At 42.4% G+C, this 115343-nt stretch carries 97 protein-coding genes and 7 tRNA genes (2 of these 104 running past the window's edge); 51 read left to right on the forward strand and 53 right to left on the reverse strand.

What is annotated here, in order from left to right; genetic code table 11:
• Positions 1 to 470, forward strand: the 3' portion of a protein-coding gene (locus FTV43_RS03950) for a hypothetical protein (protein ID WP_104852942.1). 280 nt of this gene lie to the left of the window's left edge; the window shows 470 of its 750 coding nt (coding positions 281-750); its start codon lies beyond the left edge, outside the window; it ends in the stop codon at positions 468 to 470.
• 108 nt (positions 471 to 578) lie between these two features.
• Entirely contained in the window at positions 579 to 851 is a 273-nt protein-coding gene (locus tag FTV43_RS03955; protein ID WP_004975814.1) for a hypothetical protein, read from the forward strand.
• A gap of 145 nt (positions 852 to 996) precedes the next feature.
• On the opposite strand, the gene fadA is transcribed toward FTV43_RS03955, so the two are convergent.
• Positions 997 to 2169 (reverse strand): acetyl-CoA C-acyltransferase FadA, encoded by a 1173-nt coding sequence (gene fadA, locus FTV43_RS03960; RefSeq protein ID WP_136144532.1) that lies wholly within the window; start codon positions 2167 to 2169, stop codon positions 997 to 999.
• 12 nt (positions 2170 to 2181) lie between these two features.
• Complete coding sequence (gene fadB, locus FTV43_RS03965) at positions 2182 to 4335, reverse strand: fatty acid oxidation complex subunit alpha FadB (RefSeq protein ID WP_179994915.1); 2154 nt, start codon at positions 4333 to 4335, stop codon at positions 2182 to 2184.
• 584 nt (positions 4336 to 4919) lie between these two features.
• Here fadB and FTV43_RS03970 point away from each other — a divergent pair.
• Both FTV43_RS03970 and FTV43_RS03975 read left to right on the forward strand, forming a co-directional pair.
• On the forward strand, positions 4920 to 5747 hold the full coding sequence (locus FTV43_RS03970; protein WP_228262063.1) for a hypothetical protein: 828 nt from the start codon (positions 4920 to 4922) through the stop codon (positions 5745 to 5747).
• A 321-nt stretch (positions 5748 to 6068) separates the two neighbouring features.
• Positions 6069 to 6485 (forward strand): PH domain-containing protein, encoded by a 417-nt coding sequence (locus FTV43_RS03975; RefSeq protein WP_131260939.1) that lies wholly within the window; start codon positions 6069 to 6071, stop codon positions 6483 to 6485.
• 402 nt (positions 6486 to 6887) lie between these two features.
• Here FTV43_RS03975 and FTV43_RS03980 read toward each other — a convergent pair whose 3' ends face one another.
• On the reverse strand, positions 6888 to 7952 hold the full coding sequence (locus FTV43_RS03980; protein ID WP_179988504.1) for an AAA family ATPase: 1065 nt from the start codon (positions 7950 to 7952) through the stop codon (positions 6888 to 6890).
• A gap of 185 nt (positions 7953 to 8137) precedes the next feature.
• Here FTV43_RS03980 and uvrC point away from each other — a divergent pair, with 185 nt between their 5' ends.
• From uvrC to pgsA, 3 genes are all read left to right on the forward strand, one after another.
• Positions 8138 to 9937 carry an excinuclease ABC subunit UvrC gene (uvrC, locus tag FTV43_RS03985; protein ID WP_004975832.1) on the forward strand — a complete coding sequence of 600 codons (1800 nt, stop codon included), beginning with the start codon at positions 8138 to 8140 and terminating at the stop codon, positions 9935 to 9937.
• Between the two features lie 224 nt (positions 9938 to 10161).
• Positions 10162 to 10956 carry a thioesterase family protein gene (locus FTV43_RS03990; protein ID WP_178318336.1) on the forward strand — a complete coding sequence of 265 codons (795 nt, stop codon included), beginning with the start codon at positions 10162 to 10164 and terminating at the stop codon, positions 10954 to 10956.
• A gap of 105 nt (positions 10957 to 11061) precedes the next feature.
• Positions 11062 to 11649, forward strand: a complete 588-nt coding sequence (gene pgsA / locus FTV43_RS03995; protein ID WP_004975835.1) for a CDP-diacylglycerol--glycerol-3-phosphate 3-phosphatidyltransferase — start codon at positions 11062 to 11064, stop codon at positions 11647 to 11649.
• A 49-nt stretch (positions 11650 to 11698) separates the two neighbouring features.
• Here the strand turns inward: pgsA and FTV43_RS04000 are convergent, their stop codons facing one another.
• Positions 11699 to 13501, reverse strand: a complete 1803-nt coding sequence (locus FTV43_RS04000; protein WP_179994916.1) for an ABC transporter ATP-binding protein — start codon at positions 13499 to 13501, stop codon at positions 11699 to 11701.
• Positions 13502 to 13643: 142 nt separating this feature from the next.
• Between FTV43_RS04000 and FTV43_RS04005 the strand changes: the two genes are divergently transcribed.
• Positions 13644 to 14261 (forward strand): alpha-ketoglutarate-dependent dioxygenase AlkB, encoded by a 618-nt coding sequence (locus FTV43_RS04005; protein ID WP_179994917.1) that lies wholly within the window; start codon positions 13644 to 13646, stop codon positions 14259 to 14261.
• A gap of 89 nt (positions 14262 to 14350) precedes the next feature.
• Here the strand turns inward: FTV43_RS04005 and FTV43_RS04010 are convergent, their stop codons facing one another.
• From FTV43_RS04010 to FTV43_RS04020, 3 genes are all read right to left on the reverse strand, one after another.
• A complete protein-coding gene (locus FTV43_RS04010) occupies positions 14351 to 15133 on the reverse strand; it encodes an IclR family transcriptional regulator (protein WP_004975841.1) in 783 nt (260 codons plus the stop codon).
• A gap of 152 nt (positions 15134 to 15285) precedes the next feature.
• Positions 15286 to 15729 (reverse strand): Holliday junction resolvase RuvX, encoded by a 444-nt coding sequence (ruvX, locus tag FTV43_RS04015; protein WP_096901348.1) that lies wholly within the window; start codon positions 15727 to 15729, stop codon positions 15286 to 15288.
• Complete coding sequence (locus tag FTV43_RS04020) at positions 15722 to 16276, reverse strand: YqgE/AlgH family protein (RefSeq protein WP_004975844.1); 555 nt, start codon at positions 16274 to 16276, stop codon at positions 15722 to 15724. The genes ruvX and FTV43_RS04020 overlap by 8 nt, the downstream gene beginning before the upstream one ends.
• Positions 16277 to 16896: 620 nt before the next feature.
• Here FTV43_RS04020 and FTV43_RS04025 point away from each other — a divergent pair.
• The 4 genes from FTV43_RS04025 to FTV43_RS04040 are packed head-to-tail and all read left to right on the forward strand — an operon-like array spanning position 16897 to position 20338.
• Positions 16897 to 18261 (forward strand): COG3014 family protein, encoded by a 1365-nt coding sequence (locus tag FTV43_RS04025; protein ID WP_178865993.1) that lies wholly within the window; start codon positions 16897 to 16899, stop codon positions 18259 to 18261.
• A gap of 16 nt (positions 18262 to 18277) precedes the next feature.
• Positions 18278 to 18679 carry a DUF1425 domain-containing protein gene (locus FTV43_RS04030; RefSeq protein ID WP_004975847.1) on the forward strand — a complete coding sequence of 134 codons (402 nt, stop codon included), beginning with the start codon at positions 18278 to 18280 and terminating at the stop codon, positions 18677 to 18679.
• A 13-nt stretch (positions 18680 to 18692) separates the two neighbouring features.
• On the forward strand, positions 18693 to 19295 hold the full coding sequence (gene lpoB / locus FTV43_RS04035; RefSeq protein WP_004975849.1) for a penicillin-binding protein activator LpoB: 603 nt from the start codon (positions 18693 to 18695) through the stop codon (positions 19293 to 19295).
• Between the two features lie 56 nt (positions 19296 to 19351).
• Entirely contained in the window at positions 19352 to 20338 is a 987-nt protein-coding gene (locus FTV43_RS04040) for a CsgG/HfaB family protein (protein ID WP_004975851.1), read from the forward strand.
• 61 nt (positions 20339 to 20399) lie between these two features.
• On the opposite strand, the gene recN is transcribed toward FTV43_RS04040, so the two are convergent.
• Entirely contained in the window at positions 20400 to 22061 is a 1662-nt protein-coding gene (gene recN, locus FTV43_RS04045) for a DNA repair protein RecN (protein ID WP_004975853.1), read from the reverse strand.
• A 492-nt stretch (positions 22062 to 22553) separates the two neighbouring features.
• Between recN and FTV43_RS04050 the strand changes: the two genes are divergently transcribed.
• The 3 genes from FTV43_RS04050 (at position 22554) to FTV43_RS04060 (ending at position 24789) form a co-directional block, all read left to right on the forward strand.
• Complete coding sequence (locus FTV43_RS04050) at positions 22554 to 22877, forward strand: pyrimidine/purine nucleoside phosphorylase (protein ID WP_004975854.1); 324 nt, start codon at positions 22554 to 22556, stop codon at positions 22875 to 22877.
• 189 nt (positions 22878 to 23066) lie between these two features.
• Entirely contained in the window at positions 23067 to 23816 is a 750-nt protein-coding gene (rlmB, locus tag FTV43_RS04055; protein WP_004975856.1) for a 23S rRNA (guanosine(2251)-2'-O)-methyltransferase RlmB, read from the forward strand.
• A gap of 43 nt (positions 23817 to 23859) precedes the next feature.
• Positions 23860 to 24789 (forward strand): DMT family transporter, encoded by a 930-nt coding sequence (locus tag FTV43_RS04060; RefSeq protein ID WP_004975858.1) that lies wholly within the window; start codon positions 23860 to 23862, stop codon positions 24787 to 24789.
• A gap of 5 nt (positions 24790 to 24794) precedes the next feature.
• On the opposite strand, the gene coaE is transcribed toward FTV43_RS04060, so the two are convergent.
• From coaE to pilB, 4 genes are read right to left on the reverse strand one after another with little or no spacing between them, the layout of a single operon-like run.
• Positions 24795 to 25394, reverse strand: a complete 600-nt coding sequence (gene coaE / locus FTV43_RS04065) for a dephospho-CoA kinase (RefSeq protein WP_179994918.1) — start codon at positions 25392 to 25394, stop codon at positions 24795 to 24797.
• Positions 25395 to 25403: 9 nt separating this feature from the next.
• Entirely contained in the window at positions 25404 to 26264 is an 861-nt protein-coding gene (locus FTV43_RS04070) for an A24 family peptidase (protein ID WP_179994919.1), read from the reverse strand.
• The gene (locus FTV43_RS04075) at positions 26264 to 27490 is read right to left on the reverse strand and encodes a type II secretion system F family protein (protein ID WP_004975864.1); all 1227 of its coding nucleotides are present in this window, start codon (positions 27488 to 27490) and stop codon (positions 26264 to 26266) included. Before FTV43_RS04075 ends, FTV43_RS04070 begins: the two co-directional genes overlap by 1 nt.
• A gap of 30 nt (positions 27491 to 27520) precedes the next feature.
• Positions 27521 to 29233, reverse strand: coding sequence for a type IV-A pilus assembly ATPase PilB (gene pilB, locus FTV43_RS04080; RefSeq protein ID WP_178318340.1), 1713 nt, complete (start codon positions 29231 to 29233; stop codon positions 27521 to 27523).
• Positions 29234 to 29510: 277 nt separating this feature from the next.
• Between pilB and tpiA the strand changes: the two genes are divergently transcribed.
• The 10 genes from tpiA (at position 29511) to FTV43_RS04130 (ending at position 36782) form a co-directional block, all read left to right on the forward strand.
• Entirely contained in the window at positions 29511 to 30302 is a 792-nt protein-coding gene (gene tpiA / locus FTV43_RS04085; RefSeq protein ID WP_019836081.1) for a triose-phosphate isomerase, read from the forward strand.
• Between the two features lie 13 nt (positions 30303 to 30315).
• Positions 30316 to 30645 carry a preprotein translocase subunit SecG gene (gene secG / locus FTV43_RS04090; protein WP_004975868.1) on the forward strand — a complete coding sequence of 110 codons (330 nt, stop codon included), beginning with the start codon at positions 30316 to 30318 and terminating at the stop codon, positions 30643 to 30645.
• A gap of 53 nt (positions 30646 to 30698) precedes the next feature.
• Positions 30699 to 30783: transfer RNA gene (locus FTV43_RS04095), tRNA-Leu, on the forward strand.
• A 49-nt stretch (positions 30784 to 30832) separates the two neighbouring features.
• A tRNA-Met gene (locus tag FTV43_RS04100) sits at positions 30833 to 30909 on the forward strand.
• Between the two features lie 77 nt (positions 30910 to 30986).
• Positions 30987 to 31063 (forward strand) — tRNA-Met (locus FTV43_RS04105).
• 134 nt (positions 31064 to 31197) lie between these two features.
• Positions 31198 to 31274, forward strand: a tRNA-Met gene (locus FTV43_RS04110).
• A gap of 322 nt (positions 31275 to 31596) precedes the next feature.
• Positions 31597 to 32121, forward strand: a complete 525-nt coding sequence (gene rimP, locus FTV43_RS04115) for a ribosome maturation factor RimP (protein ID WP_004975871.1) — start codon at positions 31597 to 31599, stop codon at positions 32119 to 32121.
• A gap of 35 nt (positions 32122 to 32156) precedes the next feature.
• Entirely contained in the window at positions 32157 to 33641 is a 1485-nt protein-coding gene (gene nusA / locus FTV43_RS04120; protein WP_179994920.1) for a transcription termination factor NusA, read from the forward strand.
• Positions 33642 to 33651: 10 nt separating this feature from the next.
• The gene (gene infB / locus FTV43_RS04125) at positions 33652 to 36378 is read left to right on the forward strand and encodes a translation initiation factor IF-2 (protein WP_004975874.1); all 2727 of its coding nucleotides are present in this window, start codon (positions 33652 to 33654) and stop codon (positions 36376 to 36378) included.
• Positions 36378 to 36782 carry a ribosome-binding factor A gene (locus FTV43_RS04130; protein ID WP_004975876.1) on the forward strand — a complete coding sequence of 135 codons (405 nt, stop codon included), beginning with the start codon at positions 36378 to 36380 and terminating at the stop codon, positions 36780 to 36782. The genes infB and FTV43_RS04130 overlap by 1 nt, the downstream gene beginning before the upstream one ends.
• Before the next feature lie 132 nt (positions 36783 to 36914).
• Here the strand turns inward: FTV43_RS04130 and FTV43_RS04135 are convergent, their stop codons facing one another.
• The 14 genes from FTV43_RS04135 to FTV43_RS04200 all read right to left on the reverse strand — a co-directional run bounded on the left by FTV43_RS04135 (position 36915) and on the right by FTV43_RS04200 (position 53024).
• Complete coding sequence (locus FTV43_RS04135) at positions 36915 to 37313, reverse strand: Na+/H+ antiporter subunit G (protein WP_019836076.1); 399 nt, start codon at positions 37311 to 37313, stop codon at positions 36915 to 36917.
• An 11-nt stretch (positions 37314 to 37324) separates the two neighbouring features.
• Positions 37325 to 37600, reverse strand: coding sequence for a monovalent cation/H+ antiporter subunit F (locus FTV43_RS04140; protein ID WP_004975880.1), 276 nt, complete (start codon positions 37598 to 37600; stop codon positions 37325 to 37327).
• A complete protein-coding gene (locus FTV43_RS04145; RefSeq protein WP_004975882.1) occupies positions 37597 to 38130 on the reverse strand; it encodes a Na+/H+ antiporter subunit E in 534 nt (177 codons plus the stop codon). Before FTV43_RS04145 ends, FTV43_RS04140 begins: the two co-directional genes overlap by 4 nt.
• A 2-nt stretch (positions 38131 to 38132) precedes the next feature.
• A complete protein-coding gene (locus tag FTV43_RS04150) occupies positions 38133 to 39941 on the reverse strand; it encodes a monovalent cation/H+ antiporter subunit D (protein ID WP_179994921.1) in 1809 nt (602 codons plus the stop codon).
• Entirely contained in the window at positions 39941 to 40306 is a 366-nt protein-coding gene (locus FTV43_RS04155; RefSeq protein WP_004975886.1) for a Na+/H+ antiporter subunit C, read from the reverse strand. The genes FTV43_RS04150 and FTV43_RS04155 overlap by 1 nt, the downstream gene beginning before the upstream one ends.
• A 4-nt stretch (positions 40307 to 40310) precedes the next feature.
• The gene (locus tag FTV43_RS04160; protein ID WP_179994922.1) at positions 40311 to 43148 is read right to left on the reverse strand and encodes a monovalent cation/H+ antiporter subunit A; all 2838 of its coding nucleotides are present in this window, start codon (positions 43146 to 43148) and stop codon (positions 40311 to 40313) included.
• A gap of 606 nt (positions 43149 to 43754) precedes the next feature.
• A complete protein-coding gene (locus FTV43_RS04165) occupies positions 43755 to 45128 on the reverse strand; it encodes an AAA family ATPase (RefSeq protein WP_179994923.1) in 1374 nt (457 codons plus the stop codon).
• Between the two features lie 16 nt (positions 45129 to 45144).
• A complete protein-coding gene (locus FTV43_RS04170) occupies positions 45145 to 46647 on the reverse strand; it encodes a UvrD-helicase domain-containing protein (protein WP_179994924.1) in 1503 nt (500 codons plus the stop codon).
• A gap of 22 nt (positions 46648 to 46669) precedes the next feature.
• Positions 46670 to 47452, reverse strand: a complete 783-nt coding sequence (hisIE, locus tag FTV43_RS04175; RefSeq protein ID WP_179994925.1) for a bifunctional phosphoribosyl-AMP cyclohydrolase/phosphoribosyl-ATP diphosphatase HisIE — start codon at positions 47450 to 47452, stop codon at positions 46670 to 46672.
• Between the two features lie 126 nt (positions 47453 to 47578).
• Positions 47579 to 48658: a patatin-like phospholipase family protein gene (locus FTV43_RS04180; RefSeq protein WP_179994926.1), complete on the reverse strand. Its 1080-nt coding sequence runs from the start codon at positions 48656 to 48658 to the stop codon at positions 47579 to 47581.
• A gap of 208 nt (positions 48659 to 48866) precedes the next feature.
• Positions 48867 to 50486, reverse strand: a complete 1620-nt coding sequence (locus FTV43_RS04185) for an AarF/ABC1/UbiB kinase family protein (protein ID WP_096901336.1) — start codon at positions 50484 to 50486, stop codon at positions 48867 to 48869.
• Between the two features lie 13 nt (positions 50487 to 50499).
• Positions 50500 to 51195 (reverse strand): SCP2 domain-containing protein, encoded by a 696-nt coding sequence (locus FTV43_RS04190; protein WP_004975904.1) that lies wholly within the window; start codon positions 51193 to 51195, stop codon positions 50500 to 50502.
• Positions 51196 to 51206: 11 nt separating this feature from the next.
• Complete coding sequence (gene ubiE / locus FTV43_RS04195; RefSeq protein WP_004975907.1) at positions 51207 to 52151, reverse strand: bifunctional demethylmenaquinone methyltransferase/2-methoxy-6-polyprenyl-1,4-benzoquinol methylase UbiE; 945 nt, start codon at positions 52149 to 52151, stop codon at positions 51207 to 51209.
• Positions 52152 to 52319: 168 nt separating this feature from the next.
• On the reverse strand, positions 52320 to 53024 hold the full coding sequence (locus FTV43_RS04200) for a hypothetical protein (RefSeq protein ID WP_179994927.1): 705 nt from the start codon (positions 53022 to 53024) through the stop codon (positions 52320 to 52322).
• 246 nt (positions 53025 to 53270) lie between these two features.
• Between FTV43_RS04200 and FTV43_RS04205 the strand changes: the two genes are divergently transcribed.
• Positions 53271 to 54689, forward strand: a complete 1419-nt coding sequence (locus FTV43_RS04205; RefSeq protein WP_104852966.1) for a phosphate--AMP phosphotransferase — start codon at positions 53271 to 53273, stop codon at positions 54687 to 54689.
• A gap of 155 nt (positions 54690 to 54844) precedes the next feature.
• Here FTV43_RS04205 and FTV43_RS04210 read toward each other — a convergent pair whose 3' ends face one another.
• Positions 54845 to 55351 carry a hypothetical protein gene (locus tag FTV43_RS04210; RefSeq protein ID WP_179994984.1) on the reverse strand — a complete coding sequence of 169 codons (507 nt, stop codon included), beginning with the start codon at positions 55349 to 55351 and terminating at the stop codon, positions 54845 to 54847.
• A gap of 239 nt (positions 55352 to 55590) precedes the next feature.
• On the opposite strand from FTV43_RS04210, the gene FTV43_RS04215 reads away from it, so the two are divergent.
• The 6 genes from FTV43_RS04215 (at position 55591) to FTV43_RS04240 (ending at position 69858) form a co-directional block, all read left to right on the forward strand.
• Positions 55591 to 59331 carry an exodeoxyribonuclease V subunit gamma gene (locus FTV43_RS04215; RefSeq protein ID WP_179994928.1) on the forward strand — a complete coding sequence of 1247 codons (3741 nt, stop codon included), beginning with the start codon at positions 55591 to 55593 and terminating at the stop codon, positions 59329 to 59331.
• 44 nt (positions 59332 to 59375) lie between these two features.
• On the forward strand, positions 59376 to 63095 hold the full coding sequence (locus tag FTV43_RS04220; protein ID WP_179994985.1) for a UvrD-helicase domain-containing protein: 3720 nt from the start codon (positions 59376 to 59378) through the stop codon (positions 63093 to 63095).
• A 67-nt stretch (positions 63096 to 63162) separates the two neighbouring features.
• Positions 63163 to 64947 (forward strand): exodeoxyribonuclease V subunit alpha, encoded by a 1785-nt coding sequence (gene recD, locus FTV43_RS04225; RefSeq protein WP_179994929.1) that lies wholly within the window; start codon positions 63163 to 63165, stop codon positions 64945 to 64947.
• A gap of 821 nt (positions 64948 to 65768) precedes the next feature.
• Entirely contained in the window at positions 65769 to 66038 is a 270-nt protein-coding gene (gene rpsO / locus FTV43_RS04230; protein ID WP_004975922.1) for a 30S ribosomal protein S15, read from the forward strand.
• A gap of 261 nt (positions 66039 to 66299) precedes the next feature.
• Positions 66300 to 68387 (forward strand): polyribonucleotide nucleotidyltransferase, encoded by a 2088-nt coding sequence (gene pnp / locus FTV43_RS04235; protein WP_171525211.1) that lies wholly within the window; start codon positions 66300 to 66302, stop codon positions 68385 to 68387.
• 232 nt (positions 68388 to 68619) lie between these two features.
• Positions 68620 to 69858 carry a magnesium transporter CorA family protein gene (locus FTV43_RS04240; RefSeq protein ID WP_179994930.1) on the forward strand — a complete coding sequence of 413 codons (1239 nt, stop codon included), beginning with the start codon at positions 68620 to 68622 and terminating at the stop codon, positions 69856 to 69858.
• A 157-nt stretch (positions 69859 to 70015) separates the two neighbouring features.
• On the opposite strand, the gene FTV43_RS04245 is transcribed toward FTV43_RS04240, so the two are convergent.
• The 7 genes from FTV43_RS04245 to FTV43_RS04275 all read right to left on the reverse strand — a co-directional run bounded on the left by FTV43_RS04245 (position 70016) and on the right by FTV43_RS04275 (position 77571).
• Positions 70016 to 70279: a YdcH family protein gene (locus FTV43_RS04245; RefSeq protein ID WP_104853289.1), complete on the reverse strand. Its 264-nt coding sequence runs from the start codon at positions 70277 to 70279 to the stop codon at positions 70016 to 70018.
• A gap of 88 nt (positions 70280 to 70367) precedes the next feature.
• On the reverse strand, positions 70368 to 70703 hold the full coding sequence (locus tag FTV43_RS04250; RefSeq protein WP_168417556.1) for a chaperone modulator CbpM: 336 nt from the start codon (positions 70701 to 70703) through the stop codon (positions 70368 to 70370).
• A gap of 364 nt (positions 70704 to 71067) precedes the next feature.
• Positions 71068 to 71529 carry a DUF2147 domain-containing protein gene (locus FTV43_RS04255; RefSeq protein WP_104852969.1) on the reverse strand — a complete coding sequence of 154 codons (462 nt, stop codon included), beginning with the start codon at positions 71527 to 71529 and terminating at the stop codon, positions 71068 to 71070.
• Positions 71530 to 71785: 256 nt separating this feature from the next.
• Entirely contained in the window at positions 71786 to 72250 is a 465-nt protein-coding gene (locus tag FTV43_RS04260) for a DUF2147 domain-containing protein (protein WP_179994931.1), read from the reverse strand.
• Between the two features lie 258 nt (positions 72251 to 72508).
• Positions 72509 to 73384, reverse strand: a complete 876-nt coding sequence (hslO, locus tag FTV43_RS04265; RefSeq protein WP_004975941.1) for an Hsp33 family molecular chaperone HslO — start codon at positions 73382 to 73384, stop codon at positions 72509 to 72511.
• A gap of 50 nt (positions 73385 to 73434) precedes the next feature.
• Positions 73435 to 75276, reverse strand: a complete 1842-nt coding sequence (locus FTV43_RS04270; protein ID WP_154321101.1) for a monovalent cation:proton antiporter-2 (CPA2) family protein — start codon at positions 75274 to 75276, stop codon at positions 73435 to 73437.
• A 72-nt stretch (positions 75277 to 75348) separates the two neighbouring features.
• Complete coding sequence (locus FTV43_RS04275) at positions 75349 to 77571, reverse strand: primosomal protein N' (protein WP_179994932.1); 2223 nt, start codon at positions 77569 to 77571, stop codon at positions 75349 to 75351.
• 152 nt (positions 77572 to 77723) lie between these two features.
• Here FTV43_RS04275 and gspF point away from each other — a divergent pair, with 152 nt between their 5' ends.
• The gene (gene gspF / locus FTV43_RS04280; RefSeq protein WP_179994933.1) at positions 77724 to 78929 is read left to right on the forward strand and encodes a type II secretion system inner membrane protein GspF; all 1206 of its coding nucleotides are present in this window, start codon (positions 77724 to 77726) and stop codon (positions 78927 to 78929) included.
• A 76-nt stretch (positions 78930 to 79005) separates the two neighbouring features.
• The gene (gspG, locus tag FTV43_RS04285) at positions 79006 to 79440 is read left to right on the forward strand and encodes a type II secretion system major pseudopilin GspG (RefSeq protein ID WP_004975950.1); all 435 of its coding nucleotides are present in this window, start codon (positions 79006 to 79008) and stop codon (positions 79438 to 79440) included.
• A 113-nt stretch (positions 79441 to 79553) separates the two neighbouring features.
• Here gspG and lnt read toward each other — a convergent pair whose 3' ends face one another.
• On the reverse strand, positions 79554 to 81110 hold the full coding sequence (gene lnt / locus FTV43_RS04290) for an apolipoprotein N-acyltransferase (protein ID WP_179994934.1): 1557 nt from the start codon (positions 81108 to 81110) through the stop codon (positions 79554 to 79556).
• A complete protein-coding gene (locus FTV43_RS04295; RefSeq protein ID WP_004975954.1) occupies positions 81107 to 81946 on the reverse strand; it encodes a CBS domain-containing protein in 840 nt (279 codons plus the stop codon). The genes lnt and FTV43_RS04295 overlap by 4 nt, the downstream gene beginning before the upstream one ends.
• A gap of 197 nt (positions 81947 to 82143) precedes the next feature.
• On the opposite strand from FTV43_RS04295, the gene tusA reads away from it, so the two are divergent.
• The 3 genes from tusA (at position 82144) to FTV43_RS04310 (ending at position 85265) form a co-directional block, all read left to right on the forward strand.
• On the forward strand, positions 82144 to 82401 hold the full coding sequence (tusA, locus tag FTV43_RS04300; protein ID WP_004975955.1) for a sulfurtransferase TusA: 258 nt from the start codon (positions 82144 to 82146) through the stop codon (positions 82399 to 82401).
• Positions 82402 to 83127: 726 nt separating this feature from the next.
• Positions 83128 to 83784, forward strand: coding sequence for a hypothetical protein (locus FTV43_RS04305; RefSeq protein WP_179994935.1), 657 nt, complete (start codon positions 83128 to 83130; stop codon positions 83782 to 83784).
• A 20-nt stretch (positions 83785 to 83804) separates the two neighbouring features.
• Positions 83805 to 85265 (forward strand): autotransporter outer membrane beta-barrel domain-containing protein, encoded by a 1461-nt coding sequence (locus FTV43_RS04310; RefSeq protein ID WP_131261087.1) that lies wholly within the window; start codon positions 83805 to 83807, stop codon positions 85263 to 85265.
• Between the two features lie 137 nt (positions 85266 to 85402).
• Here FTV43_RS04310 and FTV43_RS04315 read toward each other — a convergent pair whose 3' ends face one another.
• Positions 85403 to 86536 carry a hypothetical protein gene (locus FTV43_RS04315; RefSeq protein ID WP_179994936.1) on the reverse strand — a complete coding sequence of 378 codons (1134 nt, stop codon included), beginning with the start codon at positions 86534 to 86536 and terminating at the stop codon, positions 85403 to 85405.
• 411 nt (positions 86537 to 86947) lie between these two features.
• The gene (locus FTV43_RS04320; RefSeq protein ID WP_179994937.1) at positions 86948 to 88660 is read right to left on the reverse strand and encodes an electron transfer flavoprotein-ubiquinone oxidoreductase; all 1713 of its coding nucleotides are present in this window, start codon (positions 88658 to 88660) and stop codon (positions 86948 to 86950) included.
• A 195-nt stretch (positions 88661 to 88855) separates the two neighbouring features.
• On the opposite strand from FTV43_RS04320, the gene FTV43_RS04325 reads away from it, so the two are divergent.
• The 5 genes from FTV43_RS04325 to FTV43_RS04345 all read left to right on the forward strand — a co-directional run bounded on the left by FTV43_RS04325 (position 88856) and on the right by FTV43_RS04345 (position 93246).
• Positions 88856 to 89467, forward strand: a complete 612-nt coding sequence (locus FTV43_RS04325; RefSeq protein WP_179994938.1) for a DUF1285 domain-containing protein — start codon at positions 88856 to 88858, stop codon at positions 89465 to 89467.
• A 46-nt stretch (positions 89468 to 89513) separates the two neighbouring features.
• Positions 89514 to 90389 (forward strand): glutamate racemase, encoded by an 876-nt coding sequence (gene murI, locus FTV43_RS04330; protein ID WP_004975969.1) that lies wholly within the window; start codon positions 89514 to 89516, stop codon positions 90387 to 90389.
• Between the two features lie 86 nt (positions 90390 to 90475).
• Positions 90476 to 91504, forward strand: coding sequence for a DUF4062 domain-containing protein (locus FTV43_RS04335; RefSeq protein WP_179994939.1), 1029 nt, complete (start codon positions 90476 to 90478; stop codon positions 91502 to 91504).
• Between the two features lie 65 nt (positions 91505 to 91569).
• Complete coding sequence (gene hemH / locus FTV43_RS04340; protein WP_179994940.1) at positions 91570 to 92583, forward strand: ferrochelatase; 1014 nt, start codon at positions 91570 to 91572, stop codon at positions 92581 to 92583.
• 18 nt (positions 92584 to 92601) lie between these two features.
• Entirely contained in the window at positions 92602 to 93246 is a 645-nt protein-coding gene (locus FTV43_RS04345) for an MBL fold metallo-hydrolase (protein ID WP_179994941.1), read from the forward strand.
• Between the two features lie 50 nt (positions 93247 to 93296).
• On the opposite strand, the gene FTV43_RS04350 is transcribed toward FTV43_RS04345, so the two are convergent.
• Both FTV43_RS04350 and FTV43_RS04355 read right to left on the reverse strand, forming a co-directional pair.
• Entirely contained in the window at positions 93297 to 93476 is a 180-nt protein-coding gene (locus FTV43_RS04350; RefSeq protein ID WP_179994942.1) for a hypothetical protein, read from the reverse strand.
• A gap of 240 nt (positions 93477 to 93716) precedes the next feature.
• Positions 93717 to 93890: a DNA gyrase inhibitor YacG gene (locus tag FTV43_RS04355; RefSeq protein WP_154321096.1), complete on the reverse strand. Its 174-nt coding sequence runs from the start codon at positions 93888 to 93890 to the stop codon at positions 93717 to 93719.
• Positions 93891 to 93976: 86 nt separating this feature from the next.
• Here FTV43_RS04355 and FTV43_RS04360 point away from each other — a divergent pair, with 86 nt between their 5' ends.
• Positions 93977 to 94669: a tRNA (guanine-N(7)-)-methyltransferase gene (locus tag FTV43_RS04360; RefSeq protein ID WP_257224091.1), complete on the forward strand. Its 693-nt coding sequence runs from the start codon at positions 93977 to 93979 to the stop codon at positions 94667 to 94669.
• A gap of 6 nt (positions 94670 to 94675) precedes the next feature.
• Positions 94676 to 95878 carry a TIGR03862 family flavoprotein gene (locus FTV43_RS04365; protein ID WP_179994943.1) on the forward strand — a complete coding sequence of 401 codons (1203 nt, stop codon included), beginning with the start codon at positions 94676 to 94678 and terminating at the stop codon, positions 95876 to 95878.
• Between the two features lie 7 nt (positions 95879 to 95885).
• Here the strand turns inward: FTV43_RS04365 and FTV43_RS04370 are convergent, their stop codons facing one another.
• Positions 95886 to 96440 (reverse strand): hypothetical protein, encoded by a 555-nt coding sequence (locus FTV43_RS04370; RefSeq protein ID WP_179994944.1) that lies wholly within the window; start codon positions 96438 to 96440, stop codon positions 95886 to 95888.
• A 19-nt stretch (positions 96441 to 96459) separates the two neighbouring features.
• Complete coding sequence (locus tag FTV43_RS04375) at positions 96460 to 97233, reverse strand: class I SAM-dependent methyltransferase (protein WP_179994945.1); 774 nt, start codon at positions 97231 to 97233, stop codon at positions 96460 to 96462.
• A 120-nt stretch (positions 97234 to 97353) separates the two neighbouring features.
• Here FTV43_RS04375 and FTV43_RS04380 point away from each other — a divergent pair, with 120 nt between their 5' ends.
• Both FTV43_RS04380 and FTV43_RS04385 read left to right on the forward strand, forming a co-directional pair.
• Positions 97354 to 98622 carry a hypothetical protein gene (locus tag FTV43_RS04380; protein ID WP_131261080.1) on the forward strand — a complete coding sequence of 423 codons (1269 nt, stop codon included), beginning with the start codon at positions 97354 to 97356 and terminating at the stop codon, positions 98620 to 98622.
• 118 nt (positions 98623 to 98740) lie between these two features.
• Positions 98741 to 98941, forward strand: a complete 201-nt coding sequence (locus FTV43_RS04385; RefSeq protein WP_104852993.1) for a hypothetical protein — start codon at positions 98741 to 98743, stop codon at positions 98939 to 98941.
• 66 nt (positions 98942 to 99007) lie between these two features.
• On the opposite strand, the gene FTV43_RS04390 is transcribed toward FTV43_RS04385, so the two are convergent.
• From FTV43_RS04390 to glyQ, 5 genes are all read right to left on the reverse strand, one after another.
• On the reverse strand, positions 99008 to 99523 hold the full coding sequence (locus FTV43_RS04390) for a hypothetical protein (protein ID WP_179994946.1): 516 nt from the start codon (positions 99521 to 99523) through the stop codon (positions 99008 to 99010).
• 359 nt (positions 99524 to 99882) lie between these two features.
• The gene (locus tag FTV43_RS04395) at positions 99883 to 100272 is read right to left on the reverse strand and encodes a hypothetical protein (RefSeq protein WP_004976007.1); all 390 of its coding nucleotides are present in this window, start codon (positions 100270 to 100272) and stop codon (positions 99883 to 99885) included.
• Between the two features lie 163 nt (positions 100273 to 100435).
• Entirely contained in the window at positions 100436 to 101527 is a 1092-nt protein-coding gene (locus FTV43_RS15885) for an HNH endonuclease (protein ID WP_218950772.1), read from the reverse strand.
• 73 nt (positions 101528 to 101600) lie between these two features.
• On the reverse strand, positions 101601 to 103670 hold the full coding sequence (glyS, locus tag FTV43_RS04405; RefSeq protein WP_179994947.1) for a glycine--tRNA ligase subunit beta: 2070 nt from the start codon (positions 103668 to 103670) through the stop codon (positions 101601 to 101603).
• Positions 103670 to 104656: a glycine--tRNA ligase subunit alpha gene (gene glyQ / locus FTV43_RS04410; protein ID WP_104853290.1), complete on the reverse strand. Its 987-nt coding sequence runs from the start codon at positions 104654 to 104656 to the stop codon at positions 103670 to 103672. Before glyQ ends, glyS begins: the two co-directional genes overlap by 1 nt.
• 302 nt (positions 104657 to 104958) lie before the next feature.
• Here glyQ and FTV43_RS04415 point away from each other — a divergent pair, with 302 nt between their 5' ends.
• From FTV43_RS04415 to FTV43_RS04430, 4 genes are all read left to right on the forward strand, one after another.
• On the forward strand, positions 104959 to 106221 hold the full coding sequence (locus FTV43_RS04415; RefSeq protein ID WP_004757055.1) for a putative DNA modification/repair radical SAM protein: 1263 nt from the start codon (positions 104959 to 104961) through the stop codon (positions 106219 to 106221).
• A gap of 2 nt (positions 106222 to 106223) precedes the next feature.
• Entirely contained in the window at positions 106224 to 107018 is a 795-nt protein-coding gene (locus tag FTV43_RS04420) for a TIGR03915 family putative DNA repair protein (protein ID WP_179994948.1), read from the forward strand.
• 90 nt (positions 107019 to 107108) lie between these two features.
• Positions 107109 to 107489, forward strand: a complete 381-nt coding sequence (locus FTV43_RS04425; protein ID WP_070154443.1) for a hypothetical protein — start codon at positions 107109 to 107111, stop codon at positions 107487 to 107489.
• A gap of 111 nt (positions 107490 to 107600) precedes the next feature.
• Positions 107601 to 108704 (forward strand): HPP family protein, encoded by a 1104-nt coding sequence (locus FTV43_RS04430; protein WP_179994949.1) that lies wholly within the window; start codon positions 107601 to 107603, stop codon positions 108702 to 108704.
• Between the two features lie 226 nt (positions 108705 to 108930).
• On the opposite strand, the gene FTV43_RS04435 is transcribed toward FTV43_RS04430, so the two are convergent.
• A complete protein-coding gene (locus FTV43_RS04435) occupies positions 108931 to 109197 on the reverse strand; it encodes a PspC domain-containing protein (RefSeq protein WP_131261073.1) in 267 nt (88 codons plus the stop codon).
• A gap of 318 nt (positions 109198 to 109515) precedes the next feature.
• On the opposite strand from FTV43_RS04435, the gene FTV43_RS04440 reads away from it, so the two are divergent.
• Positions 109516 to 110088: a hypothetical protein gene (locus tag FTV43_RS04440; protein WP_178866047.1), complete on the forward strand. Its 573-nt coding sequence runs from the start codon at positions 109516 to 109518 to the stop codon at positions 110086 to 110088.
• Between the two features lie 261 nt (positions 110089 to 110349).
• Here the strand turns inward: FTV43_RS04440 and FTV43_RS04445 are convergent.
• From FTV43_RS04445 to FTV43_RS04465, 5 genes are all read right to left on the reverse strand, one after another.
• A tRNA-Lys gene (locus tag FTV43_RS04445) sits at positions 110350 to 110425 on the reverse strand.
• Positions 110426 to 110477: 52 nt separating this feature from the next.
• A tRNA-Lys gene (locus FTV43_RS04450) sits at positions 110478 to 110553 on the reverse strand.
• A gap of 21 nt (positions 110554 to 110574) precedes the next feature.
• Positions 110575 to 110650 (reverse strand) — tRNA-Lys (locus tag FTV43_RS04455).
• 194 nt (positions 110651 to 110844) lie between these two features.
• The gene (locus FTV43_RS04460) at positions 110845 to 112686 is read right to left on the reverse strand and encodes a long-chain-acyl-CoA synthetase (protein WP_179994950.1); all 1842 of its coding nucleotides are present in this window, start codon (positions 112684 to 112686) and stop codon (positions 110845 to 110847) included.
• A 259-nt stretch (positions 112687 to 112945) separates the two neighbouring features.
• A protein-coding gene (locus tag FTV43_RS04465; RefSeq protein WP_179994951.1) for an Rne/Rng family ribonuclease crosses the window boundary here: on the reverse strand, positions 112946 to 115343 show its 3' portion. The gene runs 1037 nt beyond the window's last position; the window shows 2398 of its 3435 coding nt (coding positions 1038-3435); the start codon falls outside the window, past its right edge; its stop codon occupies positions 112946 to 112948.

The raw sequence follows: 115343 nt of genomic DNA on the forward strand, positions 1-115343 counted from the left end.
GTGAATTAAAAGCCTTGAATTGGGATCAGTTTTTAGATCCTCAACGACTTGCTGCAGATAAAAAACAAGACTATGCCGATACCGAAGCCATGTTGGTGCAAGTACGTGCCATGGTAGAGCTGTATCAGGAACATTTAGAACAGCATGAAGCGATGGCTTTGGAGCAGATTGAGAATCTTGAAATCAATCATAATTTGCGCCGTCATTTAGCAGAATCTTTGCTAGAAAGCCGCCATAATGACCAAGGACACGCATTATTTGAATTGGAAAAGAAAAATTTGGGTAAGGCGTATGTGTTGTTTGCAATTTTAAAAAACAATAAATGGGAGCTCAAAAACAATACCTTCATGTTCTATGAAGATGCAGCCTTGAAAGAATTTAATGCGGTATATCAAGAGATGGTGCAGCTCAATACGCAAATGCAAGAGATCACTCAGCAGCATCAGCGGGCACTGGAAAGCAAGTTGTAAGGTCTGGCAAATCCTTACATCAAATTGTCAAAAGAATGTCATCTGCCGTTCAAATCTCTTGCCTAAACTGTGCCTGTTGATTTAATTGCTCAGCTAGGCAGGTCCAATATGAACAGCATTCAAGTCTTTGATGATATTCAACAACTGTATTTGCAATTCTTAGAAAATAAAAACTACCCGAAACTCGAAAATTTAAATAATTGGGGCAAGAACCGTTACTTCTTTAATCAGCACTTTCGTTTGGTTGAAGATTGGCATCAGACTGAACAAATTGTGATTGAATTTAATCAACAATATTATTGCTTGGATACAGGCAGCGCCCCAGACTTTATGGATAAAGAACGCTATATGACATGGTTGATGGGGGAGTTGTTGGTTTAAGCCGTGCAGGTAAATCACAACTGATCAGCCATCTAGTCTTCAAGATAACAATGCAAAAGAATAAAATTTAAAAATTAGAACAGCTCAAAACAACAAAATAAAAAATCCCCGCATGATGCGAGGATTTTTTTATTACGAAGACTTTTTACACACGCTCAATAATTGTCGCGATACCTTGACCAAGACCGATACACATGGTCGCAAGACCAATTTGCGTGTCTTGTTGTTCCATCACGTTCAATAACGTGGTGGTGATACGCGCACCTGAACAACCCAATGGGTGACCGAGTGCAATTGCACCACCGTTCAAGTTCACACGATCTTGCTGATCATAAATGCCTAAGCCTTTCAGTACAGACAAACCTTGTGCAGCAAATGCTTCGTTTAATTCAAAAGTTTGAATGTCTGCAATTGACAAGCCAGCGCGTTTAAGCGCTTTTTGTGTTGCAGGTACTGGACCATAACCCATGATTGCTGCATCACAGCCTGCAACTGCCATAGAGCGAATCACCGCACGTGGTTTCAAACCCAATGCTTGTGCACGTTCAGCAGACATGAGCAACATCGCAGAAGCACCATCAGACAATGCTGAAGATGTTGCCGCAGTGACTGTACCGCCTTTCGGGTCAAATACAGGACGTAAAGCTTGGAACGATTCAAGATTAGCATCTGGACGAATCACTTCGTCGATGTCGCACAGCTGTTTAAAGCCATTTGCATCATGACCTTCAATGCCAATGATTTCGTTCTTAAAACGACCTTCTTGCGTTGCAGCCCATGCACGACGGTGTGATTCCACACCAAAAGCATCTTGCTCTTCACGAGAAATACCGTTCATGCGACCCAACATTTCAGCAGTTAAGCCCATCATGTTTGATGCTTTGGCATAGTGCTTAGATGCAGCAGGGTTGATGTCGATGCCGTGCATCATGCCCACATGGCCCATGTGCTCTACACCACCAATGATGAAAATATCACCCTGATTGGTTGCAATTTGTGCCGCAGCCGTGTGGATAGCTTGCATTGAAGAACCACACAGACGGTTTACAGTTTGACCTGCAACTGTTTTTGGAAGATCAGCCAATAATGCAATATTACGACCAATGTTCATGCCTTGTTCTAGGGTTTGATTCACACAGCCCCAGATCACATCTTCAACTTCGTTGACATCGAACTGGTTACGAGCAACTAAAGCACGAACCAATTCAGCCGATAGACTGTCAGCACGTACATTGCGGAACATACCGTTTTTGGTTTTACCCATTGCAGAACGTACGCCATCAACGATGACAACGTCACGTGGATTTAAAGTAGCCATTCACGTTGCTCCTTAACCGTAGAATTTTTTGTTGTTAGCAGCCATGTCACGCAACATTTGTGGCGCTTCATAAGCTTTTCCTAAATGTGCATATTTGTCGCAAAGCGCAACGTATTCAGCAACACCTGTTTGGTCGATGTAACGGCATGGACCACCACGGAATGGAGGGAAGCCTACACCCATAATCATCGCCATATCTGCTTCAGATGGTGTTGCCACAATGTTGTCTTCTAAGCAACGAACAGTTTCGTTACAGAAAGCAAGCATCATACGGTCAATGATTTCTTGCGCATCAAACTCGCGTTTTTCAGCAGTTGCAACAGATGCCACAAGCTCGTATGCAGTTGGATCAACCACTTTGGCTTTTTTGCCTTTACGATCCAATTCATATTTGTAGAAACCGACGTCATTCTTTTGACCAAGACGTTTGTTTTCGTACATGACTTGGATTGAGCCTTTATAGTCTGGCTTCATGCGGTCTGGGAAACCTTCTGCCATGACTTCTGCACCGTGAACGCCCGTGTCGATACCAACAACGTCGATTAGGTAAGCAGGACCCATAGGCCAGCCGAATTTTTCCATGACTTTGTCGACTTGTTGGAAGTCAGCACCGTCTTTCAATAGAAGGTCAAATGCACCAAAGTAAGGGAACAATACGCGGTTCACCAAGAAGCCTGGGCAGTCGTTCACTACGATTGGTGTTTTACCCATTTTCTGAGCAAGCACCACAGTGGTCGCAATTGCTTCAGGTGAAGTTTTTTCACCACGAATCACTTCCACCAATGGCATCATGTGCACTGGGTTAAAGAAGTGCATGCCGACAAAGTTTTCTGGACGTTGTAGGTTTTCTGCCAAACGCGTGATTGAAATGGTCGATGTATTCGATGCAATAATCGTGTTTTCACGTACTTTAGATTCAGTTTCTTTCAGTACGATACCTTTGATTTTTGGATTTTCCGTCACGGCTTCAATCACGATATCCACTTCTTTAAACTCGTCGTAGCTTAAAGTTGGGCGGATGCGTGCCAAAGTTTCACCCATTTTCGCAGGGGTTAACTTTTTGCGTTCAACTTGTTTGGTCAATAAGCCATTGGCTTCTTTCATACCCAAAGCAAGTTGCGGATTACCAATGTCTTTCATGATGATTGGTGTGCCTTTGCTTGCCGCTTGGTAAGCAATACCACCACCCATGATACCTGCGCCTAGAACAGCCGCTTGGTTGACAGGGTGTGCACCTTTTTCATATTTCTTAGAAGTTTTCTTCACCACTTGGTCGTTGATGAATAAACCAATCAACGCACCTGCTTGTGGCGTTACTGCAGCTTTTGCAAAACCAGCCGCTTCAGCTTGAAGTGCTTCATTACGTGACAAGCTTGCACCTGCTTGTAAAGAATCAAGCATGAGTTTTGGCGCAGGGTATTGTGCAGGGTTTGCTTTTGCTAGTACCGCACCTTTTGCTGTGTTGAACGCCATCATTTGTTCAAGTGGGTTCAATTTAACAGGGTCTAACTTTTCCTGACGTTTTGCTTTCCAGTCCAAACGGCCTGCAATGGCTTGTTTAACCAAGTCCAGCGCAGCATCTTGCAATTTGTCTGCAGCAACTACGGCATCTACAGCGCCATCTTTGAGTGCAGCATCAGGACGTTTAGGGTTGGCCATTGCCATCCATTCAACCGCATTGTCGATACCAATAACGCGGCTTAAACGAACCGTACCACCAAAGCCTGGGAAAATACCCAGTTTGATTTCTGGTAAGCCCACCTGTGCCTGATCTGACATCACACGGTAGTCACATACCAAACACATTTCAAAGCCACCGCCCAATGCCATACCATTGATTGCAGCAACTTTAGGAATGTCTAAATCTTCAAAAGCATTGAAGATGTCGTGAACAGGCAATGCCCAATCCACAATGGCTTGTTCACCTTGAGCGAAGTTTGCGCCAAATTCGGTGATGTCTGCACCCACGATAAAGGTTGATTTCGCAGAAGTGACGATTAAACCTTTCACTTCATTGTTTGCTTTAACAGCCTCAATCGCAGCTTTAAAGTCTTCAATCGTTGCACGGTTAAATTTGTTGACCGACTCACCTTGTAAGTCAAAGCGGAATTCTGCAATTCCGTCCGAAATCATTTGGACGGTAATGGCATTGCCAGCGTGGATCATGCCTGATCTCCTTTATTTTGGAGGACTTTTAAGTTGATGTTATGAAGCGTGTGCGATACTTCTGCACATATATATGCCTCGCTAATCTTACGATAACTATATCGAAAAAAAATATAGCAAGTTGTATCAAGCCGTGACGCAATGGTCATGATTTTTCTCACAACGCGGAATTGCTTTTTGACCCGATCTTAAAATCCTATGTTTAAAGCAAGATGAAAGTGATTGTTTTCTCTTTTATTTTTAATCAGGTTGTATTGTGTTTTTGATTTAGAAAAGCTTGATAAATAGATGTTATCAGTGGGTTGTTGTGGGCAGAAAAGTCAATCCCTTGTTTTGATTATAAGTTTTAAAGCATGAAGTCGGTAGATATGGGTAGTTTAGGCAGTGACTTGCAATGTGGTCTTTTATTTTTTGCTTAGCTCTACAGGCATTGGAAATGTAAGTCAGCAAGTTAAAGAAATAAACGAGCCTAAAAAGAATTATGGAATGAGATTTGGTAGGTAACAATCAAATTTCATTTATTAAAGGAAATGTTAAATAAAAACTTTAATATTTAATGAGCAAAATTAAATAAGTGATAAAAAATGAAAAAACTATTCGCATTGAGTTTACTAGTATCATCGACATCCGTCTTAGCAGCTTTGCCTCCGTTTACATCCCAAAATCTAGAAGGATACAAGGGCATTCAAAGAGATAGTATGTCTCGCTTGAGGGTTAATCTAACAGTTTCTAGTAATAATGATGCTGGGGAGATTAATATTTCTAATTTCACTTTGTGTTCAGCAACTGCTTGTTGGAAAGCCGATGTTAATAAGTATGTACCTGTTGTAAATAGTAGTACCACGAGAGGGCAACTAGTCGCAGACGTATTAATTCCAAATAATGAACAAATTAGAGAAGTTTTCTTTGAACCGACTACAGGTAAACAATCAATTGAAGGGAATTTAAAGTTTAAAGAAACTGTAAAAATTGATCCTGAATATCAAGGACAGAACTTATATATTGTTTTAGATAAAACCAGTAAAGGAAATGGTGTATTGCGCTACTTTCCAGTAGCCAGTACTGCGTTACCTTTTAACCCTGAACTAAAATATTATCTAATTGATCCAAAGTTTAATCAGTCGATTAATCTGAATAGTAAAAGTACGATTACTTTTCCATCTAAATTCTTGGCTCAACCTCAACTATTTACTATTGCTGAGCATAACGTAGGTAAGAAATTTCCAATGCTTGATATATATCCTTATATCAAGGGAAGGAATAACCTTAAGATTAAGTTAGCCGAAGTAGATAAAGGTGCTAATACTAAAACAGGAAATCGGATAATAAAATTATTAAATTTTTCGGAGATAACTTCTACTGAAACTCGTTTAATTGAGGGATCTGATACTCCCAGTAGTGCCGCGCAATAAGTCTCTATGGCTGCGGCTGCTGCAACTTGTGCATCTACAATAGGCTCTAATTTAGCGAGTTATCGAAGCCTTGCGACAAGTACAGGGGTAGTAAAGATTTCAGCATGTGAACATATAGCCCCTAATATTTATACCGCTTTTATTAATTCAAAAGATAGTCGTATTAAGTATGACTTACCTGTATCTGTGGCTACTGAGTGCGTTTAAAAGCATCACAACGCCTTTCGGGGCGTTTTTTATGACATTTTTGAGAAATTTCAGCAACGTGCTTTAATTCCCGCCTACTTTTATGTATAGAATGAAGCAAATAGGGGAATTTTTATGCAAACGTTTCGTTCTAAAAAAGATTGGTGGGTTTTGGCTTTTGTGATTTGTATGTCTGGTCTATTGATTCAGTTATTGCTGACCATGTACGCCAAAGGCACGATGCCAGCATTTCCTGTGCACACAGGGGTGTATTTCATTACCATTTTTGTGTTGTGGTGGCCTGTGTTCAATACGCGCTATCAGGTCGATGCAGAACGCTTGCAGATCCGTTGCATGTTTTTAAAATGGGACATTCCACGCGACAGTATTCAAAAAATATCTAAAACCAATAATTCGGTAGCGTCACCTGCTTTGTCGCTGAAGCGTTTAAAAATTGATTATCTTCTAGCGGGGCAGCCAAAATTTGTATTGGTTTCACCTAAAGATCAGACCAAATTTAGTCAAGCCTTGGGAATGGAAATTACCGACTAATCCCTAGGGTCTGTTGACATTTCATAAATGGCTTGCGCTGTAGGCTAAAACTGAGCAGATCAGGCATGAAACGCAGGGAATAGCGAGACTATTGCCAAGTTTCATAACGCAATCTGAGAAAGTTTTAGCCACATGAGCAAGAACAAAGCACTGCTTTGTTTGCTGCGCAAGGGGACGAGCATATTTTTTGCTGCTATTGCGTTATGAGTCAGTCATTTAGAATGACTAAATTTCCTGCCTCATGCTTTATATCAGCTAAAAAACCTTGCGAGATATACTCTCACGTTGCAAACATAGACGAATTGTCAACAGACCCTAGGCTTTTTAAGCAAAAATAAGCATCAAAACTTTGAGGATGAGCAGAGCGGCATTCTCAAGATTCACGCAGCATAAGTCGCGGGCTTATTCTATTTTGAGGTGCAATTGATTTGCACTGCAATCTACACATATTTCCGATTTTTCAGGATACTTTAAAAAATATAAAGCTAAAATGGGTTCAAGTTCAGTACGAATTTTACGCCCCAAATGCCGCGCGCCGTAACGAATATCATGCCCCTGATAAAAATAGGCTTTAGCTGCTGCAGTGAGTTCGACTTGGCGCTGTTGATGCTGCAGGCGATGGTTTAACTTTTCCAATTCAATTTCAACCAATTGCGGCAGGGCATCAGCAGATACCGCTTGATAATGCAAACTACGGTCAATCCGATTTAAAAATTCAGGGTCAAATTTACGCTGCATGACTTTTTCAATGATCCGTTGTGTGGGCATGCGTTTTAAGCACAGTTGTTGTACTTTTTGCGGCAACAGATTCAATTTATCTAAGTATTGTTGTGCGGCTTGAGCACCCACATTGCTGGTCATAAAAATCATGCAATTGCGAAAGTCGATGGTTTTGGTGCCTGCAGTCAGGGTCAGTTTGCCTGTATCTAGCACATTCATTAAGCCACGTATCACTTCGCTTGAGGCTTTTTCCAGTTCATCAAACAGCATAATGCCTGGGCGGGTGTGCGAACCTGCAATCGCAGTTTCATCAAATAAACTATGGCCTTCTTTAGAGCCGACATAGCCAGGAGGCGCGCCTGTGAGTGCAGCCGCATAGTGTTCCTGCGCCAAGGTATTCATATCAATGCGGCAGAAGGCATCGGGGCGACCATAAATGGCTTCGGCAATCAGGCGCACCGTTTCGGTCTTGCCAACACCTGTCGGGCCAAGCATTAAAGTCACTGAAAGTGGTCGCTCTGTGCTGGAGAAATCGGCCTTGACCACATACAGCATTTTTTCGATTTCATTCAGCGCTGCATCTTGTCCAATAATCCGTTGACGTAACAATTGCATGACTTGTGTAGGTTCAAAATGAAAGCGCGGCTTGCCAATCAAACGGTCTTTGGCGGATACATACTGATGTGTACTGATCGGCTGGGACGTTGCGGATTGAATGGTCGGTATGCCGTGTGGTGCGGTCGTCATCCTGCACTTTCCTTCTGCTGACAAGATGCCTGAGCATAGCAAATCTTGTGTTGCCGACTGATCGTTTTTAGCACTGAGCTGATCGTTTTAGTGGATAGATCATGCGCTATGCCACAGGATAAAGCTTGAAAAAATCAGATAAAGCAGCACATCATGTAAAGAATGTAGCAAGAATAGGATGACTCGTGAACCCAAACGCAGGTGAGCATATCGAGAAAATTTTGGCAAATATGACCCAATTGCCAGGGGTTTACCGTATGTTGGGTAAAGACGGGGAGTTGTTATATGTCGGCAAAGCCAAAAATTTAAAAAACCGAGTGTCGAGTTATTTTGTCAAAACCATCGAGCATCCTAAAACGCAGGCTTTAGTGGCGCGTATTTATGATATTGAAACTTTGGTGGTGCGTTCCGAAACTGAAGCGTTATTGCTTGAACAAAATCTGATTAAGCTGCATCGTCCACCGTACAATATTATGCTGCGCGATGATAAGTCCTATGTTTATATTTTTGTGTCGGCAGATCAGCCTTATCCGCGTATTGCCAGTGGACGCGGCAAAGGCAAGCATCAGATAGGCAAGTTTTTTGGGCCTTATCCGAGTGCGTACAATGCCCGCGATACTTTGGTGGTGTTACAAAAACTGTTTAATGTGCGGCAGTGTGAAAACAGTTATTTTGCTCAACGGCAGCGTCCGTGTTTGCAATATCAGATCAAACGCTGTTCGGCACCGTGTGTAGGATTGATTTCGCCCGAAGAATATAAAGAAGATGTTAATAATTCGATTCGATTTTTACAGGGCGATAGTAAAGAACTGAATCAGCAATTGATTGCTAAAATGGAAGCTGCAGCCGAAGCGTTGGAATTTGAAAAAGCAGTCTTTTACCGTGACCGTATGGCTTTGTTGCGTGATGTGCAGGCACAGCAAGCCATTTATAAACTCAAAGGCGAAGCCGATATTATCGCAATTGCTTATCAGGCAGGTGTGACCTGTGTGCAAATTATGCATGTGCGCAATGGCAAAATGCTGGGCGGTAAAAGCTATTTTCCTGATATGTTGGGCGATGATTTGGGGCAAATGTTGGCCGATTTTATTGCCAACTTTTACTTTCAGGTGGCCGATGAAATTCCAGCGGAATTGATTGTTAATGTGGAAGTGGCAGATTGCAAAGAGTTGGAACAAGCCTTACAGCAACACTTCGATAAAAAAATTCAAATTAAACATAAAGTGCGTGAAACCCGTGCCGAGTGGCAAGAATTGGCACAAATGAATGTGCAGCATGCCATTAAAGGTAAACTCGCCAATCACTTTGAATTAAATGAGCGTTTTCATCAGTTAGAGCAAGTGGTTGGACGCCCGATTGATCGGATTGAATGTTTTGATATTTCGCACACTATGGGCGAAGACACTGTGGCATCTTGCGTGGTATTTGACAGTGGTGGTATTCGCAAACGTGATTATCGACAATTTTCAATTCAGGATATTCAGGCTGGAGATGACTATGCTGCCATGCGCCAAGCTTTAACGCGCCGTTATAAAAAAGCCATGCTGCCCGATTTATTGCTGATTGATGGCGGTAAAGGGCAGTTGAATATGGCGATGGAGGTCATGCAGGAGTTAGGATTGGATGCCTTTATGATTGGGGTGTCCAAAGGCGAAGGACGCAAACCTGGTCTAGAAACGCTACATTTTACCGATGGCAGCAAAATTCAGCTGCCTGAAGATCATAAGGCGCTGCATTTGATTCAGCAGGTACGTGATGAAGCACACCGATTTGCAATTACCAAGCACCGTGCCAAGCGCGATAAAAAACGTGGCTCATCAATACTTGAAGTGATTCCGGGCTTAGGGCCAAAACGTCGTCGTGATTTACTCACCCATTTTGGTGGTATACAAGGCGTACTCAAAGCTTCAGAAAAAGAGTTGACTTTAGTACCCGGACTGGGTGAAGTAATGGCGCGTACGATTTATAAAGTGCTGCATGAATGACTAAATTTCCTGCCTCATGCCTTATATTAGCTAAAAATCTTGCGAGATATATCTCTCACGTCGCAAACATAGACGAATTGTCAACAGACCCTATTTACTGCATAAAAAGCAGTATTTTCTACAAAGGTAAATAGCAAAAAAGTGCATTGACTCTGTCGTCATTGAACATTCACATCAGATCGAAACCCTGTAATATCAACCACAACATTGTTTAAGGAAAAGCTATGTCGTTGCTACAGACCTATCAAGCCATTGCCGAACAAGAATGGATCGATATTCCGCAGGGTTGGTTACAAGGACGCACCATTTATGGTGGGTTGGTGGCAGGCTTGATGATGCAAAAAGCTCAGTATTGTATTGCTGATCCTGAAAAGCGCTTACTCAGTAGCAGCGTGACTTTTGTTGGACCTGTACAACAAGGTCGGGCACGTCTTACAGCTGAAATTCTGCGGCAGGGTAAGTCAGTCACTAGCATTGAGGTGCGTTTGTGGCAGGATGATGCAGTACAAAGCATTTTAATTGCCAGTTTTGGTGCGGCACGTGAATCCAGCATTGTGGTGCAACAAGAACGTACTGCGCCCAATTTTCCACCTGCAACGGAATTGCCTGTTACACAGCATCATCCTTTAGCACCTGAATGTTTTCAGCAGATGGATTTGGTTTGGTCTGAAGGACAATATCCGTTTACTGCTAGTCATAAACCTGATTTTGCAGGCTGGATGCGTTTTAACCCAAAACAGCATACGAATCGTGCCATGACCATTGCCGATTTGATGGTGGCTTTTGATATGTGGCCGCCTGGAGTACTGCCGATGTTTGAGCAGCTCGCTCCTGCCAGTTCACTGACTTGGCATGTGACCTATGTCAATCCTTTGCAAAATCAGCTGCAAGATTGGATGAAATATAAAGTTTTTACCGATCATGCTAGCGGTGGTTATGCCACAGAATATGCGCACTTATGGGATGATCAGGATCGGCTAATAGCGATTGCCCGACAGACCATCACCGTGTTTGCCTAGTGACACCTACTAGCATTTCGTATAAAGTGAAGCCTATTCACGATGACAAATCCTCAAAAAACTTGTGAATATGCAGCGTAAAGAGGGGAAACATTGGCGGTGTCTATGACAACAGGTCGTATCCTGAACATTCCAAATATATTAACTTTGGCTCGAATCGCCTTGATTCCTGTTTTTTTGTTGGTGGCGTATTGGCCGCCTGCAATGGGCGTAAATGGTTATGATGGTGGCATGACGCGTCATATTATTTTGACGTCTATTTTTGTGATTGCTGCTGTGACCGACTGGTTTGATGGCTATTTGGCACGTACTTTGAATCAGACCTCTGCATTTGGGCGCTTTTTAGACCCTGTGGCCGATAAACTTATGGTCGCTGCGGCATTGATTGTTTTAGTGCAATGGCAACCGACTATTTCTATGGCTTTTGCCGCGATTGTAATTATTTCCCGTGAAATTACCGTATCTGCCTTACGAGAGTGGATGGCTGAACTCGGCGCACGTACCAGTGTGGCGGTGTCTACAGTGGGGAAATATAAAACAGCATTCCAAATGATTGCGATTTCAGTGTTCTTATTGAACTGGCAACCATTGGAAATGGTGGCTTATTTGTTGCTCTATACTGCTGTAATTCTAACGCTTTGGTCGATGTTTATTTATTTAAAAGCGGCATGGCCATATTTGAAACAACCTTAAATATCGTGATTCTTCATTAAAAAGTGCTTCTGATTGAAGCACTTTTTGATTAACTATGGGTTTCTTCCTCGGCATCATCCTCATAAGTTTTGGCAATTTTTTCAATATTTAAACTTTTTGCCATCGCATCAAAAATTTCTTTATAAACCCCATTTTGATGATAAAGCGCATCATGTTCACCGTGTTCCGCAATCCTGCCATCTTTCATGACATAGGTGTAATCGGCATCAATAATTTGCGATAAGCTATGTGAAATGATGATCACGGTACGGCCTTGTTTAATTTCATCCAGACTTTGCTTAATTTGTTCGGTTGCAATAGCGTCTAGACTAGCGGTAGGTTCATCTAAAAAAATAATAGGTGGATTTTTCAGGAACATACGTGCAAGGGCAATGCGTTGTTGTTGGCCGCCTGAAAGCATGAGAGCATCTGCGTCATAAGCCTCAGGCAAATGCAAAATTTGTTCATGAATGGAGGCTTTTTTTGCGGCCAGAATCACATCTTCTAAGCTTGCATCAGTTTTGCCATAACGAATATTTTCAAAAATAGAGCCTTGGAAAATATGATTTTTTTGCAAAACCAAGCCGATATGGTCACGCAAATATTGAGTGTCGATGTGGTTAATATCAATCCCATCGAGCTGAATTGTTCCCTGTTGTGGTTCATAGAATTTATCTAATAAACTGATCAGGGTAGATTTTCCTGCTCCCGACAATCCCACCAATGCGGTAATTTTATTGGGCTGAATCTGCATTTGAATGTCTTTGAGTGCATGATGTCCATTCGGATAAAAAAAGTTTACCTGTTGCAGATCAAACTGCCCTCGAATAACTGGTTTAAGCGTACCACTTGGCTCAATTTCATGCTCGGCTTCCAAAATTTGAAAGAAGCTTTCTGAATAGATCATTGCATCATTGACTTCATCATAAATACGATGCAATGAGCGAATTGGGGCAGAAACATTGCCAAACAGCAACACGTGATACATGATCATGCCGATGCTCATTTGTCTATCTAACACAAAATAAGCAGTTAAAATAATAATCAGCACCACGCCAATTTGTTCAATAAAGCTTTTTAAACCATCAAATAAAAAACTGGTTTGGCGGGTCTGCATTTGATTGTGGGTCAGTTTTTTCTGCAGGGTGAGTTGTTTTTCTGCTTCGATGCTTTCTCTGTTAAATGATTTAATCACGGTAATTGAGTTGATGATGCTGAGAATCCCTTGGCTTTTTTTCTCACGTCCATCACGTAAATTACGTCGCCAGCTTCCTAGTTTTTGTGCCTGCTGATAGGTCAGCCAAAAATAAATAGGCACAATGAGTGTCGCGACCAAGCCCACATAAAAATTGGCATAATACATTAAGCCCAAAGCCACAATTGCACTGGTAAAGAGTGGCAAAATATCAATAAAGAAAATTTGCACTAAGCGGGTGAGCGAACCAATGCCACGATCTATACGTGTTTGTAATTTACCTGCTTGGTTGTTGTCCTGATTAAAAAAGGCCAGTCGATAACGCAAAAATTTCTCAATAATGCCCTGTGCCAAATCTTGTGACACAAAAATGCGTAGTTTTTCACCATAAAACTTCTGTCCAAACTGCACAAAGGCATTGATGATTTCTTTACCCAGCAAAATGGCTGAAATGGTGATTAAAATGTGCCAGCCTGCAGACAGACCTTGTCCTGCCTCAATTAAGGCGTTAATACGGTCAACAGCGTATTGTAAAGTTAGTGCATTGACTTGAGCTGTTAATGAGCCGATGAGCGTTAAAACTAAGGTAGCAATCACCAAGAGCTGATAAGGTCGAACGAAGGGACGCAATTTTTGAAATAAATGCCATAAATTCATAAGCTATTATTGTTATAAGAACGATGATTTTAAGTCTAAGGATGAACTTCACGACTCACAAGCCAAAAAGCTGTGTCATTTTGTGAGCAGTCCTGATCCTTGTTTTAGATTAAACAATAAGCTATTCAGCATAGGAATGACCATGAATCTAGAATTGTTTGCACCTGAGCGTTGTGACAACGTACTGCCTTATGACGGCATTGTGCAGGACTATGGTTTGGTGCTGAGTGCGGAGCATAGTGAGCGTTATTTGCAGTATTTTCTGCAACATTTGGCATGGCAGCCTGATGAAGGTCTGCTCTTTGGTCAGTATTATCGGACACAGCGCCAAGTGGCATGGTATGGCGATGAGCAGTATCAATATCGTTATTCGGGAGCAGTTAAGCAGGCACTGCTATGGCAGCCTGCTTTGTGGCGATTGAAACAGCAAATTGAACAATGGGTCGGGCATCCCTTTAATTCATGTTTGGCCAATTTATATCAAGATGGTACGCAGGGCTTGGGTTGGCACAGTGATGATGAGCCGAATTTAGGCAGACAGGCTGTCATTGCATCTTTGAGTTTGGGGGCAACCCGTAAATTTTGTTTTCAGCATAAACACCGCGCCAACAAGGTTGAGCTACTGTTGCACAGCGGTCAGTTGTTGGTCATGCGTGGCACGACACAACACTATTGGAAACATGCCTTAATGAAGTCCAATAGAATTATACAACCCAGAATTAATCTGACCTTTCGCTATTTTCACACGGCTATTGAATAAAACTTGATTTAGCACTCTAAATCCTTATTCAGGAATAAATTTTAATTGTATTTAAATTCAGTGCTTTAAGGTATCAATAACCTAAATCTTTAAGTGAGTTCTATACTAAAACTGGTATTCAGTACTTCCACCTGTTTTTCAATTTGTTCTGCATTATCCTGCAAAATTTCAATCAGTTTTTGCAAATTGACAAATTCAAAACGGTTTTTAGATGCCAGCAGCGTCAATGCATAAGGTGCATCTTTAGATGAAAAACGAATCGGTACAGATAAGCCTGCAATTTCTGCATCGAGTTCACCGTTAGAAAAATAATAGCCTTGTTTTTTGATTTTGCGCATTTGCTGCAAAAAGTCATCTTCATCTTGTGCAAAATTGACTTGTGCCAATTCGTTAGAAAAACGTTGGTAATAGTCTAAAATTTTAGCTTTAGGCAGATGTGCCATAATAATTTTTGGCGATGAGCCGACATAAACAGGACGTGGGCAGCCGCGACCATAAGACAGCAAAGGCGTATCTTTAAAGATTTCGTGATGCACATCAATGCAGGAATCTTGATTGAGTTGGGTCAGCAAACAGCAAAATTCAGTACGTTCCGCAATTTTTTTCATAAACGGAATACTGATGGTGACCAATGGATCGGTCGTGCGAGAGATAAAATCCAATACCGCAATTTTTGGCCCTAGGGTGTAATCTCCCGATGTGCCACTCATGCGCTGCAACAACTCTGCTGAAACCAACTCTTTTAAATAGCGGTAACTGGTGGGCTTAGATAAACCGAGTTCCTCACTAATGGTATCTACATTAATGACAGGACGTGCGGTTGAAAATAAGTCTAAGACTGTGAGAATCTTGCCAAAGCTAGACAGTGCCATGCGGATTTACCCATTCACACCAAAAGGATGGTGTCACTTTATATCAAAAAATCGCCAGACCAATAGACTTTTTACAGATGGTCTTAGGCATTCTAACGATCAATGTCCCAATTCTTTTGCATTTGTCGATGTTATCTATTCAGAAATAGGATTTAAGGCTGAACGCCGTGAGGGTCACGATACCAGCTTTCAATCAATAGTGCTGCGGCAAGACTGTCGGCTGCGAGTTTTTTACCACGCCCTTGGGCTTGATAATGATCAAGCTCATCACGTGCTTCACGTGTGGTTAGGCGTTCATCGACCATTAGGGTGTTGATATTGCTTTGATGGCGTAAGCGTCTGGCAAACTTACGTGCACGGGTAGACAGTTCCGACTCGCTATCATCCATATTTAAAGGTAAGCCCACTAGAAATAATTGTGGCTGATGTTGCTTGATGATTTTCAGCAAGTTTTCCCATTGTGGAATGCCATCTTTCATGGGGAAGAGGGCGAGTGGGGTCGCACTTTCAATTAGTGCCTGCCCCACAGCCATGCCCATTTTTTGCGTACCGAAGTCAAATGCCATGATAGTTTGGGCTTGTGTTGTTTCAGGCATGACCAATCTCTGAAGATAACCATGTTGGATCTACGCCCATTTTACGATAAGCGGCATCCCAACGGTCGTCATAAGGTAAATTGAAAATCAAGTCCATGTCCGATTCACAAATGAGCCAATCGCCACGGGCAATTTCTTGTTCCAGTTGCTGTTTGCCCCAACTGGCATAGCCCAAGGCAATTTGGTAACGTCCAACGCCTTCGTTGTGGGCAATCGCATCTAAAATATCTTTAGAGGTGGTGATACAGACATTTTCACCAACAGCGATAGATGAATGCCAAGTTGGCTGCCCTGTGTGTAAAACAAAACCTGCCTCAGGTCGTAATGGACCACCTTGTAGAACTTCGTGAGGATGCACATTATCTGCGTCTATATCTAAATCATTGAGTAATTCTTTGATTTGGATACCCGATGGACGGTTGATAATAATGCCTTGCGCACCGTCTTCATCATGACGTGCCAAATAGATGACGGTGTTTGCAAAAAACTCATCATTCATATCGGGCGGGGCTATGAGACAGCGATGCGTCAGATATTGTTTAGTCACCTAAGCAATTCTCCTTAATCTGAGGTGGTGGCAAACAGAACTGTAAACCGACTTGGAAACGTAAACGAGTTACAGCCAAATCATGCAAATATACATTTCTTAGCTGTACTTATCCCATAAAACCACTGTGATGACAACTTTGCTTTGGTAAAAGTGAGACAAAGGATAAATAAAAGAATAAATTTAAAATTTAGAAAAAATGATGTCATTAAATTTATCTATTTAGTTACAAAGTTGAAGATATAGGAACATAATAATTGATTGCTTTATTATCTTTGTGATGTGGGTTTGTTTAAATGTTTTAGTGTATATTTTTTAATCTACTTTTAATTTTAACGAATGTGATTTCTGTTTTTTAATTGCAAAATAGGCGGTTTTACTACATTTAGATTCTCTTTTATTAAATATTAAGTTTGTCTAATGAGTAGTGGTTTTTTAATATAAAAAATCTATAAGTTTGTTTATCTCTTTTGTAAGTTTTGTACTTTAGTGTAAAATTTGTGTTTTTTATAGCTTGATATGTTTCAATAAATATACATAAAATACATATTGAAACAAAAAATGATTGTTTGTAAGATGGTGAAATTTTCATCTTTTATAGCTTTTTTTGATGGTTTAATATGAATTATTTAATAAAGGGAAGTTTGTTTGCTGCTGTTTTTTCAGCTTCAGTTTTTTCTCAAGCAGCAATTTTTGGAACTTATAATGATGAAGGTAATTTATTTCGCAGTCATTTGAATAATCATTTATCTGAAGATTTAGTTGCTAAATTTAAAGATAAAGTAGATTCAAAAGACGGCGTACTATATTTACTGGAGCAGGCACGTCTATTACAAGTCAATCATCAGTATGAAGAAAGTTTGAATCATTATAAGCAGGCTTTTGAATTGCTAGATAAACAAAAAAGTCGTGCAAAAATTAGTCTGAGTCGGGTCGGATTTAAAGCACTTTCTATGGTGAGTAATGATTCGGTGGTGCCTTATTTGGTACCACCTCATGAACAGGTATTGGCACATATTTCTCAAGCCAAAAATTATATTTTTTTAAAAAATCTTGAGGCTGCTGCAGTAGAAATGCGTGTTGCACAGGGCATTCAGCGTGAAATTGAACTGGCACATCAGGCTGAGTTTGAAAAGAAAAAAGAGAAAAATACAAAAGCAAATACATCTTCAAATGCCGCATTGCATGTTTTAGATGAGGCATTTGTTGGCTTAGATCCAATTGCGGGCAAGATTAAGAATACTTATCAAAATGCTTATGCTTTTTATATGGCAGCTAACTTGTGGGAAACCTTAGGCGAATACAACGATGCTTTGGTGGATTACAAAAAAGCTTATGAGTTACAGCCTGATGAGCAGATTGCTAAAGATGTAAAGCGTTTAGATCAATTGGTTGCAAAACAAAGTAATAGTAGTGTGCCTGTTATTGTATTTATTGAACAAGGTATCGTTCCACAGAAAATTGAAAATAAGTTAGATATTCCGACTCCAGGCGGCATTATCAACATTGCTTTTGCGACTTATGAACCTAGCACTTATGTTGCACCCAAAAGCCTGAAAGTGAAGCTGAATAACCGAGTTTTGCAAGACAGTTATGTGATTAGTGATATTGGTGCATTGGCTGTTAAAGACTTAAAAGAAAAAGTCGTTGGAACTTTAACAACCCAAGTGATTCGTGCCACAGCCAAATATGCTGCTCAAAAAGAGCTTGGTAACCAATTTGGTGTTTTAGGGCAATTGGCAGGTAACGTGCTCAATATGGCAACCGAGCGAGCAGATTTACGAGCTTGGACAACTTTGCCAAGTAATACGCAAATTGCACGTCTGAACTTAACGCCAGGGATACACAACTTACAGTTATCGTCAGGTAATTTGTCAAGCTCCTCTGTGAAGTTAGATGTAAAAGCCAATGAGACAGTATTTGTTTATGCACATCATGTAAATGACAAAATTACAGCAAGTGTAAGTAGTATTCCACGCCAATAATTTTGAAGAGAACTTTATGAAAAATCAGTTAAAACTCGCATTACTCGGTCTTAGTGCTGCGGCGATGGTTGGATGTACAGCCCCTAATGCTTTGTCTACACAGACAGATGCGAATAACGAAGTAAGTATTCGCACCATTACCAATAACCCAGTCTTAACCACTGAGGTATTTGTTGAGCGTGTGGGAATGTCTATGGCAGGCGACTTAAAAAAGGCATCAATTGCCATTAAAAACCGCCGTTTCAATAACAAAGATTTTAGCTACAAAATCGTATGGGTCGATGCACATGGGGCAGAAGTGAACCCTGAAGGTGCGATTTGGAAACCAATTCAGTTAACGGGTCGAGAGGTGAAGGGCGTGCAATCTTTAGCACCAAATCCATCGGCTGTAGATGTTGTTGTGTATTTAAAGAAATAAGCGAGATAGAGCAATGAATGCAAAGTTAATCATGGCTGTGGTAGCAACTTCTGTTTTGGCAACAGGTTGTGCAACAACGGGTAGTGCAGTGAGTTATGGTGATGCTCAAGCTGTAGAAACTTTAACGAAAGATTTTGGATCGACAGATCTACAAATGATTGCTGCAAAGATGGTGGATGATATGCTGACCTTCCCACCTGTGGTGCAAATGACGCAAACTCGTCGTCCAGTCATTGTGCTTGATCGTATTCATAACAAGACACAAGAACATATCGATACAGAATCTATTACAGATACGATTCAGAACAAATTAATTAATTCAGGGAAGTTTCGTTTTGTAGATATGAAATCTGTCAATGCGATGGCGCAGCAACTTGCCTATCAAAAGCAAAGCGGCATGGTCAATCAAGCGACTGCAGTGCGTACTGGTGGACATATCGGTGCTGAATATATGCTCAATGGCAATCTATCTAGTATTGTAAAAAATGCAGGTGGTAAGAGCGATGTGTATTACAAGTTCACATTTAAATTGCAGAACTTACAAACTGGCATTGTAGAGTGGACAGGCGAAAAAGAAATCCGTAAGGCAGCAAAGCGCTCAACTTTTGGTCTTTAATTTAATCTGAAAGCAACTGCGCTGTGATAAGCGCAGTTGCTGTTGAAGAATAGAACATGAAAAAAATATTATTTGCAGGCTTATTATCTGGATTACTGTGCAGTCCTGCTTTTGCTGCGATTAAAGAAGTGATTAAAGAGGCAACGGGTAGTGGTCCAACACAACACCAAGCTATTTCTGAAGCATTATTGATTGCAGTTCAATCGGTGAATGGTGCTTCGGTATCGTCACAAATGAATTATGAAGAAACAGTTTCTTTATCTGTAAATAATCAGGGCTGGACATATACGGGTAAAGTTTCACCTGTATTTAGTGTAGCCAATCAAGGTTCGGGTTCTGTCACCAAGTTTCAGGTCTTGAGTGTTTCTGGTGCTAAAAATAATTATCGCGCTAAAGTTCGCGCACATGTGGTGAAGTTTGAATCTACTGTACAAGATCAACACATGCGCCGTATTGCAGTCTTGCCATTTCAAATGGCAGAAAAAAATAACCGCTTAGCCAGCGGTGCTTCTGCTTCTGAGTTTAGTCAAGAATTATCAGATACTTTAGGTACTTATTTGGCACAGTCAGGGCAGTTAAGTGTTGTTGATCGTCATTACATAGATGAAATGCAATTTGAAAATGACTTCCTGTATTGGGATGGTGCACCGCATGAGTTAGCGCGTATTGGTCAAAAAGTAGGTGCTGATTATTTACTCGTGGGGCGTATTAACGATTTGTCAGTTGCTAGCGGTCAACAAATGTATGGGTTAAATGCTGGTGCAGAGCAGGTGCGTTTAACGTGGCGAGTGATTGAAGCGAATACCAGTAAGGTAGTTGCGGCAGGGACTTTTAATCGTACCTTATCGAACTTGATGACACAGAATCTTTTAAATAATAGTTTAAATGATAGTACTGCAGATAAGATTGCCCAAAGTTTAAATCCTGAAATTTTACAGGGTCTTAAACTACAACCTGTGCAATCTTCTAGCAGTCAATTTTATGATACCTCTCCAGGTTATGAAATGACACCTGGTTCAAGTGACCAACCTGTGAAATGGTAAATAATGATTAAGCTTGTTTTAGACCTAAATAAATCCCCCTGAAAATCAGGGGATTTATTTTTTAAGCCTGTTGAAACTTCAATTGGCGTAATTGTTTGGCGTGTTGCAAGGTAGTGTCATTAATTTCAACACCGCCTGTCATGCGTGCCAATTCTAAAATACGCGCATCTTCTTCTAATTCAACAATGGTACTGCTGGCAGGATCGGTCTGACGCTTTTTCACCAAAAGGTGCTGATCAGACTGTGCAGCTACTTGTGCTTGGTGGGTAATACATAAAATTTGAACGTGTTGCGCCAAACCTGCGAGCAAACGCCCCACAATTTCAGCAGTACCACCACTAATCCCGACATCAATTTCATCAAAAACCAAAACTTCAGCTTCGGTTTTTTCGGCATTCATGACTTGCATGACCAAGGCAATCCGCGATAATTCGCCACCAGAAGCCACACGTGCTAATGGCTGAGCAGGAATACCTTTGTTGGCAGTAAACAGTAGTTGAATAAAACTTAACCCCTCCGCAGAAACCTGCTCTAAAGGTTCAAACTTAAATTCAAAATGTGCCTCAGGCAGTGCCAACTGTTTGACTTGCTCGGTCAGTTGTTTGGCAAGTGGTGCGGCTGCTTCACGACGGATGTCATCTAAATGTTGTGCTTTGGCTAAAAAGTCCTGATGTGCCACTTCGACTTGTTCTGCCAAAGTTTCAGGGTCTTCAAGTTCATGTAAAGCAGTGAGCTCAGTTTGCCAAGTATCAAATTCTTGTTTTAATAATTCAGGTTGTGTGCGGTATTTACGCGCTAAACGATGAAAGACTTCTAATTTTTGATTCAGTTCTTCCATGCGTTCAGGGTCAAAGCTTTGACGATCAATAAACTGACGTAAATTGGCTGTCGCATCATCTAATTCACTTTGCGCATTTAACAATGAGTTATAAATTTCTGATAATTGTTCACTTCGTCCCGCATGCGATTCCAAGCGGCGAATAATCGAAGCAATTTCCTGAGTGATGTTTTGCTCGGCTTCGTCTAAGGCATTTAAGCTATAACTGCAGTCCTGCATGATATGTTCATGATGGCTTAGGCGATCAAACTCTTGTTCAATCTCCTTATAATCTATTTGTACCAGTTCTTCGAGTTCTTCGAGCTGTAAGTTTAGGGTTTCGATGCGTTGCTTGCGAGTTGCCTGTGCATCCAGCGCTGCCTGATGCTGTCGGATATTTTTTTGCCATGTACTGTAAGCATCACGTACTGCTTGGGCAGGGGCATAAAAATTATAATAACGATCAAGCCAGTGTTTTGGATAAGGCGGTTCGAGCAATTGTTGCTGACTGTGCTGACTGTATAACTGTACCAGTAAGCGTCCAATTTCTTTCAGCTCTGCCAAACTGCTTGGACGACCATTAATCCATGCTTTGCTGCGCCCTGTGGCAAAAATTACCCGACGTAAATGGATTTCACCAGACTCATCATCTAATTCATGTTCTTTTAGCCATTGTGCTTCAGGGCTATTGTCCTGATAACTGAAACTCGCGGTCACATCGGCTTTATCTGAGCCAAAACGTACATAATTGGTATCGGTACGTTCACCTAAACAGGCAGAGAGTGCATCTAATAGTAAGGATTTACCGGCACCTGTTTCCCCTGTTAGAACGTTAAAACCTGTTTCAATATCCAGTGCTAAGTGGTCGGCAAGGGCAAAGTTAATCAGTGTTAAATGAGTCAGCATAAACGCATCCAAGCTGCGAAAAGTGTCAGTGAAAGAGAGTTAAGTTTTGGAAATGCCATAACAAGGCTGTTATTTTCGTCTGTTTAATTCTAGCTTAAATTGCAGCACAAACAACAAAAAATGTACCCGATAAGCATCCTATATAAAACGCAAGACTCGTTGACCATTTCATTTGATAGTCATCAAATTGCAGTATATTCACTTGGGGAGTTTTCGGTGCTGCTTGATATGGTGGAACTTAAATGATACACATACTATTTGTGATCTGTTTCACATTCAGATTTAGCACTTTAGTGGGGAAGAATCTAGAGCAGAGTACTTTGCATGCCTCTGGCATTGGCTTAGACTGTGCTGTCAGCGTGTTGCATGCTGCGTATTGAAACATTGTTCAATTTACGCAAAGCCCACTGTAAACACAGATTGATTAGTTCTGAGGACAGAATTAAACTACATCAGTCAAAAATATAAAAACGCGTTACCTGGAGAATACGCATGTCAGCTCAGTTTGATCATGTATCAGTTGTGAAAAAGTCGAATGTCTATTTTGGTGGGCAATGCATCAGTCACACGGTGCAATTTGAAGACGGTACCAAAAAAACCTTAGGGGTAATTTTACCGACTGAACAAGCCTTGACTTTCGAAACGCATGTACCTGAACGTATGGAAATTATTTCAGGTGAATGTCGTGTCAAAATTGCCGATAGCGAAGAAAGTGAATTATTCCGCGCGGGTCAATCGTTCTATGTGCCTGGCAATAGCCGTTTCAGCATCGAAACCGATGAAGTGCTCGATTACGTGTGCCACTTAGAAGGCTAATCAAGCGATCAATAGGGTATTGAATTAAGATTTCATTTTTCTCCTGCTTGAGCACCCAATCAAGCGGAATTGAATCAAGAAATTTTCACCCGAATCGGTTAAACTAGATCTTATTGAAATCCTGTAAAGTCAGCTTTGCAGGATTTTTCGTTTTCGCTGGTTTATTGGTGCATTAATTAGAGGTCGTTCATGGCAAAACCTGAATATTATTATGGCGTTCACTCGGTGGAGTCATTATTGGAGCTTGAGCCAGAGCGCGTCTTAACTCTTTTTACCTTAAAAGGGCGTGATGATCAGCGTTTACAAAAGATTTTAGAACTTGCCGAACCATTTGGCATTAGTGTGCAAAAAGCCAGCCGTGACAGCTTGGAAAAGCTGGCAGGTTTGCCTTTTCACCAAGGAGTGGTGGCTGCAGTACGCCCACATCCAACTCTGAATGAAAAAGACTTGGATGCCTTGTTGCAGGCTGATAGCAAGCCTTTACTTTTGGCGCTCGACCAAGTCACCGACCCGCATAACTTGGGTGCGTGTATCCGTACTGCCGCTGCGATGGGGGTTACTGCCGTGATTGTGCCGCGTGATCGTTCAGCAAGTTTGACCCCAACTGCACGCAAAGTAGCTGCAGGTGGTGCAGAAAAAGTCAAATTTATCCAAGTGACCAATTTGGCACGTACTTTGGCGCATTTGAAACAAGAGTTTAATGTGCGCGTGGTGGGTACGATGCTGGATGAAAAAGCTTTGCCAATTCAGCAATTTGACTTTACAGGCACAGCAGTATGCGTGGTGATGGGCGCAGAAGATACAGGTTTACGCCCAATTACCCAGTCACAATGTGATCAAACCGTATTTATTCCAATGGCAGGAAATCTGCAAAGTCTGAATGTCAGTGTTGCAACAGGTATGGCCTTGTATGAAGCTTGTCGTCAGCGTCAGGCTTAATTGCTGATTTTGTATTTGCTATTTTATTGATGCTTTCAACACCGTGATTCGTCTATCTCCCCAAAAGCAAGGTTATGCTTTGGTGCTTGTTACCATGTGCATTTGGGGTGGTTTTACCCTAACTGCTCGGCTGAATGCACAATGGCAGATCAGTGCTTGGGATATTACCGCCTTACGCTTTGCTTTGGCTTTTTGTATTTTAATGCCGATTCTTATCTGGAAAAAAGATACGGCATTTTTATGGAAAAAAGAGCCTTTTATTTTGGCAATGATTGGTGGAGTGGGCTATTGCCTGACTGCGTATAGTGCTTTTCATTATGTACCTGCTGCGCATGCTGCCATTTTTTTGAATGGCTGTATTCCTGTTTGTACCGCCATTGCTGCTTGGATGTTATTTCGAGTGCCTTTTGACCGCCATACATGGATCAGTATTGTAATTATGCTGACCGCCATTGCGGGTATGAGTGCGCTGATGTATCAAGAAACAGGTGTTGCCTTTGGACTTGGGGATGGACTGTTTTTTATCAGCGCTATTTGGTGGGGTGTGTTTACGGTTTTATTAAGACAATGGAAGCTTTCCGCTTGGCATGCTATGGCGGGTGTCGCAATTTGGTCGGCAATCGTCTATGTCCCGATTTACGTACTGTTTTTCCCGAAACAACTCAGCACACCTGAACCGATTCATTTATTGCTGCAAACTATTTTTCATGGAGTGTTTGTGGTGATCATCGCAACACTTAGCTATGTCGAGGCAATTAAGCGTTTGGGAGCATTCAAAACTGGCAGTATTGTGACCTTGGCGCCGTTTATCGCTGCGATTCTTGCTGTCCCTTTATTGGGTGAACCTTTGAGTTTAGCAATTTTATGTGGCTTGGTGGGTATGGGGATTGGTGCTTTGCAACCTTGGCGTTGGTGGGCCCGACCTGATAGCTTAAAAGCTCAACTTGAACAGCAAAAACAACAGTCAGATTAATTTGCTTACTGCATCGCTCGCTTTAAATACTGCTGATGCAATACTTCAAGTTTGCTATACAAATGATCTAAATGCCCATCATTTAGCACAATGTCATCGGCTAGGCGTTGTTTTTCAGCACGTGGCATTTGTGCTTGAATAATTTTATGAATTTGCTCAACCGTTTGACCATCACGTTGTGAAGCACGGTGAATTTGTAGGGCTTCAGTAGCATCAATCAATAATGTATGTCGGGTCAATTGATGTTGATTGGTTTCAAACAAGAGTGGTGAAACCAAAACCACGTAGGGGCTATTGGCAGTATCTAATTGTTGAATAATCGATTCACGAATTGCAGGGTGGGTGATTTTTTCAAGTGCTTGTCGTGCACTTGGTTCTTTGAAAATGTGTTCACGTAATGCGCGACGATCTAGCTCACCATTTTCAAGTAAAACCCAATCGCCAAAGTGTTGTTGAATTTGCTTTAAGGTAGGCTGTCCTTTTTCAACCACTTCACGTGCAACAACATCCGCATCGACCACAACAATGCCTTGGGTCTCGAACCACGCACTGGCTGCAGACTTGCCACTGCCAATTCCTCCTGTTAGACCCAAAACAAAACGCATGTGCTGTCCTTATTGTCCCAAATATACTTTCATGATTTGCTCGCCCCATAAAAAGGCAATCCAGCCCGCAATGGCGATATACGGACCAAATGCAAAGGGTTGGTTTTCTTTACGCACTTTTAACAGAATAATGCCAATAATAGCCCCAACTAAGGACGATAGCAGCACAATCAGGGGTAACATCATCGGCCCCATCCATGCACCTAAAGCGGCAAGGAGCTTGAAGTCACCATAGCCCATGCCTTCTTTGCCTGTGACGATTTTAAACAGGTAATACACCACCCATAGACATAGGAAGCCAATCACATAGCCCCAAATTGCCGAGGTTGGTGAGGTATAGATGGCATAGCTGTTGACGGCCAAACCCAGTGCAGCCAAAGGCAGGGTATAACGGTCTGGCAAGAGTTGTGTATCGAAATCAATGAAGGTGAGCGCAATCAAGGTATAAGTGAGCAGCAAACCAAACAGCATTTGTACGGTTGGGCCAAATACCGCAAGCACAATCAGGGCGCAAACAGCGGTTAATACCTCAATCAGTGGATAACGTATACTGATCGGGTTTTGGCAGTTGCCACATTTACCGCGTAATACCAACCAACTCAGCACAGGAATATTTTGATACCAACGAATTGGGTTGTGACATTTGGGGCAGGTTGATGCAGGTTTGCTCAGGGTGATTTTACTTTCATCAATAATGGCTTGTTCAGGATGTAACAACATTTGGCAGTCGTTACGCCACTCCTGTTCCATCATTTTTGGGGTGCGATAAATCACCACATTCAAAAAACTGCCAATACATAAACTAAAAAGTCCAACTGCGATATAGAGCGCAGTTGGATTTTGGATAAAGTACGCGATTAATTCTTGCATTAAACCACAGAACCCATTTGGAAGATTGGAAGGTACATGGCGACAACTAAACCACCCACTAAAATACCCAAGACAGACATAATCAACGGCTCCATCATTGAGGTTAAGCCATCTACTGCGTTGTCGACTTCGTTTTCATAGTGGGTTGCGACTTTATCCAGCATGGCATCTAGCGCACCTGATTCTTCACCAATGGCTACCATTTGCACTGCCATAGACGGGAATTTATTGGTGACACGCATGGCGAATTGTAGCTGTTGACCTGTCGCAACATCATCACGAATTTTCATCACGGCTTCTTCATAGACCACATTATTGGTTGCCCCAGCGGTAGATTCCAAGGCATCAATTAAGGGTACACCAGCAGCAAAAGTAGTGGCTAAAGTACGGCTATAACGTGCAATAATCGCTTTATAGACCAAGTCACCAAAAATAGGCGCTTTCAGTGCCGCTTTGTCTAAGAAGTCACGGAATTTTTTACTGCGTTTTTTAGTTTCCAAGAAACCTGCAATGATGACCCCAATCACAATAATCAGAATAAACCAGTATTTCTGCATCCATTGTGACATGTTCACCACCATTTTAGTGAAGGCAGGCAAGTCCGCACCAAAAGAGCTAAACAACTCTTCAAACACAGGTACGACTTTCACCATCAAAATAATGGTCACAATCACGGCCACCACAATGACCGTTGCAGGGTATTTCATGGCTTTTTTAATTTTTTGTTTGAGTAACTCACTCTTTTCTTTATAGATCGCGACACGATCTAGCATGGTTTCTAGGGCACCCGATTGTTCACCAGATTCGACCAAAGAACAAAATAGGTTGTCAAAATATTGAGGATATTTACGCAATGCGCCAGCAAAGGTATTCCCGCCTTCCACTTCACCTTTAATGCCTAAAACCACTTCACGCATGGCGGGGTTTTCAAGACCTTCGGCAACAATCTCAAAGCTTTGTACCAAAGGCACACCTGCTTTCATCATAGTGGCAAGCTGACGCGTGAAAATAGTGATGTCTAAGGTCGACACCCGTTTTTTCATTAAGCCTTCAAGAATATTCTTTTTCTTTTGGCGAATCGTCTTGATGGTAATCCCTTGTTTACGCAATGTGACCTTTGCCAAGGCCATATTACGCGCTGGAATTTCCCCTTTTAACTTAGCCCCTTTGCGGTCAATCCCTTCATAAACGAAGGTGGGCATCATCTGTGCTTTTTTGACAGCCATGCGTATTTATCCTTATTTTAAATTTTACAACTATTCACTGGTCACACGATTGACTTCTTGCAATGAAGTCACCCCCTGCATGACCTTAAGTAACCCCGAACGACGCAGATTGTTAAACCCCGATTTTGCTGACGCATCAGCAATTTGGATGGCATTACCATCCTCCATAATAATTCTAGAAATTTCTGGTGTGACTTTCATCACTTCATAAACACCAACACGTCCTTTATAACCTTCACGGCATTCAGAACAGCCTACAGGTTGATAGACCTGAAATTCTGGATTGCTCAAATCGGCTTCAGTAAAGCCCATTTCCAATAAGCTTTGTTTTGGAATATCGGAAGGAGCTTTGCAATGCGGGCATAGGCGTCGTGCCAAACGCTGTGCAATGACGAGGTTTACCGAAGTTGCGATGTTAAAGGAAGGAACGCCCATATTGCGTAAACGCGTTAAAGTTTCTGGCGCACTGTTGGTGTGGAGGGTAGATAAAACCATGTGACCTGTTTGGGCTGCTTTAATTGCAATTTCTGCAGTTTCAAGGTCACGAATCTCACCCACCATGACAATATCAGGGTCTTGACGTAAGAAAGATTTCAGAGCGGCAGCGAAGGTTAAGCCCACTTTATTGTTGACGTTAACCTGGTTGATGCCTTCTAAGTTAATTTCCACAGGGTCTTCGGCAGTGGAAATGTTGGTATCTTCTCTGTTTAAGATATTTAAGCCTGTATATAGCGATACCGTTTTACCCGAACCCGTTGGACCTGTAATCAGTAACATGCCTTGCGGTTTTTCTAAGGCTTCCATGAACAATTCTTTTTGTTCTGGTTCATAGCCCAAAGCGTCAATCCCAAGCATCGCGCTAGATGGGTCAAGAATACGCAGTACGATTTTTTCACCGAACAATGTTGGCAACGAGTTCACACGGAAGTCGATGGATTTATTCTTAGACAGTTTAAGTTTAATACGACCATCTTGCGGGACACGCTTTTCAGAAATGTCCATTTGGGACATCACTTTTAAACGTGATGCCAAGCGGTTAGCTAACTGTAAGGGTGGGGTGGCAATTTGACGTAACACCCCATCGACACGGTAACGCACTCGATAGGTTTTTTCATACGGTTCAAAGTGTAAGTCCGAAGCACCCATGCGAATTGCATCAATCAGTAATTTGTTGATGTATTTAACAATTGGGGATTCATCACCCTGCGGTTCATCTTCTGCAGCTTGTTCTGGTTCGCTGTTACCCTCTTCAAAGTTGAGATCGAAGTCATCATCTTCAAATTCAAAAGCAGACTCACTCGCAAAGTTTTGTTCAATCAGTTTTACCAATTTATCGTGTTCGACCACAATGGCTTCAATATTCATTTTACTGTTGAAACGAATGGCATCCATTGCTTCGATATTGGTCGGGTTACTGGTTGCAACATAAAGCAGATGATTGCGTTTAAAAATAGGCAATATGCAATATTTGCTGAACAGTTTTTCATCAATGCCTTCACGCACGATGAGCGCAGAGTCATACACGCTTAAATCAAAAATAGGTTCGCCAAACTCATTAGAAATTTTTTCAGCAATGATTAAAGGCGCGATATTTAGGTTTTGAATGAGATAGGGAACAATATCAACATTATCTTTTTGTGCGGCTTTAATGGCAGTTTGCATATTTTCAGCAGAAACGAGCCCATCTTCGACCAAACGTCGAATAAAACCTGTAAATCTAGGTGTAGCTTGTTGTACTGACATTCCCCAACGTCCTCAAAATCAAGATTGTTTATAATTGGTATCTTAAAATTATACTTTTGTTGCACAAAAATACCATATCTGAAAGTGCTGTCACCACCTAAGTATCGCCTAAAAGCATGAACCAGTTACATTAATCTGCTAAAAAAATTGTAAGTCCTGCCATGAAAAGATACTTCATGCAGCAGTTTGATGCAAAGCTTGTACAAAAAACTCAGCAGAAATGTGATTTGCGTGTAGAATGTGCGCGATTAAATGAATTGTTTTTGCAGGTTATTCTATGTCGGCTACGACGATTAAGCCTTGGGTGGTTGGCAATTGGAAGATGAATCCGATACATGCCGATGCTCAGCAACTTATTTCTGAATTTAAAACATTATTACAAGACAGCCCTGTAGAGGCTGAAAAGTGTCATTTGGGGATTGCACCTGTCACTTTGGCTTTAACTCAAATTCAAGCTGCATTGAGCGAAGCAGTACGTCCTGTCTATACCGTTGCACAAGACCTTTCCCGTATTGCGGGTTTGGGTGCATATACAGGCGAAGTCAGTGCAGAATTGCTAAAAGACAGTCAAATTGATTATGTATTGGTTGGGCATTCAGAACGTCGTGAACTTTTTGCAGACACACCAAGCATTTTGAATGAAAAAGTTAAAAATGCCTTGCAGGCAGGTTTGACAGTTATTTATTGTGTGGGTGAAAGTCTGCAACAACGTGAAAGCGGTCAGGCAGAGCAAGTTGTTTTGCAACAAATTTGTGATATTGCTGCTGTGGTTGACGCTGAGCAATGGCAACAGATAGTGATTGCGTATGAACCTATTTGGGCAATTGGTACAGGCAAGACCGCATCACCTGAAGATGCGCAAACCATGCATGCAAAAATCCGTGAAGGTTTAAGCCAAATCACCGCTTATGCGGTGACTCTACCGATTTTATATGGTGGTAGTGTAAAACCAGAAAATGCCGTAGAGTTAGCAGCCTGCCCAGACATTAATGGTGCTTTGGTCGGTGGTGCATCCTTAAATGCGGCATCGTTCCATCAAATTGCGCAAGCCTTTGCAAATACACAATAATGAGGAGTTCAGCATGCAAACATTTGTGCTGGTAGTACATATTATCTTAGCCATTTTAATGATTGGACTAATTTTGGTTCAGCATGGTAAAGGTGCAGATGCAGGCGCTTCTTTTGGTGGCGGTGGTGCGGCAACCGTATTTGGTGCGTCAGGCTCAGGTAACTTTTTAACCCGTTTAACGGCAATTTTAACAGCATTGTTTTTTGCAACCAGTTTAACTTTAGCGGTGTTTGCCAAGAAACAAACCACAGGTGCATATAGTTTGCAGACTGTACAAACGACTGCACCTGCACAGCCAGTATCGCCTGAAACTTCACCAACTGCGCCTAAAAGCGCTGAATAATTTTATTTAGCACTTTCTTTTTTCGCATGATGCGACTAGAATGCGTCACAGCTGCGGTGGTGGTGGAATTGGTAGACACGCTACCTTGAGGTGGTAGTGCTTTCGGGCGTGGGGGTTCAAGTCCCCCCTTCCGCACCAACTTATAATCCAGAAAACATAAGTTGGTGTTAAGCAGCAAATCTGTTGATGCGGGATGGAGCAGTCTGGTAGCTCGTCGGGCTCATAACCCGAAGGTCGTTGGTTCAAATCCAGCTCCCGCTACCAATCAATCCTAAGCTTATCGTGAATTAAGCGTAGGCAACTTAAATTATTTTAGGTTGAGATAAGTATTTACATGTTGTTGCGGGATGGAGCAGTCTGGTAGCTCGTCGGGCTCATAACCCGAAGGTCGTTGGTTCAAATCCAGCTCCCGCTACCAATATTTTAAAAGTGTGATTATGCTCTAATATGAGTTTTACGCTTTATACTGACTAAGGTGCAACTTAAGTCAGGCAAAAATGCTAAGTTTGATTGAAAACTTATTCATATTTGTATATAATTTTTGCACGTTGATGCGGGATGGAGCAGTCTGGTAGCTCGTCGGGCTCATAACCCGAAGGTCGTTGGTTCAAATCCAGCTCCCGCTACCAAGTTTCTAATGGTGTGGTACGTTAGTTTTAGTTGATTGAATTCAGCATAATAAACTAGCAAAGATGGTTAGATTTAGTCTAATCCCCGCAACCAAGTTTCTAAAGAGGCTCACAACTAGGTGGGCCTTTTTGCACAGTGGATATTGGTTTTACTGTGCAAGAATAGGGGCGATTACGCCCTTTTTTATTGGCTATCGTGTAGTGTCGATACAAGCCGTGCGCGGCCTAAAGTCAAAGTGTCATGTTTCACTACTACTATAGTTTGTATGAATGTGTAGTGGTCAAATAAGACCATTGAACCGCAGCAGAATGACGAGAGTAAATGAAGCTATCAAATAAAACTCAAGCACTTCAGGACTTAATTGCGCCAGCAGTGCAAGCATGTGATGTGGATCTTTGGGGAATCGAGTTTATTCCACAAGGTAAGCGTTCTTTGTTACGTATTTATATCGACAAAGCTGTCGATGAAAATGCAGAACCTGTCTTAAATGAAGATGGCGAATTAGAGCAAGGTCGTGGTATTGGTGTACAAGATTGTGTACGTGTAACCCAGCAAGTTGGTGCAATGCTTGATGTGCATGATCCAATTTCAGGTGAATATGCGCTTGAAGTGTCATCACCGGGTTGGGATCGTCCATTTTTCCAATTAGAGCAATTGCCTGCGTATATTGGGCAAACCATTGCGTTACGTTTAATCAGTGCTGTAGAAAACCGTCGTAAATTTCAAGCGAAATTGGTTGCTGTAGATCTGGAAAATGAAACCATTCAGGTCGAGGTGGAAAAACAGCAGGTATTGGAGATTGACAGTCACAATATTGATAAAGCTAACCTGATTTACCAAGATTAATCAAATTAATAAGAATCTGAACGAATAGGTGACTTATGGCACGTGAAATTCTTACCGTCGTTGAAACGGTTAGTAACGAAAAAGGTGTAAGTCGTGAGGCAATTTTTGAGGCGCTTGAACAGGCTCTTGTTGCTGCGACGAAAAAGAAGTTCTACGAAGGCACAAACTCAGAAGAAGCACGTTTACGTGTGGAAATTGATCGTAAAACAGGTGACTACAGCACTTACCGTCAGTGGGAAGTGGTGGCAGATGAAGATCATGAAATGCCTGCATGCCAAGATGCAATTTCTGATGTAGACCCTGCAAAGTGGTCAATTGGCGATATTCGCGAACTTGAAGTTGAGTCAATTGACTTCGGTCGTATTGCTGCGCAAATTGCCAAGCAAGTGATTGTGCAAAAAATTCGTGAAGCAGAACGCGCATTGGTTGCAGATGCTTATGAAGCTAAAGTAGGCGAGCTGATTTACGGTGAAGTGAAAAAGCAAACCAAAGATGGCTTTATTATTGATTTAGGCGACAATGCAGAAGCATATTTGGCGCGTGAAGAAATGATTGCCAAAGAAATTTTGCGTCCTAAGCAGCGTGTGAATGCAATTTTGTACAGTGTGAACCGTGAAGGTCGTGGTGCTCAATTGTTGTTGTCACGTGCTAAGCCTGAAATGCTGATTGCGTTGATGAAAAAAGAAATTCCAGAAATTTCTGAAGAAATCATCGAAATTAAAGCCGCAGCGCGTCAGCCAGGTGTACGTGCAAAAATTGCAGTAAAAACCAACGACCATCGTATTGACCCTGTAGGTGCATGTATTGGTATGCGTGGTACACGTATCCAAGCGGTACAGCAAGAGTTAAATGGTGAGCGTATTGATGTTGTGGTGTGGTCTGATGATCCAGCACAATATATCGCCAGTGCTTTAGAGCCAGCCGATGTATCGGGTATTGTGATTGATGAAGAAGAACGTACTGCCGACATTATTTTCGCAACCAGCGATCAGTTGGCACGTGCAATTGGTTCACAAGGTCAAAACGTACGTTTAGCCTCTGAACTCACAGGTTATAAGCTGAACATGATGCTTGAAGAAGAGTATCACGCACGTCAGCAAAATGAAGCGCAACAATACTTAGACTTGTTTGTTTCACGTCTAGACATTGCTGAAGATTTGGCGATGGCATTGGTAGAAATGGGCTTCACTTCATTAGAAGAAATTGCGTATGTTCCTGCGGAAACATTTGACGAAATTGATTTAGATGAAGAAATTGTTGAAATGTTACAAGGTCGTGCCAAAGAAGTGGCATTGGCAGACGCATTGCAACAGCAAGAAAATATCCAAGATCCGAGTGCAGAACTTCTAGCAATGGAAGGCATGACACAAGAGATCGCTTATGCGCTTGCCGCTCGTGGTGTCATCACAGTTGATGATTTAGCTGACCAAGCAACTGACGATATCGAAGATATTGAAGGTCTAGGTACAGATAAAGCGGGTCAATTGATTATGAAAGCGCGCGAATCATGGTTTAACTAGGAGGTAATATATGACGGACAAGTCGATTAAAGAGTTAGCGCTCAGTGTAGGTCGTCCAGTTGAGAAACTCCTGGAACAGGTTCGTGACGCAGGTTTACCACAGCGTAAGGCTGACGATATTATTTCCACTGAACAACAAAGTACCCTAGTGAACCATTTAAAAAAAGTTCACGGTCAAGAGGGTAATGCAGGACAAATCACGTTGAAACGTAAAACCACCAGTACCGCTAAAGTGGCAAGTACTTCGGGCAAAGCGAAAACGATTAATGTAGAAGTTCGTAAGAAGCATACATTTGTAAAGCCTGATCCTGAACAGATTAAAGCGGAAGCACTGGCAAAAGCACAGGCGGAAGCAGCTGAAAAAGCGCAAGCAGAACAGCAAGCACGTGACGTGGCAGAAAAGAGCAAAGCGAAAGCAGACGCGCCTCAAGCAGGTGCTGCAAAAGCGAAACAAGCTTTAGATGCAATGCGTGCAGCAGCGAAGCAAGAAACAGCCAAGCAAGAAGTTGCGAAAGCTGCGGTTGTGGTGAAACGTAAGTCAACCAACAAGCCAATTGTGAAGCAAGCAGTGAAGGTCACTGAAACGCCTGAGCAAAAGAAAGCACGTGAAGCGCAAGCAGCTCAGTTGAAAGCGACTGAAGAAGCAGCACGTCGTAAAGCGGCTGAAGAAGCGCAGCAACGTACGCTTGAGCAAATGCGTCAGATGGCATCTAAATACTCAAATGAAGATGCAACCGCTACCATTCGTGTGGTAGATGATTCTCCATTGGCGGCTGGTCTTGTGGGTCAGGCTTATGAAGATTCATTTGCCAAAGAAGACCGTGAAATCAAGCGTGGTACCAGCACCACCAATACACGTTCACCGAAAAAAGGTGGTCGTCGTGGTCAGGAAGAACAGTCTTTCAGCCAAAACTCACATAAACGCGGTTTGAAAACGAGCCAAGCCAACAAGCACGGCTTTGAAAAACCAGTTAAAAAACAAGTTTATGATGTTGAAATTGGTGCAACGATTGTGGTTGCGGACTTGGCTGCAAAAATGGCAGTTAAAGTACGCGAAGTTATTAAATCACTCATGAAAATGGGTGAGTTAGTTACGCAAAACCAAGCGATTGAGCAAGAAGTTGCAGCACTTGTAGTTGAGGAAATGGGCCACAACCCAGTTCTAGTATCTGATACGCAAGCTGAAGATAACTTACTTGAAGCTGCTGAAGAGGCACGTGGTGTTCAAACGACACGTCCACCAGTGGTGACCATCATGGGTCACGTTGACCATGGTAAGACATCATTACTTGACCGTATTCGTCGTGCCAAAGTGGCTGCAGGCGAAGCGGGTGGTATTACCCAGCACATTGGTGCATACCACGTACAAACCGATAAAGGCATTATCACCTTCTTAGATACACCGGGACACGCAGCGTTTACTGCAATGCGTTCACGTGGTGCGAAAGCGACAGATATCGTGGTATTGGTCGTTGCGGCAGATGATGGTGTGATGCCACAAACTGCAGAAGCCATTGACCATGCGCGTGCAGCGGGTACACCAATTATTGTTGCCATTAACAAAATGGACAAAGAATCGGCTGATCCAGACCGCGTATTGAATGAATTGACCACCAAAGAAATCGTACCTGAACAATGGGGCGGTGACGTACCTGTTGCAATGGTTTCGGCGCATTCAGGTCAAGGTATTGATGAACTTCTTGACTTAATTTCAATTCAAGCAGAAATGATGGAATTGAAAGCATCTGAAGAAGGTGCAGCGCAAGGTGTGGTGATTGAAGCGCGTGTAGATAAAGGTCGCGGTGCAGTGACGTCAATTCTGGTACAAAACGGTACTTTGAATGTAGGTGACTTGGTACTTGCAGGTTCATCTTATGGTCGCGTACGTGCCATGACCGATGAAAACGGTAAGCGTATTAAATCTGCAGGTCCTTCAATTCCAGTTGAAATTTTAGGTTTACCTGAAGCGCCAATGGCAGGTGACGAAGTTCTTGTTGTAAATGACGAGAAGAAAGCACGTGAAGTTGCCGATGCGCGTATGGATCGTGAGCGTCAAAAACGTCTTGAGCGTCAAAGCGCAATGCGTCTTGAAAACATCATGGCATCAATGGGCAAAAAAGACGTTCCATTTGTCAATGTGGTATTGAAGACCGATGTACGAGGTACTTTGGAAGCCTTGATTGTTGCATTGGGCGAGTTGTCTACCGATGAAGTACGTGTACGTGTGATTGGTTCAGGCGTAGGTGCGATCACTGAGTCTGACGTTACGCTTGCAGAATCTTCAGAAGCTGTATTACTGGGCTTTAACGTACGTGCTGACAATACTGCGCGTCAAAAAGCCGATGCCGATGGTATTGACATTCGTTACTACAGCATCATCTATCAATTAATTGATGATGTGAAAGATGCGATGAGCGGTAAGCTTGCACCTGAACACCGTGAAACTATTTTGGGTGTTGCAGAAGTGCGTGAAGTGTTCCACTCAAGTAAGTTCGGTGCAGCTGCAGGTTGTATGGTACTTGAAGGCGTACTTCACCGTAACAAACCAATTCGCGTATTACGTGATGATGTGGTGGTATTCCAAGGTGAGCTTGAGTCACTTCGTCGTTATAAAGACGTGGTGGAAGAAGTTCGCGCAGGTATGGAATGTGGTCTTGCAGTAAAAGGCTATAAAGACATCAAACCACTTGATAAGATTGAAGTGTACGATGTTCAATTGATTAAACGGAGTCTTTAATGGCGGGTAGTCAACGTCTGAAGCGTATGGCGGATACAGTACAGCGTGAGCTGTCAGAACTGATTCGCCAAGAGCTGAAAGATCCACGCTTAGGTGGTCTTGTGACCATCTCTGCAGTGAAGGTGAGCCCAGACTTAGGATATGCGGAAGTGTACGTGACCGTCATGGGACGTGAATTAGGCGATGAGCAAAGCGAAACGGCAAATAAAGAAACCTTGGATGTGTTGAATAAAGCATCAGGCTTCTTGCGCCATGAGTTAAGCCGTCGTATTAAGACACGTATTACCCCGCGTTTGCGTTTTCACTACGATAAAACCAATGCCTATGGTAACTATATGTTTGGTTTGATTGCAGAAGCGGTAAAAGATTTACCTCCTGCAGCACCTAAGCAAGATGAAGAATAAATCAGTGATGATAAAAAATGCCACCTTCGGGTGGCATTTTTTTGTCTATCAGAATCAATGAATGTTTATCTATCATGTTTGAGCTTTTGCAATGTAAGCAAGATCATATGGGATACGATGCTTTTTTTTGCTCTACACCAAATCATCATTAGATTTTTTTTCGTAGCGACGTAAATTACGACGTTGGCGTTGCCACGGTAATGGACGATCTAAGGTTTCAGGCACATTACCACTCATCGAACGTAAACGTAAATGAAGTGCGGCCTGCGCCATTAAATTGGCAGAAACAGGCGCGGTAATAAACGCAAATAGGGTGATTAATACTTCTGCAAAGCCAAATCGTCCTTCAAATGCCGCATAAATAATGGCTGCAATTAAGAAACTGCCTAGTCCTAAAGTGCTGGATTTTGTAGGGGCATGCAGTCGCATAAATAAGTCGGGTAGGCGAACCATGCCAATGCCGCCCACCAACATGAAAAATGCGCCAATAATTAAAAAGAATGACACTAAAATTTCCATGAGTAATTGCATGTTCATTCTCCTTAATCAATCACATGACCACTGGTGAAGTAACGCGCCAGTGCTGCAGTAGACACAAAGCCTAGCATCGCCACCAATAACGCACCTTCAAATAATGAGGTACTGGTCCAATAGATACCCAGAACCACCACCAAGCAGGTCGCATTTAAAAACAAGGTATCCAAGGCCAACAGGCGGTCTACAATTGAAGGGCCAATAATCAGGCGATATAGGCACATAAACATGGACAGCGTAATCGCAACCATGCAGATTCCAAGTGCATAAGGCAGAATCATCATTGCTTTTCTCCTGACTGTGCACCAAAAATTTCAATCAGCGGTTTTTCATAACGATTTTTGATGTCTTGAATATCTACACTTTCATCTGCAGTGTTTAAGGCATGCACCAAAATATCGCCACGGTCTTGGTCAATACCTGCTGTAACCGTGCCTGGTGTGGTGGTAATGATCATCGCCAAAATACTGTTGACCTGTTCGTGTTGTGTTTCGAGAGGGACACGGAACCATTTTGGCTGCATACGGTCTGTTGGGCCAAGTACCAGTTTTGCGACACGAATATTACAAATCATAATATCCCAGACCACCACGAAGAATAAGCGAATGGCTGCAGTCCAGTTGATGTCTGGTGTACGCGCAATAAAGGGCTGGATCAGTTTGGGAATCAAGAGCGCCAAGACCAGTGCCATCAACAGATTCCCTGCAGAAACACTATGCGCCAACATCAGCCAACTCAGTGCCACCAAGACAGATACAAACGGGTGTGGCAGCAGGTTATCCCAAAACGAAGTTTTTGGTCTTGTTTTTTGCATGTTTAGGGCTCCGCAGGTTTGAGTTGAGTATCGCTAGGTTGCTGTGCTTCCTCACGATTTTGCTGTTGAATCTGACGTTGTTTATAGTCAGAAATATGCTCGCCTTCCAAGGTGTTTGGATCAATCACATAGGGAATTAAATGTGCATTGGTGTCAATTGCTTCGCCACCGTACTTGGTTTCAGGTAAGTACAATGGATCATAAGGTTGTACGCTAATCACATTTGCAGCACGGTCTTTTTTCAGAATCAGTGCTTCATAGGCCGCATTATGTTGAATCTGCTGTGCAGTATTCAGCATATATTGTTGAATTGGATTGGCAAATACCACGTACAGCACTAAACCCGTTAGGAGAAAATAAATGACACGGTCATTGCGGGGCGGTGCAATCGCAGGTAGTGCCTGATATTCATAATAGGCTTCAGTTTGCGCATCATCTTCAGGTTTGGTCGCGCGCCAAAATAAAATAAAGCCGACACGGGTGAATGCAATAATACTCAGCAAGCTGACCAAGAGAATAATGCCAATAATCCAGCCTTGATGTGCCATATTGGCGGTGGCTTGCAAAATAAAGACCTTGCCCAAAAAGCCACTAAACGGTGGCAAACCTGCCATCATTAAGGCAATCATGAAGTATGTGATTGCCAGTACTTTGTGTTGCTTCATTTGCGGGGCAATATTGAAGTGATCTTTAAATGCGCCACGTTGTGAGGTAATCCAGCCACACAGCAAATAGAAAGCCGCTGCAATTAAGGTACTGTGTACTAAGTAATACAGTGCGGCTGACCATGCCTGTGTGTTCAGCATCGAAATGGCGATCAGGATCGTACCAATCGAAGACAGCACCATAAAACCGACAAAACGACGTAAGCGCTCTGCACCAATTGCGCCAATGACCCCATACAGTGAGGTAATTAGACCAATCGGCAGCAACCAGTCTTGTAGGATTTTATGGCTCAGTGCATCATCAAATACGGTTCCATTGACCCGCAAAATAGCATACACACCGACTTTGGTCATGATGGTGAACAAGGCTGCTACAGGAGTTGTTGCCACGGCATAGGTTTTAGGTAACCAAAAACCGACAGGAAGCATGGCAGCTTTAATACCAAACACCACAAATAGCAGTAAGCCACCTGCCACCGCAATTTTATGTGCATCAGCATCGAGTAGGGGAATTAGACGCGCCACATCGGTCATGTTTAAACTGCCGACACTACCGTAAATCATCCCTAAGCCAATTAGGAAGAGGGCAGAGGCTAATAGGTTGATGGTGACGTAATGAATCCCGAGTTGAAAACGTGCTTTGCCTTGACCGTGCAATAACAACACATAAGAAGCAAGGAGTAATACCTCAAAGAAAACGAACAGGTTAAACAAGTCACCTGTGAGGAATGCACCGCAAAGTCCCATGAGCAGGAAATGCACCATTGTGTGAAAATAGCGACCACGTTCATCCCATTTTTTGCTGGAAAACCACAGTAATGGCAAGGCAAGTGAATAAGTCAGTACCAACATGAGGGCAGACAGTTGATCTAGCACTAAAATAATGCCAAACGGGGCGGCCCATTCGCTCAAATTATAAATAATAATTTGCCCACTGCTGACTTGAATTAAATAGCTAATTGCAGTGACTAAACCGAGTGTGGCAGAAAGATAGCTAATGCCACGACGCCATGGCTGACGCCAGTCATGTGAGAGTGAACCAAAGCCCGGATTGCCTAATAGCACTAAAATAAATGCGGTAAAGGTTGGAATCAGGATGCTAAAAATAGGTGAATGCTGTAGCCAAAATTGGAGGAAATCAGTCATTATGGCTCATCCTCACGTGGGTCAAGCAGTGGATGTTCTTCTTTGGCATCGACGTGGTCTGTCCCTGTTTCATAACGGCTACGCAGCGCCAATTGCACAATAAATGCGGTGGTGGCAAAACCAATCACAATTGCGGTTAATACCAAGGCTTGTGGTAATGGGTCGGTGACTTTTGAAGCTTCAGTCAAAATTGCAGGTGCATTGAGCTGAATACGCCCCATGCTGAATAAGAAAATATTGACGGCATAACCAATCATCGCCAAGCCCAAAACCACAGGAAAGGTACGGGCACGTAAAATTAAATAGATTCCTGTCGCGACTAACATTCCAATGGCAGACGCAATTAAAAACTCAATACTAATCATTGCATTACTCCTTTGGAAGTGGGCCAGACATGCCTGAGTGACGTGAGTCGCCCAAGACAGAAATCATCAACATTACCGCACCAACCACCGTGACATACACGCCTACATCAAATAAGGCAGCCGAAGCGAGGTGCATTTCACCAATAATCGGAGGATTGACATAAATATGTGCGCTGGTGAGGAATGGACGTCCCCAGAACCATGCGGCAAGTCCTGTCAGACCTGCAATACTTAAACCCACGCCAATCCAGATTTCGTATAAACGTCCAGATTTAGCTTTGAGCATTTGTTCGGTGTGGTCTTGACCAAGCGCAATGTATTGGATGATCAACGCCATTGCGGTAATTAAGCCCGCAATAAAGCCACCGCCTGGTAAGTTATGACCGCGCAAGAAAATATACAGGCTGACCACAAGGGCGATAGGTAAAATCCATGAGGCGGTAATCCGCAGCATCAACGGTGAAGGATTAAAGCGATAGGTTAAACCTTGGGTCATGATAGTGCCGTGCGCACGCATACCATCCATTAAACACAGCGTACCAATCGCAGCAATGCCCAAGACGGTAATTTCACCAAAGGTATCGAAACCACGGAAGTCCACCAAAATGACGTTGACCACGTTGGTTCCGCCACCGAGTGGAATGGATTGCTGATTAAAGAACCATGAAATTGAATTGTGGTTGCGAGTCATAACCAGCCACGCAATCCAGCCGATACCAATGCCGCCACCAATCGCAATGAAGGCATCTCGCCAACGACGTGAACGGCTAGATTCATACGGGGTCAATTGTGGGAGCAGCGATAGACTCATCAGCAATAAAACAGTGGTGACGACATCAACCGTGATTTGAGTTTGTGCCAAGTCGGGAGCAGACAGTCCGACAAACATCATGGTGACGACCAAGCCAACTGCACCGCTGATTAAGACAGCTTTGATGCGCTCATGGTGGAACCACAGCATCATCCAGCAGGCAGAGAACAGCAATAACCATAAAACAATGGCAATCATAGGCGCATGTGTGAGTTCACGTGTGCCAGTTGTTAATCCCTGATTGAATAATGGTAGCGCGACCATGAATACCGTAAAAGCAATGATCCACACCAAATAGCTTTGCAGTGAACCATTTTCGGTTTTACGTTTGATTTTGCGTGAAACTTGTAGCAAATGTTTTAAGAATAATTCAAACAGCAGTTTGCCTTGGAATTGACCTAAATGTGGGTCGAGGTCAATTTCACGGATTTTTCCACCTTTGGCGAGCGAGAAATAGAAAATGATCCCGCCAAGCAGTGCAATAACACTCATCAGCAGGGGAAGATTAAAGCCATGCCAAATTGCCAGATGTATGCCTTCAAACTGCGACAGTTGGGTACTGGCACGAGTCGTGCTATTGACAATATGCTCGACCAATAAGGCAGGCAAGATACCGACCAAAATACATAAGATCGCCAAGAGTGTTGCTGGTGCTCGCATCCCAAAAGGCGGCTCATGTGCATCTTTATTCGGTACATCTTTACCAATTGGGCCATCAAAGAACACGCCATGTACTAGGCGAATTGAATAGGCAACAGCAAAAATACCTGCGAGTGTGGCAACCAATGCAGAAATGAGCATGACAGGGCCTGACAAATTGGCCAGTAGTTCTGTAAAGAACATTTCTTTGGACAAGAAGCCATTGGTCAGTGGTACACCTGCCATTGAGGCTGCGGTGATCATGGTTAAGGTGGCAGTAAACGGTAGCAGTTGCCACAAACCACTGAGTTTGCGTAAATCGCGTGTGCCTGATTCGTGGTCAATAATCCCCGCAATCATAAACAGCGCAGCTTTAAAGGTGGCATGGTTAATAATGTGGAAGATTGCCGCTGCCACTGCCAGTGGTGAACCAATGCCGAGCAAACACATGATCAGCCCTAAGTGGCTGATGGTAGAGTAAGCCAATAAGCCTTTTAAGTCTTCTTTGAAAATGGCAAAGAAGGCGGCTATACATAGGGTAAACAAGCCAATAAAAGTGACCAAATTGTGATACAGCGCTGCCCCTGCAAAAATTGGCAATAGGCGTGCAACTAAGAAAATCCCTGCTTTGACCATTGTGGCTGAATGCAGATAGGCCGATACAGGTGTCGGTGCAGCCATGGCATTCGGAAGCCAGAAGTGAAACGGAAATTGCGCACTTTTGGTAAATGCACCCAATAAAATCAGCAATAAAGTTGGTACAAATAAATGATGACTTTGAATTTGTTCAGTCATCATTAAGATTTGGTCAATTTGATAGGTGCCTGTGATTTGCGCCAATAACACAAAACCACCGAGCATGGCGAGTCCGCCCATGCCTGTAATGGTCAGTGCCATACGTGAGCCGCGTTGTGCTGCCTCGTAATTGCTCCAATAACCCACCAATAAGAAAGAAGAAATACTGGTCAGTTCCCAAAAAGTCAGCAACAAAATCAGGTTATTGGAGAGCGAAATTCCCAACATGGCAGCCATAAACAGCATGAGGAGAACATAGAGTTTACTGAGCGAGTTTTGTGGACTTAAATAATAATAGGCATAAATAAAAATGAGTGTGCCGATCCCCGTGATCAGCAAGGAGAATAATAAACCAAGCGCATCTAGACGAAAGCTTAAATCAATCCCCAACTGTGGCAGCCAAGACCATGTTTGAATGATCGTTTCGCCATTAAAGACTGCTTTTGCTTGAGTCAGGAGCAGAATAAGACTGCTCAGACTGACGCCAATCGCCCCTAAAGCCGTTACCCCGCGTGAAAATTGTTTCAGCCACGAGACAAGGGTTGTGCCCAGTACTAACGGTAACAATATAATAATCGGTAGCACACTCATATCCATTGTCGTGAATAGGTTGAAAACCTAAAGGATGAATCTTATCTTCCAAGGATTACAGGACAGCAACACACCATCCAAAAGATTCAATCTTGAAAGCCAATCAGTCGTGTCAGTAAACACGTAGTCTATTGTTTTGATGAGCGTATTGTCGCAACTTAAACTCAAAACAAGATCATGCAAAAATAATTTTACATGGCTAGGCGGCTCAAGCAGCAAAAAATATGCTGATCTTTCGCTGACGATGCAGCGAATAAGGTTGTGCTTGGTTTGGTTAAAGCTGTGTTAAAAATATTTAGATGCGTCAATCTACAACCTAGTTGAACTATGGATGAAGTTGATCTGCATCTGCTGCATTTTTACAGCATTCACCGTGTTTGAAAGGTCAATAGACACTATTCAAGGTATAAAAAAGTTGTATTGCGCAACTTTAAAAACTACAGCAAAATCGGATTTTACTATAAAAGTTCAAAATTAATCTGATTTTATTACATGAATAAAACAACATCAATTTTTTTTGCATACAGCAAAGTCATTATATACCGTCTGTTATATGCGGGATAAAGTATTTCCTTGCTTTTTGCCCAAGTATGCGTTGAAAGACTTCGGCAATTAAGATTCAGGCAATTGATCAGGTGTTGGCTCACTATCCAATTGCTGTAAGCGTTGCAGCAATTCCTGTTTTTGTTCGGCAGTTAAATGGTTTTGAATCTGCTGCAAAATTTCAGCCGTGCCTAATTGTGTTGGGTTTTGTTCTTGTAGGCTGACGTCTTCTGTCGTGTGAGTGGTTTCTAGCACATCAGCATAAATTTCTGCAAACTGCGGTTGTAAACTTTGCCATGCGATGGGATGCAGCTGTTGATGTTCCAGTTTTAAACATTGAAAGCGTTCCGCTTGTTCCAAAAGTTCGCTGCGGTTGCCTGTGGCAATAATTTGTAAGCGCGGAAAAGCTTGATGTAAACGGGTCAGTATTTGTGCGGCCTGTTGTTGATCGAGCTGATGATCAATCTGGTCAATCAACAAAATACCATCTCCCTCGCGACACGGATACAAACTGTTTGGGTTTAGCAAACAGAGGCGCCGTACAACATCCCCAACTAATGCAATCCAGTTGCGCTGACTGTTCGATAGTTGTTGATACAATAACTCTTTGCCCTGACAACGCACCATGAGTTGTAGCTTTGGCAAATATTGCAGATAAATATCTTCAATTTCAGGCAGTACAATCTGTAAGGCATCTTTGAGTGCTTGCAAACTTGGCGCATGCATTTGTGAGTAAGCATGTAATAGCGACTGATTTAGTGCCTGTGGCAACTCACTTTGTTGTTGCTGATACAACTTGTGTAGCAATTGCGCACTTTGGGCATTTTCAATATCAGAAATTTCCCGCAACCATTCAAAAAAACGGCTAAAGGTGGTGAAAGGAATCGCTGCAATTTCGTAGGCATGCCCAGGCTGTAAAATCAGTGGGTTATTTTTATTGAGTAAATTGACTTCATTTACAAAGCGTTCCGCAGGGTAGTAGGCAATCAGCGGTAAACCTTGCATTGGGTCATGTCGAATAGCATGCTGATAGAGCTGCACCATTTTTTCCAGTTTAGCGGTTTCTACTTTGCTCACCCCAACAGCATTGCTGTTCAGGGTTTTATAGAGTTGCCAGTCACAGTGTTGAGTATTCTCAATTTGTGTGTTGCTTGATTCTGCTAGGCTGCCAATTTCTGCTGGAATCTCGACACACACATCAATTTTTGCTTGTAGGCGTGTTTGCATAATATCTTGATCTTGCATGACCAAGCCCGCAGTGCGTAAATCTTTATAACGTGCAGCAAACCAGGTCAGTGCCTGATAACTAAAGCGTAATAGCGAAGTCTTCCCAGCACTTTGGTCGCCTAAAATAAGGGTGATGGGAAGATCGTGATAATTCAGTTCAAGTTTTAAGTCTGCAAAATGGGTGATGTGTCTGAAATGAACCGATGTAATTTTCATAGCGCACCTGCTGCAATTACCCCACCGCTTTGCGTAACGATGTCGGCATTTTTATTTTCAGTTGTTGTACCAAATCGTAAATATGGTGAATATTTAAACTTACTTTAGCACGTGTGCAGGCCACGTACAGTAATCTTAACTCTTCATCACTAATTTTATGTTCTTTGTCATTCAGCTTAAACTGGTAGTCATCTTCAATATGTACCCGATTCCATTCCAGACCTTTGGCCTTATGCGCTGTTGAAATAATATAGTCAGCTTGGTCAATCGGGGTGATTTTAGCCAGTGCCCGTTTTAGTGGATCGGTTCCGTGATCATCCACCAGTTTTACCAAGGGTTTAATGTCACTACCATCGTTAGTTTCGCAATATTCATGGACATCATGCCATGAGTTGAACCACGCCAGTTCAGGTACATCGGTCACGCGTTTGCCTTGTTTTAGCATCGCAGCAGCATCAACAAAACGGTTTAAACGCACATGGTCGGCCTGTAAACTGACTTTGTCACCATGCACCAAACCTGCCAGTAACAATTCCATAGCACGGGCATTGGTGCGGCATAAAATTGCATCACGCATTTTGGTGTGTGGCTTGTTCACTACTTTTGAGTGTAGTTGCGGATTACCAAGCAAAGGCACGGTTTCATTCAGTCCGCCTAAAATGGCATTGGCCGTCAGCGCAATTTCTTCACCAAAACGGAAAGATGTGGTCAGGCGTGATTCAGGCAGGGGTAGTTGTTGCATGGCATTGACTGCACCACGCCATGCGTAAATTTGCTGGTGTGCATCGCCCACATAAATTACCTGCGTATTGCGTTGCTTGAGTAAAATACCCAACATGAGCGGGTCAGCATCTTGCGCTTCATCAAACAGGACATAATCGGCAGGAATGTTCGGTTCAGACAAAGCCCAAAGTTTGAGGTAAATATCGTGCCCAATACCAGCCTGATGATTGGGGTCAATCGACTCCAGCCAACGCCGCTCTACCGCAGGGTAAAGATGTTTTTGTAAAGTGTCGATGTCGTCTGGGTGCAACCAACTAGGTGCTTGTAAATGCCGTGGGGCAGGGTATTGTGAACTGGTCGAGCAGAAATAACTGACTGCATTTGCGACCAAGCTTGCTAATCGACTTGGCATCAGCACATATTTTTCATAACGTCCGCCCATCATACGTCTAAGGGTAATCGGTTCTAAACGATACTCTTTGGCAATAAAACTTGGACTTAAACGGGGTAGGCGTAATTTGTCGGTGACTCCACGTGGAACGCTGCGATATGCAAGCGAGTGAAATGTACGACAATCGACCTGACGATGAAATTTACTTTGTGCTTCTGCGGCAATGGCTTTGTTAAATGCCAAGTACATGCCACGCCGTTCAGGCATGGCATCGCTGATCATTTGCAAGGTGGTGGTTTTACCTGTGCCTGCATAGGCAATCACTTTAAAAGATTTGCCTAGACGTGCATTATCTATAGCAGTGGCTTGCTCATAGGTCGGGCGAGGCTTGATGATTACAGACACAGATCAGGGTTGGCTTTTCGCGTTAATGACTGCGGTTGGCTTTTTCAACCAAGCCTGATAAACCTTGACGACGAGCCAATTCATTCAGTACCACTTGCGGTTCAATATCGAAATAACCCAACATGACAATGCTGTGGAACCATAAATCGGCCACTTCATAAATCAGGTCATTTTTGTTGTTGGCATTCGCTTCGGTGTTGAAATCTTTGGCGGCAATAATTGCTTCCACGGTTTCTTCACCAACTTTTTCCAAAATTTTATTCAAGCCTTTGTGGTACAGCTTGGCTACATAAGATGAGTCAGGATTAGCGGTTTTGCGCTCGCTCATCATTTGCCCTAAATAAGCCAAAACTTCGACCTGTTCAGCTTGTGCTTTAGATTGGCTCATGGCTAAGGTGTGAGCATTGGCGGCTTGTTCACCATAAATTTGATTCGGGTCTTTCAGCTGTGCATCTACAATTTCCCAACCATTGACGGTGAGTTTACGATAGAAACAAGATTCACGCCCTGTGTGGCAAGCAATTCCACCATGTTGTTCAATTTGCAGGATAATCACATCAGCATCGCAGTCCAGACGAATTTCATGCACGGTTTGAAAGTGTCCAGATTCTTCGCCCTTGTGCCACAATTTATTGCGTGAACGTGAAAAATACACTGCCTGATTTTTTTCGGCAGTCAGTGCCAAGGCTTCACGGTTCATCCACGCCACCATCAACACACGTCCTGTTTGATGATGCTGTGCAATGGCAGGCACTAATCCTTGTTCGTTAAATTTTACTTCATCGAGCCATTGCAAGTTATTCATGAGTTGTTCACCAAAATTAATTTAAATTGTATGGACGCTATTTTCTGAGCGCACGATTTTGCATCGTTCCTATAGTGTACGTGATTCAAGACAATTTACCTAAATTATCTTGCCAGATTTGTACTGTCAAAGCGTTTGCATAAATTGAGGGAAGTTTTGTTTTTCCACCATTTCCAGAAATTCATCGCCCAAACGCTGACTTTCTGCCACCGATTGTTTCCATAAGCGAACGCGCTGTGCCTGATCTAAACCTTTTAAAGTGAAGTCTTTACGATCGGGCAAACGACCTAAAGGCAAGCTGCTTAAATATTCTGCCGAAGGTGATAGCAAGAGGGTGCGGGCCTGATTTTCAGGATTGGCTTTACGGTGCTTCAACATTTTATCAAACCAGCCGGGGGTAATGCTGTCGGTAAAGTGTGGATACAGCACAATGCCCTGACTTTGGTAAGGTAAGTCCAGATGGTAGTCAATTAAGCCACCATCCCGATAACTGCCTACGGGCGCATCAGGAATGTCACGAATAGCAGACATCACCCCAGGGATAGATGCTGAGGCGAGCAGCCACGGTGCGACATTTTGTTCATTCAGGGCTTGGTAATGGGTGAAAAAATCATCTTCTACCATAAACTGCTGACCTTGCGCAGGTTGGCTGATGACACGCTGCATAAACAAGCGATTGTGTTTACGTGCAATGGCATTGCTGCCAATAATTCCCGCCACAGACGCAAGCAAAGGCAAGGCTTGGTCACTTTGGAAAATATGCTGAGCTTTGACTGAAATGACCGTAAGGTGATAGTCAGGGTGCTGAATCAGTTGTTGTTGCTGTCCCTGAATCAGTTCAAACAGCATATTTTGACAAATCTCGGCGACTTCTTGGCGCGACATTTTTTTATGAAAATACAAATTAGTGTATAAATCGGATAGGCGCTCGGTACCTTGTTTTGCGCCCCACGCCAAAATACTGGCAAAGCGCCAACTGCCAATTGAAGAACCGACCACAGTACGACGCTTTGGGGCTTGGGCAAAAAACTCGCCAAAAATAGCTTGGTCTAAGCCTTGAATGCCAATACCTTTGGGGCCGCCTGCTGCACCTGGAATAATATCGACGTGTTGGGCATGTAAGCCTTCTTGTTCAATCAGTTGGCGTGCCAGATGTCCTGCGCGAATATTGAGTGCAGGGGCACGTTTATGCAAAATCTGAGTCATGCTTGATCTATAACGCTACAAATGTGCATTAATTGTAGGCGTGGTGATTTTTGCAACAATGGCGAGAGGCATCACTTGGTGACTGATGAGTCATACTATGGTTTTTTAGGATGAGTTAGGGGAAATCAGCGTGATAAAAAAGCCTGCTTTAAAACAGGCTTTCTAATTTTTTTATCATTTAATCAGTTTGTTATCAAGCAATGTAGCTTTATTTGGCTATACGCCAAATCGCCAAGAAACTTGCCAACGCGATTAAAACAATAGAGACATACCACGGTGCAATAATCGCAATGGAGAGGAAAATGGCCATAATGCTGCCAAAAATCCAGCTGCGTTTTTGCTGATGTTCCATTTGTAGACGCATGCTTTGTAATTCATGCAATTGTTTGGAATGCCAAGCCGATTGGTTTTTTAAACCATTTAAACTGTCAATCATTAAACTTGGTAAGTCTTGCGCACCCAGTAACAGGTCGGGAATTTGCTGCCCAATTTCTTTGACATTTTTGACTGGATTCATATTGGCTTTAATCCAATCCGTTAAAATTGGTTTTGCCAGTTTCCAGATATCCAGTTCTGGATATAAGTCTGTGCCCAAGCCTTCAACATGCACCAATGTTTTCAGGAGTAGCATCAATTGCGGTGGAATTTCCAAATGGAAACGACGTGCAATATCCATGACCTGAATCAGAATGCCTGCAAAGTCCAATTCGTGCATCGGTTTAGACACCATTGGCCCGACAGTACGGCGCATTTCACGGGCGAGAGCATCTTGATCTGTGCCCGGTGGAATCCAGCCAGCTTGGTGTACCACTTGAATCAGCTGCATAAAGTTGCTGTTCATCACCGCCAGCAACATACGTGCTACGGTCATTTGGTCATGCTTGGACAGCTCGCCCATAATCGCACAATCTAGCGCAATAAAACGCGGATTATTCGGATTGATGGTTTCCACAAAGACGTTGCCAGGATGCATATCGGCATGGAAAAAGTTGTCACGGAACACTTGGGTAAAGAAAATCGTGAGGCCTTTTTCTGCCAAATCGGCACGATTCATCCCCAAACGATCAAAGGTTGCCGTGTCGGAAATTGGCACACCTGTAATGCGCTCTGCCACCATCACATCTTTACTGTCCATATAGACTTCAGGCACGTACATCATGCTTGAGCCTGTAAAGTAGTGACGCATGCGGCGGGTGTTATCGGCTTCTAAGGTCAAATCCAGTTCGTTGAGAATAATTTGACGATAGTCCTGAATAATTTCAGATAAATGTAGAGCGCGTGCCGCTTCCAGACGTTTTTCCAGTGCTGCACCGAGCCATTCCAGAATTTCAAAATCTTGTAGAATTTGCTGGCGAATATCGGGACGGGTGACTTTAACGACTACTTCACGACCATCATGCAAGGCAGCGGTATGGACTTGCGCAATGGAGGCTGCTGCTAAAGGTTGCTCATCAAAACGGGCAAACAGGGTGTTGATGTCTGCCTTGAGCGATTGCTGAATTCGCATTTGTGCCACGTCAGAACCGAATGGTTTGACACGGTCTTGTAGCAACACCAATTGCTGTAAAACTTCAGGCGGAATCAGGTCACGACGCGTAGACAGCAATTGCCCAAGTTTAATTGCCAATGGTCCCATTTCTTCTAAAGCTTCTTTGAGCTTCAGCGGGTTTTTACGTTCTTTACTTGACCAAGCCGCAGGGTGCATGCGAATAAAACTGAGCGCATGACGTGCCTTTTCTGGTAGTTCTTCCGCAGGAAACAACGTGTCGAGTCTATAGTGCGCGGCAATGCGCCAAAGTTCGAGTAAACGTGAAACGTGCGGAATCATAAAGACTTATTCCCTAGGGTTGAGTGGAGTTTAAGGTGTCAGAAGCGGTATCTGGCTGTGCATCAAGCTGCGCTTGTAGCTGTTGAATTTTGGCTTCGGCGCGGTCTAAATTTTGTTGAAAAATGCGCGTGTCTTGTTGTAAGTCATCCATTTGCCAGCGTGGGGCAAATAGACCACTGTCTTCTTTTAGGGCATCTTCAGCAAAGAACAAATGGCTGTGTAGACTGCGTTTTAAATGCTTGGGTGCAAGCTGAATTTTGCCAACTTCATGAGCCAAAGCAGGACCAATCCAAGGGCTTAAATGTGCGGCCAAGTCTAGTTCAGCCTGCTGCATAATGCGCTGAATATCTTGTAAAAGATGATAGTCACCTTGTAGGGGAATATTGCCCACTTCATCGGATAGCAACAGTTTGAGCAATTGCACCACATTTTTAACATGCAAAGTGGTCGTTGCGGGGCTGATATTTTGCGCTTGATCAAACGGGCGTTGCTCAAAAATAGAAGGCTGCTCGCTGTGACCTGTTGCAGTAGGTTCTAAACGAACTTTGTTGTCATCAAAAAAGACATCTACAGAAAGCTGTGGCGAATCGAGCACCACACGCAACATTTTGCCGTGTAGTTGGTTGAGCTGGATGCGAGTAATCGCATCCAAATCAATAACATGATGAATCAGTTTCTCAACTGCACCAAGGGCGAGAATTGACCACATTGCGGTACGCCTTAGAGTTTAAAACCACGGTGAACGGCAACAATACCACCAGTCAGGTTGTGGTAATCACAGTTTTGGAAGCCTGCCTGTTCCATCATGCCTTTTAAAGTGCGTTGATCTGGGTGCATACGAATAGATTCAGCCAAGTATTTGTAGCTTTCTGAGTCGTTTGCGACAATTTTACCCATCAATGGCAATGCTGTGAATGAATATAAATCGTAGAGTTTTGAGAACGGTTCAAATACTGGTTTTGAAAATTCTAAAATCAATAAACGACCACCCGGCTTGAGTACGCGGTACATCGCTGCCAAAGCTGCATCTTTATCGGTCACGTTACGTAAACCAAATGAAATAGTCAGTAAGTCAAAGCTGTTGTCTTCAAATGGTTCTAAAGTTTCGGCATTCGCCAACACGAAATCGACATTGGTACAGCCTGCATCAATTAGACGGTCACGGCCAACATTCAGCATAGATTCGTTAATATCTGACAGTACCACATGACCTGTAGGGCCAACTTCACGGCTAAAGACTTTGGCTAAGTCACCCGTACCGCCTGCAATGTCCAGTACGCGCTGACCACGACGTACACCTGACATATTAATCGCAAAGCGTTTCCATAAGCGGTGAATACCAAATGACATTAAGTCGTTCATAATGTCGTATTTGCTTGCAACCGAGTGGAAGACTTCTGCGACTTTCTGGGCTTTATCTTCACTGCTGACGGTTTGGTAGCCGAAGTGTGTGGTTGCACCGACATTGCCTGTGTTGGCACCGCGCGGCAAATTATATTTTGGCACTGAACCCGTAACAGGTGTATCCGTTAATTTTTGTTCTAAAGATTGTTGCTGACCTTGTGGAGCGCCTTGCGGTAGAGGTTCGGTTAAGAATGGACTCACTTTGTCTGTTGGTTGTGCCGACTCGGGAGTAGCGGTAGGCGTTTGATTTTCATTCGACATTGGAGTCACTCCTCAGGATAAAAAGGCTTAAGGCTGCAGTGTATGCATGATGACAGATTCTAAGCACTTGTACAGTAATCATCATGCAATTGTTATGAATAATATACAGAAAAAACCAAAGATAGCGTAAGTGTGCTGAATAAGTGTTGGTTATTTCACACATTGGGATTATGAAAATGGATGTAAATCACCTGCATGTACTTTGGCAATAATTTCCCGTTCTGTGGTAGTAAATTGCTTCACAAATTTCTCTGCGGACTTTAATGGTTTCATGGCTAAAAAGCCATCTTGCATAAACTCATACATAATTTGAAAACTGTATTTTTGCGCCGCGCCTTTACACATTTTAAAAGCGGTATAGACCACAAAAGAGCGCATATATTTATCTAGGTTTTTACCCAGTTCATCCAACATATTTAATTGTTTTAAGCGTGCTTCGCCCTGATCGAGCTTTAAATAAGTCAGACGCATCATCTCATCATTTAAAGGCATATTTTCAGGATAGTCCTGTAGCAATTGTATCGCGACTTGTTCATCTAACTGCACTGCCAAAATCGCCAGACTTACCCCAGAAGTCCCTGTTTTTATTGAATTTTCAGGGATGATTTTTTCAGCTTTGTGTGCATATTTCAGTAGGCGAGCAATTTGACCCGCCAAAGCGTCAAAATCTGGACCGCCATATAAGCGGTTTAAAAAATATTCAGCCATCAAGACATTGTGCTTTTCGGCAAACTGTGTGGCATGGGTGCGTTGCATACGCTGTTTTTGCCATGCTTGAACATCTTGTAAGCGTTGAAAAAGCATAGGATTTTTATGATATTTAAATTGATAATACAGTTCTAACAGCTCATCTAAAGCAGCAAGTTTAGACATAGGGTGTCTCATTATTGAGTTGAATGGGCAAATCTTAATGTGAGTTTGATCTCGTCGCTATGACAAATTACACAGAATTCCAAACGGCAAAGGTCAGTGTGTGAGATTAATCTACAAAAATAAGCGAAAAGTTGTTAAAAAATGGGTCGATATTCGTATACTGATCAAAGTCTGTCGCTCATTCTAATATCGTAAATATAGACGAATGATCAGCAGAGCTTAAATAACACAACAATAGGGTAGATGATGTCACAAGCACATACTGAATTTAAACTCATGGAAGAAGAACAACTTTCAGTCGAGCTAATTGAAGCCCAATATGCTTTAAAAAATACCAAAGGTGAAAAAAATGCCAAAAGTTTGCTGATTTTAGTGAGCGGCATTGAATTGGCGGGGAAAGGAGAGTCGGTCAAACAACTTAGGGAATGGGTCGATCCGCGTTATTTAAGGGTAAAAGCCGATGCGCCACACCCGTTTAATCCCAAACAGACACTTTGGCAGCCTTATGCACGTTTTATTCCTGCCGAAGGTCAAATTATGGTGATGTTTGGCAATTGGTATAGTGACTTATTAAGCACAGCCATGCATGTGTCTAAACAAATTGATGACACCATGTTTGATAACTATGTCGAAAAAATGCGTGCCTATGAAGAAGACTTAAAAAATAACCATGTGGATGTCATTAAAATCTGGTTCGATTTATCGTGGAAATCACTACAAAAACGACTAGATGATATGGAACCGAGCGAAGTGCATTGGCATAAATTGCACGGCTTGGATTGGCGCAATAAAAAGCAATATGACAGCTTGCAAAAGCTGCGCCAACGCTTTACCGATGACTGGATTATGATTGATTGCGAAGATGAAACCATCCGCGATCAACAATTTGCACAGCATATTTTACGTGCTTTAGAGCATTGTCCTGTGCATCCGACCAGTTCGGGCATCACTTGGCAAGCTGCAGAAATTCCAGAAGTTTTGCTTAATCCTGTATCTGAATCGGTCAATGAGGATGACTATAAAGCAGAGTTAAAGAAACTCACGAAAAAAGTGGCAGATGCACTGCGTTTAGATAACCGTAATGTCAGCATTGTTTTTGAAGGAATGGACGCAGCAGGCAAAGGCGGCGCGATTAAACGGATTGTAAAAAAACTGGATCCGCGTGAATACGAAATTTACACCATTAGTGCACCTGAAGCCTTTGAAATCAGTCGTCCTTATTTGTGGCGTTTTTGGACGAAAATTCTGCCTGAAGAAAAAATCAATATTTTTGACCGTTCTTGGTATGGGCGGGTATTGGTAGAACGTGTAGAAGGTTTGATTAGCCCACTGGAATGGCAGCGTTCTTATGACGAAATCAACCGTTTTGAAAAAGACTTAAATGATCATCAAACTGTCGTCATCAAATTTTGGTTAGCCATTAGTAAAGATGAGCAGGAGCTGCGTTTTAAAGCACGTCAGGAAACCGCACATAAGCGTTTTAAAATTACAGATGAAGACTGGCGTAACCGCAGCCGTTGGGATGATTATTTGGTGGCTGCGGCAGATATGTTGCAACGTACCAGTACCGAATATGCACCGTGGCACATCATTCCGAGTAATGACAAAAATGCAGCACGTTTGGAAATTTTAAGAACTATCTTGAAACAACTCAAGGCAGAATAATCTGCCTTTCAGGGCGAGCATATTTTTTGCTGCTATTGCGTTATGAGTCAGTCATTTAGAATGACTAAACTTCCTGCCTCATGCCTTATATCAGCTAAAAAATCTTGCGAGATATATCTCTCACACCAAAAACATAGGTGAATGATCAACAGACCCTATGCATTTACAACTTTGGCTTGTTTAAGCTGAATGCTTTTTGCTAGTTTATAGCTTTCTTCAACATGTGTTTCGGCAATTTTTTTCATAATAAAATAACCCAAACCTGCTGCCACCATTTGTCCACCCAATGGAATAAACTTGGTCACTTGTTTGGTGATGTACTTGGCTGCGACATTATTCAGGGATTTTTTTACTGCAGTACGCGCCACGACTAAGCCTGAAAACTCCACACCGCGTTTACGCAATTCGCTCCAGTGGACTTTTCGGGTTTCAGGATCGTACACGCTGACTTCCTCAGGAGATAAGCCAAAACGTGCATTAATTTCTGGAATCAGTTGCGACAAGATGCCCACATCAATGACGACGTCTAAAAACGGCACAGGAATGACGGCTGCACCTGCAGAAAAGTAGGCACGTTTTTTGACCAGTTCTAGGCATTCTGCACGAATCATTTCCAAGTCTAGGCTTGGATCAATACTGTCTGGAATAGTCTCTCTTTTTATCATAGGTAAAACCTTAAAATGGCGGATAATCGTATGCTGTTTGGTAAATTAAACCACTTTATTCAAAGCACTTTTTGAATAAAGTAGGCAATAAAAGTATGCTTGTAAAGTGGCATACACCGTTGTAAGTGTATAGCCAATAATCTTTATTCTTTTGTTGTGCTTGAGGCAAATGATAGATCAACGGCCTTCTAGTACATTTAATACATTCTTATTCAAAATAAATTAAAGGATACCTTATGGCGATTCATGTCATACAAAGCCAACGTATAGAAGTTTTAGTCAATGAAATGCTGAAAACCATACGTCAACCGACATCGAATCCGCTTCAGGTGCTACAAACCCAGCATTTTATTGTGCCTTCAGTGGCAGTAGAAAAGTGGCTGACGGAAAAAATAGCCGAGCAAAAAGGCATTAGTGCCAATACTGAATTTCATCATCGTATTCGTGCCTTTCAATGGGCCGCTTATCAGGCAGTTTTAGACGATAAAGATCGGGTGCGTCAGGCAAATATTCCGCGTATTGTGATGCAATGGCGTGTGTTTTATGACTTACAACCGTGGATACAACACGAACAAAACCCACTTCCTGCCGAGCATGCTTTACATCGTTTGATTCAGCGAATTTATGACAGCGCAGAGCAATTGTCACAGGGTTTAGAAAAGCAGCTCAAAAAGCAAAACATGCTGTATTGGGTGGCAGATAAAGTTTCACGTTTATTTAGCAATTACATGGTTTATCGTGGTTTTTGCCAAAAAGGCTGCGAGGGTGTCTGCCAATGTCAAAGCAATTGGTTAGCGGTTTGGGGACAGCAGAAACGCCTGAACTTAAAGCAGCAAATTTATATCCCTAAAAACTTTGAGAGCGAAGAAGAAAAACAAGCGGCATTGGAAATAGCCGCATTTACTCAAGAGCAAGCCGAAGAATTAGAGCAATGGCAAAGTTGGTTGTGGTTGCATATTTTTCATGCAGATTTTGAAAAAATGCAGGAGATTGATCTGCAATTTTGGCAAGCTTTGGGCGAGCCTGAAAATCCAAATTCGTGTATTAACAAATTACCCAAACAGTTGGTGATTTTTACCTTATTGGATTTGCCGCCAAGTCAGTTGCTGTTTATCCGCCGTTTGGCGCAGTATATGGATATTTTTATTCTGCATTACAACCCATCGCAAGAATATTGGGCAGACATGGTCGATCCTAAGTGGAAATTAAACATGGATGCGCGAATCAAAAGTCGTTTTATTCGTGAGATGGAAAGTCAAAATAAAACCGTAAGTGATGATGATATTGCTGCATATATCAAAAAATATAATGGCGAATTTAATGCCGATATGCGCGAGTCACATCATCCTTTGCTGACACGCTTTGGTAAACAGGCACGTGATCACTTTTCTTTATTGGCGGCGTTGTCAAGTGGTGATGAAGGCGAGTGGTATGATCTTTTCCCTGAAGAAGAGCCGCAGCATTTACTGGGTAAAATTCAATCGGATGTATTGAATTTGGTTGAGCCAGTCGCGCAGGCGTATGACTTAGATCCTGCCGATGAGTCATTGCAAATTCATGTGTGTCATTCAAGTTTACGTCAGCTTGAGGTACTCAAAGATCGTTTAATTGCATGGCTAGGACAAGATGACAGCCGCCAAGCCAGTGATATTTTGGTATTGAGTCCGAAACTCAAAGAACAAGAGTCTTTAATTCGCAGCGTATTTGCTGCACCGCCAAGTGAGCGTGATCTCTATCAGAAAGGACAACAAAAAGCACAGCAGAATCAAGCTACTTTAGGGCATCAACTCAGTCAAGATAGTGTGTATTTGCCTATTCAAATAGCAGGTATCAGCTCTTTAGATATTCACAATGCTTGGCGTGCGGTGGTTGGGCGTATAGCGTTGGTACAAGGACGTTTTAGCTTTGAGGAGTTTGGTGACTGGTTGAGTTTAGCTGCCACACAACAGCGTTATGCCTTGAATTTAAACAATATTGAGCGCATGAATGAGTTGTTGGCCAATGCAGGTTTTAAACGTGGTTTAGATGCCGAGCATTTAAAACGCAGCCTGAGTGCAGATGATCAAGATTATCGGTTCAGCTTAAAGTTTGCTTTAGATCGTTTGGCTTTGGGCGTTGCAGTGCCAGAGCATTGCGTGGTTCAGCACACTTTAAGTTATGCCGATGTGCAAAGTAGCGATTTTGAATTGATTTTTAAACTGGTTCAAATTTATCAGGATTTTGCACAGCGCCGTGATTGGCTAATTCAGCATGAATTGGGGCAAGCCAAAACGGTGGAATATTGGCTTAAACAACTGATGCAAGACCTGAGTGAGTTTCAGGATGCAGGGGTAGATGTGTTGGCATCGGTGTTTAGTTTGGTGCAAAAACATGACCGTATGCTGACCTTAGCCAGTTATTTTGATGTGCAGTCGGGTCAAGATTTGCGTCATTTAAGCTTACCGCTGGATTATATTCTGCAAGAAATTTCAGCCCAGCTCGAAACCCAACTCGAACAAGCCAGTCCATCGGGCGCCATTACCTTTAGCCAAATTGGTGCAATTCGTCCACTGCCGTATAAGCTGATTGTGATGCTGAATTTGGACAATGGCGTGTTCCCAAGTCGTGACCAGCAATTGGCTTTTGATTTGATGCAATTATTAAAACCACAACTCGGAGATCGTTCACGCATTGAGGATGATCAAGGGGCATTTTTAGATAGTTTATTGTTGGCGCAAGACAGTGTTTGGTTATTTTATAACGGTTTTGATGTCAGTGATGGCGAGGTGCGCGATCCATCCGTGCTGGTGCAGGAATTTGTGCAGCATTTGGAGTTGATTGTGAAACATCCCGATGAAGCTAGCGATTCACGCTTAAATTTGAATGGTGTCGAGATTCCCGCACAATTGAAATCTCTTTATCACTTACATAGTTTGCAACCTTTTGATCAACTGCGTTTTGCCGAAAGCCGTGAAGTTCGCTTTAAAGATCAATGGTATCGGGTTGCCAAACAAATGCAGCAAGAAACCACACCACGCGAAGCATGGTTTGGTGAATATCCATTATTGCCACAAGACGTGGTGGTACTCGACAGTATGCAATGGATTCGAGATGTATGTTTCCCTGCACGTGCCTATTTAAAAGCGATTGGAGTCGAAAATTTACAATCCGACACTGCTGCAATGAACCATGAGCCACTGATTTTAAATGGCTTGGAAAAATATAGTGTGCGTGATTTTTTACTGCAACATGGCGAGCAAGATGCAGAAAGCTTGTTGCAAGATACCTTGCCTGTGGGTAAAACCTTAAATGCCACGTTTCAAACGGGACTGCAAGAACAGCAATATTTACGTGACACACTCCAGCAATTTGCAGACGAGGCAACCACAACAACGCAACAGCTTTGGAAAATGAATCCGCATCTGCATATCCGTATTCAAGTGCCTGAACAGCCGACAAAGCTTTGGTGTAGCGTGGTGGCAGCGAGTGCCAGACCAAGAAAATATGCCGAAGTGTGGTTGGAATATTTGTTTTGGGTGGCCTATCAGAACACAGAACATCAAGATTTAGAGCGGATTGTGGTGTGTAAAGATGCGGTGATTCATTTTGCCAATATCAATGCACAGCAAGCACACGAGTATTTAGCCCAGTGGTTTGAGTTCTGGAAACACGCACAGCAATATCCTGTGTTATTGCCTGCGGCTTTAGTTTTAAAAATGAAAGATAAAAAAGAATTTGAAATCCAATGGGATGAAGCTCAGTCCGATCAGGTTTTGAACATGGAAAGCTTCGTAAAACATTGGCATGACGGTGCTAGGAGGAGCTTTATTGATGAAAGTGAGAAAAATCACCCAGACTGGTCATTTATTTTTCAAGACAGTGAAACTGAACCGTTGTTGATTGAGGCATTTCAGCAATATAGCCATCGACTGTATCAGCCCATCATTGAAAATTATGAATCTGCGAAAAATCTTCAAAAACAAGGGGAATCTGCGTGAACTCATCTAGCCTATTCCCAATTTGTTATGACCCAATTCAAGAGATGCAATTTAAAGGCTTGCATTGGATTGAAGCATCGGCAGGTACAGGAAAAACCTATACTTTATCTAGTTTGATGGTGCGGATTTTCCTGAAAGATTATTTGCCTAATCAGGTGATTGCGACCACATTTACCCGTGCCGCAGCAGCCGAGCTAAAAAGTCGTATTCGTGCACGTTTGCTTGAAACCCAACAATATATCGATCAGTGTTTAAACCAGTCTTTAGATCAGCGTGCCCTTGCAGAGAAAATTACACAACTACAAGACCCTTTACTCAAACATATTTTGCAGAAATATCGTTTAAAACTGGACTATGCCAGTTCACGTTTGAAGTTGGTGAGTGCGCAACTGGATGAGCTATTTGTAGGAACATTAGATAGCTTTAGCCAAAAATTATTGCGTGAATTTTCCTTTGAAAGTGGCAAAATTGAGCGCGCCAATATTACTGACCAAGCATCGGTCTATATCGAACAATTGGTGCATGATGTGCTGCGTGAATGGATTCAGGCACAGCCTCAGCATGTTGTGGACTATATGCTGTTATGTGGGCGGTTGAAATCGGCAGCCGATTATGAGGGTTTGGTCAATACCAGTTTAAATTTTGCATCGGCAGAGATTCAAGGCATAGATCAGGCACAGTTGGAGGTTCAGGATTTAGCAGAGGCGTTGCAGAATTTAGCCAGTATCACCATGACGCAAATTGAAGAATTAAAAGAATATTATGATGGTGAATATAGTTTTAATTTTTCCCATTATGTCGCGGGGAGTGACAAGAAGGGGTTGCAGCCACTATTTACAGAAGCTTTGCCAAAACTGATTGAAAAAATTAAGCATAATCCTTTAGAACATTATTTTAATTCACACCTTGCCGCATTGTTTAATGCGGTCTTTGCACTATATTTGAATCAAGACGGTAAGCTCAGAAAATCTATTTTTAACAAAGCGAAAGCGCCATGTACGCAAGAGGTGCAAGATGCTTTTTTTGATCATCCTGTGATCCGAAAAATCAAAGCAGTTGTGGATGCCAAACTTAATTTTGAGCGTCAAATTGAATTGGTGGATACCAATTTAAAATTCTATTTGGTACAACACGTCAAGCAGCGTTTACCGCAACTTTTACAGCAAAAAGGGGAAACCACCTTTGCCCAACAAATTCGCAGCTTAGCCGAAGCGTTGCAGGGCGAACGTGGGCAGCGTTTTGCGCAGTTTGTGCATACCCGTTATCCACTGATTTTGGTGGATGAATTTCAGGATACCAACCAAGATCAAGATGACATGCTGGCACAAATTTGGCGCAATCCAAAGTGGTATGCGCGTGGTTGTATGATTATGGTGGGCGATCCTAAGCAGGCGATTTATGGTTTCCGCGGTGGTGATATGCTGACCTATAACAATGCCCGCGATGATGTGCTGAAAAAACAAGGTCGCATTTACTCGCTCAGACAAAATCATCGTTCAGTGAAAGAGCTGGTCAGTGTGGTGGATGAGTTATTTCAACGCCAACCCGCTTTTGGTGAAAAAGTGATTTATGATCCTGTCATTGCAGGTTCACGTCCTCATCCTGCCTTAATGGATCGGCAACAGGCCAATCCCGCACCGCTGCGTTGGGTAACGGTGGAACATGATCAGGATGAGTCCATTCAAATTGCACGAAAAATTCGCGAGTTATTAAATCAAGGCATTGCAGGCGATTTATATTTTGATCACTCTTCAGGCAAAGTCGCTTTACAAGCCGATGATATTGCCATTTTATCGACCAGTCATCAAAAGCTTGATCAAGCCCAATACGAGCTTGAACGGATTGGAATTCAGGTCAATAGAAGTAGTCAGCGCAGTGTTTTTACAGGCTTTTTAGCCAAAGATGTGGCAGCAATTTTAACTGCAATTTTACATCCTTATGATGAAGCCAAGGTCAAGCGTGCCTTACTGACACGTTTATTGGGTTATAACCTGCAACAGTTGATTGAACTTGAGCAACAGGGGTTAGGTCAGTTTATTTATGACTTCGACTGCATTCGGGAAATGTGGGTCAATAAAGGCTTTTTAACCGCATGGAATTACTGCCTGAACTTATTTAAAATTTGGGAAAATTTGGTGGCAAAACGCAGTTTTGACAATGAACGGCATGTGGTGAATTTACGCCATTTAACCGAATTGCTGAGTCGTCAAAGTGAACGCCATCAAGGGGCTTACATGCTGTATTACTGGTATTTACAGCAAGTTGAATCACCTGCCAAACGCGATTGGGAAATTGAACGAAAACTTTCTAATGCGGCAGGCGTGAAATTGATGACCATTCACCAGTCCAAAGGCTTGGAGTTTAAAGTGGTCTTTTTGATGTCGGCAGATCAGCCGCCCAAATCTGACAAGTCTACTTTGGTGTTTGCAACGCAGGAAGCGCAAGGCATTGAGCAACGTGTCATTGCCATTAAATATAAAGACATAGATGCCACAGCAATGCAGCAGCACAGTGAGCGCCGTTTGGCAGAGTTGAATCGGCTTTGGTATGTGGCACTCACCCGTGCCAGTTATCGGGTCTATGCGATGCTAAAACAGCCTGCGCCTGCAAAAGAAGGTAAAAAAGAGGCTGCACCAAAATCTGCTGGTTTAAATGTCTGGCGTTTACAAGCGCCAAGTTCAGCAGAAATTGCAGCAGCATGGAGCTGTGATGAAGCACCTCTGACACAATTGGCGGCAGCATTACAACTTGAACAAGTGCAAGAAATTAAGATTGAAGCTGCAGATTTTCCGCAGCGTCGCTTTTATCCACGAACCAAAACCAGTTTTAGTGGCTTGGCACAACATTTACCTGCCGCCATGCGTAGCGATACTTTGGCATTGGCAAGCGAGGAGCAGGCTGCTGCTGCCGACGAAATCAATCAGGAACCTGTCGAAACGGAACAGGAAATCGTACAGGTGGCTCAACCGATTGCATGGATCAAAGCTAATTTTCAGCGTGGTACTCAAGCGGGGAGTTTTTTACATAAACTCTTTGAATATATCGACTTTCAAGCCAGTCATGATGACATTTTTGAAGAAGTCAAACGCCGTTTTCATAACGACAAAGAGTTTAATTCAGATGTGTTATTGGTAGATTTGATTGCAAAACTCGACACTGCCAAAGGCAGCGCGACTGTGCAGGAAGCAGATATTTTTGCGCACATGACCGAGTGGCTGAAGGATGTGTTGAATACTCCTTTGCACGATACTTTCCAGCTTTCCGCCTTATCTACTGCACATTATTTATCAGAGTTTCCATTCTATTTGGCGTTGGCAGATCAGCGCTTATTTACTCAAGCAATTCAGCAATTGTTTGAAGATGCGGGACATCCTATTCAAGATTTAAATGAAGCCGCTACTGCGCGTTATCTGACAGGCTCAATTGACTTGGTTTATTTTGATGGGCAGTGTTATCACATTGCCGACTATAAGAGTAATTATTTGGGTGCCGATCAGCGCGATTATGAGAAAACCAATCTTGAACACAACATGACTCAATCGAGTTATTGGTTACAAGCGGCATTGTACTTGGTGGCGTTGCACCGTTATTTAGGCAGTCGTTTGCAAGATTATGATATTCGGCAACATTTGGGTGGAGCCAGCTATTTGTATTTGCGTGGCATGCAGGGACAAGCAGGGCAAGGGGTTTGTCATTGGCGGCCAGATGCGGAATTTACTCTGCAATTAGATCAAATATTGGGTTACTTTGAACTTAAAAAATAACGCTAAGTCAGCTCATCGACTTAATAAAACAATTGCTTATCCTGTGGATAACTTTGAGGATAACTGTGTGGAAAACAAGCATATTCACTTAAATTCAGCTCAAACGCCAATGCAGGCGTGGATGGATTACCTGTGTCAGCCGCCATTTAGCAATGTCACTTTTGATGCTTCAGCGCAAATTTTGATGCAACAGGTGCTCGATGCCATTCAGCAAGGCGATAGCTGTATTCCTGCAACTGCAGAACAAGTGGCGGCATTGCAGCATTTGTACATGAACTTGCAGCGTAGCGCTTTAAATCCTGATCCACAAATTGCACCGTTTGTATTTGATGGGCAGCGTTTGTATTTGCATCGCTACTGGAAACTGGAACATCAGGTTGCTAGCGATATTTTACGGATTCAGGCGCAGCCGCCTTTGTCCTTTGAATTACAAGCCGAACAGCTTAATTTATTGCAAGATCCACAGCAGCAAAAAGCGTTACAGACTGCGGCAACTCAAAGTTTAAGTATTATCACTGGTGGGCCAGGTACAGGAAAAACCTATACTTTGGCGCATATTGTTGCGGTGCTCAATCAAGCTTTGCCCAATATTCGGATTGCGATGGCTGCACCAACAGGCAAAGCGGCACAGCGGATGGATGAAGCTTTGCAAAATGCCTTGAATAGTCAAGCTTTACAAATGTTTAATGTCGATGCTTTACGTCAATTACGACCCGTGACTTTGCATCGTTTATTGGGCTTAGGCAATACAGGCAAGCCACGTTTTCACGCTAAACAACCTCTACCTTATGACGTGATTGTGGTCGATGAAGCGTCGATGCTGGATTTAAGCCTGTCACAGATGTTATTGGCTGCCATTCCTGCGCAGGCACGTTTAATTCTGTTGGGCGATGCCAATCAATTGGCTTCAGTCGATGTCGGTACAGTATTGGCCGATTTACAGCAAGTGCCTGAACTCGCAAATAACCGTGTCAATTTAGTGACCACACGTCGTTTTGCTGAAGGTGCAAAAATTGGCGCAATGGCGAAGTTTATTCAGCAAGAACATTCTCCTGCACAGGTTTTGGCTGAGTTTGAACAGCAAGTCGTGGCAGCAGGTGAATTAAAGCCAATTCAATTTAAGCAAGTCGAAATAGATGCCCTACAACTGCAATATTTACCTCAGCAAAATGGGCAAATTTCAGCGGAAAATTTAGCGCATTATTATGATCAGCTGATGTATGGTTATCAGGCTTATGTAGCGGTATTAAAAGCACATACTTTGGGCTTGGAACAATCAAGTACAGCATTTCAAGCGCATGTTGAGAATGTGGTGAATGTATTTGATGATTACCGTATTTTAACCGCAATTCGTCATGGTCATTTGGGTTTACAACAACTGAATTTACAGATTGAAAAACGCTTGTTGCAACAGTTAAAACAAACCAAACATGGCGATTGGTATGCAGGACGCCCCGTCATGATGACCTATAACGATTATCAACTGGGGTTGTCGAATGGTGATATTGGCATCTGTTTTATGCGAGAGCAGAATGATCAGCGCCAGTTTGAAGTATATTTTCCAAGTTTAAATAAGTGGGTGCCTGCAACACGCTTACCTAAAAATATTGAAACCGCATTTGTACTTACTATTCATAAATCGCAAGGTTCTGAATTTACTCATACAGCTGTGGTGTTGGATGCTGCGGCAAAAAACTTGCTGAGTAAGGAGCTGATCTACACTGCCATTACCCGTGCTAAAAAAGTCGTAAGTTTGTTGGTTGATGCGCAAGCTTTGCAGCAAGCTTTGATGATTCGTACCCGTCGCAGCAGTGGTTTATTAGCCAGAATTAATGACGCTTTGGATTGTTAAGTAAAACTGAATAAGAGATGGTTTTGTACGAAATGGCTTACATTGATTCGAGAAATTTGCGCATAGAGATTTCAAGATCTTTTTGAGAAGATGACTTCACATAAAAAGCTCAATAGGGATAGTTGAGCATAATCGCAGAATAATAACGATAAATGTCGAAAGACAGCGAACTGACAGGACGTGAGTGAGAAGAGGAAACTTACAGCCGCTAAGCCTTGTAGTTTTGGGAGAGACTACAGGGCTTTTTTATGCCTGTAAGTTTGGGTGATTTGCAAAATGCTGACAATGCTTACCTGTTGTAAGAAAAAGCTTACAAACAGATACGAGAAATACGACTTCTTTCACTTTAGTATTGTGGCAAAATCTACCACACAAGGACGTGAAAGCAAGAACAGGAATGTTCAGAGAATAAGACGCGAAAACGCGCAAATAACCACAATAAACAAGACAATAAGAATAATAAGACAAGAAACTACAGCGCAAAAAACAGCCCGAGCTATGCTCGGGCTGTTTTATTTTAACGGCAAAATATTCCAGTGGATGAAAAGCAGTTGGCAAAATATTACATATTATCAATCATATACAATTGTATATTTATTTTCCTTAGACACTTTATACCTAACATGATGTGTATACCCTTAGCATAAATCATACTTTTATTGGTACATCTCAAAATTAAAAGTGCTTGTTTGTCGTTCTGTTTTGCAATCGGCACGTTTTTGCCTTAAAATAATGCCCTTGCTGTAGTGATGCACGGCAGTCAATTGAGCAATCAATTGATCGGTATCAAATCTTTTTATTAAGCATCTCGGAGAAATCGAATGGCTTTAACAAACGCAGATCGCGCAGAGATCATCGCTAAATTTGCTCGTGCTGAAAACGACACTGGTTCACCAGAAGTTCAAGTAGCGCTTTTAACTGCTCAAATCAATGACTTACAAGGTCACTTCAAAGAGCACAAACACGACCACCATAGCCGTCGCGGTCTAATCCGTATGGTTAACCAACGTCGTAAGTTACTTGACTACCTTAAAGGCAAAGATGTGACTCGTTACAGCGCATTGATTGCTGCTTTAGGTTTACGTCGTTAATTCGATTTAAGCTTTTATTTTCGGACTATTGCATGTTGAATGCTGTATTACTGAAAACTAAAGTATATCTAGCCTTGGCTAGATCAGTGGAAGGGGCGAATGATTCGCTCCTTCTTTGTGTTTAAAAATCGTGTTTCATTCGAGTGAGGTCGGCTTCTAAGCTTTGTCATTTACCTAAATAATTGTATTGTGAATGCCAAACCTTAGGGGTCTCCACGAGAATAATTGTTCACAAGAACTAGGAAAAAATAAAACATGTCGATGTTTAATATTATTCGTAAAGAATTTCAATTTGGTCAGCACCAAGTTGTACTTGAAACTGGTCGTGTAGCGCGTCAAGCCAACACGGTAATGATTACTATGGGTGGCGTGACTGTACTGGTTGCAGTGGTTGCTCAACCAACAGCAAAAGCGGGTCAAGATTTCTTCCCACTGACTGTTAACTATCAAGAAAAACAATATGCTGCAGGTCGTATCCCTGGTGGTTATGGTAAGCGTGAAGGCCGTGCGTCTGAAGCGGAAACTTTAATTTCACGTTTGATTGACCGTCCAATTCGTCCGTTGTTCCCAGAAGGTTACTATAACGAAATTCAAGTGACTGCGACGGTTGTGTCTTCTGACAAAACCATGGACGCTGACATTGCAGCCATGTTAGGTACTTCTGCTGCACTTGCAATTGCAGGTACGCCTTTCCGTGGCCCAATTGGTGCTGCACGTGTCGGTTTAATCAACGGCGAATACGTACTTAACCCGAACTTTGAACAAATGGCGCAATCTGACCTTGACCTTGTGGTTGCAGGTACAGAATCTGCAGTATTAATGGTTGAATCTGAAGCGAAAGAACTTTCAGAAGACCAAATGTTAGGCGCGGTGCTTTTCGGTCATGACGAAATGCAAATTGCAATTCAAGCGATCAAAGAATTTGCTGCGGCAGCTGGCGCAACAGAATCGACTTGGACTGCACCAGAGAAAAATGAAGACCTTCGTGCGAAGTTAAAAGAAGCATTTGAAGCGAAAATTTCTGAAGCATATACGATTGCAATTAAGCAAGACCGTTATGCTGCATTAGACGCACTTCAAGCTGAAGCTGTAGCTCAGTTTGTTCCAGAAGAAGACGTTGATGGCATCGCAGATGACTTGAATGAACTCTTTGAAGACCTGAAATACCGCACTGTACGTGACAACATCTTGTCTGGTAAGCCACGTATTGATGGTCGTGACACCAAAACTGTACGTGCATTAGATGTGCAGGTGGGTGTGCTTGATCGTGCGCACGGTTCGGCATTGTTCACCCGTGGTGAAACTCAGGCATTAGTTACCACGACTTTGGGTAATACACGTGATGCCTTAATGGTAGATACATTATCAGGTACTAAAACTGACAACTTCATGTTGCACTACAACTTCCCTGCATACTCTGTAGGTGAAACAGGTCGTGAATCTGGTCCTAAACGTCGTGAAATTGGTCACGGTCGTTTGGCACGTCGTGGTGTGCAAGCTGTTCTTCCTGCTGCAGACCGCTTCCCGTATGTGATTCGTATTGTATCTGACATTACTGAATCAAACGGTTCATCTTCTATGGCGTCTGTATGTGGTGCTTCTTTATCACTTATGGATGCAGGTGTTCCGCTTAAAGCACCAGTTGCAGGTATCGCAATGGGCTTGGTAAAAGAAGGCGAGCGTTTTGCAGTGCTTTCTGACATCTTGGGTGATGAAGACCACCTTGGTGATATGGACTTTAAAGTTGCAGGTTCTGCCAACGGTATTACTGCACTTCAAATGGACATCAAAATTGAAGGCATCACTGAAGAAATCATGGAAGTTGCATTGAACCAAGCTTATGCAGGTCGTATGCACATCTTGAATGCAATGAACCAAGTGATTTCACGTGCACGTCCAGAAATTTCTATGCACGCGCCGACCTTCCAAGTCATCAACATCAACCCAGACAAGATTCGTGATGTAATTGGTAAAGGTGGTGCAACCATCCGTCAAATTACTGAAGAAACTAAAGCTGCAATTGATATTGAAGACAACGGTACAGTACGTGTATTTGGTGAAACCAAAGCTGCTGCACAAGCTGCTGTTGCAAAAATTCAGGCATTAACTGCTGAAATTGAACCAGGTACAATTTACACAGGTAAAGTCATCCGTATTGTTGAATTCGGTGCTTTCGTAAATATCCTTCCGGGTACTGACGGTCTACTTCACATTTCACAAATCTCGAACGAGCGTATTGCTAACGTAGCAGACGTTCTGAAAGAAGGTCAGGAAGTGAAAGTACAGGTTGCCGATGTAGACAACCGTGGTCGTATCAAATTAACTATGAAAGACATCGAACAAGCATAATGCTGTGTTGATGATCTGAAATGGTCAATGAAAAGCCCGTATTCAAACTGAATGCGGGCTTTTTTTTATGTGCAAAATTTTGTTGATTTTAATAGGCGATACAATCATTACATGAACACTAGAATAAATAGCAACGCATATTTGAAAACGATCGCATTTCATGCTTAAACTGAGTACGTCTTAAAATCTCAAAAAACCGTACAAGAAAACTGAAAATAGAGTAGCCTGTTCTATGCAAAGTTATTATTTCTATCTGCATACCAATCACAAAACCAATATTTATGTGCAAAAACAGCCAATTGAAGGGCTTGAGCCTGAATTTATCTTGATTGATTGTACCCGTGATGATGTACTTAACCGAGCCGAACAGTGGCAACAGGAAATTTTTCAGCATAGTCAGTTGTCGCTGAACGAGTATCATGTGCGTGATATTTTAAATCTTGAACATCCTTGTGCTTTTGACACCTTAGATGATTATGACCTGCTCATTTTTCGTAAATTGATTACTCCCGAAGACCGTATTGCCACGGGGCTGCAACTGGGGGAGAAACATGAGCGGGTTTTTGGACTTGCTACCACGCCTATGAGTTTTATTATGACACCGCAGGTGCTGATCACCGTACGTGAGCAGGGCAATAAAGTCATGGAAAGCTATTTGTCACGTGTCGAAGCAGCGGTGCAACGTCCGATTGAAGAACAAAATAAGGCACGCAAACTGGCAGCAACGCCACTGGATTTGACTTTACGTTTACTGAATTTGGTGGCTGATGATTACTTGGATATTCGCATGCCACTGACCCGCCGTGTGGAATATTGGCAACAAGAATTATTGCAAGGTCATCGGCGTTTTACCCGCTGGCATCAATTACTGCAAGAAAATATGGCATTTCAGCAAGTTGAAAATTTGTGTGAAGAGCAAATTGAAGCTTTGCAAGAATTACGTGATGAAATTGTGGATAACTACCCACATTTGCGTGGAAAAAAACGTAGTGAAAAGCAGGATATTATTTTAGTGCGGTTAGACGATTTAACCAGTCATATTGAACGAATTCAAAAGCATACTATTCGGTTGCGTTCTGCAGTACAAACTGCCATTGATCTGCATTTTTCTGCAATTGCCAACCAAACCAATGAGAATATGCGAATTTTGGCGATTATTACCGCAGTTTTTGCTCCTTTAACTTTATTTACAGGTATTTATGGCATGAACTTTGAGTTTATGCCAGGTTTAAGACATGCGCAGGCCTTTTGGATTATGCTGGGCGTAATGGTCATGACCACTTTACTGTTGCTGTATTATTTCTATCGCCGTCACATGGTGGGGCGGGGTGAAAAAAGTGTGATTGATATGTTGGCGCAACAACATAGCGATCAACACATGAGTTTATTTTGGTTTTTAGATTACGAACCGATTAAGCAAACTGTAAAAGGCACCATCAAAGAAGTAGAAAAGTTGACCAAGCAGAAATAATTAAGCTATCGCTTTTGCTTGTCTAAAATGTGGCATATTCACAGTACATCATCCGTTTATGTACGTTTGAGCAGTCACATACAGCCAAGTATTCTCTACCTTAACTCAACATTTAAGGTGAGATATTGATGGACTCAATTTGAATATTGAATGTGTATCAAGCCAGTTGATCATTCTGTGCATTGCGAAGCAAGTGGTACATTTCATCTTTAAGCTTGAGTTTCTTACGCTTCAGCGCTTCAATGTCATCATTAATTTGATGCACAGGATCAAGCTCAAGTTGGATAATCTCACGATCAAGCTGTTCATGGTCTTCAAAAATTTTTGAAAAATGTGGATTGCTGTCACGTAATACCTGAATTAAATCACGAAATTCAGGGAACATGTTTTTAATCTTTTTGTTGCAGTCTTTGGTCTTCATTGTGGCAATCATTCTCAAGAAACAATTAATAGGGCATACAAAGAAAAACGCTCTAGCAAGCTTAAATGGACTTGGCTAGAGCGTTGGCTTAGCTATGTTGAAAATTCAGATGTTTAACTTCTTTGCGTAATTTTTGAACTTCATCAATCAGGTCTAGCATCATGGCTACAGCTGAAAAGCTGGCTTCAAAATCGCGTTGTAGACGATAGGCCTGACGAGCGCGAGTCACATCTTCACCAAAAAATTGATGGATACGTTCTGCAGGGCGGGAAGGCAAGATGTCATATTCTAGAAGTTGTAAGACCCATTCTGGGCTTTGCCCACAGGCAGCAGCAAAATTTTTTAAATCAAGTTGGGTAAACTCTTCTATGAGTTCTGTATGTTGTCCGTCTAAAGTAGTTTCACGATATAGAATAGTGGTCATAGCATACTCCTTCTAGTTTATTTCAAGTTGAATCATCAACCTGAAATGAGGGATTGTATTTGCATCTGATTGCTTTATATCAAAGTGGATGATCCTTTAATTTAGCGCCTATAGCATGCAATTGAGTCTATTATTTGTATTGCTTTGGTGAATTTGTGGCCTATCCATGCCGTTGAGTTATTCTGCTTAGAATTAAAATGCACAACCAATATAGATTATTTTTTGTGCAATGTGTTTAATTATTCAAGCATTTCATCAGAAGTGATAGCCTAAAGTTTAAGCTTATTGTTTCAAAGTATGACAATAAAAAAGACCCTTGAAAGGGTCTTTGGGATCAGCAGCTTATTCTGAATGGCGATGGAACTTAGTATTTCACCCAAGTCACGCTTCGGCCAATTACAGAAACACCAACATAACCACGTAAGGTTAAGCGTTTACCATTTGCACTTAAGCGAGCTTTGCCTTTATAAACCTTACCGCCAATTGGGTCTAGCACGTGGCCTTGGTTAAATTCACGTGGGTTTTTCGGGTCTTGTTTAAAGCCCCAAATAAAAGGTAAACCAAGGAAAGGTTTATTTTTGAGTGTGCCTGGACATTTGGTGCAGGTCACCATTTTTTCTGCGCCAGGAACATTGCGGGTTTCAACAATAATACCTTCATAGGTACCATCTGCTTTTTTGCGAATTTCTACATCCGCACGTGAATACCCTGTACGGTCATCAATGGTTTTCCATTTGCCAATTAGAGGATCACTTTCAGCAAAACTTAAACTAGAAAGTGTGGCGAAAATCAGACCTGCAAAAATCCCTTTATAATTTTTTTTCATCAATGTGTCCCCAAATGCGTTAAAAATCTTAAAAATAGAGTAAAAATTCTATTTTGAGCTTTATAGCAAGAAAATACTGATGACGCAAATTGATCATGGTAAATTTAGAAAGAAATACCTAAGAAAAACGTGAAAATTAAAACTTTGGTTTGCTTTTGAAGCTATTGTTTTGATGAGTGCGATAAAAGTCCAATTGAGGATATATCAATCATTTCAGACTTTTATCGCTTAAAAAGAGATGGGGAAAGAACAGCGATTAGTATTTAATCCAAGTCATTTTACGGCTGGCATTGGTAGAAATATCTACATTGTAGAGGGTTAAATGTTTGCCGTTACTGCTTAGGCGTGCGCGCGTTTTATATTGCTTACCCGTACGTGGGTCTAAATAATCACCTTCATAAAATTCAATTTGATTGCTTGGTGTTGCTTTTAAGTGGCTTAATGGCACAAAACCCATAAGTGGCTTATCTTTATTTTTACCAGTGCACAGTGTGCAGCTTTCCAGACGTGGTGCGCCAGGTACAGCACGGAGTTCTACAATCTTGGCGGCATAAGCACCTTGTTTGTCTTTGCTCATGACAACATCTGACAATGAAAAACCTGTGCGGTAATCTAAAGTTTTCCATTTGCCCAAGAGGGGGTCAGCATTGGCAGCATAAGCCAGACTTGAACAGCAGATTGCGCTTATGAAAACTAAACGAGAAAAGAACAGGGTGTTCATAAAATCAATATCCCAGAGAAGAAGCAGCCTAAAATATATAAAGGCATAAAAAAAATATGGGATTATTTATACCCAATTTACGCGGTATTTTCTAGTAATTGCATGAAAGTTTTGTGAAATTAATCACATGAAAAGTAATAAAATAATAGGTTTTGACGATGGTCATCACGTAAATAAAAAATGAGCAGAATGTACTGCTCATTTTTGATGAATTTTCAGCATTGCATCACATATTAATCATGGTATTCACCATGCCATTTAACTGAGATGTTCTCCAAATAAACCTAAGGCTTCTTCGGCACTAAAGCTATATTGTGTGCTGCAGAATTGACAATCCATAGTAATAGGGTTCTGATGTTCCAAAGTTTCACGTACCGCAGCAACACCAATTTGCATTAAGGCATTGGCACAGCGCTCTTTGGAGCAAGTGCAACCAAAACGTAAGGCTTCCACTTCAGGCAAACGCACTTGTTCTTCATTGTATAAACGGTACAAAATTTCATTGACGTCTAAATCAGTCAATTCTTCCGCTTTTAAGGTTTCAGTCAGCATGGTCACACGCGGCCATAAATCTTCATCGACCCGTTGTTGTTCTTCTTCACTGTTACGCGGCAACAATTGAATCAGCAAACCGCCCGCACGTTCGGCATTGCTTGCCAACACAATACGAGTTGGAATTTGTGCCGATAAGTCGTAATACTGCATTAAACATTCAGCTAAATTGGCTTTGTCCAAAGGCACAATACCTTGATAACGCTCACCAAATTCAGGCTCGATATTAATAAACAGTACAGGACTGACCAAACTTTTCAGGACGGTACTGCTGTCTTCAGCGCTTAAAAAGCGCGGGTCTTGTTCGTAGTCTGCCAACGCACGCACTTCACCCAAGTGGTTACATTCCGCCATGGCCCATTTAAATGTGCCAGATGCCTGAATTTGTAAGCTAATACGCCCTTTAATTTTTAGGGTACTGGCCAGTAGGGCAGTGGCGCAAAGCATTTCTCCCAACAACACTTGTACCGCAGGCACATAATCACGTTGTTTCAAAATGGTTTGCAAAGCTTCTTCGAGATGAACTACTTCACCACGAACAGGGCTATCTTCAATAAAAAAGCGTTGGCGTAAATCAGACATAAAATTCTCCATAACCCTGTTTTAATGGTGGCAATATTGTAAAACACAAGTCAGTTTGCTGCATCACGTGTTACATCAATATGACTGCTATGCAAGCCGCGTTTTAAATCGACACCCAAGGGCATTTCACGGTTTTGTGCATCACTTTCAAACAGGTGTTCCAGTTCTGCCAAAGCGTTACGATGGGTTTCATATACTTTTTGTTCATCGGTATAAATGTGCTGCTGTTGTGCCAAGAGTTGTTCATCATAATCACGGAACAACTCAATGCTTTTATAGGCATCTTTTTCATTAATGCCCAAATCGCGCAAAGCCTGATAGGCCATGCCTAAAGAGGATAAATACGTTTCACGCCAAATATAGGTAACGCCTAAATCGCGCAATAAGTGCACATGATGACGATCACGAGCGCGTACCAGTAATTTTAGCGCTGGATAATTCAGGCGAATATGCCGTGCCACGTTCATTGAGTCTTCAATATCATCAATGGCTAGAATAAAGATTTTGGCATGCTCGATGCCTGCGGCACGTAAAATTTCAGGTTGAGTGGCATCGCCATAATAGACTTTACCGCCGTAATTCCGCACAAAATCAATTTTATCCATATTGCTGTCGATGGCAGTAAAGTGCAGATGCTGCAAGTACGCCACACGGGCAATAATTTGTCCAAAACGACCAAAACCCGCAATAATCATGGGGTGATGTGTATCGGGAATTTCGTCATATTCAGGCGATTTTTCACGTTCTAAGCGAGGAATAATTTGACTGCTCATCAACCAATATAAAATTGGGGTCAACACCATCGACAAAGTCACAATTAAGGTCAGTGGTTGCAGCATGGCCTGGCTGAGCACACTTTCACTTTGTGCGACACTGAGCACCACAAAGGCAAACTCACCGCCTTGTGCCAAGCAAGTCGCCAACAACAAACTATTGCGCCAAGAATATTGGAAATAACGGGCAATGGCCGTGAGGCTAATCAGTTTGATGAGCAGGAGCAGCAATGCACCGCCTACAATCAGCCAAGGGGTATTCATTAAGATTGCCAGTTCGGTGCTCATCCCGACGGTCATAAAAAATAAGCCTAGCAATAAGCCTTTGAATGGGGCAATACTGGCTTCTAACTCATGTCTAAATTCGGAATCTGCCAACAATACGCCTGTTAAAAATGCACCTAAGGTGGTGCTAATGCCCAGCACATCCATAATGCTGACCACGCCAAGTACAATGAATAAACCGACAGCAGTGATCAGTTCATGTGCGCCACTTTTAGCCACAAAACGAAAAAATGGACGCATGAGATAACGGCTAAATAAGAACAAACCGCTAAAGGTCGCCATGATTGCAGCAAAATAAGCAATGCCATGATGAGTCGATTCTGCACCTGCTAACATGGGAATGATGGCAATTAAAGGAATGGCGGCAATATCTTGAAACAGCAGAATGGAAAAGGATTGTTGTCCATAACTGCTGTTGAGTTGCTGCTTTTCTTGCAACATTTGTAGCACAAAGGCTGTAGAGGAAAGTGCCAGTGCAAAACCTATCACCACACTTGAGGCAATGCCTTGCTGTAAGGCAAAAAAAGCCAAGATTGCAAGTAGAATACCCGTGATGCCGACCTGTAAACTACCCAAAACAAAAATGGGCTTGCGCATTTCCCACAGCCGTTGTGGACGCAGTTCTAAGCCAATAATAAACATCAGGAACACCACACCATATTCTGCCAGTTCCTGAATATCATCGGGGTCGCTGGCAATATTGAATACGCTAGGCCCTAGCAAAATGCCTGTAAACAAATAGCCCAATACGGTCGCAATACCAAAGCGTTTTAGTAAGGGAACCAAAACCAATGAAGCGCCTAGAAAAATGGTTATTTGTAACAATAAGGACATGTGGTCATCCAAAGTTTAAAGCGGTGGATTATTGAAATAAGTGCTGATACAGCTAAGTTTCAATTTACAGTATTAGCTAAATTCTTGCGGATCTATATCTAAACTTAGTTTCATGCTGGATGGCTTTTCATGCAACATATTTTGCCACCAGTTCCTGATATAAAAATGTAAGCGTGCCCGATCTTTAGACAACAACACCATGTGTGCATGGAAACGTCCTGCTTTACGTTCCATTGGCGCAGGAATCGGCCCCCAAATTTCAATTAATTGTTCTGAATGTTCTCTAAGCCATTGTGCATGTTGTTGTAAAAATTGCTGGTTTAATTCCTGACTTTTAGATTCACAGCGAATCAAAGCACTGTAACGATAAGGCGGTAATTGTGCAGCTTTGCGTTCTTTTAAAGTTTGTTTGGCAAACTTGCGGTAATCTCCCTCGACCAATGTGGTGAGAAGTGGATGATCAGGACGCACACTTTGCAAATAAACATCACCTTTATGCTCACCACGCCCTGCACGTCCCGCCACTTGTACAATCAGTTGAGCCGTGCGTTCAGGTGCGCGAATATCCACACTAAGTAAGCCTGAATCAATATCTAAAATTGCCACCAATGTCACATAGGGAAAATGATGCCCTTTGGCCAGCATTTGCGTGCCCAATAAAATCAGTGGTTCGCTGCGTTGAATACGGTCATAAATTTTTTGCCAACTGCCAACACGACTGGTTGAGTCACGATCTACCCGAATCACATCTACAGTGGGAAACAGCTCGTTTAAACTGTCTTCGACTTTGGCAGTGCCCATGCCAATTGGTTTGAGTTCTGCATGGTTGCAGGCAGGGCATTGCTCAGGTTTACGATGAATCGTACCGCAGTGGTGGCAATGCAAATGTGTATAAGGTTGATGATGCAAGGTAAAGTTGGCATCACAATTCGGGCATTTGGCTTGCCATGCACAGCTCTCACAAATCAATACGGGTGCATAGCCGCGTCGGTTTAAAAACACCAAAACTTGTTCTTTTTTAGCCAAGCGTTTTTTGATTTCATCAATCAATTGTTGGCTAATACCGTGCTGTTTTTTGGCAATTTTTAAATCAATCAGGTGGATTTTGGGCATGAGTGCCGTGCCCGCGCGTTGATTTAATTCCAGACATTGCATTTTGCCTTGATCGACTAGTGCATAGCTGTCAATGCTTGGAGTTGCCGAACCTAAAATAACAGGGCAATTTTCCAGATGGGCACGATAGAGCGCAACATCACGGGCATGGTAGCGAAAACCTTCCTGCTGTTTAAAAGACAGGTCGTGTTCTTCATCTAAAATAATCAAGCCTAAATTTGGCAATGGGGTATAAATCGCAGAACGTGTACCTAAAATAATCGAGGCTTTGCCCGTTTGTGCGGCTTGCCACGCCTGCAAACGCTTGGAATCATTTAAACCTGAATGTAAGAGGGCGATGTGGCAGTGAAAACGCGATTGGAAACGGCTAATGGTTTGTGGCGTTAGACCAATTTCAGGTACTAACACCAACACTTGTTTGCCCTGTTTTAGTACCTCATGCATGATGTGTAAGTACACTTCAGTTTTACCGCTACCCGTTAAACCATCCAGTAAAAATGCTTTATATTGCTGCCGTACTTTAAGTACGCTGTCGATGGCTTTTTTCTGATCTGGATTAGGGGTTAAAGGCATTTGCGCCAAAGTCACTGGCATTGGGCTAAAATCTTGGGCTTCCAAAACACATGCGCAAATTTCTTTATTCGCCAAGGCTTTTAGGGTTGCTGTTTCAATGCCTGCCAAATTTAAAATATTTTCAGAAGTTCCCGAAGGATGCAGCTTTAAAATTTTATAGGCTTCTTGTTGTTTTTCTGAGCGTGTAATTTTAGCTTCGGCATGTGCATCCAACAATTTCCAAGTACGTGCCAATAAATTATAGGGTTTGGCTTGGCGCAATAAGCTAGGTAAGGCACTTTGCATCACTTCACCAATCGGGAATTGATAATATTGTGCCGACCATGTCAACAAAGTTAAAACTTTAGGGTCTAAAATCGCTTGCTCATCTAACAGTTCGCTAATGGCTTTGAGTTTAAAACGTGGATCAATTGGGGTGTCGAGTGCCAGTTTTTCGACAATAATCCCAACCAAGTTTTGCCGACCAAAAGAAACCAAGACCCGCGCGCCCACTTCTGCTTGCTGATATTGAGCTGCACTGAGCATATAATCGAAGCAGTCGTAAAGATATACGGGCACAGCCACTCGAATACGATAAACAGGCTGTCGGTCTAAAGTTGAATCTGGCATAGAAAAAGTCGTACCGTCCTGTGAAAAATGGCTTCGTGCTCGACTTTGGCATGTGTTAGAGTGAGCACAGAATTTATATCTAAGAATATGAATGATTTTAGTGGTCAGACGCAACTGCGTTGCAAGAAATTTTGGAAAATTAGAGCATTACAATGCCAGCATATCAATTTACTGCCATTGACGCTTCAGGGAAGCAGCAAAAAGGTGTTTTAGAGGGTGATTCTGCACGACAAATCCGTCAGCAATTACGCGACAAAGAATGGATTCCTGTCAGTGTCGATGCCGTTGAGCAAAAAGATAAACACAGTGGCAAACAATGGTTTCAGAAAAAAATCACCGCCTATGATTTGGCTTTGCTGACCCGTCAGTTATCGGTTTTGGTGGCTGCTGCAATTCCTTTAGAAGAAGCCGTGCGCGCTGTGGGCAAGCAAAGTGAAAAAGCCCATGTGCAAAATTTGTTGATGTCGGTGCGTTCCAAAGTTTTGGAAGGTTATTCACTGGCCAATGCTTTACAACAATCGGGGCGTTTTCCAGACTTATATATTGCCACCATTGCCGCAGGCGAGCGTTCGGGGCATTTGGATTTAATTCTGGAACAATTGGCAGATTACACCGAAAACCGCTTTGCCATGCAGAAAAAAATTCAAGGGGCGATGATTTATCCCATCATTTTAATGCTGATGTCTTTTGCGATTGTGATGGGTTTAATGACTTATGTCGTACCCGATATTGTTAAAACCTTTGATCAGAGCAAAGATGCCTTGCCGTGGATCACCGTGGCATTAATGAAAGCCAGTGATTTTATTCGTGTTGCATGGCCGTTTTTACTGGTGGCTTCTGTGGTGGGGGTATTGTTGTTGGCGCGTTTTTTACGCACCACCGCAGGGCATTATGCCTTTGACCGTTTAACCTTAAAGTTGCCGCTATTTGCAAAATTATCACGTGGGATTAATGCCGCGCGTTTTGCCAGTACCTTGTCTATTTTGACTCAGTCGGGTGTGCCTTTGGTGGATGCGCTAAAAATTGGTGCTGCGGTCAGTAATAACTGGGTCATTCGTGATGCGGTCAATTTGGCGGCAGAAAAAGTCACTGAAGGTGGTAACTTGGCGACGCAATTAGAGCGCAGTGGTTATTTCCCACCGATGATGGTACAAATGATCAAAAGTGGTGAAGCCTCGGGCGAGTTAGACCGTATGCTGTCACGTGCTTCAGACATGCAAGACCGTGAAGTGACCACACTGATTTCTACCCTGTTGGCATTATTAGAACCGTTGATGTTGGTACTGATGGCGAGTATTGTACTGGTGATTGTGATTGCGGTCATGCTGCCAATTGTGAATATGAACAATATGATTTAAATCGTTTTGAAGCATCGTTCTTCAAACAGAATCTAAAATAAATGTCGAATTGATATAAATAAATGAGAGAGATTGAATGAAACAGAAGCAACCGAGTAAACAGTCTGGTTTTACCCTGATTGAAGTCATGGTGGTGATTGTAATTTTAGGTGTGTTGGCGGCTTTAATCGTACCGAACGTAATGGGACGTGGTGAAAAAGCCAAAGTAGATACTACGGTTATTACTTTAAAAGGTGTGGCTGGCGCACTCGATCAATACAAACTCGATAATCAAAAATATCCTTCAATGCAAGACGGTGGTTTAGATGCCTTGGTGAATCAGCCTGCTTCGGCTAAAAACTGGTTGCCAGGCGGTTATGTGAAAGGGGGCTATCCGAAAGACAGTTGGGATAATGACATCCAATATGTGATTCCGGGTTCAGAAGGTCGTCCATTTGATTTATATTCTTTTGGTGCAGATGGTCAGCAGGGTGGTGAAGGTACCGATGCCGACATTTATTATCAGCCTTAATAGAAGATGAGTTGAGTCTATATATTGATTCAGTGAACTCCAAAAAAAAACCGAGCGCTTAATGCTCGGTTTTTTTATGAATGGTTATTTCTAGCCGCTATTGAACAGTACTATTAACGACGTGATTTAAACGACACATCCACCTGACGTGGTCGATAAATCCACCCCATAATTAACAACAGCAATGAGAAAATCAGCACAGGCCAATCGCTGAGTTGGGTATACAGTGTTTGACCTTGCATGGCAGGCAGATCACCACGCAGCACAAATTCCTGATCCATTGGCACTTGTTTGACAATATGCCCATGATGGTCAATAAATGCGGTCACACCTGTATTGGTGGCACGAACAAACCAGCGTCCATTTTCTTTGGCGCGCATTTGTACCATTTGTAAATGTTGCAATGGCCCTGCAGTACCCGTAAACCAAGCATCATTGGATACTGTTACCAAAAAGTCACTTTGGCTAGCATTGCGGCGGGTCAGGTTCGGATAAGCCACCTCATAACAAATGGCTGCCCCCAAATGATGCTGTTTAATTGCAAGCGGTTTTTGCTCAGACGCTCCACGTGAAAAACCACTCATGGATGGGTCATTTTGCATCGCAGGTAGTACCCAACTCAGTAAGCCTGAAAGCGGAATATATTCACCAAAAGGCACCAGACGCTGCTTTTTATACAAGCCTTCAGCCGCATCTCCCGTTGCCATAATGCTGTTGTAATACATTGGATGTTGCTGCACTTGTGATTCAGGCAAGTCCCAATACGGAATACCTGTCACCCACGAACTGCCCGTTTTTTCAGCCTGTGTTTTCATGGCATCCAAAAACGGTTCAATATCGGTCTGGAACATTGGAATGGATGATTCAGGCCAAACAATAATGTCGCGTCCCCATTCAGTTCGGGTCAAGCGGGTATAAATTTCCAAGGTCTTAATTTGGTATTCGGTTAGCCACTTTAAGTCTTGAGGAATGTTGCCTTGAATCAGAGAAACCGAGAGTGGCTTTTCAGATTTTGCAGTTACAAAACTGAGTTGTGCTGCACCCCATGCACCCAAAAGTAAAATTGCCGATGGAATCAGCCAGAAGATACGCTTTTTAAGGACTTCAACCAACGCACAGGCCAGCAAGATGACCACAAAAGACACCCCGAAAATACCAAACAACGGTGCATAGCTATCCAAAAAGCGTTCGGTGAAGGCATAACCTGCAAACAGCCATGGAAAACCTGTAAAGACCCAAGTTTTCGCCCATTCAAAAAATACCCATAGCGGTGCAAAAGTCAGTGGTGTTTCAGGGAAAAACCGACGATATAACCACGTTTGTACGGCAGTAAACAAACCCATCAACAGCGCCAGAATGACAATCATCAGCACGCTTAAAAAGGCATTGGTGTCGCCATAGACGTGAATGGATGTATAGAGCCAAAATGCTCCGACAAACCACAACCCAATCCCGTAAGACCAACCAATCAAAAAGGCCTGTTTCGGGGTGCGTTTGCTTAAAGTCGCATACAGCAAAGCAGGTGAAAGTAAGGCAATCCACCAGTAATGATAGGGAGCAAGTGCCAAACTAAACACTGCACCTGCCAATAGGGCAATGATTAATGGATAAATTAAGGGCAGTTGTTGATGTTCTGCAGGATTAGACAGCTTGGAAAAAAAAGTCCTCATTGACGTACGGCTCGAATCAGATGAATAGTGCGGGCATCTGCTTCAAGAATGGTAAACTCCCAGTTGCCAATCACAATCACTTGTCCTTGCAAATCACTCACCAAACCAATTTCCTGAAGCAATAAACCGCCCACAGTTTCTACTTCATCGTCAGAAAAATCTGCATCTAAAACATTATTAAAATGTTCGATTGGTGTAAGTGCTTGTACTAACCAAGTATTTGCCGTTTTTGGGTCGTGATCGGGGATGATGTATTCTGCTTCTTCGTCAATATTGTCGTGTTCATCTTCAATTTCACCGACAATTTCTTCTAAAATATCTTCTAAAGTAACCAAGCCCGAAGTGGTGCCATACTCATCAATCACCACTGCAATATGGGTTTGGGTGTTTTTGAGCATACGCAATACTTGGTCTGAACGAGCACTTTCAGGCACAAATAACGGCTGACGCATTAAGGCACGAATATCGACTTTGGTTCTTTGTTCGGTCAGTAAAGGCAATAAATCTTTTGCCAATAAAATCCCCACCACGTTGTCGGGTTGGTCAGATGAGAACACAGGAAAACGTGAATGTGCCGATTCGACCAGTACATGCAAAATGTCGAGTAGCTCATCATCTTCTTGTAAGCTAATCATGGCGGTACGTGGGGTCATGACTTCACGGATTTTGGTGGCAGGTAAATCCAGAACACCTTCGAGCATTGCCACCGTATCGGGTTCTAAAAAACGACGTGAATCTTGTACTAATTTTAGCAATTCATCGCGGGTTTCTGGTGCAGTGCCTAACCATTTTCTTAGGCCACGCATACCCCACGATGGGCCTGATTCCTCGTGCATGATCTTTCCTAAAGACTCTTTATATCTAAAAAACTTAGCTTAATCATACCTTAGAAAATACAGTTGTCTATTGCTAATCTTGGGAGAAAATGACGGCAATTACGTCACGAGATGTGTTGCTGTGCGTAGCGGGAACACATAAAACAAGGCTGCGCTTTATGCTAAACTAGCCCGATGTTTTAATATCGAGTCTGTGCATGTCTGAACTTCCTGTCACACCTAGTATTCAACTGAATACCCGCGGTTTGCGTTGCCCTGAACCTGTGATGATGCTGCATCAAGCCATTCGCAAATCTAAGTCTGGCGATGTGGTTGAAGTGTTTGCAACTGACAATTCGACGTCTTGGGATATTCCAAAATTTTGCATGCATTTGGGGCATGAGTTGTTATTGCAAGAAGAACGCTTAGATGAGCAAGGCAATAAAGAATTTCATTATTTGGTGAAAAAAGGCTAATAGGCAAAAATTAGCCTCAGGACTTTTAGAACACTATAATTTAAACACGATAAAATAGTCATGTGATCCATATAGGCATATTTCATTTGCAATTCATGCAAGTTGAAATATGCCTTTTGTGTTTTTAGCCATGACGTTCAACTTTATTTTTAATTTTTCATCAATTTTGCATCAATCCAACCTGCTTCACAGTTTGAGTTAAAAAATGGCGAAACGATCCACGAGTTGCGTTATCTGCTACACATTTTTTAAGGGACTTTTCAACTTTTCTGCATTGATAGGGCAAGTTGTGTGCTTGTGCAAAATCTAACAAAGCTCTGTGTGTTGTATAAGAAATAATTTTTAGAGTGTGAGTTTAGTCTATTGTTTAGTTATTGATTTTTAACAAAATTATTTTAAATATTTTTTAATATATGGAAAAATTAGCCTATAATGCGATCAGTTTATTGAGTTCGATTGCAGAACATTTGGGGATAAAATTAAGCAGATTTGGGGTTTTGCTTGGTTTGAATGTTATATGGCAGTGTTTATGTTTTATAAGGCTGAAAAAGCTGATTAAGCTGTCGCATTAAAGTAATCAAGTTAAGAAAAATAATTTTGGGGGGCTTAACTGATTGTCTTTATCTTAAAAAAATATGCCATTTAGACTGAGCAAAATCTGCTTAATTTTTTACGTGATCAATCATCAATAAATCTTGCGTTATCATCATTTTGATTGAGTACGGTATGAGTTTAGATAAAAAGCAAAACTTTTCTTTAAAGCCACTGAGTGTGGCGTGTTTATTGGCCATGAGTATATCAGGCTGTTCATCGGGTTCAGGCTCTCAGTCAAGCACGGTTCAAGTCACTGATGTGTTGGGGGCAGAAAATGTCAGCCAAGAAGATCAACCGACTACAAATGAAGGCATTGGCAGCGGAGTAGAGCAACCTGTCGCACCATCTGCACCCATTACCGATCAACCTCCTGTGAATTTAGAGCTAGATCATGGCGATGCATCATCCAATGGCGGTGGTTTGAGTGGTGGCAGTACAGATCATGGCAATACATCACCAACTGAAGATTCACTTTTAGACAGCAATGATGCTGTACCTAGCGATGATGCTACCGTTTTAGAAAATAATGATGTCAATCAGCCTGATACGATACCTACACTTGAATCACCTCCGTCAGAAGCAGAGCAACCTGTCGATGTGGTAGCTCCACCTGCAGTAGAGCCTGCTTTAACCGACACCGTTTTGATCGATAGTGCAATTCAAGATATTGAAGCACCACAAGATACCTCTGACATCGAGATGGGCAGTGCGATTCAAGAACCTGAACCTTCACAAAACATTTTAGAAGTCGAAACAGGCAGTGCATTTCTTGAAACGAAGGCAATTTAACCATCACAGGCAACTATTCGATGCAGATTGCTGCAGATCAGCAGCAACATGCGGGTTTTAAAGCACGTTTTGGCAATTTGCTGACGGTAACGGGAACCGCCAATTTGGCAGGGACGTTGAACCTGTTTGATGAAGTGCCACTTGATCAGCCACTTATTACTGCACAAGGTTCACAAACTACCGTATTACGTGCGCAACAAGGCGTACAACGTGAGTTCGATGCTTATCGCTCAAGCAATCCATTATTTGAGTTGACACAAGTTAGTTATCGTCCTGAACTGAATGCAACGGGCGAGCCTGTACGTGCGGCAGATACAATCAATACCGATGTGGTGATTACGGCAAAGCGTAAATCGACTGAAACGGTGGCGGCTCTTGCTGCTGAACTTGAAGGACGTACTCAGGTTGCCCGTAATTTAGATGTAGTTTTAGCAAGTCTTGATCAGAAACAACAGTTAGAAACGCTGGAAGATGCTGAAAAAGTTTTTGCCAATCGCTTATTTAACAATTTTGCTCAAACTATACGTTATAGCAATGCTGCTGAAAGTACAGTTTCTACGCAGGCATTGAATCAACTGTTTCATCAACTTGATCCAAGTTTTTATGCCAATACCGTTTTAAATGTCGCAGAAGAAAGCAGCAAGCAAGAACGTCAGTTTGCACAGCGTTTGGCAACCGCACAACCCAAACAGCTTTGGTTTTCGGGTGATTACCAAAGTTATGATATGGATTATGTCGGCTTAAATAGTGAGCGCCGTAGTCATCATCAAGGTGTTGGTGTGGCAACAAAACTGGCAGGGATGACCTTGGCAGCGCAGGCCGATTTCAGTCAACTGAACTTAGATGATGCCGTACAAACAGGCTCAAAAAATAGCAGTCAGAGCAAAGCCTATGCACTAACTATGGGGACAGCACAGCAGCTTAATCGTGATTTAAGTGTCGCGGCATGGTTAAAAGGCATGCAGGTGGATGTTGACGCGCAGCGTGGTCATGCTCAAGCACAAAAAATACAGTTTGATGGACAAATGTATGCCGCAGGTTTGCGTCTAGATTATAGCTATCCACTCAGTCAAAAAATGCAGATTCAACCGTATTTAGACGCTTCGTTCCAACATTATGTTCATGCCGAACAAACTCAGCAGGATGGTGTCAACAGCTTAGATGATTTGGTGATGCAGCGCTGGAATTTTGGTGCAGGTTTGCAAGCCAATTACCAGTTGAATCCAGCATGGCAATTGCAAGGCAGCTTGTATTACAGCCAACCGATTCAGGAAAAAGCATATTTAGATACCCATTATGTAGGCACAGCGGAGAAACTGAAGTTTGATGCATGGCATGCCGATCAAGGTCAATATCATGCTGCCTTAGGTTCACAACTTCACTTTGGACAACATAGTTTTCTCAATTTGAATTATGAATATAGCGGGCGATCACATAGCGACAGTCATCGGGTACAGTTGGCGGTAACGACTCGATTCTAATTGATCGTTTTATTCATGAGAAAGTCATGAAAAAGCGTAGATTTGCGTATGAATGAGAAGTTTGAATCTTGATTGAAACAGCCATGTAGATAAATCTGCATGGCTGTTTTTTAGATCACAGTCAAATGGACTGAGTTTTAGACCGCATAGCGACTCATTAAAGTCAGTGGTGCTTTGGACTGTAAATAATCGGCAGGAATAAATACGATATTGGCAGCGTGTTGCTGTGCTGCATCAATAATATGGTTGATCACATCGTCTGTGGCTTGTGCGCTGTCAGGTGCGTGCGCTTGATCTAGATAAATTCGTTGCTTGTCGGTATCGACCCAACCCGTCTGCATGTAGCCTTGTTGAACATATAAAGTATCGACATTATTTTGCAACACTGCCTGATAAATTTGCTGCAGATCGGTCACAACACGGTCACTGGCATAGAGTTCATCCAGTTGCTGCACATGTTGCTGATGCAATTGTTGTTGATGGCTTTTTAGCTCGGTCTGAATACTGTCAATAATGTGTTGTGCGCTGCCTTGTTCTAGCTGAGTGACGTTGTCTACACTGAAAATAATGGCGTTGGGCTGGTCGCAAATAGATTCATAAAAACTGATATTGCGTCGGTCACCCACAATGACCAAGTCCAACGGCTCACTGGCACGTACAGTTTGCACGTTTTTATCGACACGGTTTAAAAACTCTTTGAGTAAACGGTCTTCATTGGTGGCTGTGGCACGTTCTGCACCGCTGGTGCTATATAAGTTATCATTTTGAACAGGAAATGCACCATGTGGCAGTCGTTCATTCAAGTCGCTGTCATCTACAGAAAACTCATGAATTACACGATCATTGGAGGCCTTAATCAGACGTCCAATTTCACGACTGATCACTACCACATAGTATTGCACTGCATAAGATAGCTCACGAATAAAATCACGCACTGAAAATTGTTGATCAATCACAATACGTTCTTGGGTAGGGAATGGCAGACGCAGTACTTGTGCACTGTCGGCTGTGGCAAAAATAGCCAGACTGTCTAAATGGTAGTTGGGATTCAAATCTTTGGTTTGATGATGAATCTGTTCTAAAATTTGTGCCACCAGACGTTTGTCATAGTCTGCCAACAGGCGTTCTTCGAGTTGTTTAAGTTGGTTTTTAAGAGCAATCACATCTTGCTGATTGTCTGGAAAGGTACGATGTGTGGGTAGAAATAAGCTGACTGCAGGTTGTGCCTGCACATTTTTAAGTTGGTTGAGGGTGTCTGTTAAATTAAGCATGTTGGAATTCCTCTTCTAATGAAAATAAGAAGAACAACCAAATGCTTGAGCAAGATAAAACTCAAAGTACTGCTTTATACTCCACTCAAGTCAGTTTTAGTCAGCATCTACAACATTTTGCTACCATGCTAAGTGCTGCATAAAATACCGAATAGCATTGTATAAAAGCTGACAAAACAACATTTTCGGTTGTTCAAGTCTGAAAAAAAACGAAATAAAAAAACTAAAAATAAAAAAGATAAAAAATAAGCAAAAACAGCATAACAAGGAAAGTGATTCAATCGCCTGCTTTTGAATAGAGAAATACCTAAAAAATGTAAGGGATTATAAGACCTTGGTAATTTTGTAAACTGTGTATAAAAAAAGCAGTGCCGAGGCACTGCTTTTGGGTTTCTCAATTGCAATTCGCAATTACATATTCGGGTAATTCGGACCACCGCCACCTTCAGGTGTTACCCAAGTGATGTTCTGTGATGGGTCTTTAATGTCACAGGTTTTACAGTGAACACAGTTGGCTGCGTTAATCTGGAAGCGTTTTGAACCATCATCATTTTCCATGATTTCATAAACACCCGCAGGGCAGTAGCGCTGTGCAGGCTCATCCCATTTAGGCAAGTTTACGTTTACTGGAATAGACGCATCAGTTAGCTTCAAGTGCGCTGGCTGATTTTCTTCATGTACGGTATTCGATACGAACACTGAAGATAAACGGTCAAAAGTCAGCTTGCCATCTGGTTTTGGATAGTTCGGTTTAAAGCTGGTTGCATCTACAGTTTTGAGTGCGCTGAAATCAGGCACTAAATCATGCAAGGTAAATGGTACTTTAAACACGTTCTGGTCGATAAAGTTAAACGCACCGCCCATCCATTGACCAAACTTATGCATTGCAGGACCAAAGTTACGTGCGCTATAAAGTTCTTCTTTAAGCCAGCTGTTGTTGAATTTTTCAGTGTAAGCCGTTAGTTCTTTCACAAAGAAATCTTCGCCTTCAGTTACGCGAGCAATCGCCAAGTCACCGCCTTTTGCGACACCTGCAGCAATTGCTTCAAATACCGCTTCACCGCAGAGCATGCCAGACTTCATGGCGGTATGAGAGCCTTTGATTTTGGCAAAGTTTAAGAAGCCTGCATCATCACCAATTAAAGAACCACCTGGGAAGGTGAATTTTGGCAATGAGTTAAAGCCACCTTTGGTTACAGCACGCGCACCATAAGAGATACGCTTGCCGCCTTCTAGATACTGTTTAATTAGAGGGTGAGTTTTCCAGCGCTGCATTTCCATAAATGGATACATGTGTGGGTTGGTATAAGACAAGTCCACAATCATACCCAAAGTCACTTGGTTATTTTCTGCGTGGTATAACCACCAACCGCCTGAAGAACCTGTTTCACTTAATGGCCAGCCTGCACCGTGCATCACTAAACCTGGTTTGTGTTTTGCAGGGTCAATTTCCCAAAGTTCTTTAATACCAATCCCGTAGTGTTGCGGATCGGCATCTTTATCCAAATTGAATTGCTGGATTAAGCGCTTACCTAAATGACCACGGCAGCCTTCTGCAAAAATGGTGTATTTAGCATGTAATTCATAACCCGGTGTGAAGTTATGCGTTGGTTCGCCATCTTTACCAATGCCCATGTCACCAGTTTGGATACCTTTAACCGTACCATCGGCATGGTACAGAATTTCAGATGCCGCAAAGCCAGGGAAAATAGAAACTTCTAATTCTTCGGCTTTTTGACCTAACCAACGCACCACGTTGCCTAAAGAGATCACGTAATTGCCATCGTTATGCATGGTTTTTGGCACCATCCAATGCGGCGCTTGCTGAGCTTTTTCAGGTGACATCAAGAAGAAAGTTTTATCTTCAGTCACAGGCACATTTAAAGGCGCACCTTCTTCTTTCCAGTTAGGGAATAACTCGTTGATGGCGCGAGGCTCAAGAATTGCACCTGAAAGGATATGCGCACCAACTTCAGAGCCTTTTTCGACCACACAAACGGACAGATCATTTAAATTGTTTTCAATTGCAAGTTGACGAATTTTGATCGCGGCAGAAAGACCCGCAGGGCCTGCGCCTACGATTACAACGTCAAACTGCATCGATTCACGTTCGATGTGTTCCATGTAGGACTCCTCATATAATTGAAGGTGGCAACCGCAGAAACCAACGGTGCTGCCATGAGTATTTCTAGTTTCCAGACACAAATTTAATTATGTCTTTTACAGTATGGGCAAGTATTGTGAGCTAGTATAGTTTTAAACCGAGTCTTAGCCAATTGGCTGAATCGTATTATTTTTCCGTCAGTAAGGTACCGCAGCATGAAGCATGACGATAATTCAATCAAACCGACAGAAAATGTAGCTACGGCTGATAATAAAAACTTAATGGACATTGCACAATATATAAAAACTGGACAGTCAGGTCACAAAAGATCAATCCCACCTCTGGAGCAATGGCATCCAAAGCATTGTGGTGCAATGGATTTAGTGGTAAAGGCCAACGGAGAATGGTGGCACGAAGGTCAATTGATCAAGCGTCAGGCTCTGATAGATTTGTTTTCTAGCGTGCTGTGGAAAGAGCAAGACAAGTTTTATTTAAAAACACCTGTGGAACAAATTGAAATTCAGGTCGAAGACGAACCTTTATTTATTAATCAGGTCGATATTGTTCAGATTGCACAGCAAGACTATATCCAACTCACCACAACCCATCAGGACATTGTCATTGTGGATGCTGAGCATCCAATTTTCATGCGTGAATATGCAGGTGAGTTGCGTCCTTATGTGCATGTGCGTTTTGGTATAAATGCCTTGATTCAACGTGCTGCTTTTTTACATTTGGTTGAATTGGGTGAGCTGAGTGAAAATGCGCAGGGCGAAACGATTTTATCGTTGAAAAGTGGTGATTTGCACTTGCATTTAAGCAGCTGAGGTTTAAGCTTTATTCATCCCATTTTGTATTGCTGAATCTCTTGCTATGACAGCCATTCATCCTGTTTCTCCCTTAAATCAAGCCATGCCAAAAGCACAAGCCAGTGCGCCAATTGGTATTTTTGATTCGGGCATAGGAGGCTTGTCAGTTGCCATTGAAATTGCAGAATATTTGCCCAATGAGCGCATCCTTTATTATGCCGATACTGCACATGTGCCGTATGGCCCACGTGATGATCAAAATATTCGAGAACTCACTGCAGCTGCAATCGAATGGTTATATCGACAAGGTTGTAAAGTTGCGGTCGTGGCGTGTAATACTGCTTCTGCTTTTAGTCTAGATTATCTGCGCGATCATTACGGCGAAGATTTTCCCATTATTGGTTTAGTGCCTGCTTTAAAGCCTGCCGTATTAAATAGCCAAAGCAAAACTGTGGCTGTACTTGCGACGCCTGCGACTTTTCGCGGACAACTTATTAAAGATGTGATGCAGCGTTTTGCGATTCCTGCTCAAGTGCAAGTCTTGAATGTCACCAATCTAGATTTAGTGCCTTTTGTTGAGCAAGGGGCGCAAATGAGTGAGGCATGTTTAAGTTCCTTACAGCAGAGTTTGCAACCTGTGGTCGATCAGGGCGCGGACTATTTGGTGCTCGGTTGTACCCATTATCCTTTCCTAAAACCTGCGATTGAGTCCATTTTTGGTCAGAAACTGACATTAATTGACTCGGGAATTGCCGTTGCGCGTCAAACTTCCCGCATTTTAATTAAAAATGAGTTATTATTTGAACAAAGTTTGGCAGATACTTTACAAATTGCGTGTTATGTCAGCGGGAACAATGCAGAACAATTAAAGCCCGTGTTGCAGCATCTTATTCCAGGCAATATTTCTTGGAGTATCGCAAATGTGAGTACTGTGGACTGACTTTAAGATAATTTTTTTATGATTGGGGAAAGGTATTACAAGTAGACGGTGACCGACTTGTAATGGCAATAGGAGAGGGGAAACCAATGCTCGATAAGCGCTATCAGGTCTTTATCTCGACGTCTGGGGCAGATATGCAGCCAGAACGAGTGATCTTGGCACAAACATTGGTGGGAATGGGTTTTTTTTCGTGGGGTTTAGAACAACGTACCTCACTCAGCACTGCATTTGCACGCCGTCAAATTGATGATTGTGATTATGTGGTGATTCTATTGGGCAGCCAGTACGGTGAGCAATCGGTGTCGGGCGTGGGGTATATGCATTTAGAGTATATTTATGCAGTCACCAAGCAAAAGCCGATTATTGTATTTATGCACGAAGACCCAGATTCACGTGATCCATCTTTACATGACGAAAAGCCTGAATTGCGTGAGAAATTCAAAGAGTTCCGCAAATTATTACAACAAGAAGTCGATCAGGTGTTTAGCTACCGCACTCTGCGTGATTTAGAGCTTGCTGTCCGCTTTAATATGTCGCAAATGCTAGAACGTTATCCGACCTCTGGTTGGGTGCGTCCGCAAAATACGCAAGCCTTGCATGATGAAATTGAAGGTTTAAAAAGTAAGTTACGTCAGCTGGAAACTGATGTGGGACAGCGCGAAGCAGACCCATTTTTAAGCTTGTCTAAAGTGTCGATGAATGAGTCCTATCGTTTTGAATATCGCATGCATGCCTATCAGGATGGTAACTTTAGAGAGCTGAAAGTTGAGCGAAGCTTAAGCTGGGCGCAGTTGTTGGCAATTTTAGGCAATACTTTTACTCATCCGACCCCTGAAGAATATTTTTCGAAACGCATGAATGAATATTTGAATGAAACTGGTTTGGAGGATGCACGTCGGATCATGCCACGTGCGCATGCAGTTGCACGTGCCCAAATCAATATTCGGGCCTTGCATCAGATTAAAATGCAAATGCGTCAAAATGACTGGATTGTGCAGGCGGGGCGTGATGATCGTCAGCGGATGTTGTGGCAAACCACGGCAAAAGCGCAAAAACTTTTAGAGAGCAATTTGCTAGATACCGATCGGGTTTATTCATTTAAAACACCGTATTAATCTCTCAATACAGAGTGAAAAAACTGTTAAAGTAGTCGGGCTCAATCATCAGACACGAGGGCTGAATGTTGTCTACAGCAAAACCCAAAGTAACCGTTCTTTTAGCCAATTTAGGTACGCCTGATGAACCGACTGCAGCAGCGGTTCGCCGTTTTTTAAAGCAGTTTTTATCCGATCAACGGGTGATTGAAATTCCAAAACCGATTTGGCAAATCATTTTGAACTTATTCATTTTGCCATTTCGTCCTAAGCGTGTTGCACATGCTTATGCCATGGTCTGGCAGCAAGATTCACCAATGCGGGAAATTTTGTTGCAACAGGTTGATGCTTTAAAACAGCAGTTATTGCCGCTATATCCTGAGTTTGAATTGAATATTCTACCGGTAATGACCTATGGCAATCCGGGTATTCAACAGGCTTTGGCAGCTTTGAGTCAAAATCCTCAAGATCACGTGATTTTGTTCCCTTTATTTCCACAATATTCGGCAACCTCGACTGCACCTTTATATGATGCCGTTGCCAAATGGGTGCCACAGCAGCGTAATTTGCCGGGCTTATCCATCATTCGTGATTATTATCAGCATCCTTTATACATTCAGGCGTTGGCGCAAAGTGTGCGTGAATTTCAAGCCGAGCATGGTGTGGCAGAAAAATTATTGATGTCGTTTCATGGCATTCCACAGCCGTATGCCGATAAGGGTGATCCGTATGCAGAGCGTTGTCGGATCACGGCCAAATTGCTTGCCGATGCTTTAAATTTAAATGATGATCAGTGGGCAATTAGCTTCCAGTCACGTTTTGGCAAACAAGAATGGGTTAAACCCTATACCGATGTCTTACTTGAAGAATGGGGACAGCAGGGCGTGAAGTCGGTGCAAATTATGAGCCCTGCTTTTTCTGCAGATTGTCTAGAAACGCTAGAAGAATTAGCGATTCAAAATTCAGAGCTGTTTTTGCAGGCAGGCGGCGAGCAATATGCCTATATTCCTGCCTTAAATACCCGTGCCGATCATTTGGATTTGCTCAAACATTTACTTCAAGCTAATCTTGATGCTGTAAAGCTTAACCTAAGCCATTAATTTTTGAGGTTCGCCATCATGTTGCAAGTCAAAATTGTTCCCGTCACTGCTTTTCAGCAAAACTGCTCGATTGTGTGGGATGCAGAAAGCAAAGAAGCAATTTTGATTGATGCAGGCGGTGAGCCTGAAAAGCTGAAAGCCGAAGTTGAAGCGTTGGGTTTAACGGTGAAAGCTTTGTGGCTCACTCATGGACATTTAGACCATGCGGGGGCTGTTGGTGCGTTGCAACATTACTGGAATGTTCCTGTGATTGGTCCACAGAAAGAAGATGCTTTTTGGTTAGATCAACTGCAAGAAGTGTCTGCACGTTATGGTTTTCCTATCCCTGAACAAGTCACGGTTACACAGTGGTTAGAGGGTGGTGAAGTGCTGCAACTCGGTGAAGAAAGCTTTGAAGTGCGTTATGCACCCGGGCATACCCCAGGCCATGTGATGTTTTATAATGCAAAATATGGCGTCTTGTGGACAGGCGATGTGCTATTTAAAGGCTCGATTGGACGCACCGATTTTCCACGTGGGAATCATCAACAATTGCTAGATTCAATTCAGCGCGAATGTTTTAGTTTGCCCGATGACACTCAGTTTATTTCGGGGCATGGGCCAATCAGCACCATTGGTTTTGAAAAACAGCATAACCCGTTTGTAGCAGGGCAAGCAGGTTAAAAGCAGTGTGTATTTATCCTTTAAGAAAAAGTCAGCAGTCGCTGACTTTTTTATTTGCGAAAGGGATTATTCAGCATTTGTTTGCTTTCAATTGCAAACAGCATTGTGAAAATTGTCAGTAAGATGCCAACACTGAGCATTAAAAGATCATGTGTGTAAAGACCTAAACCCGAGCTGCTGGTGGCGAGTAAAATACTCAGCATTAAAATTCCTTTAAGGAATGCTTCCATGGTGTTGTGTTCCTTAAATTATTTTTATTGCTTATTTTTTGTTCAATGGCGTGTGTTCTACACGCGTCACGATTATAGTGTGCAACTCGTCTTTTTTAAGCCATGATTAAGCAACAAAATTTTGAACAATTGATTAACAAAAATGTGAAAGTTTCGATGAAAGTAGTTGTATTTCCCAACGAAATTTTGAGCTGAAATTTAGGTGTACTTTTACTCTTTAAGCAGAGTAATTGTTTGAGTTTATTCCTCAGAGTTTTCTGCTTGCGGAGCATCTTGGGTGGGTAAGCGATACTCGTCATTTGCCCATGCGCCTAAATCAATGAGTTTGCAACGCTCGGAACAAAATGGACGAAAAGGATTGTCTTCCCATTGTGTAGCTTCGCCACAACGTGGGCAAGGGAAAGTACGTGGCATGCTGAACTCCTATGAAAAATACAGGATTGGATTAGGCAAATAGCACCTGACTTGGTAGACTTGTGCCGAATTTTTGTAAGTTTGATCTGATTATGCCAATTCGTCAATTTCAAGCCCAGCGTATGCATGCCCCTCGTGATTTTCAAGCTATTGCCAATGAATCGATTTGTGTTGAAATTGGTGCCGGAAAAGGTAAACACGCCCTATTGTTTAGTGGGCAACATCCCGATAAAAAATTAATTGCGATTGAGCGTACCCGCGAAAAATTTGTGGCGATGCAAAAACAGCATCAGCTTGAAGGTCAGCAGAACTTACAGATTGTTCATGCCGATGCGATTCCATGGATTGTGCATGCTTTATTTCCTGCTCAAGTCGAGCAATTCTTTATTTTATATCCGAATCCAGAACCGCATAATGCCACCCAGCGTTGGTTGAATATGCCGTTTTTTGAGTTTTTATTGTCACGCTTAAAAGCAGGTGGCAGCATTACTTTGGTGAGTAATATTCCTGAATATATTGCAGAAGCACAGCAACAGCTGATTGAAGTGTGGAAGTTGCCATTTATTCAGCAGGATGTTCCAGTAGATTCAGCACGCACTCACTTTGAAATCAAATATTTAGCACGTGGCGAGCGTTGTCAGGAACTGCTGATCACCAAACCTGCGGCTTATACAACCCGTTTTGATGATTTTCAGCCTTTGCAAGGACAGCAGCCAACTTTAACACCTGCTGCAGTTGAGGCGAAAGTTTCTGCAGACTCAAGTGCAATAACTGAGTAAACAGGCATGAAACAGCGCATTGCAATTATAGGAGCAGGGCCAGCAGGGCTAATGGCTGCCGAAGTGCTGAGTCAGTATGCCTATGATGTGCATGTCTATGAGCAGAAACCTTCAGCGGCACGTAAGTTTTTGATGGCAGGTAAAACGGGGCTGAATATTTCACATGCCGAACTGATTGCACAATTTATTCAGCGTTATGATCGGGCGGAATGGTTGGCGCCGTGGATTCAACAATGGGATGCGGCTTGGATTCAAAACTGGATGCAGGGTTTAGGTATTCAGTCTTATGTAGGTTCATCGGGGCGAATTTTTCCACAAGAAATGAAAGCCGCACCTTTGCTACGCGCATGGTTAAAACGCTTGGTTGATGCAGGCGTGCAGTTTCATTATCGGCATCAGGTATGTGATTTAAAGAACAATCAACTCAGTATTCAAAATCTAAGTACAGCGCAAGTTGAACAACAGCAGTTTGCCGCTATTGTGATGGCATGTGGAGCAGTGTCGTGGTCGAAATTAGGTAGCGATGGTGCATGGCAGCGTTGGTTATCTGCCAATGAAATTCAGCCTTTTCAAGCCAGTAATGCAGGGGTGGAATGTCACTGGTCTAACTATATGCAGCCTGTTTTTGGGCAACCTTTAAAACGTGTACAAGCATGGGTGAGCGGTGCTGAACCGAGCATGGGCGATATTGTGATTAGCCATTATGGTTTGGAAAGTGGCTTAATTTATAAGCAAGGGCGCGCGTTGCGACAGTTGCAGCACGCTCAACAACCGATGCAACTACACCTAGATTTATTGCCCGATTTAAGCATTGAGCAACTTTGTCAAAAGTTGCAACCTTCAAAAAAACAGTCTTTAAGCAATATTTGGCGTAAGGCGGGTTTGGATGCCGTGAAGTCTGCAGTCGTACGTGAGTTGGTGGATAAAGCTCTTTGGCAGCAGCCTATGCAATTGGCGCAGCAGATTAAAAACTTAACGGTGCCTTTAAAGGGTTTTCGTCCTATTGAAGAAGCAATTAGCTGTGCGGGTGGGGTCAAGCGCGAGGTTTTGTCTGCACAATTGCAATTAAATTCTAATCCTCACGTTTTTCTTTGTGGTGAGATGCTGGATTGGGATGCACCAACGGGCGGCTATTTGCTGACAGCCTGTTTTGCGACAGGTCGTGCTGCCGCGGAAGGGGTGCATCAATATTTACAGCAGCGTCCGTAAAAATACGTTATTGATCCAGTTGTGGATATTGCCCGCGCCAATGTTCCAGTTGTTGCTGCGCCTGTAATAACTCTGCTAAACCTTGTTGACGTTGTGCTTTACTGACAGGATAAGGTGCAGAAGTTGTGTTTTGAGCTGCCAGATATTGCGCTTGCTGTTGCCAATAATGACTCATTAAGCCTTGAATATAACGCCCTTGTGGCGTCTTTAAATCCAGTTGCTTGAGCATGCTTAAGGCAGATTGAATGTTGTCCTGTAGGCGATTTTTAGCAAATGCAGCATCGAGTTGTTTGTTTTCATGCAAGCGTTCTAACTCATCTTCCAAATCATTACTCATTTGGTCATGGCGTTGTTCATAATCCATCAGCAATTGAATGTCATGTGGGTCATCCGCAGTCATTTCAAAGGGCTGAAGCGCGACTTGCTCGACCTGAGTTTGCATGATTTGATCTTCAGGACTGAGTTTGTCTGCATTTTCTATCTTGCTGCGCTCACAGGCGCTGAGGGCGAAAGCCAAACAAATTGTTAAGGGAGCAATCATGTGTTTAAAGGTTATTTGCATTTATTCGCTCCAGTCATATTCAACTTTTTTGATAGACATAAACATGCGTGCAATAGGGAAATTCAATTTCATCTTGCGCATACTTATTCGTATATTCTAATACTAATTGCTCAAATTGTGTTTTGAGTTGTTGTCGCTGTTCAGTTGGCATTGCAGCAATGAAACTGGTCGAAAGCAAACGCTTAGACACGACTTGTTCAACTGTACCAACATGCGTGTGATGAAATTGCTGCTCGTGGGTGAGTTGGAATAAATCTGTATCGTCAAATACCTGACGCCAGTCTTGGTTGTGAAAACGCGGGGTATCGCCCTCAAAAGGCAAAATCATCTGTGCCAGTGCATTAACCCAATTAACCGAAATATCACGTTGATTCCAAATTAACAGCAAATGACCTTGCGGTTTTAAGATTCGGTGAATTTCCTTTAAACTTTGCAGATTGGCAAACCAATGAAAAGATTGCGCACAGCTCACCAAATCTGCACATTGATCGTGCAGTGGTAATTGCTCACTTCGTGCTTGAATTGTCTTAACTTGTGGGTAAAGTTGTTCTAATTCGGCTAACATGCTGGCAATCGGATCTACCGCTATAAGCTGAGTTGTCAGTTTGAGCAAATGTGGCAGGAACTTTCCTGTGCCAGAACCCAAGTCTACAATATTGCTATTAAGTGGAACTTGGAGCTGATCTTGCAGGAAAACATCGACTTCTTGCGGGTAACTGGGACGAACTTGTTGATATAGGTTTGCCCCTAAAGCAAAACCTTGTTGTGCGGCAGGATGTAGAGATTGTGTCATATTTTGCGATTTTTAATCTGCTGTGCATCTATAAAATAACATATTCACTTTTGGACTTGCGTACAGGGTATTCAAGTTTAAAGTAACGGTTTAATTCAGCGCCTTGGCGCCGGTGTGGGAATGGACAAACACATAATTTTTGAAGACGGACATATCCGCGCTATTTTCATGAAAGGCTCATCTCAGGAGCTGATTTTTTCTTTTGGCGATTTAATTACACGGGCCAAAGGAACGTCTATTAATGCCGAAAAATCACTGGAAAAGTTTCATTTTAATGTGATTGGGGTCATGCCTAAGGAAAAATCATGGTTTCCTGAAGCTTCTATGCGTGCCATGTTGGCAGCCATTCAAGACCTGATTGCTCCGTTTAAAATTCGCGTGGGCTATGGCGGCTCAATGGGTGGCTATGCGGCAATTAAATATTCCAATTTGCTGGATTTAAACCGCATTGTGGCTTTGGTGCCGCAATATTCAATTGACCCTGAAGATATTCATGACCCACGCTATAACATGTTTTATCATGCAGACTTAAATGCCAATATGCGCATTCAAGCGCAAGATGTATCGGCACAGCGTGAATATATTGTGGTCTATGACCAATATTATGCTGAAGATCGTGGGCATTATTTAAAAATTCAGCCTTTAATTCCGCATTTACATACCTTACATTTGCCATTTACAGGGCATGATGCAATTGCGATTTTAGCCAACTCTGAATTACTGAATGACTTTTTAACCCATCCTTTTGATGCGCCGTTCTTTTACCAAAAAATTCGCAAGGTGAAAAAGAACAGCAAGTTTTACTATCGTAAAGTGATTGAAAATGTCTTGCCGAATCATCGTTGGTCTTTAGGTCGTATTTTAAAATACAATAACTTACAGCTAGACAGTAACTTTTTTGATGCCAAGTTAAAACAAAACCTGATTCGTTCCTTGCTTAGTAATAAACAGGTCGATCAGCACGATTTAAACAAACTTGGCTTACAAATTCAGTTACCGTATGAAAATCGTAATGTCTTGCTCGACCATTTTGGTCATGGTTTGGTGTTTAACATCATCAGCCAAAAAATTGAGAGCTATGCCGCACATGCAATTGCCTTAAATCATAAATTCCTGATTCCAATTTATGCAAAGGGCAGTGGTTTGGTGCAAATTTATCTGAACGATGAACGCTATTTAATTAGTATGAATGATCGTCATGTCATGAAACTATGTAAGGAACAAGATGCACTTGCTGCAGGCATGCACCCATTAATATTGAAAAAATATAGCGACTATTTTGTATTGAGCTATAAAGATTTGAACCTGAGCAGTGATGAGTTTGGCGGCAACGACTTTGTGGAAGATTTGCCAGATACTGCCAAATTTACCCTAGAACTGGAACAGTAAGCTGCAAAGTTTGATCCATTATTTAGAAGGTTTAAATTTTAGACACTTGTATTGTTTTGCCATTGGGCTAAGATGATCTTAAAACATGGTTTTGTTGATCATTCCAAGGGTAGTATGTATGACCAAGTTGTTGATGCCTGCTGTGCTTGTTTTGCTGTCCAGTTTCATTTTATCTGCGACTTTATTTGTAGATGCGCCTGAGCCGAAGGCTTATCTATTTTTCGCTTTAGGTTTGTTGGTATTGTTGGGATTAGGCGCTTATGTATTCCGACAAGTTCAAAAATCGATACGCTATCACATGAATAAGCCTGCAGATTAAATGCAGGCTTATTTATTTGCGCTGAGTTATTTTTGTGCTTTTCAAGCAACCAATAAATCAAAAAAATTATAGTTTAATCACTTTAATTTCTTCTTCAGTATCTGTACTTGGTGCAGCCTGAGTCTGTGCTTCTTGAGTAGGTGCGGCAATGGTGGCTGCAGGGGCGATATTCTGCGAAGGCGCGCTTAATGGTGCTTGATAGATAGGCACGGCATGATCACTTTGTCCTGTAATCACTTCTTTGGTTTCCTGAATTTTAGTATTTACATTGTTGGCAAGTTGCTGCCCAGTATGTTTGGCTTGAGCCGCACCCTGACTGCCCAATTGTTTGGCGTTGTCTAAAGCTTGATGTGCCGATGGGCGAATTTTTTCAATACCTTTTTCGGTTACTTCACCGACTTTTTGTGCTGCCTGAATCACACCTTCCTGAGTTTTATATGCCCAAACATGTAAGAGGTTTGGATTGTCTGCATAAGGCTGAATTGGTTTGTTGCTTTGAGGTTGCGTATCACTACTTTGTGCCCACACCGAAGCACTACTGAACAATAGTCCAATACAAATGCTGATATTGATCTTTTTCATTGTGCTGTGCCTCTTAGGATGCCGAATACTGGTCGTTGAAAGGTTTTGAATGGAATGTACTGCATTGTATAAAGCCTAGATGATCTGCAGTGTTTATTTTTCGCAAGTATGATGTGTTTTTAGGTGAAATTTTCAGTGTTTGAGACTTTAAAGTGCTTGAAACTATGGCAGAGTTTCAGACTTAAAGAAGAAGACCCACATAAAATTGTGGGTCTTGTTACTCTGGAGAGTTGTTAAAGCAGGGCAGCAATGGCCACACTGCTTTTATCATCTTAGTTTGAAATATCAAGCGATGCTGTATTTATATTGAAAGTCCAACAATCTTGCTACATCAAGATACATTCAAAGCTGTTTTTAGCTTAGTTGCATTGTGCAAGCGCATCTTTATGAAAATGGTTGCGTAAGGTGATGAAGTTCTTTTGCACAGTTGCATCATGCAAGTCAAAGTGAGTTGCTATGCTAGTCCCATCTTGTGCAAATGTTGCAGAACCAGCTGAAATTAATGCATTGCCTTTAAATGCCCATTGTTCAATAGAACGACCTGCTTGCAGTGTGCCTGTAAATTCGATCACGCATTTATCAATAAATTTTGTGAGTTTGGCGCTGTTATTGACAGTGTCTGGGTAAACTTCAATATTTTTCACTTCTTGTAAAACACCTGCTGTGAGCTGTGGAATGACAGGTGCAGAAGTACACGCACTAAGAGAAAGGCAAGTTAAACCCGATAAAATGAGTGTTTTAAGTTTCATAAGCTTGTTTTCTTGTTGAGTGTTGTTAGGTTGAGTATAGGGAATCTGAAGTGAAATGCCTAGTTACTCGGCTCTAATAAAAAGTATGCGTTTAAAATAGAAACGCTGAATAAGTATTTTGACAAGCAGGGTAATACAGATGCCATATAGCGTATGTTCGAGTCTAATTTTTTTGTCGCATTAATTTCTGAATCTCGTCAATTGTATATGGGGGTACTTTTCTATGGATCATCGCATGGCAATTCGCACATACAGGAATAAGGTCTGTTACTGGGTTCAAAATATATGTCATTTTGATTTGAGATAAAGGAGTAACATGGTGTACATGGATAAAGTTTTTACCTAGTTCGCCATACACTACTTCAAAATTAAATCCACAACATTTGCATGAATACCCATGTTTTTCTAAGCATTTTTTTCGTGCTTGTGGATTGCGTTCATAAGCATTAACTTGAATCTGTTTTAATGAGCCTTCTTTGAAAATTATATCGGTTGGAATAATTTCATCTTGAATATCATTTTTTTCTAAAGAAAAGTTGGTTATTTCTCGCCCATTAACTTTAATTTTATTTCTTGTATATTTATCTTGCCAAGGTGCAGCAATTTCTGATTTTTTAGTGAGTTCGGCTGAAAACCAATCTACCATATTTTGAGCAATGAATAAGGCAGTTTTATTTGAGTTTTTTGCTAGATTGCTTAGCGTAAGATTATGTTCTTCTAAGAGAAGACTAACAATTTCGTCACGGTGTACTGAATTCTGTTGTGTTAATGCTAAGTCAATTATTTCTGAAATAACTGGAAAATAAATTTTTTTCTCAAAAATATTTGAATCTTTGTTTTTATTGATTTTATTAAAAATTTTCTCATAAGTTGAGTTAGGGATATGGTTCCCATTATTTTCAGGAGTCCAATTAATATTTGGGTCGATACTTTCTAACTCTTTAAGAGAAATGAATGGAATTGTAGAGAGGTTCATAAACTCTAAGTCAACGAAGTTTGTTTGCTCGATGTTTTTGATAAAATCTTTATCTTTGTACACATTTGAGATAATAGTTCCAATGCCAATAATTCCTTTTTCATTTTTGGGAATATTTCCTAGTTTCATAAGTAGGAATGTATCACCTATACCAATGTTTTTAATGCGTGTAGTTTTCCATGCATGTATAGGTTTCTCATTAGGCAGGTTGTCGATCATTTCTTTTTGTTTGTGCCATAGAAATTTATCAGGATTCCATGTAAATAAATATGTACTCATTTCTGTAATCTAAATATAAAAACCCCACTATCAAAATAGCGGGGTTTCTTTTAATTTACAAGTAATTAAGATTTTAGTGCTGCAATACACTTACATCCGCAACACGTGTAAACAAATCACGTAACTGCGCAAGTAAACGTAAGCGGTTGGCTTTCAACTCTGCATCATCTGCCATCACCATGACACTGTCAAAGAAAGCATCAATAGGCGCACGCAATGCAGCCAATTGAGAGAGTGCAGTGGTGTAGTCTTTTGCTGCCAATAATGGCTCAACCACAGGTGTGATTTTTGATAGTTCAGCGAATAATGCTTTTTCTGCATCTTCCACCAAGTCTGCTTCAATGACGCTTCCTTCAGGCGCAGTTTCTTTGGCTAAAATGTTGGCAACACGTTTGTTTGCAGCAGCCAATGCAGCCGCCTCAGGCAAGGCACGGAAGTGATTTACTGCATTCACACGCTTATCAAAATCTAGTGGAGATTTTGGTGATAAAGCTTGAACGGCTTGAATCACATCTACCGCAACGCCTTGGTCTTCGTATTTCGCACGGTAACGACCTTCTAAGAAGGCTACCGCATCTGCCAAAGTCTTGTCGTGATCTTTTAATACATCGCCATAAGCAGTCAAGGCTAGCTTAATCAAGTCTTCAATTGAAACATCAAGATTATTTTCAGTCACTAAACGCAAAATACCAATCGCAGAACGACGCAATGCAAATGGGTCTTTAGAACCTGTCGGCGCTTGACCAATACCAAAAATACCTGTGAGGGTGTCTAAACGGTCTGCAAGGGCAATGGTCGTGCCTGTTTTGGTTTTAGGAAGTACATCACCCGCAAATTTAGGTAAGTATTGTTCACCCAGTGCTTCTGCAACTTCGTCATTTTCACCTTCAAGACGTGCGTAGTAAGTTCCCGCAATCCCTTGAAGTTCTGGGAATTCACCCACCAATTCAGAGGTTAAGTCACATTTTGCAAGCAAAGCAGCTTTTTCTGCATCTTGTGGATTTGCACCCGTAATTGGCGCCAAAGCAACAGCCAGTTTGGCAATTCGTTCAGATTTGTTCCAAAGTGTGCCCAATTGCGCTTGGAAAACCATGTTGACCAATTTTTCTTTGCGTGATGCAAGCGGTTGTTTCTGGTCTTGCAAGAAGAAGAATTCAGCATCAGACAAACGTGGGCGCACCACTTTTTCATTACCTTCAATAATTTGAGTCGGGTCTTTAGACTCAATATTGGAAACTGTAATAAAGTAAGGCTGTAATTTGTTGTCGCTATTGACCAAACAGAAATACTTTTGGTTGTCCTGCATGGTGGTAATTAACGCTTCTTGAGGCACAGCAAGGAAACGCTCTTCAAAGCTGGCACGTAAGGCAACAGGCCATTCAACCAATGCAGTTACTTCATCACGTAGATCCGCAGGAACAATCGCAATCGCATTAACTTCATCTGCCAACGCTTTTACTTGTTGGTCGATGATAGCTTGACGCTCTTCAAACGACGCTACAACGTAAGCAGCTTTTAACTTCGCTAAGTATTCATCGGCATGCGTTAAAGTGATAGCTTCAGGTGCATGGAAACGGTGTCCATAAGTGACATTACCTGCCTGATGATCTTGAATCGTTGCTTCAATTACTTGATGATCTTTAAGTAAAACGACCCATTTAACTGGACGCACAAATTCAGTACGGCTCGCAGCAGAGCGCATGCGTTTTGCAATTGGCAGGTTGTCCAACGCAGTTTGTAGAATTTGTGGCAATAATGCATCAATGCTTTGACCTTTCACATCTTTTAGGTAGCACACTTTTTCAACTTTACCTGCTTGGAATGTAGAGACTTGATCTACCGTAATGCCTTGACCGCGCATAAAGCCTTCAAGGGCTTTGGTTGGTTTGCCTTCGGCATCGTAAGCAGCTTGAACAGCAGGGCCGTCAAAGCGTTTTTGTGTGTCTGCTTGTGCGGCATCGACATTAGCAATTTTAAGTGCCAAGCGACGTGGTGCTGCATAGGCTTCAATTGCATCAAAAGCCAAGCCTGCATCTTTTAAACCTTTTTCAGTTTCTGCAAGTAGTGCATCACGTAAGGTTTTTAAGCTTTTCGGTGGGAGTTCTTCGCAACCGAGTTCAAATAAAACTGTATGTTTAGACATTATTTGCTTTCCTCAGTATTTTGCGCTTTGGCTTCCGCTTCAACCTGTGCTTTTAATTGTGCCAAGACTTCATCACGTAAATGCGGTTCAGCCATTGGGAAGCCTAATTTTGCACGTGCAGTCACATAACTTTGTGCAATAGAACGTGCCAAAGTACGAACACGTAAAATATAACGCTGACGTTCAGTCACAGAAATTGCACCGCGCGCATCCAACAGGTTAAAGCAGTGAGATGCTTTAATCACTTGCTCATAAGCAGGTAATGGTAATTCTGCTGCAATTAAACGGCTCGCTTCTACTTCATAGAAGTCAAACAGTTCAAACATTTTTTCTACAGGTGCGTATTCAAAGTTATAGGTCGATTGCTCAACTTCGTTTTGATGGAACACATCGCCATACGTCACAGTACCAAACTGTCCTTTAGTCCAAACCAAGTCGTAAACTGAATCTACACCTTGCAGGTACATTGCCAGACGTTCAAGACCATAGGTGATTTCGCCTGTTACAGGGTAGCATTCAACACCACCGACTTGCTGGAAGTAAGTAAACTGAGTCACTTCCATGCCGTTTAGCCATACTTCCCAACCTAAGCCCCAAGCGCCAAGTGTTGGAGATTCCCAGTTATCCTCTACAAAGCGAATGTCATGCACCAATGGGTCAATTCCAATTGCTTTTAAAGAATCTAAATACAATTGTTGGATGTTGTCTGGGTTTGGTTTCAGCACCACCTGAAATTGATAGTAGTGTTGTAAGCGGTTCGGGTTTTCGCCATAACGACCATCTTTAGGACGACGAGATGGTTGTACATACGCCGCGTTCCATGTTTCTGGACCTAAAGCACGTAGGAAAGTGGCAGTGTGGAATGTCCCTGCACCCATTTCCATATCGTAAGGTTGTAAAACGACGCAGCCCTGCTCCGCCCAGTAGTTTTGTAAGGCAAGAATTAAGCCTTGAAAGGTATCAATATGCGATATGGCGCGACTCATGGTCATCCACTTAAAATTAGAGAAAAATTGTGCTCAATTATAAGGATTTTGAGGTGCAGTGCAAAGGATTCGAGCGTTTCAGCGACAAGTTCTGATAATAAATTATTTAAACGCTTTTGTTTAATTTTCGAGTTAATTCAAAACGTACCCCCATACCAGATATATTTTCCCAGTTGGCAAAGTCCTGAATCGCAGACCATTCACATAAACGTCACCTCATGACGCATAACATCTTTCTCAATCTTAATTTTCAAATCATGAAATGTTAGCTTTGAAATGATGTTGTCACTGAGGTGTTTGCTATGTCTGATCGCATTCGTGAAAAATTACAAATTCTTGCCGATGCAGCTAAATATGATGTGTCCTGTTCCTCTAGTGGTAGTGACCGTAAGAATAAAGACAAAGGTTTAGGCGATGCCAGTCGGGCAGGGATTTGCCATAGCTATACCGAAGATGGGCGCTGTGTTTCATTGCTGAAAATCTTGTTCAGTAATGTCTGTATTTTTGATTGTGCTTATTGTGTGTCGCGCCGTTCTAATGATGTGAAACGTGCTGCATTTACGGTACAAGAGGTGGTTGATCTGACCATTAATTTTTATCGTCGTAATTATATAGAGGGATTATTCCTTAGCTCAGGTATTTTTAAATCCGCCGACTATACGATGGAGCGGATGCTTCAAGTGGTGAAAAAGCTACGTCTCGAAGAAAATTTTAATGGCTATATTCATCTCAAAACTATTCCTGGAGCATCGCCTGAGCTGATTCATGAAGCAGGACTTTATGCTGACCGTATGAGCATCAATTTAGAAATGCCAACTGAGGTCGGATTAAAAGCGTTTGCGCCTGAAAAATCACATCAAGAAGTACAAAAAGACTTGGGGCTAGTGCGAGATCGACTGATTCAACTCAAAGATGAACGCCAGATTATCAAGCATGTGCCAAAATATGTACCCGCAGGGCAGACCACGCAAATGGTGGTCGGCGCACATCAGGAAACTGATCAAGACGTACTTGTGATGGCAGATCGACATTACAAGGAATTTAAACTGAAACGGGTATATTTCTCAGGTTATATTCCAATCAACACAGAAAATAACTATTTACCAGCGGTCGGTTCGGCGCCGCCTTTATTAAGGGAAAATCGGCTTTATCAAAGTGATTGGTTGATGCGTTTTTATGGTTTTGAAGTCAATGAAATCGTCAATGAAAAACACCCACATTTAGATTTGGATGTAGACCCCAAACTGAGTTGGGCGTTGCGTCATCCCGAGCAGTTTCCAGTGGATTTAAATCGTGCTGACTATCGCATGATCCTTCGTGTACCAGGCATCGGCGTAAAGTCAGCCAAGAAAATCGTGCAAGCGCGTCGTTTTGGCAAGATACATACTGATTTATTGAAGCAACTCGGTGTGGCGTATTCACGTGCCCAGTTTTTTATTCGCTGTGAAGACAGTCCACGGTTTCAAAAGGAACTTTCTACGACTGATATTCGTCAGCAAATATTAACGCAGGGTTCATCTAAATACGTTAAACAACTGTCACCGCAATTGAGTTTAGGATTTTAAACATGCTCAGTGATGCGGTGGTTTATTACTACTTTGATGGCTCTATGGTCGGTTTACTCAACTGCGTATTTCGTGCTTTTCAATTCAAAGAATTTCACGTGCAACTGTGTTTAAACCAAGGTGCACAGCATGGTTTATTTGCCACTGTAGTTGAAATTCCAAATCACGAGCAACATGCAGCACGTGTTTGGTCAGCTTTACAGCAGAAACTTTCGCATTCATCTCTGAGACAATTTTATTTTGCTTATTTGTCGGAATCGTTGGATGCCTATCAGCATTTATTTAATTACTGTATCTATGTTTTTCGGCATCAACATTCAGTCGAAAAAAATTACTCTCATCCCAGTGTTTTAGCGATTTCGCAATGGACGAAAAAGGTCGGGCGCGAAAAGCATCGTATGGAAGCTTTTGTGCGGTTTAAGAAAACTACAGATGGTTTATTTTTAAGTTTAGTTCGACCTGATTTTAATGTATTACCTTTGATACAGCCGCATTTTAAGCGTCGTTATCAAGATCAACGTTGGCTTATTTATGACGAACAACGCAAATATGGACTGTATTATGACTTACACGAGATTCATGAGGTGTCTCTAGATGCTCATCAGATTGACCGTAATATTGAAAATGGGGCTAGTCAAAATTTCCAATTAGAATTAGATGAACAAGAAGAATTATATGATCAGCTTTGGAAAGATTATTTCAATAGTATCAATATTAAAGAACGTCAGAATGTGAAATTGCATGTGCAATATTTGCCAAAACGTTATTGGCGATATTTGAATGAAAAATATGTTTAAGGCATTTTTTTGATTATTATTTTAAAAATACCAACATAACAAAAGAGCACATTCATGACTAAATTAGTTTAAAAAACAGCAGTACTGATTATGGCTTGTTTGAGTACTTTGGTATTTGCCAAAACGCAAGATAAAGCGATAGATCCTTATAGCCAATGTGTCGATGACATAATTCCACAGCTAAAACTGGGCAATATCAATAATGCTGTGGTGGAGATCTGTAGTACCAGAACCAAAACTTTATATGCAAAGCAGATTGTGCAGGTATGGGATCAAATAAAAAAACAGAGTCAGGAATACAAGCAGCTTGAACGCTATCAGGACATCATGAAATCACAACAACTCTTGAAAAATTTTGTCGATCAAAAGTGCCGTAATGCTGGTGCTTATATCGGTTCGCCGATGTATGAGTTTTGCCCCATGCAAAAATATGTAGAGCGATTGGAGCAATTGGAGGAGTATTTAAATTAATCTTGATCAGTTTTCGTTATTATTTAAAACTGTAATTTAAATACATCTTCAGTCTGAGTCGGCGTATACTGCTGCAACCAATGAAACAACACTATTCCAGCAAGGTGCATTGTGAGCTTAACCCAATCAGACTGGCTAAATGTCTTAAAACCGAATTACAAAGTATTACCTTTCAAAGAACGCCTACTTTGTGGTTTGGGCGCATTATTGGGTTTGGCATTATCTTCCCTGATCAGTTGGTGGGTGTTGGGCGATATTAACGCATGGTATATCGCGCCAATGGGTGCATCTTCGGTATTGTTGTTTGCTGTGCCTGCCAGTCCTTTGGCGCAGCCGTGGAATATTGTAGTTGGGAACAGTATTGCAGCAATTATGGGTGTGAGCTGTGCTTTATATATTCCAAATTTAACCGAAGCCTTTAGTGTGGCGGTGGCTTTATCTATTTTCTTGATGATGACCACTGATTCGCTGCATCCACCAAGTGGGGCAGTGGCCATTACCGCAGTGCTCGGCGGAGATGCCGTGCGTGAACTGGGTTATCACTTTATCTTTTATCCTGTGCTGCTCAATTCAGTTTTGCTGATGGTGATTGCAATCGTATTTAACCGCATGATTGGCAAGCCTTATCCTCAAACGCCACAGTTTAATCAACGTACCCAAGACCCAACACCTACTCAAAAAGCCACTATTCAGCCGCAAGATATTCAAGATGTTTTAGATGCCCAAACCCAGTTGCTAGATATTAGTGAATACGACTTCCAAAAAATCATTTTAGAAGCACAGCACAAAGCCAGTAAACGACAAACTCAAGCACTGACTTGTGCAGATATTATGAGTAAAGATGTGGTTAGTTTGCAGCAAGATGATGATATTCACAGTGCTTTAGAAAAATTCAAACACATGAATTTAATGAGTTTGCCAGTCATTGATACTGAACAACATTTGGTGGGAACTTTGGCATTGTATGAAGTGGTGGAATGGTTTAAACACGCAACAGATTTACCTTATAGCTGGAAACATCAAGTAAAACATATCATGTTGCGCCAAGTGGTCACGGTGCAACCGCAACAAAGTATTCAAGACCTTGTACCGTACTTTGTCGAGCGTTCTTTTAACTACATTCCTGTGGTAGAGCAGCAGCGTTTGGTGGGGATTATTAGCCGTGCCGATATGATTGCCGTCTTAAATCAACAGCTTGCTGTAAAGACCAATTGATTGACTTGTATTGTCGATGCGTATTCAACACGACTCAATCCTGAAATGCTGTGACTTTTAAAATATATTGCAGGTTGAAAGGCAAAAAAAAGCTACGATGCTTGGGGGAGCAATCGTAGCGAAAAAGAAAAAAACTGTGTAAATAAGGGATATCTAAGAGTGAATCAGCGAACGATTAAAACCTATAAATCTTACATGTGGTCAGTCTTTAAAATTTCAATACCGTTTATCGGTCTTGATCAGGATTGACCGTGCGCACAGGTCTTGTGTAGCCCTGAGTATAGTTTGTTGTATTCGACTGGTTTTGTTTAGGGATCACCAACCACAACACCAAATACACCAAAATGCCAGGAAAGGCAGCGCTCATCACGGAAACAATCACAAAAATTAAGCGCAGTAAATTTGCGTTCCAACCAAAACGTTCAGCAATACCACCCATAACCCCAGCAATCATATTTGAGCGGTTTGAGCGATATAAACCAACATTGGCCATCTAATTCTCCTTGAGAGATCTAAAATTCAAAATAAATACAGGCTGAGGTTTAGGTTTACAGCACATCATCTGTCTATAGAATAAAAATGGTGATGCACTTGGGTTTTTTAAAGGGCGGTGGCAAAGCAATTAGTAAAGTTATGTAACTTTTGGTGTTGCTTAAACCAGCATCCACCTAAAATATCGTAAAGAAGCAATGGGCAGAGTAAGCGCTTGACCACAAAGGATTGAGGAAAAGCATGGCTTACATTGAGCTGTCTATTCGGTGGTTTGAATAGGACTGAATACTCGGTCTGGTCACTCTATATGAGGGATAGTGTGTCGGCTAAATTAAATATTTGCGCAGTTTCTATATGGAGTGCAGTGGCATTGCTTGGATGCGATGATTCACAACTTGAGCAAGCTGCAGTGCAAAAATATACAGAACAGGTAGAAACCAAAAGACTGACTGAAGTAGCAGGGCAGGCAACCGCACCCATGCAAACGGCTGCAACAGAACATCATATTCCCGAAAATCATCTGACTTATGTGGGACGCTATACTATTCAGATTAGTTGTGAAGATAAGTTTGTTATGTGCGAAAGCGGAAAAGTCGATTATATTCTGACCTTATTGCCTGATGGGACAGCGCATCGTATTTTTGTCAATGCGGGGCAAATCAGTTACGACAATAAAAAAAAATACCGCAAAGATTTATGGTTCTATGATGAAGACGCGCATCAAATTGTGGTGGCACGCGCCTCTGGGGTGAACTTTTACTATAATGTTGATCAAGACCATAATTTAATTATGGATAAAAACAAAATTGCGATTGCAACAGAAAATAATCGTGAATACTTTAAAAGCAATCCCTTACCTTCGCAAAACTATCATTTAATCAGAGCAAGTTAATTATTCGCTCATTCAATTCTTAGCCCATTCGTGAAAAACTTTTGGGCTTTTGTTTTTTTACATCAAGTTTTTATTTGGGATGTGTAAAGTATGATTTATCAATGATGGCACATCGTCTACAACTGAATTGAGCAAGGTGTAGTGGATAAAAGTGTTAGTCAAACAGGGCAGAATACGGGAATTCTATAGTAAATTACGAAACTGCACGATCCACAGAACAGTGCTGTGATGACTGGTAATTTAAAGATTTTTTAGAAGGAATGGTGGGTCGTCCGCGATTCGAACGCGGGACCAACGGATTAAAAGTCCGCTGCTCTACCGACTGAGCTAACGACCCAGAGGAGTAAAAATGACGATGATCATTTTTAAAGTATCAACCTTAAAGAATATGGTGGGTCGTCCGCGATTCGAACGCGGGACCAACGGATTAAAAGTCCGCTGCTCTACCGACTGAGCTAACGACCCATCTAAGGTTGATCAAGGAAATGGTGGGTCGTCCGCGATTCGAACGCGGGACCAACGGATTAAAAGTCCGCTGCTCTACCGACTGAGCTAACGACCCTGAACCAGCAATCAAGCAGGCTTGATTGTGATGTGCAAGAAAAACCAGAGGGTTTTAAGCACCACTTCGTTTGATGGAGCGTATTGTAGCAAGATATGAAGCGAGCGCAAGTAAAAAATAAAAAAGTTGCCTATGTTTGATTATAAATGCAACAAATTTGTCGTATCTAATCAAAAAATAGGCAACATAGTGGCTTAGAAGCGATATTGATACTGTTGAATATTGTCGTAAATTTCTTGGGTCAGCTCGCAATAAGCAGATTGGTTTGGCAATAACACCAGAATTTTTTCATCACACTGTTTTAAATCAAAACCTTGAGTTTTCAGGGTGTTCTTCTGATATTTAAATGTACCTGTGGTTTGCATTTGCTTTTGAATGCGTAAAAAAACGGGTACTGCATAAGCGGGCATTGCTTTTTTAAACTCCACCAGCATTTGACGCAAGTCTTGTTCATCTAACTGGCAGCCTTCGTTTAAGGTAATCGCAGCCATACCTGCACGACCATTGGTATGTGGGATTTCAACGCCATACACGACAGCTTCAGCAATTTTTTCATAGTCACTGACAATGTTTTCTACTTCTGTGGTGGATACGTTCTCACCTTTCCAGCGGAAGGTATCACCTAAACGATCAACAAACTGGGCGTGACGGAAGCCAATGTCGCGGACTAAATCGCCCGTGTTAAAATAGGCATCGCCTTGTTTAAACACGTTTTGCATCATCACCGCCTTGTTTTTTTCAGGGTCGGTGTAGCCATCAAACGGTGAGCGACGGGTGATTTTTCCAATCAATAAGCCGACTTCGCCTTTTTTGACTTTCATGCATTTGCCTTTGGCATCGCGTACGGGTTCATTTTTTTCTTTATCAAACTGAATGACCGCATAAGGTGTCGGTGAAAAACCAACCGTGTTGTCAAAGTTAAACACATTGCTAAAGCCGACGTTGCCTTCGCTAGACGCATACAGTTCCAGAATTTCCTGAACGCCAAAGCGTGTTTTGAATTTGCTCCAAATATTAGGACGCATGCCATTGCCAATCATTTTGGTCACACGATGCCCACGCTCTAAATCAGAAGCAGGCGCATCCATTAAATAACGGCACAATTCGCCCACATAGCCAATCGCAGAGGCATTGAATTTGTGTACATCTTGCCAGAAGCATGAAGTGGAGTATTTTCTACGGATGGCAAAGGTGGCACTGCCTGCAATTACGCCACACCAGCACACCACAATACCTGTGGCATGGTACAGCGGCAGAGTGCAGTACATCACATCATCCTGATTTAAACCCAAGACATGACCATAGGTACCATAAGCCAACGTCCAACGGCTATTGGTGAAAATCACCGCTTTAGGTAAGCCTGTTGTACCTGAGGTATAGATATAAAACAGCCCATCTTTGCCCTGTACTGACTGTGTGGTGGCAGGGTTAAAGCTTGGGAATGATGCAATGCATTGCGCTAAATTTTGAAAACCTTCAGGGGCAGTGCCAGCATCGGTACGGGTATTTTGATCTGCAAACCAATACAGTCGATTTTCTGTAAGCTCAAGTTCTTGGCGAATATCGGCAACGGCTTGACGACATTCTTCCCCCACAATCACGGCAATTGGTTTGACTAAATTGATGCTGTGCGCCAAAACTTTGGCAACTTGTGCGGTATTGACCAAAGCCACGGTAACGCCAATTTTTGCTAAGCCAATGACACTGGCAATTAATTCAGGGCGATTTTCCAACATCACCGCAATTACATCACCTTTACGTGCACCTATGCTTAAATAGTAATGGGCAATTTGGTTGGCCCAAGCATTGAGCTGTAAATAGCTGTACAGCTGATCTTCAAACACTAGTGCACAGCCATGCGGGTTACGATGCACGGCTTTTTCAAATGCTAGACCTAAGCCTGCAGGCGTGTTGGGTGTGCGTAAATAGGCTTGCTTTAACCCTGTGATCAGGTGAGGCACTTTAGTCATAAACTGCGGAATTTTTGCCGCAACATCCGTTAAGCCAATTAAATCGCTTTTTGTCATCTGGTTCATAAGAATCCTGTTTTTGTCATCATCCGTTGCATCTGCACAGCATCACGTCTTGTTGTTTTGTAATCCCTAAGTCCTAGTGCAATCAACCTAATTTTTCAGCTTTGTTAGGTGTTTTTAGAAAAGCTGTTAAAAATCAAAAACACCTAAGTTCAAATTAGCTCGCTTAAATTTAAGTCAGCACCGCGTTGGCTCTAAAGTAGCAAAAAAAATCCAGCCATTAAAATGACTGGATTTTTTTATTCCGCTGCAAAAGTGCGAATTACGACTCAGTTGGCGGAGTTACTTTTTTAGGTGGACGGCCACGTGGACGACGCGGACGCGCAGTTTTCTCTTTCTCTGCTTTGTCCTGTTCAGATTCAGCAGTTTCGACTGGGTCGTCTACAGCCAATTCCACTTGTACAGGTGCGACCACTTCAACGGCAGTTTCTTCTTGCGCTGCTGCAGTTTCAGTGACAGTTTGTGCAAGGTCGTCTTGCGCGTTCAACTCTGGCTGAGTAGCTTCAGTTGTAGCCTCTACTTCAGGGTTTACTTCTGTAGTTGCTTCGACTTCTGTGCTTAGCGCTACAGACGTTTCTGCAGTAGAGTTTGCTTCTACAGATGCGTCGGTAGTTGCCACAACGTCAGTCGTTGGCTCTGCTGCAGGTGTGCTTTCCGCTTCAGCCTTTTCTACTGCCTGTGCTTGCTTGGCTTGTTCCAAGGCTTGCTCAGCAGCTTGTTTGGCTAAACGACGACGCTCACGCGGATCGTTGGCAACACGCTTATCTGACACAGGTTTTGGTGGTGTTAGGTCTAACACAGGCGCAGGTTCTGCTTCTGGTGCAGCTTTCGCAACTTCCACATCACGTGTGACAGGTTTTTTCTCTGCCACAGGCGCAGTGCTAACAAGGCTTGCCGCATATTCATCGGTGAACTTTTGCAAAGCACGATTGAACGTTGGAATTAAACCAAACTGTTCAATCAGGACTGAACAATCTTCGCCATAGACGTGGCGAATCAGGCTACCAATGCTGTATTGCGCTAAAGTTGGCACCTGTGAAGGTGTTAACTTTGGTGCAGCTGCTTGCTGTGCTTGAGCTTCACGTTGCTGACGACGACGCTGACGCGGGTCATTGCTGGCACGTCTTGCAGGTTCAGTTGGCTGTGCTTGTACTTCCGCAGGTGCAGCTGTTTTTTCTGCAACAACAGGAGCAGCCTCTACCACAGCAACAGCTTGAGTCGGTTCAGCAACCGTTTCAAGCAGAGTTGCTTCTACTGCTGTCACTGGTTCAGCCGCTACTGGCGCAGCATTCAATGCCACAATTTCAGTTTGAGCTTGATCGACATTCACCACCAAAGCCGTTGTATTGAACTCTTGACGCGGTGCGTCAATTAACTCCACTTTCGGATGATTAGAAGCCACTGCCGTAGTCGTTGCTTGCTCATTCAATACGCTTGGGTCGCGGTGACGATTTGGGCGTTCTGGACGAGGTTGGTTGCGACGGTCACGACGTGGCACGGCATTTTGCTGCTGCTCATTGTTATTTTGAGCTTCTTGCTGCTGTGGTGCTTGGTCATTGTTGTGCTGACGACGAGAGCTGCGTTTGTTTTCACGCGCTTCCTGACGTTGCTCCTGACGCGACATCTGAACCACTTCTTCATGCACTTGATGTTGTTGATTGTCGTGCTGAGTTTGCGGCTCACGTTGCTCTTTGTGCTTGTTATTGTTGTTGCTGTGACGCGGCTTTTTGTTGTTGTGACGCGGAGCAGGTTTGTCTTCACGTTCAGCAGATTTATCTGCAGAGTCACGTTCAGTTTTTTGTGCCACTGTCGATGGTGCAAGGTACACATTTTGACTGCTTGCAGCAGGGGCAGCAGATGCAGTTGCAATTTGACCAAACTGACCACGGCTCACAGCACCGCTATTCACCATTTGCTCGATGGCTGCTGCTGCATTGTTGGCACTACGTGCTTGATCAATGGTGCTGGCTTGCTTTTGAACAAACAGGTTTTCTAACCAGGCACATGGGCTTGCAGTAGTTGTTGCTGCCGCAGGTGCAGGCTGCTGTTGTGCAGATGCTTTATTTTGCTGTGCTGCTTGTGGTTTTCTTGCAGAGGTTTTTTCAGCCGCAGGTGCAGCAGCGTGGCTGTGCGATTGATCTGCTTCTTCTAAATGCCATTCAGAAGATTCATAACCCAACTCTTTTTCGCTTGAACGAGTTGCTTCAGTACGTTCATAGCTGGTTGGTGCAAAGCCTTCAGGATTATACGAAATTTCGTAATGTGGGGTTTCTAAGTGTGGGTGAGGTAATACAGTCACACGCACATTTGAAGTTTGCTCAAGGTAAACCAGACTGTGACGTTTTTCATTCAGTAAGAATGCTGCAATTTCAACAGGTACTTCGACTTGAACTTCACCATGACGTTCACGCAGGGCAATTTCTTCCACTTTACGCATAATTGAAAGTGAAAGAGAGCGTAGGTCACGTACCATGCCTGTACCGTGACAGCGTGGGCAAACGTAACCAGTCGCTTCTTCAAGTGATGGACGTAAGCGCTGACGGCTCATTTCCATTAAACCAAAACGGGATAATTGACCAAATTGAATACGTGCGCGGTCACTTTGTGTTGCTTCACGAAGTTTGGCTTCAACCATACGTTGGTTGCGGTCTTTGGTCATG

Source organism: Acinetobacter sp. YH16053, assembly GCF_013417035.1.
GTDB classification, from domain to species: Bacteria; Pseudomonadota; Gammaproteobacteria; order Pseudomonadales; family Moraxellaceae; genus Acinetobacter; species Acinetobacter towneri.

Coding starts and splice junctions, on each gene's coding strand:
- FTV43_RS03955 (WP_004975814.1), top strand. CDS start 579: ATGAACAGCATTCAAGTCTTTGATGATATTCAACAACTGTATTTGCAA.
- fadA (WP_136144532.1), bottom strand. CDS start 2,169: ATGGCTACTTTAAATCCACGTGACGTTGTCATCGTTGATGGCGTACGT.
- fadB (WP_179994915.1), bottom strand. CDS start 4,335: ATGATCCACGCTGGCAATGCCATTACCGTCCAAATGATTTCGGACGGA.
- FTV43_RS03970 (WP_228262063.1), top strand. CDS start 4,920: ATGAAAAAACTATTCGCATTGAGTTTACTAGTATCATCGACATCCGTC.
- FTV43_RS03975 (WP_131260939.1), top strand. CDS start 6,069: ATGCAAACGTTTCGTTCTAAAAAAGATTGGTGGGTTTTGGCTTTTGTG.
- FTV43_RS03980 (WP_179988504.1), bottom strand. CDS start 7,952: ATGACGACCGCACCACACGGCATACCGACCATTCAATCCGCAACGTCC.
- FTV43_RS03990 (WP_178318336.1), top strand. CDS start 10,162: ATGTCGTTGCTACAGACCTATCAAGCCATTGCCGAACAAGAATGGATC.
- pgsA (WP_004975835.1), top strand. CDS start 11,062: ATGACAACAGGTCGTATCCTGAACATTCCAAATATATTAACTTTGGCT.
- FTV43_RS04000 (WP_179994916.1), bottom strand. CDS start 13,501: ATGAATTTATGGCATTTATTTCAAAAATTGCGTCCCTTCGTTCGACCT.
- FTV43_RS04005 (WP_179994917.1), top strand. CDS start 13,644: ATGAATCTAGAATTGTTTGCACCTGAGCGTTGTGACAACGTACTGCCT.
- FTV43_RS04010 (WP_004975841.1), bottom strand. CDS start 15,133: ATGGCACTGTCTAGCTTTGGCAAGATTCTCACAGTCTTAGACTTATTT.
- ruvX (WP_096901348.1), bottom strand. CDS start 15,729: ATGCCTGAAACAACACAAGCCCAAACTATCATGGCATTTGACTTCGGT.
- FTV43_RS04025 (WP_178865993.1), top strand. CDS start 16,897: ATGAATTATTTAATAAAGGGAAGTTTGTTTGCTGCTGTTTTTTCAGCT.
- FTV43_RS04030 (WP_004975847.1), top strand. CDS start 18,278: ATGAAAAATCAGTTAAAACTCGCATTACTCGGTCTTAGTGCTGCGGCG.
- lpoB (WP_004975849.1), top strand. CDS start 18,693: ATGAATGCAAAGTTAATCATGGCTGTGGTAGCAACTTCTGTTTTGGCA.
- FTV43_RS04040 (WP_004975851.1), top strand. CDS start 19,352: ATGAAAAAAATATTATTTGCAGGCTTATTATCTGGATTACTGTGCAGT.
- recN (WP_004975853.1), bottom strand. CDS start 22,061: ATGCTGACTCATTTAACACTGATTAACTTTGCCCTTGCCGACCACTTA.
- FTV43_RS04050 (WP_004975854.1), top strand. CDS start 22,554: ATGTCAGCTCAGTTTGATCATGTATCAGTTGTGAAAAAGTCGAATGTC.
- rlmB (WP_004975856.1), top strand. CDS start 23,067: ATGGCAAAACCTGAATATTATTATGGCGTTCACTCGGTGGAGTCATTA.
- coaE (WP_179994918.1), bottom strand. CDS start 25,394: ATGCGTTTTGTTTTGGGTCTAACAGGAGGAATTGGCAGTGGCAAGTCT.
- FTV43_RS04070 (WP_179994919.1), bottom strand. CDS start 26,264: ATGCAAGAATTAATCGCGTACTTTATCCAAAATCCAACTGCGCTCTAT.
- FTV43_RS04075 (WP_004975864.1), bottom strand. CDS start 27,490: ATGGCTGTCAAAAAAGCACAGATGATGCCCACCTTCGTTTATGAAGGG.
- pilB (WP_178318340.1), bottom strand. CDS start 29,233: ATGTCAGTACAACAAGCTACACCTAGATTTACAGGTTTTATTCGACGT.
- tpiA (WP_019836081.1), top strand. CDS start 29,511: ATGTCGGCTACGACGATTAAGCCTTGGGTGGTTGGCAATTGGAAGATG.
- secG (WP_004975868.1), top strand. CDS start 30,316: ATGCAAACATTTGTGCTGGTAGTACATATTATCTTAGCCATTTTAATG.
- rimP (WP_004975871.1), top strand. CDS start 31,597: ATGAAGCTATCAAATAAAACTCAAGCACTTCAGGACTTAATTGCGCCA.
- nusA (WP_179994920.1), top strand. CDS start 32,157: ATGGCACGTGAAATTCTTACCGTCGTTGAAACGGTTAGTAACGAAAAA.
- infB (WP_004975874.1), top strand. CDS start 33,652: ATGACGGACAAGTCGATTAAAGAGTTAGCGCTCAGTGTAGGTCGTCCA.
- FTV43_RS04130 (WP_004975876.1), top strand. CDS start 36,378: ATGGCGGGTAGTCAACGTCTGAAGCGTATGGCGGATACAGTACAGCGT.
- FTV43_RS04135 (WP_019836076.1), bottom strand. CDS start 37,313: ATGCAATTACTCATGGAAATTTTAGTGTCATTCTTTTTAATTATTGGC.
- FTV43_RS04140 (WP_004975880.1), bottom strand. CDS start 37,600: ATGATGATTCTGCCTTATGCACTTGGAATCTGCATGGTTGCGATTACG.
- FTV43_RS04145 (WP_004975882.1), bottom strand. CDS start 38,130: ATGCAAAAAACAAGACCAAAAACTTCGTTTTGGGATAACCTGCTGCCA.
- FTV43_RS04150 (WP_179994921.1), bottom strand. CDS start 39,941: ATGACTGATTTCCTCCAATTTTGGCTACAGCATTCACCTATTTTTAGC.
- FTV43_RS04155 (WP_004975886.1), bottom strand. CDS start 40,306: ATGATTAGTATTGAGTTTTTAATTGCGTCTGCCATTGGAATGTTAGTC.
- FTV43_RS04160 (WP_179994922.1), bottom strand. CDS start 43,148: ATGGATATGAGTGTGCTACCGATTATTATATTGTTACCGTTAGTACTG.
- FTV43_RS04165 (WP_179994923.1), bottom strand. CDS start 45,128: ATGAAAATTACATCGGTTCATTTCAGACACATCACCCATTTTGCAGAC.
- hisIE (WP_179994925.1), bottom strand. CDS start 47,452: ATGAATAACTTGCAATGGCTCGATGAAGTAAAATTTAACGAACAAGGA.
- FTV43_RS04180 (WP_179994926.1), bottom strand. CDS start 48,658: ATGACTCAGATTTTGCATAAACGTGCCCCTGCACTCAATATTCGCGCA.
- FTV43_RS04185 (WP_096901336.1), bottom strand. CDS start 50,486: ATGATTCCGCACGTTTCACGTTTACTCGAACTTTGGCGCATTGCCGCG.
- FTV43_RS04190 (WP_004975904.1), bottom strand. CDS start 51,195: ATGTGGTCAATTCTCGCCCTTGGTGCAGTTGAGAAACTGATTCATCAT.
- ubiE (WP_004975907.1), bottom strand. CDS start 52,151: ATGTCGAATGAAAATCAAACGCCTACCGCTACTCCCGAGTCGGCACAA.
- FTV43_RS04200 (WP_179994927.1), bottom strand. CDS start 53,024: ATGTCTAAACTTGCTGCTTTAGATGAGCTGTTAGAACTGTATTATCAA.
- FTV43_RS04205 (WP_104852966.1), top strand. CDS start 53,271: ATGTCACAAGCACATACTGAATTTAAACTCATGGAAGAAGAACAACTT.
- FTV43_RS04215 (WP_179994928.1), top strand. CDS start 55,591: ATGGCGATTCATGTCATACAAAGCCAACGTATAGAAGTTTTAGTCAAT.
- FTV43_RS04220 (WP_179994985.1), top strand. CDS start 59,376: ATGCAATTTAAAGGCTTGCATTGGATTGAAGCATCGGCAGGTACAGGA.
- rpsO (WP_004975922.1), top strand. CDS start 65,769: ATGGCTTTAACAAACGCAGATCGCGCAGAGATCATCGCTAAATTTGCT.
- pnp (WP_171525211.1), top strand. CDS start 66,300: ATGTTTAATATTATTCGTAAAGAATTTCAATTTGGTCAGCACCAAGTT.
- FTV43_RS04240 (WP_179994930.1), top strand. CDS start 68,620: ATGCAAAGTTATTATTTCTATCTGCATACCAATCACAAAACCAATATT.
- FTV43_RS04245 (WP_104853289.1), bottom strand. CDS start 70,279: ATGAAGACCAAAGACTGCAACAAAAAGATTAAAAACATGTTCCCTGAA.
- FTV43_RS04250 (WP_168417556.1), bottom strand. CDS start 70,703: ATGACCACTATTCTATATCGTGAAACTACTTTAGACGGACAACATACA.
- FTV43_RS04255 (WP_104852969.1), bottom strand. CDS start 71,529: ATGAAAAAAAATTATAAAGGGATTTTTGCAGGTCTGATTTTCGCCACA.
- FTV43_RS04260 (WP_179994931.1), bottom strand. CDS start 72,250: ATGAACACCCTGTTCTTTTCTCGTTTAGTTTTCATAAGCGCAATCTGC.
- hslO (WP_004975941.1), bottom strand. CDS start 73,384: ATGTCTGATTTACGCCAACGCTTTTTTATTGAAGATAGCCCTGTTCGT.
- FTV43_RS04270 (WP_154321101.1), bottom strand. CDS start 75,276: ATGTCCTTATTGTTACAAATAACCATTTTTCTAGGCGCTTCATTGGTT.
- FTV43_RS04275 (WP_179994932.1), bottom strand. CDS start 77,571: ATGCCAGATTCAACTTTAGACCGACAGCCTGTTTATCGTATTCGAGTG.
- gspF (WP_179994933.1), top strand. CDS start 77,724: ATGCCAGCATATCAATTTACTGCCATTGACGCTTCAGGGAAGCAGCAA.
- gspG (WP_004975950.1), top strand. CDS start 79,006: ATGAAACAGAAGCAACCGAGTAAACAGTCTGGTTTTACCCTGATTGAA.
- lnt (WP_179994934.1), bottom strand. CDS start 81,110: ATGAGGACTTTTTTTTCCAAGCTGTCTAATCCTGCAGAACATCAACAA.
- FTV43_RS04295 (WP_004975954.1), bottom strand. CDS start 81,946: ATGCACGAGGAATCAGGCCCATCGTGGGGTATGCGTGGCCTAAGAAAA.
- tusA (WP_004975955.1), top strand. CDS start 82,144: ATGTCTGAACTTCCTGTCACACCTAGTATTCAACTGAATACCCGCGGT.
- FTV43_RS04305 (WP_179994935.1), top strand. CDS start 83,128: ATGAGTTTAGATAAAAAGCAAAACTTTTCTTTAAAGCCACTGAGTGTG.
- FTV43_RS04310 (WP_131261087.1), top strand. CDS start 83,805: ATGCAGATTGCTGCAGATCAGCAGCAACATGCGGGTTTTAAAGCACGT.
- FTV43_RS04315 (WP_179994936.1), bottom strand. CDS start 86,536: ATGCTTAATTTAACAGACACCCTCAACCAACTTAAAAATGTGCAGGCA.
- FTV43_RS04320 (WP_179994937.1), bottom strand. CDS start 88,660: ATGGAACACATCGAACGTGAATCGATGCAGTTTGACGTTGTAATCGTA.
- FTV43_RS04325 (WP_179994938.1), top strand. CDS start 88,856: ATGAAGCATGACGATAATTCAATCAAACCGACAGAAAATGTAGCTACG.
- murI (WP_004975969.1), top strand. CDS start 89,514: ATGACAGCCATTCATCCTGTTTCTCCCTTAAATCAAGCCATGCCAAAA.
- FTV43_RS04335 (WP_179994939.1), top strand. CDS start 90,476: ATGCTCGATAAGCGCTATCAGGTCTTTATCTCGACGTCTGGGGCAGAT.
- hemH (WP_179994940.1), top strand. CDS start 91,570: ATGTTGTCTACAGCAAAACCCAAAGTAACCGTTCTTTTAGCCAATTTA.
- FTV43_RS04345 (WP_179994941.1), top strand. CDS start 92,602: ATGTTGCAAGTCAAAATTGTTCCCGTCACTGCTTTTCAGCAAAACTGC.
- FTV43_RS04350 (WP_179994942.1), bottom strand. CDS start 93,476: ATGGAAGCATTCCTTAAAGGAATTTTAATGCTGAGTATTTTACTCGCC.
- FTV43_RS04355 (WP_154321096.1), bottom strand. CDS start 93,890: ATGCCACGTACTTTCCCTTGCCCACGTTGTGGCGAAGCTACACAATGG.
- FTV43_RS04365 (WP_179994943.1), top strand. CDS start 94,676: ATGAAACAGCGCATTGCAATTATAGGAGCAGGGCCAGCAGGGCTAATG.
- FTV43_RS04370 (WP_179994944.1), bottom strand. CDS start 96,440: ATGCAAATAACCTTTAAACACATGATTGCTCCCTTAACAATTTGTTTG.
- FTV43_RS04375 (WP_179994945.1), bottom strand. CDS start 97,233: ATGACACAATCTCTACATCCTGCCGCACAACAAGGTTTTGCTTTAGGG.
- FTV43_RS04380 (WP_131261080.1), top strand. CDS start 97,354: ATGGACAAACACATAATTTTTGAAGACGGACATATCCGCGCTATTTTC.
- FTV43_RS04385 (WP_104852993.1), top strand. CDS start 98,741: ATGACCAAGTTGTTGATGCCTGCTGTGCTTGTTTTGCTGTCCAGTTTC.
- FTV43_RS04390 (WP_179994946.1), bottom strand. CDS start 99,523: ATGAAAAAGATCAATATCAGCATTTGTATTGGACTATTGTTCAGTAGT.
- FTV43_RS04395 (WP_004976007.1), bottom strand. CDS start 100,272: ATGAAACTTAAAACACTCATTTTATCGGGTTTAACTTGCCTTTCTCTT.
- FTV43_RS15885 (WP_218950772.1), bottom strand. CDS start 101,527: ATGAGTACATATTTATTTACATGGAATCCTGATAAATTTCTATGGCAC.
- glyS (WP_179994947.1), bottom strand. CDS start 103,670: ATGTCTAAACATACAGTTTTATTTGAACTCGGTTGCGAAGAACTCCCA.
- glyQ (WP_104853290.1), bottom strand. CDS start 104,656: ATGAGTCGCGCCATATCGCATATTGATACCTTTCAAGGCTTAATTCTT.
- FTV43_RS04415 (WP_004757055.1), top strand. CDS start 104,959: ATGTCTGATCGCATTCGTGAAAAATTACAAATTCTTGCCGATGCAGCT.
- FTV43_RS04420 (WP_179994948.1), top strand. CDS start 106,224: ATGCTCAGTGATGCGGTGGTTTATTACTACTTTGATGGCTCTATGGTC.
- FTV43_RS04425 (WP_070154443.1), top strand. CDS start 107,109: ATGGCTTGTTTGAGTACTTTGGTATTTGCCAAAACGCAAGATAAAGCG.
- FTV43_RS04435 (WP_131261073.1), bottom strand. CDS start 109,197: ATGGCCAATGTTGGTTTATATCGCTCAAACCGCTCAAATATGATTGCT.
- FTV43_RS04460 (WP_179994950.1), bottom strand. CDS start 112,686: ATGAACCAGATGACAAAAAGCGATTTAATTGGCTTAACGGATGTTGCG.